The 115,343-nt window shown below is 59.4% G+C and carries 83 protein-coding genes, 4 tRNA genes and 3 rRNA genes (2 of these 90 cut by a window edge); 33 read left to right on the top strand and 57 right to left on the bottom strand.

Annotation, left to right across the window (positions count from 1 at the left end):
* Positions 1–1,428, top strand: the 3' portion of a protein-coding gene (locus tag DKK75_RS00625; protein ID WP_110451540.1) for a glycoside hydrolase family 31 protein. 1,080 nt of this gene lie to the left of the window's left edge; 1,428 of the gene's 2,508 nt are visible here — the last part of the coding sequence; its start codon lies off the left edge, out of view; it ends in the stop codon at positions 1,426–1,428.
* A 225-nt stretch (positions 1,429–1,653) separates the two neighbouring features.
* Here the strand turns inward: DKK75_RS00625 and DKK75_RS00620 are convergent, their stop codons facing one another.
* From DKK75_RS00620 to DKK75_RS00610, 3 genes are all read right to left on the bottom strand, one after another.
* Complete coding sequence (locus tag DKK75_RS00620) at positions 1,654–2,994, bottom strand: ABC transporter substrate-binding protein (protein WP_110451539.1); 1,341 nt, start codon at positions 2,992–2,994, stop codon at positions 1,654–1,656.
* A gap of 175 nt (positions 2,995–3,169) precedes the next feature.
* The gene (locus tag DKK75_RS00615; protein ID WP_110451538.1) at positions 3,170–4,006 is read right to left on the bottom strand and encodes a carbohydrate ABC transporter permease; all 837 of its coding nucleotides are present in this window, start codon (positions 4,004–4,006) and stop codon (positions 3,170–3,172) included.
* Positions 4,003–4,857: a carbohydrate ABC transporter permease gene (locus DKK75_RS00610; RefSeq protein WP_110451537.1), complete on the bottom strand. Its 855-nt coding sequence runs from the start codon at positions 4,855–4,857 to the stop codon at positions 4,003–4,005. Before DKK75_RS00610 ends, DKK75_RS00615 begins: the two co-directional genes overlap by 4 nt.
* Before the next feature lie 321 nt (positions 4,858–5,178).
* Between DKK75_RS00610 and DKK75_RS00605 the strand changes: the two genes are divergently transcribed.
* Positions 5,179–5,421, top strand: a complete 243-nt coding sequence (locus tag DKK75_RS00605; protein WP_146208591.1) for a hypothetical protein — start codon at positions 5,179–5,181, stop codon at positions 5,419–5,421.
* A 135-nt stretch (positions 5,422–5,556) separates the two neighbouring features.
* Here the strand turns inward: DKK75_RS00605 and DKK75_RS00600 are convergent, their stop codons facing one another.
* Entirely contained in the window at positions 5,557–6,258 is a 702-nt protein-coding gene (locus DKK75_RS00600; protein ID WP_110451769.1) for a histidine phosphatase family protein, read from the bottom strand.
* A gap of 70 nt (positions 6,259–6,328) precedes the next feature.
* Between DKK75_RS00600 and DKK75_RS00595 the strand changes: the two genes are divergently transcribed.
* The gene (locus DKK75_RS00595; RefSeq protein ID WP_181414378.1) at positions 6,329–6,685 is read left to right on the top strand and encodes a DUF4235 domain-containing protein; all 357 of its coding nucleotides are present in this window, start codon (positions 6,329–6,331) and stop codon (positions 6,683–6,685) included.
* Between the two features lie 210 nt (positions 6,686–6,895).
* Positions 6,896–7,741 carry a nitroreductase family protein gene (locus DKK75_RS00590; protein WP_110451534.1) on the top strand — a complete coding sequence of 282 codons (846 nt, stop codon included), beginning with the start codon at positions 6,896–6,898 and terminating at the stop codon, positions 7,739–7,741.
* 31 nt (positions 7,742–7,772) lie between these two features.
* Here DKK75_RS00590 and DKK75_RS00585 read toward each other — a convergent pair whose 3' ends face one another.
* The 8 genes from DKK75_RS00585 to DKK75_RS00545 all read right to left on the bottom strand — a co-directional run bounded on the left by DKK75_RS00585 (position 7,773) and on the right by DKK75_RS00545 (position 18,646).
* Complete coding sequence (locus DKK75_RS00585) at positions 7,773–8,024, bottom strand: hypothetical protein (RefSeq protein WP_110451533.1); 252 nt, start codon at positions 8,022–8,024, stop codon at positions 7,773–7,775.
* 42 nt (positions 8,025–8,066) lie between these two features.
* A complete protein-coding gene (locus DKK75_RS00580) occupies positions 8,067–9,005 on the bottom strand; it encodes an aldo/keto reductase (RefSeq protein ID WP_110451532.1) in 939 nt (312 codons plus the stop codon).
* Between the two features lie 1,846 nt (positions 9,006–10,851).
* Entirely contained in the window at positions 10,852–11,016 is a 165-nt protein-coding gene (locus DKK75_RS08115; RefSeq protein WP_181414377.1) for a hypothetical protein, read from the bottom strand.
* A 437-nt stretch (positions 11,017–11,453) separates the two neighbouring features.
* Positions 11,454–12,206, bottom strand: a complete 753-nt coding sequence (locus DKK75_RS00565; protein WP_110451529.1) for a tyrosine-protein phosphatase — start codon at positions 12,204–12,206, stop codon at positions 11,454–11,456.
* A 181-nt stretch (positions 12,207–12,387) separates the two neighbouring features.
* Positions 12,388–13,056, bottom strand: a complete 669-nt coding sequence (locus DKK75_RS00560; RefSeq protein WP_181414376.1) for an SDR family oxidoreductase — start codon at positions 13,054–13,056, stop codon at positions 12,388–12,390.
* Between the two features lie 305 nt (positions 13,057–13,361).
* Positions 13,362–13,478: ribosomal RNA gene (gene rrf / locus DKK75_RS00555) — 5S ribosomal RNA — on the bottom strand.
* Positions 13,479–13,645: 167 nt separating this feature from the next.
* A 23S ribosomal RNA gene (locus DKK75_RS00550) occupies positions 13,646–16,713 on the bottom strand.
* Between the two features lie 408 nt (positions 16,714–17,121).
* Positions 17,122–18,646 (bottom strand): 16S ribosomal RNA (locus tag DKK75_RS00545).
* Together the 16S, 23S and 5S rRNA genes form the textbook arrangement of a ribosomal RNA operon.
* A gap of 639 nt (positions 18,647–19,285) precedes the next feature.
* Here DKK75_RS00545 and DKK75_RS00540 point away from each other — a divergent pair.
* The gene (locus DKK75_RS00540; protein ID WP_110451527.1) at positions 19,286–20,041 is read left to right on the top strand and encodes a Sir2 family NAD-dependent protein deacetylase; all 756 of its coding nucleotides are present in this window, start codon (positions 19,286–19,288) and stop codon (positions 20,039–20,041) included.
* A gap of 208 nt (positions 20,042–20,249) precedes the next feature.
* Here the strand turns inward: DKK75_RS00540 and ilvA are convergent, their stop codons facing one another.
* The 4 genes from ilvA to DKK75_RS00520 all read right to left on the bottom strand — a co-directional run bounded on the left by ilvA (position 20,250) and on the right by DKK75_RS00520 (position 27,466).
* Entirely contained in the window at positions 20,250–21,515 is a 1,266-nt protein-coding gene (gene ilvA, locus DKK75_RS00535) for a threonine ammonia-lyase (RefSeq protein ID WP_110451526.1), read from the bottom strand.
* Between the two features lie 377 nt (positions 21,516–21,892).
* Positions 21,893–24,358 (bottom strand): trehalose-phosphatase, encoded by a 2,466-nt coding sequence (gene otsB, locus DKK75_RS00530; protein WP_110451525.1) that lies wholly within the window; start codon positions 24,356–24,358, stop codon positions 21,893–21,895.
* Between the two features lie 162 nt (positions 24,359–24,520).
* Positions 24,521–26,431 carry a glycoside hydrolase family 13 protein gene (locus DKK75_RS00525; RefSeq protein ID WP_110451524.1) on the bottom strand — a complete coding sequence of 637 codons (1,911 nt, stop codon included), beginning with the start codon at positions 26,429–26,431 and terminating at the stop codon, positions 24,521–24,523.
* A gap of 60 nt (positions 26,432–26,491) precedes the next feature.
* Entirely contained in the window at positions 26,492–27,466 is a 975-nt protein-coding gene (locus tag DKK75_RS00520; protein WP_110451523.1) for a ketopantoate reductase family protein, read from the bottom strand.
* 184 nt (positions 27,467–27,650) lie between these two features.
* Here DKK75_RS00520 and DKK75_RS00515 point away from each other — a divergent pair, with 184 nt between their 5' ends.
* Entirely contained in the window at positions 27,651–28,538 is an 888-nt protein-coding gene (locus DKK75_RS00515; protein ID WP_309146197.1) for a sulfite exporter TauE/SafE family protein, read from the top strand.
* 9 nt (positions 28,539–28,547) lie between these two features.
* Here DKK75_RS00515 and DKK75_RS00510 read toward each other — a convergent pair whose 3' ends face one another.
* Both DKK75_RS00510 and DKK75_RS00505 read right to left on the bottom strand, forming a co-directional pair.
* On the bottom strand, positions 28,548–28,976 hold the full coding sequence (locus DKK75_RS00510) for a nucleoside deaminase (RefSeq protein ID WP_110451521.1): 429 nt from the start codon (positions 28,974–28,976) through the stop codon (positions 28,548–28,550).
* 59 nt (positions 28,977–29,035) lie between these two features.
* Entirely contained in the window at positions 29,036–31,771 is a 2,736-nt protein-coding gene (locus tag DKK75_RS00505; protein WP_258333091.1) for a cation-translocating P-type ATPase, read from the bottom strand.
* A gap of 571 nt (positions 31,772–32,342) precedes the next feature.
* On the opposite strand from DKK75_RS00505, the gene DKK75_RS00500 reads away from it, so the two are divergent.
* Positions 32,343–34,568: a cation:proton antiporter gene (locus DKK75_RS00500; protein ID WP_110451519.1), complete on the top strand. Its 2,226-nt coding sequence runs from the start codon at positions 32,343–32,345 to the stop codon at positions 34,566–34,568.
* A gap of 6 nt (positions 34,569–34,574) precedes the next feature.
* On the opposite strand, the gene DKK75_RS00495 is transcribed toward DKK75_RS00500, so the two are convergent.
* The 6 genes from DKK75_RS00495 to DKK75_RS00470 all read right to left on the bottom strand — a co-directional run bounded on the left by DKK75_RS00495 (position 34,575) and on the right by DKK75_RS00470 (position 39,145).
* Entirely contained in the window at positions 34,575–35,330 is a 756-nt protein-coding gene (locus DKK75_RS00495) for an alpha/beta hydrolase (protein WP_110451518.1), read from the bottom strand.
* A gap of 31 nt (positions 35,331–35,361) precedes the next feature.
* On the bottom strand, positions 35,362–36,174 hold the full coding sequence (locus DKK75_RS00490) for a hypothetical protein (protein WP_110451517.1): 813 nt from the start codon (positions 36,172–36,174) through the stop codon (positions 35,362–35,364).
* A 191-nt stretch (positions 36,175–36,365) separates the two neighbouring features.
* Positions 36,366–36,599, bottom strand: a complete 234-nt coding sequence (locus tag DKK75_RS00485; RefSeq protein WP_110451768.1) for a DUF2188 domain-containing protein — start codon at positions 36,597–36,599, stop codon at positions 36,366–36,368.
* Between the two features lie 667 nt (positions 36,600–37,266).
* On the bottom strand, positions 37,267–37,647 hold the full coding sequence (locus DKK75_RS00480) for a hypothetical protein (protein ID WP_146208590.1): 381 nt from the start codon (positions 37,645–37,647) through the stop codon (positions 37,267–37,269).
* Between the two features lie 185 nt (positions 37,648–37,832).
* Positions 37,833–37,903: transfer RNA gene (locus DKK75_RS00475), tRNA-Gly, on the bottom strand.
* Between the two features lie 123 nt (positions 37,904–38,026).
* Entirely contained in the window at positions 38,027–39,145 is a 1,119-nt protein-coding gene (locus DKK75_RS00470) for an ROK family protein (protein ID WP_110451515.1), read from the bottom strand.
* A 299-nt stretch (positions 39,146–39,444) separates the two neighbouring features.
* Here DKK75_RS00470 and DKK75_RS08110 point away from each other — a divergent pair, with 299 nt between their 5' ends.
* From DKK75_RS08110 to nagA, 4 genes are read left to right on the top strand one after another with little or no spacing between them, the layout of a single operon-like run.
* Positions 39,445–39,783, top strand: a complete 339-nt coding sequence (locus DKK75_RS08110; RefSeq protein WP_181414374.1) for an AGE family epimerase/isomerase — start codon at positions 39,445–39,447, stop codon at positions 39,781–39,783.
* 5 nt (positions 39,784–39,788) lie between these two features.
* On the top strand, positions 39,789–40,895 hold the full coding sequence (locus DKK75_RS00460; RefSeq protein WP_110451513.1) for an ROK family protein: 1,107 nt from the start codon (positions 39,789–39,791) through the stop codon (positions 40,893–40,895).
* Positions 40,892–41,680 (top strand): glucosamine-6-phosphate deaminase, encoded by a 789-nt coding sequence (nagB, locus tag DKK75_RS00455; RefSeq protein WP_110451512.1) that lies wholly within the window; start codon positions 40,892–40,894, stop codon positions 41,678–41,680. Before DKK75_RS00460 ends, nagB begins: the two co-directional genes overlap by 4 nt.
* A gap of 39 nt (positions 41,681–41,719) precedes the next feature.
* Positions 41,720–43,018 (top strand): N-acetylglucosamine-6-phosphate deacetylase, encoded by a 1,299-nt coding sequence (gene nagA, locus DKK75_RS00450; RefSeq protein WP_110451511.1) that lies wholly within the window; start codon positions 41,720–41,722, stop codon positions 43,016–43,018.
* Positions 43,019–43,217: 199 nt separating this feature from the next.
* Here nagA and htpX read toward each other — a convergent pair whose 3' ends face one another.
* The 6 genes from htpX to DKK75_RS00420 form a co-directional block, all read right to left on the bottom strand.
* Entirely contained in the window at positions 43,218–44,153 is a 936-nt protein-coding gene (htpX, locus tag DKK75_RS00445) for a zinc metalloprotease HtpX (protein WP_110451510.1), read from the bottom strand.
* A gap of 79 nt (positions 44,154–44,232) precedes the next feature.
* Positions 44,233–44,817: a DUF4411 family protein gene (locus DKK75_RS00440; RefSeq protein WP_110451509.1), complete on the bottom strand. Its 585-nt coding sequence runs from the start codon at positions 44,815–44,817 to the stop codon at positions 44,233–44,235.
* Positions 44,814–45,995 carry an ImmA/IrrE family metallo-endopeptidase gene (locus DKK75_RS00435; RefSeq protein ID WP_110451508.1) on the bottom strand — a complete coding sequence of 394 codons (1,182 nt, stop codon included), beginning with the start codon at positions 45,993–45,995 and terminating at the stop codon, positions 44,814–44,816. Before DKK75_RS00435 ends, DKK75_RS00440 begins: the two co-directional genes overlap by 4 nt.
* A 166-nt stretch (positions 45,996–46,161) precedes the next feature.
* A complete protein-coding gene (locus tag DKK75_RS00430; RefSeq protein ID WP_181414403.1) occupies positions 46,162–47,628 on the bottom strand; it encodes an FAD-dependent oxidoreductase in 1,467 nt (488 codons plus the stop codon).
* A gap of 116 nt (positions 47,629–47,744) precedes the next feature.
* Positions 47,745–49,712, bottom strand: a complete 1,968-nt coding sequence (locus DKK75_RS00425) for a heavy metal translocating P-type ATPase (RefSeq protein ID WP_110451767.1) — start codon at positions 49,710–49,712, stop codon at positions 47,745–47,747.
* Between the two features lie 197 nt (positions 49,713–49,909).
* The gene (locus DKK75_RS00420; RefSeq protein ID WP_110451506.1) at positions 49,910–51,802 is read right to left on the bottom strand and encodes a trypsin-like peptidase domain-containing protein; all 1,893 of its coding nucleotides are present in this window, start codon (positions 51,800–51,802) and stop codon (positions 49,910–49,912) included.
* A 231-nt stretch (positions 51,803–52,033) separates the two neighbouring features.
* Between DKK75_RS00420 and tgt the strand changes: the two genes are divergently transcribed.
* Positions 52,034–53,332, top strand: coding sequence for a tRNA guanosine(34) transglycosylase Tgt (gene tgt / locus DKK75_RS00415; RefSeq protein WP_110451505.1), 1,299 nt, complete (start codon positions 52,034–52,036; stop codon positions 53,330–53,332).
* A gap of 56 nt (positions 53,333–53,388) precedes the next feature.
* Positions 53,389–53,471 (top strand) — tRNA-Leu (locus DKK75_RS00410).
* 74 nt (positions 53,472–53,545) lie between these two features.
* Here the strand turns inward: DKK75_RS00410 and DKK75_RS00405 are convergent.
* Complete coding sequence (locus tag DKK75_RS00405; protein ID WP_110451504.1) at positions 53,546–53,755, bottom strand: hypothetical protein; 210 nt, start codon at positions 53,753–53,755, stop codon at positions 53,546–53,548.
* A 105-nt stretch (positions 53,756–53,860) separates the two neighbouring features.
* On the opposite strand from DKK75_RS00405, the gene DKK75_RS00400 reads away from it, so the two are divergent.
* A complete protein-coding gene (locus tag DKK75_RS00400) occupies positions 53,861–54,193 on the top strand; it encodes a glycoside hydrolase family 88 protein (protein WP_110451503.1) in 333 nt (110 codons plus the stop codon).
* Between the two features lie 423 nt (positions 54,194–54,616).
* On the opposite strand, the gene DKK75_RS00395 is transcribed toward DKK75_RS00400, so the two are convergent.
* On the bottom strand, positions 54,617–55,981 hold the full coding sequence (locus DKK75_RS00395; protein ID WP_110451502.1) for a dicarboxylate/amino acid:cation symporter: 1,365 nt from the start codon (positions 55,979–55,981) through the stop codon (positions 54,617–54,619).
* Between the two features lie 164 nt (positions 55,982–56,145).
* The gene (locus tag DKK75_RS00390; RefSeq protein WP_110416674.1) at positions 56,146–56,427 is read right to left on the bottom strand and encodes a metal-sensitive transcriptional regulator; all 282 of its coding nucleotides are present in this window, start codon (positions 56,425–56,427) and stop codon (positions 56,146–56,148) included.
* A gap of 120 nt (positions 56,428–56,547) precedes the next feature.
* On the opposite strand from DKK75_RS00390, the gene DKK75_RS00385 reads away from it, so the two are divergent.
* Complete coding sequence (locus DKK75_RS00385) at positions 56,548–59,400, top strand: heavy metal translocating P-type ATPase (protein ID WP_110451501.1); 2,853 nt, start codon at positions 56,548–56,550, stop codon at positions 59,398–59,400.
* Positions 59,401–59,421: 21 nt separating this feature from the next.
* Here the strand turns inward: DKK75_RS00385 and DKK75_RS00380 are convergent, their stop codons facing one another.
* The 5 genes from DKK75_RS00380 to DKK75_RS00360 all read right to left on the bottom strand — a co-directional run bounded on the left by DKK75_RS00380 (position 59,422) and on the right by DKK75_RS00360 (position 69,681).
* Positions 59,422–60,513: an alpha/beta fold hydrolase gene (locus DKK75_RS00380; RefSeq protein WP_110451500.1), complete on the bottom strand. Its 1,092-nt coding sequence runs from the start codon at positions 60,511–60,513 to the stop codon at positions 59,422–59,424.
* A 36-nt stretch (positions 60,514–60,549) separates the two neighbouring features.
* Positions 60,550–62,880: a YhgE/Pip domain-containing protein gene (locus DKK75_RS00375; RefSeq protein WP_110451499.1), complete on the bottom strand. Its 2,331-nt coding sequence runs from the start codon at positions 62,878–62,880 to the stop codon at positions 60,550–60,552.
* Positions 62,877–65,513, bottom strand: coding sequence for a YhgE/Pip domain-containing protein (locus DKK75_RS00370; protein WP_110451498.1), 2,637 nt, complete (start codon positions 65,511–65,513; stop codon positions 62,877–62,879). The genes DKK75_RS00375 and DKK75_RS00370 overlap by 4 nt, the downstream gene beginning before the upstream one ends.
* 276 nt (positions 65,514–65,789) lie before the next feature.
* On the bottom strand, positions 65,790–67,097 hold the full coding sequence (locus tag DKK75_RS00365) for a chloride channel protein (protein WP_181414373.1): 1,308 nt from the start codon (positions 67,095–67,097) through the stop codon (positions 65,790–65,792).
* A 154-nt stretch (positions 67,098–67,251) separates the two neighbouring features.
* Positions 67,252–69,681, bottom strand: coding sequence for a S9 family peptidase (locus DKK75_RS00360; protein ID WP_110451496.1), 2,430 nt, complete (start codon positions 69,679–69,681; stop codon positions 67,252–67,254).
* 229 nt (positions 69,682–69,910) lie between these two features.
* Between DKK75_RS00360 and DKK75_RS00355 the strand changes: the two genes are divergently transcribed.
* Genes DKK75_RS00355 through pknB form a run of 7 tightly spaced genes read left to right on the top strand, consistent with a single transcriptional unit; the run spans position 69,911 to position 78,897 of the window.
* The gene (locus DKK75_RS00355; RefSeq protein WP_110451495.1) at positions 69,911–70,615 is read left to right on the top strand and encodes an FhaA domain-containing protein; all 705 of its coding nucleotides are present in this window, start codon (positions 69,911–69,913) and stop codon (positions 70,613–70,615) included.
* 36 nt (positions 70,616–70,651) lie between these two features.
* The gene (locus tag DKK75_RS00350) at positions 70,652–71,167 is read left to right on the top strand and encodes an FHA domain-containing protein FhaB/FipA (RefSeq protein ID WP_375314986.1); all 516 of its coding nucleotides are present in this window, start codon (positions 70,652–70,654) and stop codon (positions 71,165–71,167) included.
* A 6-nt stretch (positions 71,168–71,173) separates the two neighbouring features.
* Positions 71,174–72,742 (top strand): BofC C-terminal domain-containing protein, encoded by a 1,569-nt coding sequence (locus tag DKK75_RS00345; RefSeq protein WP_110451493.1) that lies wholly within the window; start codon positions 71,174–71,176, stop codon positions 72,740–72,742.
* Positions 72,743–72,744: 2 nt separating this feature from the next.
* Entirely contained in the window at positions 72,745–74,289 is a 1,545-nt protein-coding gene (locus tag DKK75_RS00340) for an FtsW/RodA/SpoVE family cell cycle protein (protein WP_110451492.1), read from the top strand.
* A complete protein-coding gene (locus DKK75_RS00335; RefSeq protein WP_110451491.1) occupies positions 74,286–75,749 on the top strand; it encodes a peptidoglycan D,D-transpeptidase FtsI family protein in 1,464 nt (487 codons plus the stop codon). The genes DKK75_RS00340 and DKK75_RS00335 overlap by 4 nt, the downstream gene beginning before the upstream one ends.
* Complete coding sequence (locus DKK75_RS00330; protein ID WP_110451490.1) at positions 75,746–76,738, top strand: serine/threonine-protein kinase; 993 nt, start codon at positions 75,746–75,748, stop codon at positions 76,736–76,738. Before DKK75_RS00335 ends, DKK75_RS00330 begins: the two co-directional genes overlap by 4 nt.
* On the top strand, positions 76,735–78,897 hold the full coding sequence (pknB, locus tag DKK75_RS00325; protein WP_110451489.1) for a Stk1 family PASTA domain-containing Ser/Thr kinase: 2,163 nt from the start codon (positions 76,735–76,737) through the stop codon (positions 78,895–78,897). Before DKK75_RS00330 ends, pknB begins: the two co-directional genes overlap by 4 nt.
* Before the next feature lie 289 nt (positions 78,898–79,186).
* On the opposite strand, the gene DKK75_RS00320 is transcribed toward pknB, so the two are convergent.
* Together DKK75_RS00320 and DKK75_RS00315 are read right to left on the bottom strand one after the other, a co-directional pair.
* On the bottom strand, positions 79,187–80,302 hold the full coding sequence (locus DKK75_RS00320; RefSeq protein ID WP_110451488.1) for a class E sortase: 1,116 nt from the start codon (positions 80,300–80,302) through the stop codon (positions 79,187–79,189).
* On the bottom strand, positions 80,303–81,058 hold the full coding sequence (locus DKK75_RS00315; RefSeq protein WP_110451766.1) for a DUF881 domain-containing protein: 756 nt from the start codon (positions 81,056–81,058) through the stop codon (positions 80,303–80,305).
* Positions 81,059–81,148: 90 nt separating this feature from the next.
* Between DKK75_RS00315 and crgA the strand changes: the two genes are divergently transcribed.
* The gene (gene crgA, locus DKK75_RS00310) at positions 81,149–81,589 is read left to right on the top strand and encodes a cell division protein CrgA (RefSeq protein ID WP_110451487.1); all 441 of its coding nucleotides are present in this window, start codon (positions 81,149–81,151) and stop codon (positions 81,587–81,589) included.
* Between the two features lie 468 nt (positions 81,590–82,057).
* Here the strand turns inward: crgA and DKK75_RS00305 are convergent, their stop codons facing one another.
* Positions 82,058–82,819, bottom strand: coding sequence for a rhomboid family intramembrane serine protease (locus tag DKK75_RS00305; RefSeq protein ID WP_258333090.1), 762 nt, complete (start codon positions 82,817–82,819; stop codon positions 82,058–82,060).
* Between the two features lie 154 nt (positions 82,820–82,973).
* Here DKK75_RS00305 and DKK75_RS00300 point away from each other — a divergent pair, with 154 nt between their 5' ends.
* Together DKK75_RS00300 and DKK75_RS00295 are read left to right on the top strand one after the other, a co-directional pair.
* The gene (locus DKK75_RS00300) at positions 82,974–83,204 is read left to right on the top strand and encodes a hypothetical protein (RefSeq protein ID WP_110451486.1); all 231 of its coding nucleotides are present in this window, start codon (positions 82,974–82,976) and stop codon (positions 83,202–83,204) included.
* 123 nt (positions 83,205–83,327) lie between these two features.
* Positions 83,328–83,747, top strand: coding sequence for a sterol carrier family protein (locus tag DKK75_RS00295; RefSeq protein ID WP_110451764.1), 420 nt, complete (start codon positions 83,328–83,330; stop codon positions 83,745–83,747).
* Between the two features lie 180 nt (positions 83,748–83,927).
* Here DKK75_RS00295 and DKK75_RS00290 read toward each other — a convergent pair whose 3' ends face one another.
* A complete protein-coding gene (locus DKK75_RS00290) occupies positions 83,928–84,311 on the bottom strand; it encodes a DUF3073 domain-containing protein (RefSeq protein WP_110451485.1) in 384 nt (127 codons plus the stop codon).
* Positions 84,312–84,464: 153 nt separating this feature from the next.
* Between DKK75_RS00290 and trpS the strand changes: the two genes are divergently transcribed.
* Positions 84,465–85,553 (top strand): tryptophan--tRNA ligase, encoded by a 1,089-nt coding sequence (gene trpS / locus DKK75_RS00285; RefSeq protein ID WP_110451484.1) that lies wholly within the window; start codon positions 84,465–84,467, stop codon positions 85,551–85,553.
* Here trpS and DKK75_RS00280 read toward each other — a convergent pair.
* Positions 85,550–87,496, bottom strand: coding sequence for a threonine/serine ThrE exporter family protein (locus DKK75_RS00280; RefSeq protein ID WP_258333112.1), 1,947 nt, complete (start codon positions 87,494–87,496; stop codon positions 85,550–85,552). The genes trpS and DKK75_RS00280 overlap by 4 nt on opposite strands.
* Before the next feature lie 306 nt (positions 87,497–87,802).
* On the opposite strand from DKK75_RS00280, the gene DKK75_RS00275 reads away from it, so the two are divergent.
* Positions 87,803–90,562 carry a phosphoenolpyruvate carboxylase gene (locus tag DKK75_RS00275; protein ID WP_110451482.1) on the top strand — a complete coding sequence of 920 codons (2,760 nt, stop codon included), beginning with the start codon at positions 87,803–87,805 and terminating at the stop codon, positions 90,560–90,562.
* 407 nt (positions 90,563–90,969) lie between these two features.
* Here DKK75_RS00275 and DKK75_RS00270 read toward each other — a convergent pair whose 3' ends face one another.
* From DKK75_RS00270 to DKK75_RS00250, 5 genes are all read right to left on the bottom strand, one after another.
* Positions 90,970–92,607 carry a glycoside hydrolase family 36 protein gene (locus DKK75_RS00270; RefSeq protein WP_110451481.1) on the bottom strand — a complete coding sequence of 546 codons (1,638 nt, stop codon included), beginning with the start codon at positions 92,605–92,607 and terminating at the stop codon, positions 90,970–90,972.
* A 45-nt stretch (positions 92,608–92,652) separates the two neighbouring features.
* Positions 92,653–94,773 (bottom strand): alpha-galactosidase, encoded by a 2,121-nt coding sequence (locus tag DKK75_RS00265; protein WP_110451480.1) that lies wholly within the window; start codon positions 94,771–94,773, stop codon positions 92,653–92,655.
* A 101-nt stretch (positions 94,774–94,874) separates the two neighbouring features.
* A complete protein-coding gene (locus tag DKK75_RS00260) occupies positions 94,875–95,735 on the bottom strand; it encodes a carbohydrate ABC transporter permease (protein ID WP_110451479.1) in 861 nt (286 codons plus the stop codon).
* 1 nt (position 95,736) lies between these two features.
* Positions 95,737–96,723, bottom strand: a complete 987-nt coding sequence (locus DKK75_RS00255) for a carbohydrate ABC transporter permease (protein WP_110451478.1) — start codon at positions 96,721–96,723, stop codon at positions 95,737–95,739.
* Between the two features lie 25 nt (positions 96,724–96,748).
* Positions 96,749–98,011, bottom strand: coding sequence for an ABC transporter substrate-binding protein (locus DKK75_RS00250; protein ID WP_110451477.1), 1,263 nt, complete (start codon positions 98,009–98,011; stop codon positions 96,749–96,751).
* Between the two features lie 325 nt (positions 98,012–98,336).
* Here DKK75_RS00250 and DKK75_RS00245 point away from each other — a divergent pair, with 325 nt between their 5' ends.
* On the top strand, positions 98,337–99,350 hold the full coding sequence (locus DKK75_RS00245; RefSeq protein WP_110451476.1) for a LacI family DNA-binding transcriptional regulator: 1,014 nt from the start codon (positions 98,337–98,339) through the stop codon (positions 99,348–99,350).
* Positions 99,351–99,498: 148 nt separating this feature from the next.
* Here the strand turns inward: DKK75_RS00245 and DKK75_RS00240 are convergent, their stop codons facing one another.
* Together DKK75_RS00240 and DKK75_RS00235 are read right to left on the bottom strand one after the other, a co-directional pair.
* The gene (locus tag DKK75_RS00240) at positions 99,499–101,250 is read right to left on the bottom strand and encodes an FAD-dependent oxidoreductase (protein ID WP_110451475.1); all 1,752 of its coding nucleotides are present in this window, start codon (positions 101,248–101,250) and stop codon (positions 99,499–99,501) included.
* A 120-nt stretch (positions 101,251–101,370) separates the two neighbouring features.
* A complete protein-coding gene (locus DKK75_RS00235; RefSeq protein WP_015021096.1) occupies positions 101,371–101,934 on the bottom strand; it encodes a peroxiredoxin in 564 nt (187 codons plus the stop codon).
* 156 nt (positions 101,935–102,090) lie between these two features.
* Between DKK75_RS00235 and DKK75_RS00230 the strand changes: the two genes are divergently transcribed.
* The 3 genes from DKK75_RS00230 to nhaA all read left to right on the top strand — a co-directional run bounded on the left by DKK75_RS00230 (position 102,091) and on the right by nhaA (position 105,949).
* A complete protein-coding gene (locus tag DKK75_RS00230; protein WP_258333089.1) occupies positions 102,091–103,464 on the top strand; it encodes a hemolysin family protein in 1,374 nt (457 codons plus the stop codon).
* Positions 103,465–103,683: 219 nt separating this feature from the next.
* Positions 103,684–104,163, top strand: a complete 480-nt coding sequence (locus DKK75_RS00225) for a Dps family protein (protein WP_110451473.1) — start codon at positions 103,684–103,686, stop codon at positions 104,161–104,163.
* Between the two features lie 412 nt (positions 104,164–104,575).
* Complete coding sequence (nhaA, locus tag DKK75_RS00220) at positions 104,576–105,949, top strand: Na+/H+ antiporter NhaA (RefSeq protein WP_181414372.1); 1,374 nt, start codon at positions 104,576–104,578, stop codon at positions 105,947–105,949.
* A gap of 74 nt (positions 105,950–106,023) precedes the next feature.
* On the opposite strand, the gene DKK75_RS00215 is transcribed toward nhaA, so the two are convergent.
* Entirely contained in the window at positions 106,024–106,791 is a 768-nt protein-coding gene (locus DKK75_RS00215; RefSeq protein ID WP_110451471.1) for an SDR family oxidoreductase, read from the bottom strand.
* A 456-nt stretch (positions 106,792–107,247) separates the two neighbouring features.
* On the bottom strand, positions 107,248–107,856 hold the full coding sequence (locus tag DKK75_RS00210) for a M48 family metallopeptidase (protein ID WP_181414371.1): 609 nt from the start codon (positions 107,854–107,856) through the stop codon (positions 107,248–107,250).
* A gap of 104 nt (positions 107,857–107,960) precedes the next feature.
* On the opposite strand from DKK75_RS00210, the gene DKK75_RS00205 reads away from it, so the two are divergent.
* Positions 107,961–108,034 (top strand) — tRNA-Ile (locus DKK75_RS00205).
* Between the two features lie 37 nt (positions 108,035–108,071).
* Positions 108,072–108,144 (top strand) — tRNA-Ala (locus tag DKK75_RS00200).
* 1,541 nt (positions 108,145–109,685) lie between these two features.
* Here DKK75_RS00200 and DKK75_RS08020 read toward each other — a convergent pair.
* The 5 genes from DKK75_RS08020 to DKK75_RS00180 all read right to left on the bottom strand — a co-directional run.
* Entirely contained in the window at positions 109,686–110,456 is a 771-nt protein-coding gene (locus DKK75_RS08020) for an SLOG domain-containing protein (RefSeq protein WP_146208589.1), read from the bottom strand.
* Complete coding sequence (locus tag DKK75_RS00195; protein ID WP_110451469.1) at positions 110,450–111,595, bottom strand: toll/interleukin-1 receptor domain-containing protein; 1,146 nt, start codon at positions 111,593–111,595, stop codon at positions 110,450–110,452. Before DKK75_RS00195 ends, DKK75_RS08020 begins: the two co-directional genes overlap by 7 nt.
* Positions 111,596–111,646: 51 nt before the next feature.
* Positions 111,647–112,243 (bottom strand): TIR domain-containing protein, encoded by a 597-nt coding sequence (locus DKK75_RS00190; protein ID WP_219997296.1) that lies wholly within the window; start codon positions 112,241–112,243, stop codon positions 111,647–111,649.
* Positions 112,244–113,002: 759 nt separating this feature from the next.
* Positions 113,003–114,766, bottom strand: coding sequence for an amino acid ABC transporter ATP-binding/permease protein (locus DKK75_RS00185; protein ID WP_181414370.1), 1,764 nt, complete (start codon positions 114,764–114,766; stop codon positions 113,003–113,005).
* A protein-coding gene (locus DKK75_RS00180; RefSeq protein ID WP_110451467.1) for an ATP-binding cassette domain-containing protein crosses the window boundary here: on the bottom strand, positions 114,750–115,343 show its end. 1,521 nt of this gene lie beyond the right edge of the window; only the last 594 of its 2,115 coding nucleotides appear in the window; its start codon lies off the right edge, out of view — the gene reads right to left on this strand; it ends in the stop codon at positions 114,750–114,752. The genes DKK75_RS00185 and DKK75_RS00180 overlap by 17 nt, the downstream gene beginning before the upstream one ends.

Here is a 115,343-nt window from a genome sequence, read left to right as displayed (position 1 = left end):
ACGAGGCAAAAAGGTCTGGATCCCTTATGGATTCTCAATTATCTGCATTACCTTGACTCCTCGCGCAGAGGAACCCGAGCTCTGACCTTCTCAAGATATGCGGGACCCGGTTCACACAGATATCCTATCGGCTTCTCTGGCGATACGGTCATTTCGTGGAAATCGCTCAACTTCCAGCCATACTTCACTGCAACGGCCAGCAACATCGGATATGGGTGGTGGAGCCACGATATAGGCGGGCACATGTTCGGCTACCGTGATGAGGAACTCGAAGCTCGCTGGTATCAGCTGGGGGTTTTCAGCCCCATCAACCGGCTTCATTCGACAGATTCGAGTTTCAACAGCAAGGAGCCTTGGAATTATCACCCTGAAATCATGCAATCGATGATACGGGCACTGCGGCTTAGGCACCGTCTAATTCCTTATCTGTACACCATGAACTGGAGAGCCGCCATCGAGGGGCTGCCCATCGCGGAGCCGATGTATTGGGATAATCCAGAAGCCTCAGCCGCTTACAAGGTCAAGAATCAGTATATGTTCGGCAGCGAACTCTTGGTCTCGCCCATCACTGAGCCACAGAGCCATGATGTACAGAAGGCCCACACTGATGTCTGGTTCCCCCAAGGAACATGGTTCGATTTCTTTGATGGCGCGAAGTATGAGGCCGGGTCGGCACAAGGCCGATACATGCAGGTCTGGCGCGGACTGGATCGCATGCCGGTCTTTGCCAAAGCGGGAGCGATCGTCCCCATGCAAAAGCTGCAGACGGATGACGGCAGCATCAACGACACCGACAATCCGGCTGATCTGGATATCCTGGTCTTCCCAGGCGCCAGCAACCACTTCACCATGCTTGAAGACTCCGGATGCGAAAATCCGCAAGCATCCGATGTCGCGTCTACGTCAATTACTTCGTCATGGTCGGATGAAGACGGTGAATTGACAGAGCTGAGCATAGCAGGCGCCCAAGGGAATCTTGCGGCATTGCCGGCCGAACGTAACTGGACCATCAGGTTCAGGGGCGTCGCTAAAGGCACATGCAGGGTGACGGTTGACGGCAATGATCGCGCAGCTGCAATCGACTACGACGAGACAACCGAGACGCTGTCCATCTCTGTGAAGAAGATTCCCGCAGCATCAACCATATGCATTCTTCCCTCCAAGGACAGGCCCGTCATCGTGGCTTCCAAATCGGTAGTGAGCGAGTCATTCGCCGTACTGCGTGATGCTCAAATCGCTTATACCACCTTAGAGGAAGCCTATTGCATCATCAAAGCCGAAAAAGACGGTTCCCTGGCTTCGCTCATGTCGGTAGGCGAAGTAGACAAGATCTCGGGGCGCGACCAAGAAACCGGAGCCAGCCCGCTGATACCGCAAGCCGTGCTTAGCGCCCTTACCGAGGTGTTGACTCGGGCTCAGCAATCGTAAACCCAACCCATACAAACGAATGGTGCCTGCCCAATAAAATTGGGCAGGCACCATTTTTACATCCTCCCCTGTCCGGCTTCAACCATGCACTAGCGGAACTGGGCAAGCAGACGGGCAATAACCCACAGCTGTTCTCACACCGCTGAAGAAGCACTAGAGGCGGATAGACAGGCTCAGCGGTGCCACGCAGCCCGGTAGGCTCTGCGAGACACCGTCATTCAGGCCTTACTGCTTGTAGACCAGGTTATATTCCTTGGCCCAATCGTCGCTGAACACTTTTTGAACGGCATCCCAGTCACCCGTTCCTTGTGCATAATTTAGCATTGCGTTTCCCAGATCCTTCTGCCATTGGTGGGAGGGCGTCACTGCACAGACGCCGTACACGTCGTACTTTCCTTCCTTTTTCAGCTTCGTATATTCGGTATAGATCGGATTCTTGGGAGCGTACTTCTTGTCAGAGAACGTCTTGAACGGCGTAAGGAAGCCCATGTCCTGAGAAATGGAAGTCCTGGCAGCATCAGAGGTAATCAACCAATCAATGAATTTCTTGGTTGCTTTCTGGTTGGCTTTTGGAGCCTTGGAATTCACAACCCAATAATTGCTGGTGACAGTATTCAGACCCTGCTCCTCTTCTCCTTTCACATCGAGATAGATAGGCAAAACACCGATATCTGAATCCTCGACGCTCTGGCCGGAGATGTCGGTATATGACCAGGTGCCGCTCTGGAGGAACAACGCCTCTCCAAGAGCAAACTCAGAAGTGGCGTCTGACATGGATTTACCCGAAATGGCCGACACGGGAACGGTCGAATCATGAATATACAGATCCCAGATCTTCTTCATGTTCGGTGCGTAGGTGCCTTTCACAGCGGGAACGGTCGTGTTCATATCCCAGTTGTTGTCCTTGTATTCGTAGAAAAGAGGGCCACTGGGCAGATGATAATTAAATCGGTACCCCGATGTATCGTCCATGCCTGCTGAAGTGAAGGCTCCCTTGATGCCGAGGTCATCCTTATGCTTCTGTACTTCATCGGCAACGGTCTTCAACGCTTCGAAATTGTTGAGTTTGGACACAGACTTCACGCTTGCCCACGATGACTTGAAGTACTTGTTCAGAATTGACTTGTTGTAGATCAGCCCGTATGCATCAATGGCAAAGGGAAGCGCCACCGGCTTGTCATCAGCCTTCAGAGCCAACTTGCTGTCAGTAAGCTCCTTGTACCCCTTGGTGTCGGAAAGATCGGTGCCGTACTTTTTCCACTGCTCAAGATTCGGCGGACCATCCACCTGAAACATGGTCGGTGCATCACTCTTGGCAATCTCTGATCGAAGCGTCTCATCGTAATTGGGACTCGTCGTGATTTTTGTCTCGATCCCTGTCTCCTTCTGGAACTGCTTGGCAAGTTTCTCCCAGTACTTGGCATGTTCCGGTTTCTTATTGAGGTAATAGACCTTGCCGTCTGCATTTTTATCGGATGATCCGCTGCCAGAGCCGCAGGCGGTCGTCATGCCTACGCACAACGATGCAGCGACGGCAGTGATGATGATTTGCCGAACTTTTTGCATTGTTCTTTCCTATCTTTCTTTTTCAGTCGCTATTACGACTTGGTTTTCATGACAGCTTCAGCAGCCATTCAGGAATGTGAAGGCCTGCGCGATACGCTTCTGACGATCAGAGGACTGCGACCACGCCGAGCCTGCAGATACAACGGGGGGAAGCAAGGGCTGGCTTTCTGACAGGTCAGCCCTTTACCGCACCAGCTAAAACACCCTTGATGATGTACTTCTGACAGAGCAGATAGAAGAGAAGGATTGGGATGATAGCCAAGACCAGACAGGCCATCATGGCGCCCATGTCTACACTGCCATAGCCGCCTCTGAGGTATTGGATGGCAATACTCATCGTTTTGTATTTGCTTATATCAAGAGTCAGATACGGAAGCAGGAAGTCGTTCCAAATCCACATTGCCTCAAGGATGGCAACCGAAATTATGGATGGTCTCATTATAGGGACAACGATACTGAAGAAGATCCGCGGAACGCTGGCCCCATCAATCATGGCTGACTCTTCAAGCTCCTTGGGAATCCCTTTTACCACTCCCGTAAACATGAAGACAGCTAACCCCGCTCCAAAACCCAAATAGATGAACCACAATCCCCAAGGCGTATTGAACCCGAGCATGTCAGCCAGTTTGGAGAGTGTGAACATCACCATTTGGAACGGCACGATCATGTTCAGCAGAAACAGCGTATATAAGGTTTTAGCAGCCCAGTTGTTCACTCGGACGATCCACCAGGCACACATTGAGGTACAAACAAGAATCAATAAGACAGCGCCCACAGTGACCACAATGGTCCAGCCGAAGCTTACGAACAAATTGGTCTGCTCGATTCCTGTGCGATAATTCTCCAAGCCGACAAAAGCTCTGCCCTTGGGTATGGAGAAAGCATTTCTGGAGATATAGGCTTTTTGCTTAAAGGAATTGATGAATACCAGAACAATGGGGAAAATCCAAACCAAGGAGATGGCGGCAAACAGGAGGGTCCATAGCCAGTTATGTTTGTTCTGCGCTTTCATGCCTCTACCTCCCGGCTGGTCGTGATCTTGTTTTGCACCAATGCAATGACTGCCACGATCAAGAAGAAGACCACTGCCTTTGCCTGCCCGATGCCTTCAAAGCCCGCACGGCCATAGAAGGTTCTGTAAATATTCAATGCAAGCAGCTCAGAACTATTGGACGGGGCGCCATTGGTCAGTGCCAGATTCTGATCGAACATCTTGAACCCGTTGGTAACCGTCAAAAAAGTGCAAACGGTAATAGAAGGCATCATCAACGGGATAATGACCTTGGAAAGGGTCTGCCATCTGTTGGCGCCATCAACAGCTGCCGCCTCGATTAAATCGCCAGGCAGGGTCTGTATGCCAGCGATGTAGATGATCATCATATAGCCGATTTGCTGCCAGCAAACGAGAAGAACCATCCCCCAGAATCCATATGTTCCAGAGAAAGTGATCGACTTGCCCCACGTCTGCAGAACTCCATTAAGCAGGAGCAGCCAAATATAGCCCAGAACAATGCCGCCAATAAGATTAGGCATGAAAAAGACGGATCTGAATAGGTTGGATCCTTTAATGCCGCGCGTCAGCATATAGGCAATCGCGAAAGAAGCGACATTAACAACAACCGTTGTGACAATGGTAAAAAGCACCGTATACCAAAGTGCATGAATAAAGTCAGGGTCGCTGAAGACTGCTGCATAGTTCCTCAGGCCAACCCACTGAGAATCGGTTACGGTGCTGAATCTGGTAAAGCTTAAATACACGCCCATCAGGAATGGAACTATAAAACCTATGATGAAAGCGATAAAAGTAGGCAAGGCAAATAGCGCCCACCATCTCTTGACTGCTTTCCCGGCCATTGAAATCATTCTTAGCCATACTCCTCATTGAGATATGAATCAGTTTCTCTAAATCGTCCAAATACTGCTGACCGAAGTCAACAGGTCAGAGCTGCTAAGGAATATATCTTCACAGATCCGCGCAGGGCGATTGGCAAGAATTAAAAGTCGCATGAACTTCCGTGCACACAATTTTCAATGCTTCTTCGATACTGATATTGTCATCTAGATACGAAAAACCGACAGTCTAGATCAGCATGTTTCAACGAACATACACATCCGCCAGAATCCCATAACCTTTGAATCCGACCACCTACATATCAGGCCTTTCTTTTGGGAGCAGCCAAACAGGTGTCTGAACCTGCCTGCTGCCTTTTCGCTTCATCAATTTCATTATGCATGAAAATGCCAAAAAAGCAAACGATGGCATTTTATAAAATCGCTTATTACAGAGAAAATATCCTTCTCACAAAAGGCAAAATAGAAATTATAGTAGAACGTTTGCAAATGCAAGAAACAAGGGACTCTATGAACATGCAGCCGGTATTCGCGTTTGAACAGCAAGCGCTGAATAATAATGGACTTCGTGCATGACCAAACTGCTTATGATTCAAGCAACATCGCCTGCGATCAATACATAACACAGCATCTCAAGAGGTGGGGAGCTATATCAGTTCAAGCGCAAGAGAGCAATCCACATGGCGGTCAGCGACTCCTGAACATGCTGATTCAAACATTCCATTGCTTGAGAACACGTTGATTCTGGTAGATGCTTAGAACACCATAGTGAGCTGTATCCATACGCAAAAGCTGAGCCTTGTTCGGATCCAGATCCAGCCACTGGGTAACCAGAATGCGCAAAACATGCGCATGGGCAACTAGAAGAACGTGCCCGCCAGCACGGACAACCGGCTCGATCTGATCAACAACCTTACGTGCGCGACGGGCCACTTGATTGAGGGTTTCCCCCTCTGTGACATGGACCTTGATATGCTCGCCAGAGGGCAGTTCAGTCTCCCAGTCCTGGACCGGGCAGCGGCGCAAGGCCTGGGGGCCGTCGGCCCAAAGACGCCAACCCCTCCTCATTGCTGTACTTACCTGCGCCGGTCGGCGCCCTTCAGCGCGGCCATAATCCCACTCCATGATCTCAGGCATATCAGTAAGCTGATTAAATCCAGCCAAATGAGCCGTTTCCTGGGCTCTCTGAAGGGGACTGGAAAAAATAAATTCGGGATCGAATCCCTCTGGAAAAGCACTTGCCAAACGCTCGCCTGCTGCCTTTGCCTGGTTCCTGCCCTCAGCAGTCAGAGGAAGATTCGTCCTGCCGGTGTACTGACCCGTTTCGCTCCACGCGGTCTGCCCGTGACGTAGAAGTACGGCATATCCATTGTCAGAGGCATCCTTGCCTGATGCAAACGCTGCAAGTACCATGGCCATGATTTTATCATGCACGAGTGAGCGGCATTAGGGCTGGGGACCGTGGAATAATGGCCATATGGACATGGCAAAACAGGAACTGGGCAATCAGGCCGACCAATTGGTCAGCGCATTCAGTCGAATAGATGAAAAGGTGAGTCAAATGCGTTCTTCAGTCGAATCTGATCCTGAGACTCTTATGGACAAGGCGTTGAAGTTCGCGCTCCCCAGCATCGCAGGGCTGGTGGCCGGCAAGCTCTTCCAAGCGTTCTGGGGCAGCCTGGTACGCAAGCGCAATGGTGGCATGGACACCGAAGAGAGCGATCAAGAGAGCGCAACGGCGGGGCTGCTCTTTGCAGTGCTTTCTGCAGCTGTGACAACGCTTGCTTCTGGTCTGATTGAACGCGGGTCACAGGCCCTGATCGACAGACGCCATAAGTAGGCAGCGCTAACCAGGCTGCCGCAAATCTGCCCGCCAAACACATACGAAAGCAGGTGCACGGGCGGCTCCCGCGATTGGGCGCATCGTCCTCCAATCAGAGCAGAGCCACTAGGAATACTTGCGCTCAATTGGATTTATGTCACTATTCTCAGAGCAAGATTATCTTCTCAGTTCTTGTGTCCACCTGCCTACAATGGTCACAATGACACCATGACTATTGCAATTCAATCCCCCGGTGAAGCCGGGAAGGGCGGTCAATCCGCCGAATCCGAGAGCACCGTCTCCAACCAGACCATCAGCACGCTGCTTAACCGCCGGACTATCCGCGCCTTTACCAATGAGGCAATAGACCCTGACACGGTTGCCATTCTGGAGGAGACGGCCCAACATGCCGCCACTAGCCGGTACTTCAATGAATGGTCCGCCATCCGCATCACCGATTCCGACAAGGCACGGGCCATCGCCGACATGGCGCATCAAGGTTACGTGTCCCAGGCACCCCTTCTCTATATCTTCCTCGCAGACCAGCGCCGCAATGCTGACCTGGCCCGACAAGAAGGCGTCGATATCGATGCTGACTCGTTCATACTCAATACAGGGTATGCCTTCCTGCAATCCCAGAATGACGCCGTGCTCGCCCTGCATGCCATGGAGACGGCCGCCGACTCACTGGGCCTGGGGGCCGTCATACTGGGCAGCGTCGTCAACGACGTAGAAGGACTGATCAATCTGCTTGACCTGCCCCGCCTGGTCTACCCGGTGTTGGGCCTGGCCATTGGCCATCCCGACCAGAATCCGTTCATGAAGCCCCGCATGCCCCGACCCGCGCAGATATTCATCAACTCCTATGGCCAGTCCGACAGGCCCGGTGAGGCGAATCAGGCCCTCAAGGACTTTGACGAAACGGTCAGACTCTACTACCGGGATCTACGCCACATGGACGCCCCGCGCAAGTCCTTTAGTCAGATCATCGCCGACAAGTCCTGCAGTCCCAAAGACGGCCATGAACCCATGCTCCCATCCATCCAGGCACAGGGCTTCGATATGAGTCGATGACCGGCCAGCATCATCGCGGTCGGAAGCTTCCTCATTTCATATGCCTGGGCTTATACCCCTTCTTCCGCGAGTGCGGTTTCAACTGCTGGTTGAAGGGCACCCGGGCATATGAACCCGGCTCATGGCTGGTCAGGTGCCAGGCACCGCAATACTGGCAGCGGTACACCCAGAGCCGGGCACCCCGCTCCATCAGACTTTGATCAGCAGCCCGCAATGCTTTCGCCTTGTCGTGATACATGATTTTCGAGGTGCTGGCACATCGTTTGGGAGTGAAATAATGCATGGAATACCTTGATGCTGAACCTCTTGACCTGCTGGAATCGCCTTAAGGGAGGTCGTTCCCGGCAGACAGGTAGAGATCGTACCACTCCTGGGCGGTCAGTTCCACGTCGGCTCCGGCAGCCATCTCGGTAATACGGGAGGGCGTCATGGACCCCAGCAGAACCTGCATGCCGGCAGGATGACGAAGAATCCAAGCCACAGCGATGGCGCTCTTGCTGACACCGTACTTCCTGGCCACCTTCTCCAGGCAGTCATTCAGCTCCGGGAACTTGGGGTTGTCAATGAAGACCCCCTCGAAGAACCCCGTCTGGAAGGGACTCCATGCCTGGATGGTCATCTGTTTCAGCCGGGAGAAGGAGATCAGCCCCCCATCATGGTCCAGGCTGGGCCCGTCAATCATATTGACATGGAATTCCTGCTGGATCATGCCGGTATGCCCCAGCCCGAACTGAATCTGGTTGACGTCTAGTCTCTGACTGACTCCGCTCTGGAGGAGCTCGACCTGCATGGGATTGACGTTGCTGACACCGAAGTGGCGAACCTTCCCCGCGGTCTGCATTGTGTTGAAGGCCTCCGCCAGCTGGTCCAACTCGACCAAGGTATCCGGCCTATGCAGGAGCACGTAATCGACGTAATCCGTCTGGAGGTTCTCCAGCTCCTGATCAACAGCCGCAATCAGGTGCTTGGCAGAGAAGTCATACCTCGTGATTTCATCGCTGTCCAGATCACGGAAGATGCCGACCTTGGTCTGGATGCCGATACTGGACCTGTCAACGCCGAGATCCTTCAGGGCCCGACCTAGCACCCTGCTGCTCTCGCCGTTGTGATAGCAATCGGCCGTATCGAAATAATCGATGCCCGCCTTCAGGGCCGTCTGCACAATCTCGGCGGCCTCTTCGGGCGACTTGACATTAATCCGCATGGCTCCCAGGGCTACGCGAGAGGCTTTTACGCCCGAGACCCCAATATTCATATATTTCATGTTTTTCCTTAGAAATCCAATTGATGCAATCCTATCGTCGCACCCCTACGATTCGCGCTCATCAGTGTTGTGTCTACGCCTCAGGACAACCGCAACAGCGATCGCTGCGCCGGCCATAAGCAAAGCCAGGGTGATCAGAATGGCAGGACGGACTGAAGCGCCGGTTGCGCTGAGGACCGTATTCCCGGTGTCCGATGAAGAATTGGCTGACTCCTTCCGACCATGACCTGGACGACAAGGCTGATGGGTGCGCCAGAGGTATGGCCTACACCGCCATCCGCGGCCAAAGGCTCCTCTCGCAGCTCCAGAAGACCTGCGCCCAGGTTGGCCAAAAGCCTGGTCAGCTTCGGTCTGCAGAGCATCAGGATCGCCGATGCCCCGTTCCGCATTGGCAAGCGCAGTCCCTCAATGCAGTTGAGCTGGCAACCGTGAACTGGTAGCCCGCAGAAGGCTTGACGGCCTTAGCCTGATTCGTCTTCTGCGTCAGAGAAGCAGTATCAGCCGGGGACGCCACATGAATCTCAACAGTTGCGGCAACTGCCGCAATCCGGAAGCTGGATGCTGTGATCCTGTACGTCCCAAGGGGCATGTCCTGATCGGTCCGGATCTGCCCGCTCTGGTCGACAATGGGGAGTTTCAGCCATAACGGTCGCCTTGAAACTCCTTGGTCAACGGTCCAGCTGATCTCCTTGCTCCAGTCATCCGGAACCGGGAAGGGAGCTGCAGTGAGGACCCTGGAGGAAATTTGCGTATTCCTGTCCTGAATTACCTCGGGTCGCTGCATCTTCAGCTCGACCGATTCGGACCTGGGATAGGTACGAATCTCCTGAATGGGTTTCAGATTCGAGGGATTGCTGACACCCATAGGCAGGCTGACCCCGACGAGAAAGTGATAGGCGCTGGGGGCGCTGTTCTCCGTGTCGTTGGAGGGACCATCATCCCAGCCAGCCAGGGTGAATCCGCCTGTTTCCCCGATGCCAGGTCGGCCTTGACCGCCGTGGGCATTCCCAGCTCCTGCCGCGCCGGTCCAACAGGCTTATCCATGGCGGATAGGGATTCGAAGGACGTATCGGATCGGACTCGACTTTGGCCTGGGCTTTTACCATGGTGGTATCGCTCTGTAGCTTTTGCTGCACTGCATACACGCCGTCGTGAGTCTGCAAGGCCGTGTCGACCGTCCAATCCACAGTCTTCCGCATGAACTTTCCCTCGGAATAGCCAGCCATGACCTCTTCCTGCAAATCTGGAACCTGCCCGGGCTTTGCGGTAGCCGAAACGTTCTGCACCGAAGTTGATATAGATATCGGCAATAAGCAGCTACAGTGCCAGACTGTGTTCATCGGTAGGCTTGCTCATGCCCAGCGGGCACGGTCAACAGGCCGCTCTGGAAGTCGGCATAGGCCTGCTTGGCCCCCTCTACCGAGAAAGCATCGAATCCGCCAGTGGCTGATCGTTGGCTTCGGTCATCTCGGTATTGAGAGGACCGTTGGCCCAGGTAAGGATGCTCTGACCCCAGCCCGAATCGGCCCTGTATACGTCAATGTAGAAAGCAATATTGTTCAACCGTTCCACTACGCTGCCCCCGCGCTGTTATTGATGTCGAACCTGAACAGGTAGACCCGTAATTTGGCCTTCTCGATCTGGCAGTCTGACCGGGACAGGCGGAGGGATCGACCTGGACCGAAAACGACGGTTGCAGGAGGTCGAAGACGAATTCTTCAGCTTCAGAGCAAGGTTGTTTGAACAAGAGACACAGAATGGGCATTTGTCGCCAGTGGCCTTGGACGAGGTTCCAGGCTTGGCGCCCAAAGCCTCACTTGAGCCCCGCTCTACCGTGGCCGCTTGATCAGCCAAGGACCCGATATCCCAGAGCTTGCCAGAACCCCAGCAGGAGTATTCCGACTCTCTGGGCGTCACCGTACTCCTTATAGCCCTCACGGTCGTTCTGTTCCGGGGCATTGGTGACTTCAAGGTTCCTGATGGTCCAGTATTCCAGGTTGGTCAGCTGCACCGCACCTGGCACATACCTTTAAAGGAGCCCGAGCCATAAGTCCCACCGCCGTTGATGAAAGGCCGTCATGCCGCCTTATACGAGGCAGGCCCACCCGTCTGGCGGGGATAGAAATCCAGGGCGATTTTCCCGTGTCGTTCCCATCCCCTTTCGGGCGTATCTGTCCCTGCCAGGTAGTCCCGGATTCAAGAAGAATATGGTCGCCTGGGGCGAAGGTCGTGGCTGACACTTTGTCCAATGACTTTCCATACCCGAGAAACTATTCATCATCGCCCAAGTACGAACTCAATAAACAAGGAAGGAAGAAGACAGAATTTTCCGGCAGGTGTAAGACGGTGACAGTTCATAGCTTGGAAACAGCGTGTTTGAAAGACAGTCAGTTTAGATATACCAAGCGGGGACCATGGTGAAGCCCCCGCTTATCCAGCCTTATATGTCTATTCCAATAGATTGCGGCGCAGAGCATCTACTTGGTCTGACCCGAACCCCAGAGCCTGCCGCGCATAGGTAAAGACGTCCCCGTAGGCGTCGATCATGGCTTGTTGGGCATGAGCCAGGTATTCCTTCCTGACGCAGAGGGCAATCTGCAGCGCATCCAACGAATCCTGATCGAAGCCTTGTGCGCGGAATTGGTTCAGCAATTGATTGTTGGCCTCGACCCGCTCCTCGTTGGTCTTCAGATAGTCCGCAAACACCTGGTCATCATCTACCTCCAGCAGCCAGAGGACCAGGGCCGCAGCGAATCCAGTGCGATCCTTGCCGGCGAAACAGTGGAAAAGGGTCGCCCCGTGGACGTTCTCTACGACGATACGCAGGAACTTCCCATATCCCTGCTGGGCCGCATGACTCATGACGAGATCATGGTAGACATTCAGCATGTGGCCGTTGACCTGGTCAGCCGAACCCAAGGAGGCGAAATCGTCCAAGCTGGCACTGTTGGTGCCGCTTTGCTCAAGCAGATCGATATTGGTGAAGGTCACGCCTTCGATCCGATCGTCTGGGCTCTCCTCTATCTCGAAAGGCCTGCGGAAATCTACAACCTGCGTCACCTGGTAACGATTGACGAGCTCTTGTTTGGTCTGCTCATCCAGACCCACCAGCTGCCCAGATCTGATGAACTTGCAGGGACGAACCTGGCGGCCGTGAATGGTCCGCATGCCTCCCAAATCACGAAAATTGGTGATATTCATCAACGACCTCCTTAAGATGCGCCATGCTTCCAAGCCATCCACACCTTCGGCAGGATCACTGGAACGCGTTCCAGCTCGCGATCAACAGCTGCAAGCCTTGCAACCAAGGTACCATTCCCGCTGCAGTGCAGACACGCCATAGTCTGTCGGCGGACGCTTCTCTTAAGGAGCGTGGTGGGTTTCAATCACTGCTTGCGGTTAGGGCCTGCCTGATGGGCGTGCGGCCCTTGATGATGTTGTAGATCCTGCCTGAGGTCTTGGGAAGGTCGACGCAGTCAGCCAGGCATTGTGCCACGTCGGCGATCGGTATTGGTCCAGGCCCATCTGGCTCTACCTGAATGGTCCCTGTTCCCTCCTGCTCGGTGAGACTGCCCGGCTCGATGATGGTGTAGTCCAGTTCCGAACTGATCAGGTACTGGTCGGCCATGTTCTTGGTCACGTAATAGTCAGCGAGAGCATCGATTGCTGGTTTGACCTGCGGCTGCTCCCAACGCAGCCAGTCTGCTGCATACATGGCTCCCAGCATGACATACCTGGTGATGCATACCGCTTTTGCCGCCTCTATGGTTTTTAGAGCCCCCAAGGCGTCGATCTGGTTGATGTCTTTGCCTCGCGAGCCTGCGGTGAAGACGACAACCTCAGCATGCGATTTGCGGAATGCGTCGGTGACTTTGGAGAGCGGGTCATGTAGGTCCAAGGTCAAGGGCTCCACCTGCTGACTGACCGGAATCCGCGAGGCTCCTCGTGCGCAGGCCACCACTTCGTGGCCGGCTTTGACCAGATCTTCGCAGGTCAAAGCGCCTACTCTGCCGGTAGCTCCTACAAGAATGACTCTTTTGCCCATGCTCATCAGCTTTCTTCGCATAGTTGTTTGCGTACCTGATTCGGTTGCTACTCATTCTAGATGTCCTGGACCATAAACGACAGACGATAAAATCAGCATAAGCACCGCATTAGTGTCTTCAAATCTTCAATTGCAGACAAGTACAGGATAATCTCTCATGCTCAGCCTAACCGTGGTCTATTATTTCCCCTGATGCTTTGTGCCGGGAGGCAGCCATTGTCGAGTGCGAGCCTAAAGAGAGTATAGGGCGCGAGACATAAGTGGAAAGGCCTCTGGTGACGGGTGTCATCAGAGGCCTTTGTTAGGTGTTGTGGCGGCGGTGTGCTACTCTCCCACACTCTTCCGGGTGCAGTACCATTGCCGTGCTGGGTCTTAGCTTCCGGGTTCGGAATGGGACCGGGCGTCTCCCCCAGGCCATGACCGCCGCGAATCTTCAATTCTGCCGATCCCCTTGCAAGGATCGGGGGCTTCTGGCGGCTTGGGGACCGGATGGCGGACGCGTGTTTCGTTTCGATCGCCTGCGAATGTTCGTGCTCATTGCCGCAGGCAGGATGCGCAGCAGGGTTGATGCCGCCGCCCCTTACGGGGGCGGGTTGTTGTGTTGTCTTCGACCATTAGTGCCGGTCGGCTTCGCCCCTTGCGGGGTGTCCACGTCCGGTCTATCGACCATGTGTTCTGCATGGGGTCTTCAGAAGCCGTAGGGCTTCATGGAATCCTTATCTTGGAGGGGGCTTCCCGCTTAGATGCTTTCAGCGGTTATCCCATCCGAACGTAGCCAACCGGCCGTGCCGCTGGCGCGACAACCGGCATACCAGAGGTTCGTCCACCCAGGTCCTCTCGTACTATGGGCAGGGCTCCTCAAGATTCCAACGAGCGCAGAGGATAGAGACCAAACTGTCTCACGACGTTCTGAACCCAGCTCGCGTGCCGCTTTAATCGGCGAACGGCCGAACCCTTGGGACCTGCTCCAGCCCCAGGATGCGACGAGCCGACATCGAGGTGCCAAACCATCCCGTCGATATGGACTCTTGGGGATGATCAGCCTGTTATCCCCGGGGTACCTTTTATCCGTTGAGCGATGCCGCGTCCGTACGCCGGCACCGGATCACTATCTCCGACTTTCGTCCCTGCTCGACCCGTCGGTCTCGCAGTCAAGCTCCCTTGTGCGATTGCACTCAACACCCGATTGCCAACCGGGCTGAGGGAACCCTTGGGCGCCTCCGTTACTCTTTGGGAGGCAACCGCCCCAGTTAAACTACCCGCCAGGCACTGTCCCTGGCCGGGATGACCGGCCGAGGTTAGAGGCCAGATGAGGACAGAGCGGTATTTCACATTGCGGCTCCACGGATGCTGGCGCACCCGCTTCGAAGCCTCCCGCCTATGCTACACAGTCCGCACCTAACGCCAATACCAAGGTATAGTAAAGGTCCCGGGGTCTTTTCGTCCTTCTGCGCTTAACGAGCATCTTTACTCGTACTGCAATTTCGCCGAGCTCCTGGTCGAGACAGTGGGGAAGTCGTTACGCCATTCGTGCAGGTCGGAACTTACCCGACAAGGAATTTCGCTACCTTAGGATGGTTATAGTTACCACCGCCGTTTACCGGGGCTTGAATTCACCGCTGCCCCCCCGAAGGGGATGACGGATCCTCTTAACCTTCCGGCACCGGGCAGGCGTCAGTGCATATACAGCGACTTACGTCTTCGCATGCACCTGTGTTTTTGGTAAACAGTCGCTACCCCCTGGTCTGTGCCGCCCCCACCGGCTCCGCGCGCAAGGCGCCTCACCGGCAGGGGCCTCCCTTATACCGAAGGCACGGGAGTGATTTGCCGAGTTCCTTGACCAGGATTCGCTCGATCGCTTTGGTATACTCTACCTGACCACCAGTGTCGGTTTAGGGTACGGGCGGCGCCACTCCTCACGCCGAAGCTTTTCTCGACGGAACGGCACACCGGATTCGGGGCACAAGACCCCCCATCATCACACCTCGCGCTCATGCCGGGCGGATTTGCCTGCCCGACGCGCCGCATGCTTGACCACGGATAACCACCACCGCGGCCCGGCTCCCGTTCCGTGTCACTCCTGCGCTACCCGCCACGCATCCACACGCCGGTCCCGCCACATCGGCAGGTCCGAAGACCAGCCTCCGAAGCAGGTAAGGGCATGCTTCCGCGTCTTGGATTGGACGGCTTGACGCCGGTAGGAGAATATCGACTCCTTCATCCATTCGACTACGCCTGTCGGCCTCGCCTTAGGACCCGACTCACCCGGGGACGACGAACGTGGCCCCGGAACCCTTGGTCATCCAGCGGACGGGATTCTCACCCGCCTCTCGCTACTCATGTCTGCATTCTCACTTCCACGCGGTCCACGGCCGGCTCACGCCGCCGCTTCGCCCCACGCGGAACGCTCTCCTACCCAGCACAGCAAACTGCGCTGCCGCGTCTTCGGTGGCGTGCTTGAGCCCCGCTACATTATCGGCGCGGAACCACTAGACCAGTGAGCTGTTACGCACTCTTTCAAGGATGGCTGCTTCTGAGCCAACCTCCTGGCTGTCTATGCGACTCCACATCCTTTCCCACTTAGCACGCGCTTAGGGACCTTAGACGACGATCTGGGCTGTCTCCCTCTCGACGACGGAGCTTATCCCCCGCCGACTCACTGCCGCGATACACCTCGCACGTATTCGGAGTTTGGCTGCTGTCGGTACCCGATACGGGCCCTCAAGCATCCAGTAGCTCTACCCCATGGAGGCACTCACGCGACGCTGCACCGAAATGCATTTCGGAGAGAACCAGCTATCACGGAATTTGATTGGCCTTTCACCCCTAGCCCCAGGTCATCGGCCCGGTTTTCAACCCAGGTCCGTTCGGTCCTCCACGCGGTCTTACCCGCGCTTCAACCTGCCCAGGGCTAGATCATCCCGCTTCGGGTCCAGGACACGCGACTGGAACGCCCTTATCGGACTCGCTTTCGCTACGGCTGCCCCACACGGGTTAGCCTCGCCACGCACCACTGACTCGCAGACTCATTTTTCGATAGGCACGCCGTCACCCCGAAAGGCTCCGACGGATTGTAGGCACACGGTTTCAGAAACTCTTTCACTCCCCTCCCGGGGTGCTTTTCACCTTTCCCTCACGGTACTCGTACGCTATCGGTCAGACAGGAATATTCAGGCTTACCCCACGGTCGGGGCCGATTCACACGGGATTCCACGAGTCCCGCGCTACTTGGGAACAAGAACCGGCAGGCGGCGCGGCTTCGGCTACGGGGCCATCACCCTCTACGGCCGGGAATTCAATCCCGTTCGCCTCACACGCCGCTTTATCACTGCCGCCGGGCCCGTCGGAGCCCGGACGCCAAGTCCCACAACACCCATGCCGCAACCCCCGACGGGTCTGACACGGCACCGGTTTGGCCATCATCCGCTTTCGCTCGCCACTACTCACGGAATATCCTTTCCTGCAGGTACTGAGATGTTTCACTTCCCTGCGTACCCCCCGCACGAATGCGGTGCCGGCCCATAACAGCCGGCGGGTTACCCCATTCGGACACCCTCGGATCAAAGCCCTGTCGGCGGCTCCCCGAGGCCTATCGCGGCCCCACGCGTCCTTCATCGGTCCTGTCTGCCAAGGCATCCACCATGCGCCCTTGCCGACAACACGACCACAGGCCATGCCACGACAACAACAACTGCGAACTGCCAGACGACAAATCATCACACTAAACGATCACAAAACGATCGACCCGAACCCACTAACAACATAGGCTCGGACGAAACAATACAGCAGACAGCCAGCCCAAAGCCAGCCATCCGCTCGCGTCCACTATCCAGTTCTCAAGCCACCAGCGCGCCGCCAAGACCCGCCACGGGGCAACACCCCACGCAGGAACCAGACGGGCGACGGGAACACCACCCAAACAAGGTGGCGATCCGGGAACCCAACAGCGCATCCATGCCACAGCCTCAAGACCGTTCCACGCCAGCACGCCCACGCCATCCGGCCAGACAGCCGGACCCGCAGACACGACCCCCGCGCAGACCACGCAGAGGAATTTCATAATCTCCGTAGAAAGGAGGTGATCCAGCCGCACCTTCCGGTACGGCTACCTTGTTACGACTTAGTCCCAATCGCGGACCTCACCTTAGACGGCTCCCCCCCAAACGGGTTGGGCCACCGGCTTCGGGTGCTGCCCACTTTCATGACTTGACGGGCGGTGTGTACAAGGCCCGGGAACGCATTCACCGCGGCGTTGCTGATCCGCGATTACTAGCGACTCCGCCTTCACGGAGCCGGGTTGCAGGCTCCGATCCGAACTGAGACCGGTTTTCAGGGATCCGCTCCATGTCACCATGTCGCATCCCGCTGTACCGGCCATTGTAGCATGCGTGAAGCCCTGGACGTAAGGGGCATGATGATCTGACGTCATCCCCACCTTCCTCCGGGTTAACCCCGGCGGTCCCCCGTGAGTTCCCGGCATGACCCGCTGGCAACACGAGGCGAGGGTTGCGCTCGTTGCGGGACTTGACCCAACATCTCACGACACGAGCTGACGACGACCATGCACCACCTGTGAACCGGCCCCGAAGGGAAGCCGCGTCTCCGCAGCCGTCCGGCACATGTCAAGCCCAGGTAAGGTTCTTCGCGTTGCATCGAATTAATCCGCATGCTCCGCCGCTTGTGCGGGCCCCCGTCAATTTCTTTGAGTTTTAGCCTTGCGGCCGTACTCCCCAGGCGGGATGCTTAACGCGTTAGCTCCGACACGGAACCCGTGGAACGGGCCCCACATCCAGCATCCACCGTTTACGGCGTGGACTACCAGGGTATCTAATCCTGTTCGCTCCCCACGCTTTCGCTCCTCAGCGTCAGTGACGGCCCAGAGACCTGCCTTCGCCATCGGTGTTCTTCCCGATATCTACACATTCCACCGTTACACCGGGAATTCCAGTCTCCCCTACCGCACTCCAGTCCGCCCGTACCCGGCGCCGATCCACCGTTAAGCGATGGACTTTCACACCAGACGCGACGAACCGCCTACGAGCTCTTTACGCCCAATAAATCCGGATAACGCTTGCACCCTACGTATTACCGCGGCTGCTGGCACGTAGTTAGCCGGTGCTTATTCGAAAGGTACACTCACTCTCGCTTGCTCCCAATCAAAAGCGGTTTACAACCCGAAGGCCGTCATCCCGCACGCGGCGTCGCTGCATCAGGCTTTCGCCCATTGTGCAATATTCCCCACTGCTGCCTCCCGTAGGAGTCTGGGCCGTATCTCAGTCCCAATGTGGCCGGTCGCCCTCTCAGGCCGGCTACCCGTCGAAGCCTTGGCAGGCCATCACCCCGCCAACAAGCTGATAGGACGCGACCCCATCCCATGCCGGTAAACCCTTTCCCACGCCATCATGCGACAGCGCGGAGCATCCGGCATTACCACCCGTTTCCAGGAGCTATTCCGAAGCATGGGGCAGGTTGGTCACGCATTACTCACCCGTTCGCCACTCTCACCGCCAAGCAAGCTTGGCGGATCCCGTTCGACTTGCATGTGTTAAGCACGCCGCCAGCGTTCATCCTGAGCCAGAATCAAACCCTCCACAAAAAACCATGAAGAAGCCGAAACGACTCACATCAATAATTGACGGGCCAGCTTCCATAAGGAGGAAACCAACCCACGAAAAACCCCGACACCCCTCACAACGCTCCCACGTACCCGACAACAGCCGGGCGGGCATCGGACTGGCAATCAAAAAGCTATAAGTAGCACAAACACGCTCTTGAGTTCTCAAACCACCACCACACCAACAAATCCAAGCACTCCGAAAAGTCCTCATCACTGCCGGGCAGCAAGAGACAAACTTACCATCAACCAGTCAAAACGCAACTCGGCCTTTACGAAAAGACCCTCAAAACCAGCAATAACAAGTCTTCACGCGGCGTGTCGTTGCATGCTCCTTTTTATTTGTGAGCCTCTGGGTGATGGGGCCTCAGTGGGCCATTACGGCTTTACGCGCACATTTTATTCACAAAGCATTGTTCGTGCCACAGCGGGATCGGCGTGTCAGCATGGTCCTTTTTGAGTGCGGTCAAGGCAGGCCATACATCGGAGTGGTGTGCGCCTTGCAGCTTCGATCAGTAGTCATTCACATTTCACGAATACGGATGTTGACGTAGCTGCACATTCGCGCACCATGCTGGTCGGCGGATCATGGATTCTGTTGACGAATGGTAAGACGGATATATGAGCACAACAATTGCAGTACTGACCGGTGCGGGCATCTCAACCTCGGCCGGCATACCGGATTTCCGCGGGCCTGACGGGGTTTGGACCAAGCATCCAGATCAGATGAGCGTCTATGACCTGGACCTGTTCATGAGCGACCGGAAGCAACGGGAGTATTCATGGCGGTGGCAGAAGGAGTCGCCCGTCTGGAAAGCCCAGCCCGGAGTAGCCCACAAGGCACTGGCCAAGTTGGAGCAGGCAGGCATGTTGAACCTGCTGGCTACGCAGAACTTCGATGCCCTTCACGAGAAAGCAGGCAACTCCGCAGATGTCATCGTCAACCTTCACGGGACCATCGGCAGCTCCCATTGCATGAAATGCGGTCAGGCATACCGGACGGCCGACATCATGGCCGAGCTTGATCAGGAGCCCGACCCGCACTGCCACAAGCCCATGCCTTACCAGGGCAACATGCCTTGCGACGGCATCATCAAGACTGATGTGGTCTACTTTGGTCAAGCCTTGCCCGAAGGAGCCATGGAGAAGAGCATGAGGCTAGCCAGCCAGGCTGATCAGTTCTGGGTGATCGGCTCCACCTTGGAAGTGTATCCGGCAGCTTCGCTGGTGCCGGTGGCAGCACAGGCGGGCGTGCCGATCACCATCATGAATATGGGCTCGACCCAATACGATTCCCTGGCAACCAGACTCATCCACGAACCTATCGAAGAAGCACTGCCCGAACTCGTCGACAAGACCATCGCCGGGCAGGGATGATTCCTCAACCGCTCCGCACGATTACTAGGACAGGTCTACGATCTGCAGATTCATAGTGTGCCCTGCAAGAACCAGCAGGACGCATCAGCCAAGCCCAGCGATGGCATCGGCCATTCTGACTGTTCTCCTGGCAATGATCATTGTTTATCATTGCGCCAGAACATCGGGTACCAGGCACCGGGCACCAGACCCAATCGGGACATGGCGCTCAGTAGTTCTGATGGACCTGGAAGCCTCGACTGCGCAGGGTATCAAGGATCTGCGTGATATGGTCGGGACCGTTGGTCTCCACGGTCACCTCCAAGAGCACGCCGTTGTCATAGTGGCCGGAGGATTTGAACTGATCATGGTTCAGCTCGATTACATTGGCGCGCAAATCGGCCAGAACCGTGGCCACCTTGACCAGCTGGCCGGGAACATCGGGCAGCTCCACGCCGAACTGCATGATGCGCCCACGGGAGATCATTCCCCGCTGGATGACCGCACCCATGGTGACCGTGTCGATGTTGCCGCCCGAGATGATGGGGACGACCACATGCGGTCCCGGGGCCGACCGGAAGACATCGGACTGCAGATCCAACTGGCCCAGGGCTGCCAGGGAGACGGCACCCGCTGCCTCAACCACCAGCTTGTGCTTCTCCAGCATGAATAGGATCATTTCGGAGATGTCGCTTTCAGTCACTTGGACCAGATCATCCATATAGCGGCTGAGCAGAGCATAGTTCAGATCGCCGGGACGTCTGACGGCCACGCCCTCGGCGGCTGTGGTCATTCGATCCGCCGCAACCACGTGACCAGCCGTCAGGGATTCACGCCAGGCCGGAGACCCGACCGGAGTGGCTCCAATGACTCTGACATCAGGCTTAAAGGTCTTTACGGCGAGCGCCACACCGGCACCCAGCCCGCCTCCGCCTAGCGGAACCACGATATCGGTGACATCGGGCACATCCTGAAGAATCTCCATAGCGATGGTCCCCTGACCGCAGATGACCTCGTAGTCATCAAAAGGCGGGACAAAGGTCATGCCGCGATCACGCGCCAGCTTGAGGGCGTAATCAGAGCTTTCATCGAAGACCTCACCCTGCAGGACGACCTCGGCACCATAGGCCCGAGTGGCATCGACCTTCAGCGGCGGCGTAATCCGGGGCATGACGATAGTGGCCTTTGCACCCCTGCTGCGTGCGGCAAAAGCCACACCCTGAGCATGATTACCGGCGGAAGCGGTGACGATGCCACGGTCCAGCTCATCCTGGTTCAGCGAGGCCACTTTATTGTACGCTCCGCGGATCTTGAAGGATCCGGTCAACTGCAGATTCTCAGGCTTGAGCAGAACGCGATGTCCGATCTGAGCGCCCAGGTCATCGGATTGCTCGATAAGGGTATGGCGTGCCACTCCTTCCAGACGACGGGCAGCATTGCGCAGATCAGCAGCATGATCGGCCTCAAGACAGGCCGTGATTATTGAAGTATCCATGCTCCAAGTATGGTCGGCCGGGCCCGATCAACGGGTTCGGCTGTCAACATGGTGGACGCCCAAGCTTACTGGAAAACTAAAACAAAACCCAAAATAAAGCTTGGCAAGCACCCTTTCATTTGAACAGACGGAGACTAGACGAAGGTGGATGTCGAGCTGAAACAGCCAAGCCAACGAACAGGCAAGCAACCGAGGGATCAGCTGCGAAGGCAACCGAGCTGGGCATAATAGGTCGGCAGGACGAACGAAAACGCCGCGACCAATAGTTGCCGACGATCCTCGCTGGTTGTCACCGATGGGCTGCGAGCATTGGCAGGCGCCGATGAAGTTATCGGCATTCACCAGCAGTCAGCGATAATGACTGACCGCCGCCTCCCTTACTTATCGTCAGTGAGCTGGGCATGCGCCTCGTCGACCACGGTATGATCATCGCGGAAGTCGTGGGAGGCCACGGGCTCATCAGAGTCGCGGGCCACGCCAGCACCCAGATCGGCCAGCAGCAGAGTGACCGCGGTCGGGTCGTTGACCCGTAACCGCGCCTTGGTCTGACCTGGTCCAACCTTGATGGTCCAGCCCTTGTCAGGCATGACCGCGAACATGGTCTCATCCGTTTCATCGTCGCCCAAGGCCATCATGAAGTCATAGTCGCCGCTGTTGACGAGGGGCAGGATGGCCTGGCCCTTGCTGGTGGCCACGGGGGTAACCTCAACGACCTTGGAATTCTCCATGATCATCAGCCCCAGGCCTACCACCACGCCGCGCAAACGACGGAGCAGATCCTGGCGCTCCTGGTCAGCTACCTGGGCATCGCTCATCCGGTAGTGCCAGGCCACCGCATCGGACTTGCTCTCCACGAAGGAGTGAGGGACCCTGGCAGCCGACTCCTCCATGATGGGCCGGATCACCTTCTGCCAGGTATCGGAGTCAGGCAGACCCTGCGCCCGCTGCCACTCGTTCGAGCTGCTGCCAGGCAGGTTGCGGTTCCATGCGCCATGCTCGGCAATCAGCCCCACCGGCAGGTCGCCGAACCAATCCTGCATGATCTGGTGGCTCCGGCCGGATACCAGCAGGAAGTCCACATCGGGATTGCTCCCCACCTGGGTCAGCAGGCGGCGGAGGGACTGGGTAGGCTTGGCCCGCTCAGGTCGGCGAACCAGCGGGGTCAGCGTCCCGTCATAATCGCACAGGACCAGACGGCGATGGGCGCCGTCCCACTGGCGAACGATGGCGTTATGGTGATCCATGCGCAATCTCCTATCGGTCATGCCGGGAGCGGACACCTGCCGCAGAGAGTCAAGGAAGGAGGTGCACCAGTTGGCTGCGGTGCGCACCTTGAGCCTGGCCTGCATGCGGATGTTGCGCTGCCTGGACTCCTCGGGGGTGATCTCCAAAGCGTTGTGCAGGGCCTCGCAGACCATGTCGATGTCGTAAGGATTGACGATGAAGGCATCGGTCAGCTCATCGGCAGCCCCGCACATGTCCGACAGGACGAGCGTGCCGTCGCGTCCGTCGTGACAGGCCAGATACTCCTTGGCTACCAGGTTCATCCCATCGCGCAGAGGAGTGACCAGGGCTACGTCGCCAGCAGTGTAGATTCCGCAGACCGGCTTGATGGACAGGGAACGAGTGATGTAGTGGATGGGAGTCCAGGCCAACAGGGAGTAACGGCCGTTGATTTCGCCCACCAGCTGGTCCACCTGGGCCTTGAGCCGCTGATAGGACTCGACGACCTCGCGCGAGGGGGTGGCCAGCAGGTAGTAAGTGACATGGCCCACCCACTCAGGGTACTTATCCAGCATGCGGCCGAAGGCCTGAAGGCGTTCGGGCAGACCCTTGGTGTAGTCCAGCCGATCCACCGAGACGATGACCTTGTTGGACCGGCTGCCCACCGAGGAGGCCGCCTGCTTGGCCAGCGTGGACTCGGGGATGTCCTCCTTCATGTAGTGGCTCCACCAGTTGGCGTCCGAGGCGGCGGCTTCGTTGGCCGCCACCCCTTCGGCAGTCACCGAGGTGCGATAGCGGTGACGCGGAGACTTGCCGCAGACCTCGTCGATCCCTCGACGCATGGCCCGGGCCAGACTGGAGTGGGCGGTACGCCGGTAGAGGTTGTAGTCAATGCCGATGGGGAAGGCGTCAATGGCGGCGCGGTGGCCGTCAGGCATCTCGACCACGCCGTCCCGGTTGACCGGCAGTTCTGGCAGCAGCCTGTGCAGCGAAGCCAGGAAACTGGCTGAGAAATCCACCGTATGGAAGCCGATCAAGTTGGCACCCAGGACGCCCTCAAGGATCTCGCGGCTCCAGGGCAGGGAGCGGAAGATCTCGGCGCTGGGGAAGGGTACGTGCAGGAACCAGCCGATGGAGGCGTCAGGGTAGCGTTCGCGCAACATCTTGGGCAGGAGCATCAGGTGGTAGTCCTGGACCCAGATGGTGTCGCCCTTGCGGATGAGCGGCTCTACCACCTGTGCGAAACGCATGTTGACCTTGCGGTACATCTCCCAGTCCTCTTGGCGGAAGACGGCCTCATGCGAGAAGTCGTGGAAGAGCGGCCAGAGGGTGTTGTTGGAGAAGCCGGCATAGTATCCGTTCAGCTCCTCCTTGCTCAGGAAGATAGGGATGCACCGGCTCTCCCGGTAAGCCTGCCGGATGCGGTCCAGCTCCTTTTCCGAGTACTTCTGAGGATCGATGCCGCTCCAGCCGATCCAAAGGCTGTCCTTATGGGAACGGTGATAGGGGCCAATGGCCGTGGCCAGTCCTCCCACGTTCTGGCGCAGGGTATAGGAGCCGTCCTCCCGTGCTTGCAATGACATGGGCAAACGGTTGGAAACGATGATCAGACGAGACATGCAACCCGCTTTCTTTTTCCGTCCGCGGCGGAATCGTCATGATTGACCGTTACGCGGACCCATCGCCCCTGGACTTGGAGACCCAACCGGTCCACACAGGCCCCTCAGGGCATCACTGACTTCCACTTTAGCCGGGAACGCGCGTCGGCGACGGGGTTTTCCTCAGAGTCGGTAGACGAACCCCTCCCATGGGGAGAGGTGACCGGTCAACAGCGAGCTGGCGGTTTGCTCCGGACGGTAGGTGGATATGAGGATGCGGTCGGGATCCACCGCCCCAAGGGCCACAGAGGTGAATCCAGTCTGGTCCAGACCCATAAGTTGGGCGGTTTGAGGCGGCAGCGAGGCCGAATGACTGCTCAGGTTGACCGCTACCAGAAGGCGCTGGCATGGCAAGGCGTCCAAAACGCTGGCAGCCTCGGGACCCGACTTAGGCTCCGGAGCCTGGTCCAAGGAACGGGTGAAAGAGTAAACTTGGTTTGCCTCGGGGTCCAAAAGAGAGAAGTCGCCCGCCGCCACCACCGGATTGGTATGACGCAGGCGGATCAGCTCACGGTAGAATGCCAGGACCGAATCCGGATCGCGCAGCTCAGTCTTGGCGTTGACCTTATCCCTATTAGGGTTGACGGCCAGCCAGGGCTCCTTGGGAGCATAAGAAGCCGTGAAGCCAGCGAACTTGGTGGAGTCCCACTGCATGGGGGTGCGGGCGTTGTCGCGACTCATATAGGCCAAAGCAGCCATCATGGAGTCCGGGTCCTGCTCGTGCGCCTGATCTACGCGCTGGTGGTAAAGGTTGATGGATTCCAGATCCTGGTACTGGTCCAGGCTGGTGAAGCCGGCGTTGGTCATGCCCAGCTCCTCGCCCTGATAAATGTAGGGGGTTCCCCGATGCATATGCAAAAGAAGCCCCAGAGCCTTGGCCGAACGCGAGCGCAGCTCCTCGCTGGAGGTATCGCCCCAACGGGAGACGATCCTGGGCTGGTCGTGGTTGTCGAAGTAGAGGCTGGCCCATCCAGCCTTGGCCACAGCCTGCTGCTGCTCGTCCATGACCGCCTTGAGCCGGGAGACCCGGAAGGGGCGGATGTCCCACTTGCTGCCTCCAGTGTCAACCTCGGTCTGAGTGAAGAGGAAGAGCATATCCAGCTCATGGTTGGCGGGGTCGGTGATCCGCCCGCTGCGGGCAGGTGCCAGGCTGGGAGCCTCCCCCACGGTCAGGTAGCCCTGCCGACCCTGGAAGACCTCGCTGCGCATCTGTCTGAGGAATTCATCCAGCCTAGGGCCGTCCACGCAGAAGAGCGCCGAGGATGAATACCCCTCGGGTCCTGCGGGACCGTCAGCAATGGCTGACCCCTCCTCGCCAGGCAGATGCCCCTCGGAGTCAACGGTCTTGGAGATCATGACAATCACATCCATGCGGAACCCGTCGATGCCCCGATCCATCCACCAGTTCATCATGTCGAAGACGGCCTGCCGAACCTGGGGGTTCTCCCAGTTGAGGTCGGGCTGCTTCCTGGAAAACAGGTGCAGGTAGTATTCGCCCCGCTTCGGATCGTACTGCCAGGCGGAGCCCCCAAAGTAGGACCCCCATTGGTTGGGCTCTGCGCCGACAGTCCCCGGTTCCTTGCCGGCCTTGGCAGGGCGCCACCAGTACCAGTCGGCGTGTGGATCATCCTTGTTGCGGGAGGCCTGGAACCAGGCGTGCTCATCCGAGGTGTGATTGACCACCAGGTCCATGATCACCTTGATCCCCCGCCGGTGGGCCTGGTCCAGAAGCTCGTCCATGTCGTCCATAGTGCCGAAGATGGGGTCGATGTCCTGGTAATCGGCAATGTCATAGCCGTTGTCGTCCTGCGGGGATTTGTAGACCGGGCTCAGCCAGATTACGTCCACGCCCAGGTCGGCCAGATAATCCAGCCGTTGAGTGATGCCCGGCAGATCGCCATAGCCGTCGCCGTTGGTGTCCTGGAAGGACCGCGGATAGATCTGGTAGACCACTGCGTTGGCCCACCAGGGATTGGGGGTGGCTCCGTTGGTCCGCACCCGGTCGGGCAGCTGCATGCGTTCTTCCTGGGTCATCGTCCTCCTGGCCGGACGGGGTCGGACGTCCTCGTGCCACCTCCACTATAAAACACCCATTCACCCCTGGTCGGCCTGCTCTTGGTGGTGGACGCGGAAAGCCAGCTCAGCCAGATGGACGCCGTGGGTCAGGAACTCCTGGGTCCGGCAGACGTAGTCGTGCTCGCGTCCCAGGCGCGCCAGATAGCCGTTGATGTAGTCCACCTCGGTCGGGCGGCCCTTGGACATGTCCTGGTACATGGAGGGGTAGTGGAGGGGATTGCCCACGCGGCTGACGTAGTCCACCTCATCCAGGGTCTCCTGCCGGGTCTGGATCAGCTGCTTGCCCGCCCGCTCGCAAGCGTCATAGGCCTCGTCAATCAGCTGGCGGGACATATCCTTGGCACCCGGGTAGGAGACGAACTGGCCCATGGTGATCTGGTACATGGTGCATATGGTGTTGACCACTGAGTTGAAGATGATCTTGGCCAGGCAGGTGCCCTCGAAGTTCTCGGTCAGGATGGGGTTGAGATTGGCGGCCTTGAAGTCCTCGGCCATACGGCGCTCCAAGTCGGTGGTCTGCTCGGTCATGGCGCACAGATGCACGGAGCCAGCCCCGGACTTGCCGATGAAGTCCACGTCACCGGGCCCGTTGAGGACCGTACCGATCATGGCCGTGCCGCCGTAGATGCGCTCTTTGGGGAAGTACTTGAGCAGCTTGTCGAAGTGCCCCCAGCCGTTCATGGCCGAGAAGACCACCTGATGGTCGCGGAAAAGCGATGCGCAACGATCCAGAACCTCCTCCAGCTGCATCTGCTTGAGCATGACGATCCAGACGTCGGGATCGCCCTTGTATTCCTCGGGGGTGCAAATGTTGACGGGCACCAGATGCCGATTCTCATGATCGCGGGAGACATAGACGCCTCCCTGGTCATGAACCTTGTCAATATTGGGCATCCAAGTATCCACGAAGTCCACCTGCAGGCCGGCCTGCTCCTGCAGTAGCACGCCCAGACGATAGCCCATGGCTCCGGCACCGATGACCGCATATCGCATCGAAATACACCCTCTTACTTCTTTTGAATAGGCAACGCACCTCCGGGGACCAGCCCGGGGGATACCAAGCAGTATGCCGAGGCTACAGAGGGGAACCAGGGCAACGGTCGCATGGTGGACATACGGACTTGAAATGCGTGAATTCCCGCACCTTGAAAGACATCGCCAAGCCTGATCGAGGCCCATCGGTGCATACGCGGACATCCTGCCAGCCCGAAGAAGACGTCGACCTAGGCTGGAACCCATGCAGAAAGAGCAGAGAGGAGCCGGAGGGACGGACCGGCGGACCCTGGCCATCCTGATCCTGGTGGGCGTGATCAGCGGATTCCTGTCGGGGATGTTCGGCATCGGCGGCGGATCGATCATCGTACCTGCACTGGTATGGACCGGATTGCAGCAACGTCAGGCCTCGGCCACCTCGCTGGCATCCATGATCCCCATGTCGCTGGCCGGAGTGGCCTCCTACGCGCTGGGCGGGCATGTGGACTGGCTTGCCGCCCTGCTGCTTGCCGTAGGCACGGTCATCGGGGCGCAGATCGGCACCTGGCTGCTGGACCGGCTTCCAGAGGTGATGCTCAGGTGGCTCTACGTGTGCTTCCTGCTGGCTGTCATTGCCCAGCAGCTGCTGTCCACACCCTCCAGGGAGAGCAGCATCCAGCTGAGCCCAGCGGTGGCCTTGATCATTCTGCTGGTCGGCGTCCTGATCGGAACCCTGTCAGGATTGCTGGGCGTAGGCGGGGGAGCCATCGCCGTGCCGGCTCTGGCCCTGCTGGGCGCCAGCGACCTGATCGCACGAGGCACCTCCCTGCTGGCCATTCTGCCCAGTTCATTGTCGGGGACGTTCACCAACCTGCGCCACCACCTGGTTCACGCCGGTCAAGGGCTGCTTCTAGGAATCGTGGCCGCTCTGACCACACCGGTGGGCACCTGGGCAGCATCAGGAGTCAGCGCCCGTGTGGGCGCCGATCTGTTCGCCGCCTACCTCTGCCTGATTGTCCTGCGCTGCATCTGGGCGGCCCTCCAGGTCACCCCGGCCTTCCAACGGTACAGGACCAATCACAACCGCCGCTAAAAACAGGCATTAGTCCTGGCGACGACTGGCGAAGAAGTCAGTAAGAATCCCGGCGCACGCTTGTTCGCACACACCGCCCAGCACCTCGACCTTTGATCCGGCGTGCGGGTCACGAGGCAGATCCCAGACCGACCCGCAGGCTCCTATCCTGGGATCCCAGGCGCCAAAGACCACCCTGCTGAAGTGGCAGACCATCAGGGCTCCTGCACACATTGGACAGGGCTCCAGGGTGACGATCATGGTGCACCCTGCCAGATCCCAGCCCGCATTGGACCTCCTGATGGCCTCCATTTCGGCATGGGCCAGAGGGCGACCCAGGGCCTGCCGCTGGTTGAAGCCCCGGCCGATGACACGGTCCGAGGCATCCAAGACCAAGGCGCCCACGGGCACATCCCCCTGCTCTTTGGCCAGGCCGGCCAGCCGCAGAGCCTCCTCCATGGGCGCCTTCCACCGTTCTTGCACGGGTTCAGTCTGACAGTCCAGCCCGACAGATCAGTTCAGTTGATCATGCCTGCAATGCGGCGGCGCACATGGTGCAGATGGCCCTTAGGCCGCCCGGACGTGTCAATACCTCGCTTGGCCAGGAAGGCACGAATCATCTTGTCGCCCTCACTGAAGATCAGGACCGTCAGTCCAATGCCCAGACAGACAAGCCATTGGCTTGCACTCAACGGAGCCATGCCCAGAACGCCTGCAACCGGAGCCAGATACATGGCCCCCGCATGGATGCCCAGGGCCACAAACGAGGCCACCAGAAGGAAAGTGTTGTCCAGAGGATTGAGCTGGAGGATCAACCTGTTCTCGGACCTGGCCGACATGGCGACGAAGAAGTTGAAGAGGACCAACAGGGTCAGTGCCATGGTCCGGGCCAGGGCCAGATCCATCCCCGCGTTGATGTTGAGGCGGAAGAGGACCAGAATGCAGGTGGCCATCCAGAGCCCGCAGACGGCAAGGCGCGCCCAGAGCACCCGCGAGAGTAGACCCTCTCCAGACGAACGCGGAGGCGATTCCAGCTCATCCCCGTTGCCCGGTTCGAATCCCAGGGCGATGTCCTGGACGCCGTTGGTCACGAAGTTGATCCAGAGCATCTGCAGGGGCAGGAAGAGCAGGGGTTCCTCGGCGATCACATTGACCCCCACGGCGATCATGGCGGCTGCAGCCGTGGACAGGAGGAAGTAAGCGGACCCTCGGATGGCCTTGAAGATGACCCTCCCCTGGCGCACGGCCTGGGTGATGGTGACGAAGTTGTCGTCAGTCAGAACCACATCACTGGCCTCCCGGGCCACGTCGGTGCCGGAACGGCCCATGGCGATGCCTACTGAGGCCGCCTTCAGCGCCGGGGCGTCATTGACGCCGTCGCCGGTCACAGCCACCACATGGCCCTCGTCCTGCAGGGCCTCCACAATGCGCAGCTTGTCCTGGGGGGAGACGCGGGCGGCGATGGAGGTCTCACGCAGACGGGCCCGGAGGACCTCGTCGCTCATCTCCAGCATCTCGCTGCCGGTCAGCGCCTGATCGGTGTGCTCCAGACCCAGGCGTCGGCCTATGGCGGCAGCAGTCACCGGGTGGTCGCCGGTGATCATGACCACGCGGATGCCGGCCCCGGCGCATTCGGCGATGGCCTCGCGCACGCCGGGTCGAGGCGGATCAAGCATGCCCTCAAGCCCCAGGAAGGTCAGGTCGTCAGGTCGACGACGGGAGGAGGGATCCTGGTCAGAGGAAAGGACCCTGCTGGCCACGCCGATCACCCGCAGCCCCTGGGAGCCCATGGCTTCGTAGGACTTGTGGACGGCCTGAGTATCCAGGGGGACGACTTGGCCATCCGGATCCAGCATGGTTCGACTCATGGCCATGACCGCATCCGGGGCACCCTTGACGTATTGGGTCAGGGTACCGTCCGGGCTGCGGCGGATGGTCATGGAGTGAAGCAGCTCCGGCTCGTAGGGGGTCTCCATGACGATAGGAGCGTCCAAATCCTCAGCGGTCACGGCCCCGGTCTGGTCGGCCAGGCGGGCCATGGCCATATCGACCGCGTCGCCGCTGTACTCGATGTCGCCTTGTTCATTCGGCTGCCGGTGGGCCTCATTGGTCAGAGCCCCGGCCCGAGCAAGGGCGGCCAGACCGCGCATGCGATCGTCGTCGGATACAGCCGCTGCGCCCAGGTCCAGACCCTCGACAGAGACTGGATGGCCGCCGCCCAGGGTGAACTGTTCCACGGTCATGCGGTTCTGGGTCAGCGTACCGGTCTTGTCCGAGCCGATGACGGTGATAGAGCCCAGGGTCTCCACCGCCGGCAGTGAGCGGACGATGGCATGGTATTCAGCCATCCTTGAGACCCCCAAGGCCATGGCCACGGTCAGCACGATGGGCAGAGCCTCGGGCATGGAGGCCACCACCAAGGAGACTGCAGACAGGAAGGCCCCCGTAGCATCACCATTGAGAATGGCTCCGCCGATGAAGACGAAGATGGCCACCAGGATAACGGCGACAGCGATACCCACCTCGGTGCGGTGGATGATCCGCTGCAGGGGCGTGCGGCCCTTGGCTACATGGACCAGATCGTTGATTTCGCCCAGCTCAGTGTCGGAGCCGGTGGCCACCACCAGCCCTCGTCCACGACCGCTGGTGACCATGGTGCCTGAGAAGGCCATGCAGCGCCTGTCGCCCAAGGCTGCATCGCGGTCCACGGGATCCGTGTTCTTCTTGGCATCCTCGCTTTCGCCCGTCAGCATAGCCTCATCGATGCGTAGGTGAAGGGCCTCGATCAGCCGCAGGTCGGCGGGGATGCGATCGCCGCTTTCCAGGAGGACCAGGTCGCCTGGAACCAGCTGATCGGCGTCAATCTGCTCCATCCGGCCCTGACGCACCACCCGCGTGGTAGGGGTGGACAGAGTGGTCAGGGCCTCCACGGCCTTGTCCGCCTTGGACTCCTGTACGTAGCCGATGATGGCATTGAGAATAAGGACCAAGAAAATAGCTGCAGCATCCACATAGTGCTGCAGAAAAATGGTGATGATGCCGCAGACCATCAGGACGGCGATCAGAGGGCCGGCAAACTGCTCCAGGAAGAGCTTCCAACGGGGTTTGGCCTGGGCCTCGGCCAGGCTGTTGGGACCGAAGAGCTCCAGTCGGCGTGCGCTCTCCTGCGTATCCAAACCTTGGTCCCCGGTGCGCAGGGTCTCCAGCACAGCCGAGGTCTCCAGGCTGTGCCAATCTGTGTCGCCGAAACGCATATCAGCCCCTGCTGCCGCTGCGTTCTGATTCTTAATGTTTGTAGATGTCATGGATGATGTCATCGGTCAACCTGGCCTTTCCAAACCGGATCGGTCATTTGTCCCCGCATGCGACCCTCTGCAGTTTTCTTGCAATCTTCCTTCAGGACCGGGGGATGTCCGGAAGCATCGGGGAAATAATAGCGTGCGCGTAAGTCCCCAGGGTCAAGAGATGGGGCTCCATGGTCAGCCGCCGCAAGCGGTGCCCCGCTGGGAGGTTCGGAGCCTTCCCGGTCTTCATGAGTATACCGATTGAGCCGTCCCGTCATGCGCCGAGGAGGAGTCCCGGGCCGGATTTTCACAAATGTTCGCCTATCGCGAGCGCATTCTGTCCAGCATTTTGGCTTGAAGTGTCAACTTGGCGCACATTGTCCATTAATGCCGTTCCTGGATACGCACATTCCGTATACTGGACCATGCGACGTCGATCCTCATGCGACCCTGCACTCGGAGATTCCTTCATTGGTCGAACGAACCCTGCTAGTCGGGCCTGTGGCAGCCCGCCCGGGATTGCGTGGCGGAAAGGAAGCCCGTGGAAACATTCATCCTTATTCTGTGCATACTTGCTGCCGTCCTCATCTCTTCCTTTATTTCCAGGTTCATTCCACGGATCTCCACCCCCTTGGTCCAGATCGTCCTGGGCGCAGTCATGGCCCTGTTGCCCATTTTCCCGCGGATGCAGCTGGATCCCCAGCTGTTCATGGTCCTCTTCATTGCACCCCTGCTCTACTATGAGGCCCACACCATCAACAAGGTGGAACTGCTCAAGGGACTGCGGTCATCCCTTTCTCTAGCCATTGGTCTGGCTGCTCTGACTATGCTCATGGTGGGTGTCATCCTGCACGCCGCCTGGCCCATGTTCCCCCTTGCTGCAGCCATGGCCCTAGGTGCCGCGCTGGGCCCCACCGATGCTGTGGCCGTTTCCTCGCTGGGTGAGAGCGCCGACCTCACGCCGGACGAACATTCAATACTTGCTGGCGAATCGCTCTTCAACGATGCCACCGGCGTCATCGGCTTCCAGTTCGCCATCCTGGCCGCTGTGACCGGCTCCTTCTCCCTGCCCCAGGCCTTGGGTGAGTTCCTCCTCGAGTTCGTGGGCGGCATCGGCTTCGGTCTGATCATGGGCTTTGTGGTCAACTGGCTCTTCGAGTCCGCTCGCCGCCTGGGCTGGGAAACCACCACTACCAGGATTCTGCTGGAGCTCTTCCTGCCCTTCCTGATCTACCTGGTCGGGCAGAACATCCTGCATGTGTCCGGAGTCCTGGCCGTGGTCTCCACCGGGCTGCTGGTCCGTTTCGACCACACCGGAGTAGGCCCCAACACATCCAAGGCCAACATTGTCTCATCCAGCGTCTGGAAGGTGCTCTCCTTCAGTCTCAACGGTGCGGTCTTCGTCCTTCTGGGCATGCTGCTGCCGGCGGCCATGGGCACCAGCTGGCGAGACCGGAGGGTCAGCAACTGGATGCTGGTGGCTACGATCACCCTGGTTTGCCTGACTGTGATCGTGCTGCGCTTCCTCTGGACAGCCAGCGTCCTGATCTTCACCAAGGACCGCGAAACCGGCAGCAGGCAACGGATAACAGGCAAGCTCCTGAGATCAGCGGCCGTCATGACCTTCGGCGGCCCCAAGGGGACCATTACCCTCTCCCTGGCCCTGACCATCCCCTATATGACCGATGACGGATCTGCCTTCCCCATGCGCAGCGAGCTGATCTTCGTGGCTGCGGGGGTCATCATCGTCACCCTGGTGCTAGCCAACTTCGCCCTGCCGCTGCTGGCGCCCTCCCAAAACAGCGAGGTGCCGGCACAGCAGGTCGAAAAATCCATCAAGGTGCTCAGAAGCACTGTTCGGGAGCTCTCCAGCAGGATTACTGACGAGAACCGGCTGGCCATCCAGCACGTGATCAAGCAGTACAACCACCGCATCGCCAAACTCAAGTCGCAGATCGGGCAGTATTCCCCCAAGGACTTCCAGGATCTGCAGGTGCAGACCATGGAGTGGGAGCAGGACTACATGGAGGAGCGGCTGAGCAGGATCGAACAGGCCCAGGATCAGCTGGAGCAGAAGCTCAAGAGCGAAAACACAAAGATAGAGCAGCCCTCTGCATCAACGCAGTCTGAGACCCAGACCGATGCCGAACCCAGCACCGAAGCCGAGACAGTAGCTGACAGGGATGCTGATGCCCAGCTGATCGACCAACGCAGCGAGCACGGAAACGACCAGGAGGAACTCCTGAATCTGCGCAGCCAGGAACAGGCTGCCCGCAAAATCCTATCCACCATATCCGGATCCCTCTTCCACCTGGACAGGGGCGGGGAGCTGCGCTGGAGGGCTTACACGGCTCGCCGACGCATCAAAGGCCTGCTGCACAGCCAGTTTCATCGCCTGAAGCACCTGACCCAGCAGATCGACAAGGACCAGGTCTTCATTGCCGGGCGCCACCTGCAGGCGGAGATGAACCACTTCCTGATCGAAAAGCTTTACTCCGAGCTGGGCAAGGGCCGCTTCAAGACCGAGGACCTGCTGAACACCATCATCAACCACCAGATGATCGAATCATCGGCAGAGGGAAAGACCGAATACGCGGGCATGCCTGCCGTCAGAGATCAGGTTGAGGAAGCCAAGCGCGAGGGATACGCCATCGAGCTGAGCCAGATCCAGGACATGGTCGAATCCGGGGAGATCTCGCGCACAACAGCCAGGAAGATGCGCCGCAACGTCTACGTCATGCAGGTCGACGCCGATTCGGCTCTGTGAACCAATCTACATAAGGCCCGAAGTCACATCAATCTCGCCCAGCCACTGGCGAAGGTCGTTCATCTCGCGCATGTCGACGGCATGATCCAAGTGGTCGTACTCGGTGGTGTGCAGCCATACGTGCTCGTCCAGCCAGGCGGCCAGGGCGCGGAATTCGTACTTGGGCACCGTGGTGTCATCCGAACCGAAACCCAGAAAGACCGGCTTGTTCAAGCCAGCCAGGCGCTCATCCGCCGGAGCGGTGCCGGACACCAGGCCGGGAGCCAGAAACCCTGACAGACATATGGAGGCCCGGTAGCGTTCAGGGTTAACCCGAAGCAGGTGAACAGCCAGCATGGCTCCCTGAGAGAAGCCCATGGCCACCACAGGTCGATCCTCGGGGATGCTGGCAGCGACCCAATCGTCTATAGCGCGAGCCGCTGCGTAGCCATCCCGGTCCAGGTCCTCCTGCTCAGGACGCATATCGTGGAACCAAGTGTAGCCCGGGCCGAACATGCCGCGCTCGCTGCCAGGCACTACCATGGGCGCCCGCAGCGATGCATAGTCGTTGTAGGGGGCAACGTAGCGCATCAGGTCAGCCATGTCCTCCTCGTTGGAGCCCCAGCCGTGCATGAGTACAAAAATGGGCCGTGAGGGGTTGGCTGTGCCCTGCTGGCGGGACCAACGAACCTGCTCGACCTTGAGCTTCTGGCCAAAACGTCCGGGCACCACCGTGGAAGGCCGACCTACCAATCCGCCGTCATTTTTTTGCGCTTGATCCATACCTGCCACGATAGTCGACCGGTCCGGTCATTCAACGCTGACTGATGAGCGGCTCGGCCTGGCCACCCCACTGGCCCTGCAGTCCGGTCACCTGGGTCTTGCTGCCCACCACCATCCAACGCTTGCCGGTCAGCAACCACAAGTCCTGGGGCTTCAACCCGCCTCCATAGCGGGAGAGCAGGTCAGGCACACTGGCGCGGATGGGCCCCTTGGCCAGGGAAGCCGCTGAATCGTTGTCGAAGACTACGTAGGCCATGGTCGTATCCGTGCAATACCGGGCTTGGGAGATGCCCACATATCCGCCTAGGCTGATGTCATGCCAGCCGGAGGCGCACTGTCCAGCAGCCTTGTCAATACCGCCGGTCATGGCCTGGGGCGAGCTGATGGGCGCTTCGTCACGCTCGGGGGCCTTGATGATGCCCTTCGGGGAAGAGTAGGCAATGAGCAGGCCTGCCACAGTCAAGAGCATTCCACAGATCAGAAGAATAATGCCTGTCGAACCCACCGATGGCCGGTTGATCGGAACCGGTCCGGAGTGACGGGCTATGGCAACCAGGATTATGGTCAACAGAGCAAAGCCCACAGACACACCCACCCAGGCTGAGATGCCCACCTGGCCTATGACCCCCAGCCTGGATGGGGCTATGGCGTGGGCCAGCAAAGCCGCGCCTGCCAGGGTCGAGACCAGCCCAGTAACCGCCGCAAACCGACTCCAAATGTTGGCATGGGCTATCTGAATGGGACGCTCATCAATGTCTGGGCGAGGAGGGAAGGAGTCTGGCAGACCCTCGTCATACCCGCTGTCCGCCAGCTGCTGATCCAGCTGGTTGAATCCATCGGCCATCGACTTCGCCACCTTTCACGGTTGGTTTCAGTCTATGGGGGCGGACGCATGCAGACAGGCGACGGCAGCCAATGCTTCACCATCCCAACATCCTGCCGGGCTGATAAAAGGGCATAGTTACTTATCGCCGCAACGCTCAGCACCTGCACAGAGCCCGATGGCAGCGAAAGAACCCAGAGCTCAGTTGGAGTTCAGCCCTTGATATCTCGGGGATCCTTCTTGCCTATGGTGCGCTTGTCGCGGATTTTATTGCCGCCCTTGTTATGGATGTTGACCTCGCCGCCGCCAGACCGGTCTGCAAAGACCTTAGCCTGCTTGGTGGCCTCCCCCTTGGTGGCGAAGGTGCGGGAGACGCGCGAGGCCCCTGCCCGCTTGACTGTCCAGAGTTCGCGTTCCCCGTCGTATTGCACGTGATAATCAGCCATGATGGCCGTCCTTCCCATACTTCCCTGTACCCCCTCATCTTCCACTGCCCAACCCAAGGCACCGTGCTTCGACACTCCAGAATTTTCAGGAATATCGCCAGATACTAATTTTGCAAAAGAAATCTCTTTGCTACGAGTTTTACGACCTATAGGGGTCTGAAGGAATGGCATTTATGCCAAAACAACTTTAGAAAAGAGAGGATAAATAAAACGACGAAAGCGACAATGATAAAAAGAAAAGCCACAGGCCGGAAAAGCTATAGATCAGCCCGCAAAAGTCGAAACCCTAGCATTAGCTCAGTTTCTAATATTCTTGAATCACGTAATTTCAACCATCGCTATTGCGTCGAATTTTGAATATCCTGATCCTCACCTAAACATTGCCAATGCAGAAGGTCACTTTACCAACCGAATGGCGCCGAACAGTTATACGCAGTTAACAAGAATCATTCGTGTTCACCAACGCACCATAATCCACAAAATGGCCCGCATTTCGGAAACCATTGCACAGGTCACTACGTGTCAAGGCATAGTACAGATGAAATTGAAGACTGACTCAACAGATCCATATTCGATTTGTATTTATACATGTCATGAGCGGCGAACCCATCTCGCAAAACGCGTTGATCGGATTCCCTCTTTGTAAAGATATCGATGAAACTAGTTACTAATTAATTGCAATTTTCCCTGATAAACTCTTTTGAATTGCATTCGCACATATTCTTGTTAGTGGCTCTCCAATTGCTTCCTTATAGTTGAAGCCAAGAAGCTGTATAGCTTTGAGCGTATCAACCGAGATAAGTGCATTTATTTGATCGGCAGTCTCAGTAAATTCAGCACTATATTTTCCAAAAATTCTAATCAGTTTTTCTATAGTATTATGTAAGTGGTTGATGTCATCATCACTGATTTCGATCCTATCAACCTCTGTCTTGTACGCCTGAGCTATCCTTATAGCTTCGGCCCGATCCTGCACTAAATCGTTGATAATTGCATCATATGCATTGGCCATTGCATTCTGATCTTTTTGCAGTTTAATCGCTTTCACCTTTGAAAGAACCCCATCACCAACAGACTTTGCAACTAGTTGTGTAAGAGATAGAGCAGCAGTCTCTAAAAAACAGCCAATTTTGTTCCTTTCATGGTTAATTATAGCTGGAACATTTATACTTACTTAATGAATAAGAAGCTATAAGCCATCGCCTTCTTCGGCATTCCAATGCTCCTCGTGAGAGCGGGCGACGGGAATCGGACCCGCCTCTGAAGCTTGGGAAGCTTCCATTCTACCAATGAACTACGCCCGCAAATCCGGCTACCTGGATCAGACCTCGGCCAACCGCATGCGAGTCACTATGGTAGCAGGTCTCGGCGTTGTGCGCGAGTCACCAATTCCCGGCACGATTGCGAGACAGGTCTTCACTCTACTTTCAGACACTGCCGTCAGGCTCGATCAAGTCGGCAACCACTGTGCTACAGGCTCCAAGCAAGGCGGCATCCTCACCCAGGGCCGAACGATCAACCACTAGGGGCCGTCGGAAATCAGTAGCCAGGGCATCATTCATGGTCTTTTCCATGGCGCTCAGGAAGATACGGTTGACCACTCTGGAGTCCCCCAGAACAGCCACACGAGGAATGTCCATAAGGCCGATAGACATGGTCAAAACATGGCCCAGCAGCTCACCAGCCTGTCGCAGAATGCTAGCTAGATTGTCAGGATCCCGGTCCATTGCAGCAGTCAGCTTGGGAACGCTGATCAGCGATTCCAGGCAACCGCGCTTGCCGCAGCGGCACTGAGGACCAGAAGGGTCCACCACCACATGGCCGATCTCGCCGGCTGCACGGTTACAACCGGTCACCAGTTCGCCGGAGACCAGCAACCCTGCCCCCACTCCATCGCCAAGATGGACCAGCAATAGGTCGGACTGGCCTGAGCCAAACTGCTGCTCGGCAAGAACCTCATTATTGGCATCATTGTTGACCGTCACCTCCAGGCCTGTCTTCTCATGAAGATAGCCGCGCAGGTCGGTCTGAACCCAGCCAAGGTTGGTGGCATCATCCACCACGCCTTCAGCACTGACGATGCCGGGACTGGATACGCCGATGCCCATGATGGGGTGGACTGCACGTTGCATCAATGAATCGGTCAGCTCTCCAACCAAGTCCAAGGGGACCCTGCCGTTGGCAGTCAGGGGAATCTCTTCACGCGCCACCACCTGCCCGGTCAGGTTAAGCACCGCCCCCCTGAAGACGTAGGGCGTGGAAAGGTCCAGAGCCAGGATGCTGCGTCCGTCGGGATTGATGCGCAGCAGCCGTCCCCGCTTACCCGGCCCAGTGGATTTGCTATACCCCACCTCCATGAGCAGATGCTCGCTCAGCAGCTCGGCCACAATATCTGATATGGCGACCCTGGTCAGCCCGGAGGCGCGCGCCAGATCAGCTCTGGTCATACTGACATCGGGGTAGAGCAGCTTGAGCAGAATGGCTCGGTTGTGATGCCGCACCGACTTGGGCAGCGCTTTGGAAAGGTTGCCGGTATTGTTGGTCATGATTCGCCTGATGATAGATATTGCGGGAACGGGGACCCGCCACGGGGATTAGGCATTGAACCCCGTGACCATGCCCATCCATGTTTGCTCCTTATATTGTAAACTTCCTTGCCCGGATAGGTCCAAATCTCGCCATTACGGCATCCAAAGCAGTTGTTTTCAAGTCTGTACACCAGCAGCACAGAGAGGAATGCGGGGGAGGCATTCAGGAAAAGTTCAGTTTCCTAACAATTACGTGTTACGCTGTAACAGATAGCGGGAGCAGCCGCAACCCCCCGCCGAGCAAAGGAGCGATCGCCATGACCACGACACCGAACCGTTCGGGAGTCTCACCGTCCGCTATAAATCCCCGATACCTACTGGACAACGAGGACTACCGCGAGCGCGCCGGACGCATCATCGACCAGGTCATTAGCTGGGCAGGGAACAATCAGTGGCGCATTTCCAAGCATTTCAACAGCTACCAGCAGGCTGGCCAGCGCAAGCCTTACAGGGCAACGCCGGGCCAGGGGATCAAATTGGCCATGATGATCACTCAGTACGCTCCAACCCTCTGCAACGCTCGGGCGGTCTCCATGGCCGCAGCCGTCAAAAAGCCCTGCGGACAGGGACGTGCAGACCAGGCCCAGGGCCGCTGAGATCGATGGCAACGTCGACCCCGCATCCCAGGGCGTACACAGACAGCATCCAAGTCGACCCGATCAGCCTGGGAATTGACATCGGCGGCACCAAGATCGAGGGCGTGGCCATGGATGGCGACAAGCATCTGCTGGCCTGCCATCGAATCCCCACGCACGAAGGCGGCCAAAAGGTTCATGACGACACGGTGACGCTGATTCGCCACCTGCTGGACCAAGTGGGCCCGAATCGTGGCTCGGTCACCGTAGGACTCGGCATCCCGGGGCGGGTTGATGCCAATCAAGGAATAGTGGACGACGCCGTCAACCTGGGGATCCGCCACATGGCTCTGGGCCCAGCCATTGCAAAAACGACCGGCCTGCCTGTCCGGGTCGAGAATGATGTCAACATTGCTGCTCTGGGAGCCGCTTCGCAAGCTGGCGAGACCCTGATATCCCCTGGAACCACGCCTCATTCCCAAGCCGCACGAAACCAGGCCAGACGCCCTGCTTCAGAGCCTGGACGAGACGTCCCCAGGGCCCTGCCCGACCAGGATGACCATGTAGTGGTTTTCATCAACCTAGGCACCGGTCTGGCAGCGGGCATTATCCGCGGGGGCCGAATCGAACACGGAGCCAGCGGGGCAATCGGTGAAATTGGTCACATTCCGGTGGATGCCCATCAGTTTCCCTGCAAGTGCGGCCAGCGTGGCTGTCTGGAGACCGTGGCCTCAGGCTCGGCTGTGGAATCCCTCTGGCCGGGAATCACTCACCCCCTGCCTGACCTGATCGCCCAGGCAGGCCGAGGGAACCAGCGTGCCCAAGAGGTACAGGAAACCATCGGCCATGGCATTGCCCTAGCCGTACAGATCGTGGCTCTGACCATCGATCCAGCAGTCATCATCCTTGGCGGCGGCATGAGCAGGACCGGTCAACCCTTGCTGGATCTGGTCACCGAACATCTTAATAAAAGCGCAGCCTGCAGCCACTTCATCGCCTCGCTGAATCTGCCCGAGCGGCTGCGTCTGGCTCCAGCTGACCTGCCTATCGCAGCCATTGGTGCCGCCCTGGCAGGACGCATGGCCGCCGATGGCCGCCCATCCCACTTTATTGGAAAGGAAATCGCATCATGACCGAAATCATCATCGTCAAGTCCCAGGAAGAGGCCGGCGAAATCTACGCCCGCTGCACGGCCGACCTGATTCGGCGCAAGCCCGACTGCGTGCTGGGTCTGGCCACCGGATCCAGCCCGCTGGCGGCATACCAAGCGCTGGCCGATCTGGTCCACAAGGAGGGGATCGACGTATCCCAGGTGCGCGGGTTCGCCCTGGACGAGTACGCGGGGCTGGACCCGGCCCACCCCCAGTCCTACCGGTCCACCATCGACCGGACAGTGGTCGAACCCCTGGGCCTGGACCCTGCCAAGGTGAGGGTGCCCAATGGGAACCTGGATACCATCAAGGACGCTGGCCAAGCATACGATCAGGCAATCGAGGACGCTGGCGGCGTCGACCTGCAGATACTGGGCATCGGCACCGACGGGCACATCGGCTTCAACGAGCCTGGATCCTCCCTGGCTTCGGGCACCCGCATCAAGACGCTGACCGAACAGACCCGCATCGACAACGCCCGCTTCTTCGACGATGACATGGACCAGGTGCCCATCCACTGCATCACCCAGGGAATCGGGACCATCCTCAAGGCACGCCAGCTGGTCCTCCTGGCCTTCGGGGCCGGCAAGGCCGAGGCCGTGGCGGAGAGCGTGGAGGGCGGCATATCGTCCTTCTGCCCGGCCTCCGCCCTCCAGATGCATCCTCACGCCACCGTGATCGTAGACGAGGCCGCCGCTTCCCGGCTGCGCAACCGTGACTATTACAAGTGGGCATATGCCAACAAGCCTGACTGGCAGTCCATCTGATCGTCCTGATCAGCAAAGCACAGAAGGCAGACCAAAAACATGTCCAAGGAAGTATACGAGTCAGCGGGTCTCTCAGTTGAGTCATCCCTCCATGAACCGGCCCATCCCCTTATTCTGACCGGTGCAAGGCTGATAGATGCCCAAGGCATCAGGGAAGATAGCTGGATTTTGGCCTTGGATGGCAAGATTGCAGAGGTCGGGCAGGGCAGGGAGAGTCTGGAATCCGCTCTGAGGGCCGCCGGCCTGCCCTCCATCTTCCAGCCTGGGTCCGATACGCACGATACGAATACGGACGGCGTCGAATTCATTGACGCGACCGGCTTCATCCTCACCCCCGGGTTCATCGACATCCACTCACATGGCGGCTGGGTTCACTCCTTCGATGACGGGGATGAAGCCATTCGTACAGCCAGAGCCTGTCATATGGTCCATGGAACCACCAGGCAGGTGCTCAGCCTGATCACCAACCCGGTTGACACGATGTGCACCAACCTGCGCTCGGTCAGGCGGGTAATGGACTCCAGACCCGACGTGCTGGGCGCCCACCTGGAGGGGCCCTTCATCGCCCTCTCCCGTAAGGGGGCGCACGATCCCAAATGCCTGCGCGACCCTGAACCCGCGGTTCTTGACCGCCTCCTGGAAGCCGCCGACGGTTGCATACGCCAGGTGACGCTGGCCCCCGAGCGCGACCATGGCTACGAAGCTATATCCCTACTAGCCGGGTCCGGTGTGGTACCTGCGGTTGGCCATTGCGATGCCGACTACGACCAGACCCGCCGCGCCTTCGATGCCGGCGCACGCATACTCACTCATGTTTTCAACGCCATGAACGGCATCCACCACCGTCAGCCAGGACCTATTCCGGCCGCCATGCAGGATCCCCGGGTCACGGCCGAATTGATCAACGACGGTTTCCATGTGCAGGACCCCTGCGTCGATTTAGCCTTCAGGCTCTTCCCCCATCGGACAGCCCTGGTCACCGATGCCATGGAGGCCACCGGCTGTGAGGACGGCGCCTACAAGCTGGGCTCCCTGGACGTAACAGTGAAGGGCGGCCACGCCCGCCTGACCTCCAACGGAGCCATCGCTGGCTCAACCCTGACCCTGGATGTGGCAGTCAGCAGGGCCATCCAGTTCATCGGACTCCCGGCCCCCCAGGCTGTGGAAGCCGCCACTTTGACACCTGCCCGGGCGCTGGGACTGGATCGTCCCAACCCGGTCACCGGTGCTCCGCTGGGTCTGCTGGCACCTGGCTATGCGGCTGATCTTCTCCTCCTGAGCCCAGCCGACTGGTCCGTCAAAACCGTGGTCTGCAACGGGCGCAGAATTCGGATCTAAAGCATGGGTACCAAGGACCTCTGGTTACCAGCTGCCTCTATGACGAGCTGGATTCTTCGCAACTGAGAGCACTAAGGCTAGAGCACCATGCAAGGCCCGACCTAGCGTATACTCCGTTTGGCCAATTCCGAAATTATCGATAAGGGCAGAGAGGCGGGGCTACCGCCATCAGCAGGCGGACGCTCAGCCCTCTGGTTTTTCAGTAGCCCACCTGGGCTCCACGCCCGGAATTCACCTGGGTCTGCCCCATCTCCTGGCTCATCTGCATCAGGCGGGCTATGCGCTCCTCGGTGGGAGGATGGGTAGAGAATAACCTACTGAACCCTTTGACCGAGAAAGGGTTCTCGATCATCATGGCAGCCGCGCTTTGGGTGCCAGCAGTCTGAGGCATGGGCACTGCCTGAGACCCGTAGGATATTTTGTTCAGCGCCGATGCCAGAGCCGCCGGGTCCGCAGTCAACCGACTGCCGTCCTCGTCGGCGTCATACTCACGGGTGCGCGAGATGGCCATCTGGATCAAGGAAGCACCCAGGGGTGCCAGAATCGAACTGACCAGCACGCCCAGGAGGCCAAAGACGCCGGAATCGTTATCCCTGTCCCGGCTGTCGCCGCCGAAATACATAAGAGAGTAACCCAGATAGGTGATGACCGTGGCCATGGCCGAAGCCACGGCAGAGGTCAGAATGTCATGGTTATAGACATGCATGAGCTCGTGGCCCAGCACCCCGCGAATCTCACGCTCGTTGAGAATGCGCAGGATCCCCTGAGTGCAGCAGACGGCAGCATGGCGCTCGTTGCGGCCTGTGGCAAAAGCATTGGGCGAGTCGGTGGGAGCGATGTAGATGCGGGGCATGGGCTTGCCGGCTCTGCCCGACAGCTCCCGTACAATCCGGTAGAGATCTGGGGCCTCCTGCTCACTGACCGGCCGGGCATGCATGGAAGCAATCGCCACCTTGTCGGAGAACCAGTAAGATCCGAAAGTGGTGGCCAGGCCTATGAATATATAGATGCCCAGCGTCCCCTGGCGACCGCCAGTCAGCCACCATATAAGCATGATGACGGCCCACATGAGGGCGAACAAAAGCGTCGTTTTAAGGCCGTTGAAATGTCCGTGAACCTTCAGCTTGCCATTCATGGGTTCCATGGTAGACAATGCCGCTGAATTTTTGCTGAACGACCACTGAAAAGATGGGACTGCCAATGCCCCTCTTCATTTAGAACAATACGATTGGATCTCTATCACGAGACTGAGGAACATACTTGGCTTTCTCCAACAGCCCGTTTTCGTCGAAGAACCGACGAAGATTCATGGTCTTCACCCCAAAATGATCCGCGATATTAGGTATCTTAGGTTCTTTCTTCATGTGCTGCCCTTGCTGCAGAGGCACTCGAGCCTCATCTGTCACAATGATTGCTTCCCTAACCTTGGCCACAGCAATTAGCCAAGGATCCGCCTTTGTTTCTGGCTCCCAGTATTGGCAGGATTCTTCAGTGTACTGCCCGCAGGTAACCAGATAGTCTTGGATTTGCGCATAAACATGCGCGTACCTGCTGTCTTTATGACTTATTTGACGGTCCTTGAACACTGAACGCGCCCAACGAGTCAGCATATCGGGATGAGCAGCCTTCTCGTTGAGCAGCTCATTATAGACGACATCCACCATGGCAATTGCATCCTCGTCAGCCAGCCTTTCCATCCACCGCCAGAAAGGGTGAAACTCCTTGTAGTCGAAAGGATGGTTGAGCCGGTAAGAGGCGATGAAGATATTCGAATCAGGCAGGTAGAGCGTAGCGGTCATATCAGCTTCTTTTCACGAATCAAACCTTGATAAGACTGCGGTGAGCGCACCCCCACCAGATCGAAACCCTCAGTAGGAGCCAGTCTTCCCCCGTCCATGGCAGCATTGACTAAGCGAACGAAACCGGTGTCAACCCTAGAGGCATTGGTCCTGTTGCCATTGCCGTGGGTTTCTGGCCCCTGATGGTGAGTGGCCTTGTTCTGAAGCTGCCGCTCCATTCGTGTCCGCAGCTCCTCAAGCGTATCCTCGCCAGTAAGGCCGAACTGATGGGCTTGTATGCCCATGGCCAAGGCACTTAGATGGAAGTCGTCAGCTATGGACTTCGCGGCATTAGCCGGTTCTTTGCCCTCGTCCAGCTTCTTCTGCCACAACTGTCGAAAGCGATCATCGTCAATTACTGTCTTGACTACTGCCCTGTTTATCGCACGCTCCATGGTCTTGCGATCCCCTCGTCCGCCAATACCGTCGAAGAGCTCATGAATGCCCAGTAGCACGTGCCCCACCTCGTGGATCAAAGTGAAGATCATTCCGCCAAAGGTATCATTCCTATTGATGAACACCAGCGGAGCCATATCGTCAATCAGCACAAATCCCCGAAATTCCTGAAGGTCCAGCTTTCGGGATCTTTTAGAACCCACCTGGGAGTTGAGCATGATCATGATGCCCGCATCAGAGGCCCGATCCTTGAGCTGACGGAAGCGATCGCTAGAATGTCCACCTTCCCAGGCAGAGCGCCCATCCAACCCAAGGGTAGAACGAAGCGCATCAGCCAAGGCATCGTCGTGCTCCGCATTTCTTACTGACCCGACTAGCGGGTTGGCATCCAAGCCGGATTCAAGCAATTCGTCCCTGGCCCACTCCTGTCTGAACCGCATCTGGTCGATAGTATCCTGCAGGTTTTGGCTGGGTTGCACAGCCACATTGCCTACAGTCCGATAACGCACCAGAGGCTCAGAGCGACGCTCCGGTACAACCGACCTGACCAAAGCACCAAAAGGAACGTGCAATGCATTACTTAGCTTCTCAACCTTGCTGAAAGATACGGACACAGGTTCCTTGGAGTCTAACCAATCCGGTAGCTGCTCAAAACCATCACGCAGAGACAGGGCCGCCGGATCGGCATCACTCTCCTCAACGGCCCACTGGAGAGTAGCCGGATAGAGAGTCAGGTTAGCCATGTCACGCTCCTTCGATTCCGCGAGGGGCTCTCAATAACAATAATAGCTGCGCGATGCCTATCCGTCCGCTGTAAGCACCCAGTAGTGAAGACCAAGAAAACAGGACCTGGATGAGGATTCATGAACCTCATCCAAATCCTGCCACTACTGGCCTAAGAGCGATCGCCTACTCGCCGTGAGCAAGCTGGCGGAGCTGGTCGGGGTCGATGACCTTGATGTGCTCGCGGCCAACCTTGGCACCCTCGGCCCGCTCGTAGGCATCGATCCGCTTCCAACCGGCGAAGTCGATGGGCTGGATGCCCTTATCCGCCAGGAAACGGTCGATCGAATCGTCATCCCGGTCCTGGGCGAAACGGCCGCGAGCCGGGCTGGCGGCCAGATCATCCAGCATGTTGCCGATGGTCTCCAGGGCATCGGACTTGGTGGATCCGATCAGACCCACAGGCCCTCGCTTTGCCCAGCCCGTGGCGTAGAGGCGGTCGATGGGTCGTCCGTCCTGCTCCTCGGGAGCAGTAGTCACGCGACCATGAACATTTGAGAGGGTATAGCCGGAGAAATCGTAGGGAATGCCGGGAACCTCGGCAGGCTTGTAGCCGATGGCATGATAGACGGCCTGTACCGGGTACTCCTCGTACCGGCTGGTCTCCTCCATGGTGCCCTCGGGCGTAACCTTGGTCTTCTCCACCCGAATGCCGGTCACCTTGCCTTCCTGGCCGATGATTGCCGCAGGCATCCGGTAGAAGTGCATATAGAAACGGCGGTCGGCAGGATTGCCCTCGAAGTCGACGCCGCCGTCCTCAGCCATGTCCTCGGCCATCTCCCTGATGGCGAAGAGCTCCTCCAGCATCTGCCGGGTCAGCTTGTCGGCACCGGCCCGATCGATGGTCTCCTGATCCAGGTCGAAGTCCTCCTGGTCGATAACGATTTGCACTCCGGGCAGCTTCTCCAGCTCACGCAGCTCCTGGACTGAGAACTTGGCCTGGGCCGGACCGCGACGGATGAACATGTGCACTTCACGGGCCTGGTTGCCCTGAATCCCCTGGTAGACATTGTCGGGGATGTCAGTGTCCAACAGGTCGTCGGCCCGCCGCATCAGGATTCTGGAGACATCCATGGCCACGTTCCCGCCCCCGATGACGGCCACCTGCTTGGCATCCAGGGGCCAGTCCTGGTCAGCGTCGGGATAGCCATCATACCATTCAACGAAGTGGGCGGCCCCGTGAACGCCATCGAGCTCGTGCCCGGCGATCTCCAAAGGACGATCGTCCACAGCGCCAGTGGCGAAGAGCACCACATCGTAGCGCTGAAGCAGGTCATCCAGATTGATGTCCCTGCCGAACTCCACATCCGCATACAGGTGAATCTCGGGGTTGTCCAGGGTCTTTTCCAAGGCACCCGCTATGTACTTGATGCTGGGATGGTCCGGGGCCACGCCGTAGCGGACCAGGCCGAAGGGAACGGGCAGCTTCTCGAACAGGTCAATCCGGGCCCGGTCGCCCAGACCAAGGTCGGCGCCCTTCTCCCGAAGCTGTCGCAGCAGAATGTCAGAGGCATAGACCCCTGCAGGCCCAGCGCCTATGACGGCCACGCGCAGCGGGGAGTCGGCTTCCTCGCCACGGGCCGGTGCGGGCATGGTGGAATCGTTGACATTATTATCACTCATGCTTGTCAGCCTAACGCAAAGCGACGGTCGGGAACAGGGCCAGGCGGACTCCATCCCCGGGACTTTCACCAAGCGTGGCAATAGCCTCAGTCCCGGTCTATCAGCGCAGTCAGAGCCCAGAGAATGGAAACCACATCGATGGCCTCCTGCGTGAAGGCTCCGACAACCACTGGAATCAGGTCGAAGGCGGCACAGAGCATGCCCACCGTAGCCAGCGTCAGCCCCAGCATGACCGCCTGGAGCATGACCCGCTTGGTCCTGCGGGCGATGGTGATCGACCTGGGCAGGCAAGCGATATCGTCATTCATAATTACGGCCTGCGCGGACTCTGATGCGGCCGTGGTGGTGCCGTCGGTAATGGCCATGCCCACATCAGCGGCAGCCAGGACCGGGGCATCATTGACCCCGTCCCCCACCATCATGGTGATGGATTTGGTCACTGACTCCCCTAGGAATTTAGACAGCCAGATGTCCCAGAAGGGCTGCCGGTTGGGCTCCTCCTTGGAGGCCTTGGCGATCAGATCGGCCTTGTCCTCAGGGAAGAGGCCAGCATGCACGTCGGCGATGCCCACCTGATCGGCGATGATCCGTGCCGAGACCTCCTTGTCGCCGGTGACCATGGATAGACGGGTGATGCCTAACTCCCGCAGTTGGGCGATGGTCTGAGCGGCATCCGACCTGGGCACGTCTTTCATGACGACCCGGGCGGCCAAGGCGTCATCAACAGAAATGTAGGAGGCCATCTCATCAGGTGCCAGGGGGCCGAATAAATCGCTTGGATGCCCGCCAGCCACAAACTGGGCTCTGCCCACCTTGACCTGATGGCCGTCAACCAGTCCCTGAACCCCGTTGCCGGAGTCCTCACGAACCTCCCGCGCATGCAGATGGATCTCACCGCTGCTCTGTGCCCGCAACCGCTCCTTGGCGGCGGCCCCGGCTTCGGCGATCCCGTTGGCCAGGATGTGAACCGAATAGGACTCCACAGCGCCCGCCATGGCCAGAATCCGGTCTGTATCGACCTCCTGCCCCCCACCGCCAGGCAGGTCGATCTGGGACACTTGGGGACGCTTGACGGTCAGCGTGCCGGTTTTATCGAAGAAGATGTGCGAGACCCGGCCCAGATTCTCAATCACGTCCTGGGTCTTGATCAGCAGCCCCGCCTTGGCCAGCCTTCCAGTCCCGGCCATGTATGCTACAGGGGCGGCGATCAGCAGAGGGCAGGGGGTAGCCAGGACCAGGACCTGAGCGAACCGGGTCGGCACGCCGGAGATGATCCAGGCCACGCAGGCGATGATGAAGGCCACCACAGTGAAGGGGACTGCCATCAGATCGGCTGTTCTGACGACTGCAGCCCGCGAGTTCTGAGCGGAACGCACCAGGCTGAGGATTCGCTGGTATTGCGAGTCCCGGGCCAGCTGCCGCGCCCGCATCAGGAAGGTGCCCGAGCCATTGACCGCCCCGGACATGACCTGGGCATCCTGGTAGAGCCTGCGAGGCATGGGCTCACCGTTAATAGTGGACATGTCCAGGGTGGCGGTGGAGCTGATCAGCTCGCCATCAACAGGCACGGTCTCGCCGGGTTTGACCACCAGAAGGTCGTTCAGACGGACCTTATCGACCGCAACCGTGCTCCAGTCGCTCTCCTTGGGAAGGCCATGCTCCCCCTCTGACAGGTCTGCCTGGACCACGTGGGCAACCTGGGGGGCGGCCTGGACCAATACCGTCAGGTTGTTCTGCGCCTTGTTCCCGGCGTACTGCTCGATGGCATCGCCTGAGTAGAGCATGAGGACCACGGCCCAACTGGCCCAATACTGCCGGACGGCGAGGGTGGAGAGGATAGCGACCACGGCCAGAATGTCCACGCCCACGTGGCCCTGGCGCACGTCATCGATCATCCCCTTGAGGGTGTCCACCAGCGAGACGGTCACCAAGGCTGCGACCAGCCATTGAGCGGCCTGACGATAGGGGTGCCAGAGCAGGCCCATGACCAGCCCGCAAGCCAGAACCACCCAAAGCATGGGGACCTTCTTGGCAAAACCCAGGATTCTTGACATGACCACTTCCCCGCTCCGGGCTTGTCGACCCGGCAGCCGCAGCCGGAACACGGCTCTCTTCTGCTCTTGACATTTCAAGCTTATACCGCGCTAGGGCCGGCAATGAGCAACGGATATGACCAGGGACCGCACCCGCCACGTGACGGATGCGGCCCCTGGGTTTAGTGACGGATGCGGCCCCTGGGTTTAGTGCCGGATCACTGCCCGAAGAAGAAGCGGAAGGGATCCATGGAATCATCGTCGTCGCCCGAACCGCCCTGGTCGGAGTCGCCGTCCTGACCACTGCCGTCCGAGTTCCTCCTGTTGGTCCTGGGCTTGCCCTGTACGGTCTGCTCCTCGCTGTCCAGGGTGGCGTTCACCTCGGCGGTCTTGCCGTCGCGCACCACGGTGATCTTGACCGAGTCGCCAAAGGCGGCTGCTCGGACAAAGCCCAGCAGAGAGTAGTTGTTGTTGACAGCATGGCCATTGAAAGCCACGATGGTGTCTCCGACCTTGATCCCGGCCTTGTCAGCCGGGGAGCCCGAAACCACATTGGTGACCTCGGCGCCGCCGCGGGTGACCCCGTCTGCCTGGGCTGTGCTGCTCTGGATGGTGACGCCCAAGGAGACGTGCTTGGCTTTGCCATCCTTGATGATCTCGCCGGCGACCCGCTTGACCAGGTTTGACGGGATGGCAAATCCGATGCCGATGGACCCTGCCTCAGACTTGGAGGAGGCCATGGAAGCGATAGAGGAGTTGATCCCGATCACCTCGCCTGCCGCGTTGAATGTGGGGCCGCCCGAGTTTCCGGGGTTGATGGCCGCATCCAGCTGGACCGCATTGGTCACGATGGGGTTGTTGTTGCTCTCATCCAGGACCGAGACCGGGCGGTTCAGAGCCGAAACAATGCCGGTGGTGGCCGTGTTCTCGTAGCCTAGAGGGTTGCCGATGGCCATGACATTCTCGCCCACGGCCAGCTTTTCGGAGTCGGCGAACTTCACAGGCTTCAGATCGGACGGCGCCTGATCCAGGCTGAGAATGGCCAGATCGGCAGTGGTGTCGGTGCCGACAACCTTGGCCGTATACATCTGCCCGTTAGAGAGAGTGACGTGGATCTCCTTGGCACCATCGATCACGTGGTTGTTGGTGACCACATGGCCCTGAGTGTCAAAGACCGCGCCTGATCCGGCCCCCACCCCGCTCTTGGCCTTCACCTGGATGGAGACCACGGACTCGGAGACCTGTTTGCTGATGTCCTGCCAGTCAGGAGCCTGACCGCCCTGAACCTTGGCCGTGCCCTGACCCGAGGAGTTGGAGGAGACTCCGCTGAGCGAGGGGGATGAAGGCGGGGTGATCCATCCGTTGGACAGCGCCGCCCAGCCTAGGCCCAGCATAAGGGCTGCAGCTACTAGGGCGGCCACCACGGCGGTAAAGACGTACTTGCCCGTGCCGCTCATGCTGCTGCTGGCGTTATTGGCAGGACCAGGCTGGCCGTTGGGGCCGCCGGAGCCGAAAGGCGCAAAGGGTCCCTGGCCCGAGGGTTGCCCACCCTGAGGGTTCTGGCCGACATTCTGGCCGGGCTGACCCGCCTGGCCGTTCTGACCGAACTGGCCTGGATACCCATATTGTCCGAAGAAGCCCCGCTGAGGACCGGAGCCATACCCCTGACTCGTCTGCTGCTGACCCTCATCAGCGGCCCCATTCCGTCCGTCGTTGGCAGATGGACCTGAGCCTGCAGGAGCATAGGCTCCATACTCCGGCGCTGGCCGATAGTGAGGCTGCTGTTGTGTCTGTGCATCCTGCCCTACGGTCGAGCCGTTGACAAGGGGTGCTGAAGCCCCGGCGCTGCGATCGTCATTCGACCCGTTTTTCGTAGTCGCGGCCCGGGCGTCACTACCAGACATAGGAATAGGGGTCGTAGGCCTCTGATCCAAGACCCGGGTCTGCTGATCGCCTTCTTCTGATACGGAGGTTTGCGCAGAGTCGGTCTGGTCCTTGAAGGCTCCCGCCTCCTGCCCCTGATCGGCGGCCCCGCGCTCGATGTGGCTTGGCTGCCAGGACTGACCATCGTCGCCGCCCCTCCAAGGGTCGACCTTGTGCTCTTCAGCCATTTCTGCTCCTTCGGATCAATGCCGCTGCCTGCTATTCGGTCACGCTTGTCAATCTACCCCGTCGCCTGTGCTTTTTGCCGTTTCCGACTCACAGGCGAAGAGGGCCCTCGCGTGCATTGCTACTAAGTCTAGAGCTGGAATGCTGAATATTATCTGGACATTGCATGAAAGTCATATCGACTACCCACCGGGCAGCAGGGGACGGTTGGATGTCTTGGATACAGTGGAACCATGAGCCTGATCACCAACCCGTTGGGAGCCACGCCAGGCCAACCCGGCGACCGCACCGCTTTCTCTTTCGAGACCCTGAACCGTTTGCCCGACACCCCCGAAGGCCTGGGACGCAATGGCCGCCGCTACGGCCGCACCGGCATCATCCACACCCCTCACGGAGACATCCACACTCCCGCATTCATCCCTGTGGCCACCCAGGCGGCCATGAAGGCCGTCCTGCCCGAACAGATGCGGCAGCTGGGCGCCCAGGTCCTTCTGGCCAACGCCTTCCACCTGTTCGAACGTCCCGGCCCAGATATTCTGGACCAAGCTGGAGGCCTGGCCCGGTTCATGAACTGGGATGGCCCCACCTACACCGACTCAGGCGGCTTTCAGGTCCTCTCGCTGGGGGCGGGATTCAAGAAAACCCTGGCCATGGACGTGACTGGCATGAAGTCGGACCAAGTGATCGCCGAAGGCAAGGAGCGCCTGGCCTTCGTGGATGAGGACGGAGTCACCTTCAAGTCCCCGCTCAACGGCGACCGGCACCGCTTCTCGGCTGAGATCTCCATGGGCATCCAGCACCGCATCGGCGCCGATATCATGTTCGCCTTCGACGAGCTGACCACCCTGATGAACACCCGAACCTACCAAGAGCAGTCAGTGGAGCGCACTTTCCGTTGGGCGAAACGCTGTGTGGACGAGCACCACAGGCTGACCCAGGTGCGGACCGGGAAACCCTACCAGGCGCTGTTCGGCGTAGTGCAGGGGGCCAACTATGAGGATCTGCGCCGACGAGCCGCCCGTCAGATTGCATCCCTGGACTTCGACGGCGTAGGCATCGGAGGCGCTATTGAGAAACGGCTGCTGGGGCAGACCTGCGCCTGGATCTGCGACGAGATGCCCGAATCCCGACCCAGGCATGTGCTGGGCATCGCTGCTGTGGACGACATCTTCGCAGGCGTGGAGAACGGCGGAGACACATTCGACTGCGTATCCCCGGCCCGTTGCGGCCGCAACGGGGCCGTCTTCACCCGTGACGGCCGCTGGAACATCAAGCGCGCCCAGTTCAAGGCTGATTTCAGGCCCATCGAAGAGGACTGCGACTGCTACACCTGCACCCACTACTCCCGGGCCTACATCGACCATCTGCTTCGCGCCCATGAACTCAACGGCTACACGCTGGCCACCATACACAACGAACGCTTCTTTGTGAGACTGCTGGACGAGATACGCCAGTCCATCGACGGCGGCTACTTCGACGAGTACAAGCGGGAGACGCTGGCGAGATTCTACGCCCACGGATCCAAAGGTTGAACCAACACGCCATCATTGCGCCGTGCAGACAACCGTGCTAACCTTTCCAGTTGTCTGCGAACGTGGCGGAATGGTAGACGCGCTGTCTTCAGGTGGCAGTGAGCTGATGCTCGTGAGGGTTCAACTCCCTCCGTTCGCACGAAACGAGATGCCGTTGGCAAGGAGTCTTCCTCGTCGACGGCGTCTTTTATATTCAGGCCTGCCAAGCTGCTTTTACAGGCGAGCGGCAATCATCTCTTCGATCTTCCCATCCTCGGCATTAGCCATGAAGTACTTTGCGAAATGCTCGCCGGAAATGGTCTCTTCAAGGAAGCCCTGGTCAATCCGCTCCAGCACCACCTCTGGCAAGGGACGATAGATCTGATCCCTTGCATCACCACGCAGGATGCCGGCATTGCGAAATGAACAGGGCCACGTACTCAATCACGATCGCGCATGCTTGGACGACATCCAGCCAGGCATCCTCCTCGCTCCGCTCTATGACCATTTCCGGATCCCCCCCCGGTACAAGACCGGACCGGACCCCAGTTGGCCGACGACCTTGGAGCCTATCCGAAGAACGACGAGGGCGGATTCTGGCACAACGACGGAGTACCGAGGCGGATGCGGCTGGACGAGCTCTATATGGGCGGCTCAATAATGGCGGAATACGGCACCCGCTTCGGACGCAGGAATGTGGTGGACGAGGCTGTCAGGCAGGCCCTCCTGATGCAGAAGAAAACCCGCGTTCCTGAAACCGGGCTCTGGCGGCACGCCTATGATCCCGACCGGAAAGAACCCTGGGCCGACCCTGTAACAGGCCTCTCGCCCGAATGCTGGGGGACGGTCCATCGACTGGGTGACCATGGCAGTGGTCACTGAACCGCAACTGCTGCCGCAGGGCACCCGGACCGCGAGGATATGCGAAACCTGGCCGGCAACCTGCTGACTGCCGTCTGTCGCTATCCGGGTCCCGACGGCCGCTGATGGCAGGTTCTCGACAACGTTGGCAAAGAGGGCGACTGGCCTGAGAACTCCTGCACCAGTCTCTTCGTGGCCGCCACCTGCAAGGCTTGTAGACCCAAGGCATTCCGGACAAGGCCTATCTGGAAGCGGGGCAACAAGGAGTACGAGGAGTCATAACGAGCCTTGAGCAGCAGGAGGATGACCTCCTCATCGGCGACATCTGTTAGGAACCGGCCCCGGCAGCTATGAGGAATACCGCCAGCGACCCACTAGCATCAACGACATGCACGGTGTGGGCGCCTTCCTGCTCATGTGCGCAGAAATGGAACGCATCCGGGCCTAGTCTTCTGCCTGTTGCATCTCTTTATCCTCTTCAATGTCCTGGTCGTCGAAGACCTTGCGGCCCTGGTAAAGATCAAGGTCCAGCTCATTCTCGGTCCTGGCCACGATGACTGCGGTATTGGCGGCACCAGCCACGTTCACCAGCGTGCGGCCCATATCCACCAGCTGGGAAATAGGCTGCATGATAGCGATGAAGGGTACGGGCAGGCCAGCCGCGGTGAAGAGAGAGGTGGCGGTGATTGTGGCTGTACCGGGCACGCCCACCGTCCCCACGGAAACCACCAGAGCAAAGACGATCAGGAGAGCGAAGCGCAAGGGGGTGTAAGGAATCCCCTGGGCATTGATGGCGAAGACAGCCAGGAGAACGGGCCAGAGCCCGGCGCATCCGGGCATGCCCAGATTGGCTCCCAGACTGGCCACGAAGGAAGCCGTCTCTTCAGGAACCCCGGCCGAGCGCAACTGACGAACCGTGACAGGAATGGTGCCGATGCTGCTCTCAGAGGTGAAGGCCACCACCCCCGCCGGCCAAAGGGAGCGGAAGAAGGGCAGAGGATTGACCCGACCGACGAGGGCCAGAATCAGGGGTTGGACCAGGAAAAGCTGAATGGCCAGACCCAGGTAGGCCACCAGAAGAACAGCAAGCAGGGGCAGAAGACTTTTCAGATTGCTGCGACCGATCGCGGCGGCGATCAGGGACAGGACCGCATAAGGAGTGAAACCGACCACGATTTGAGTGGCCTTGGATAGGACCACATTGCCCGCTTCCACAAAAGCCTTGAAGGGGGCCACACTCTGTTCCCCGCGAGAGGTTGATGCGGCCTTATTCAAAGAGACGGCCAGGAGGATGGCGAAGATCACCACAGGAATGACCTGGTTGTGGGCCCAGTTGTCTGCCAGATTCGAGGGGAAGAGACCGATCAGGGTATCAACCACTCCCGGCACCTCGTGAGGCTTGGCCCCCTTGGGCAGAGCCTGATCGAACCCTTTGCCGACCTGGAAGAGCAGCCCTAGAACCAGAGCGATCACGGCGGCCGTGAACGTGTTGACCAGCAGCAGAACGATGGTCTTCAGACTGATGTTTTTCAGCCGACCGGACCCGCCGATACGGCCTATGCTGGCGATGATGCTGAAGAGCAGGAGCGGCACTACGAGGGCCGAAATGACCTCGGACCAGACGTTGCCGAATGCCCCCACATAAGTCGTGTGACCGGAGAAGCCCACACCTACCAGGATTCCCAGCACCGTCGCTATGATGACCCGCCAACTGAAGTTGACCTTGGTCTTTCTGCTCAGCAGGGCCAGCCCCGCAAAGAGGATGACGACCACTATCAGGGCCGCCCAATCCCAGCTCGTTTCCGACATTGCCTCTCCCCTTCGATCGCTCATTGCCAGGACCGAGCGGCCCGTGACTGGAGTTCAATCTAACAGGAGAAAGACGAGAGTCCAGCGATTCACGAAAGAACGCCTATATCCGTTGCTTATGGACTGCTATTCCCTGGCGTATTAGGCCTGTCTGACCAGGATTGCTAAGAACGGACCAGGCGGGCGATTGCCTCGGAGGCCTCCTCCATCTTTTCGTCGGCCTCCTCGCCTCCCTTTTCGGCAGCTTCGCGGACGCAATGGTTCATGTGATCGTCCAGCAGAGTCAGAGCCACCGACTTCAAGGCGCTGGTCGAGGCGGCGATCTGAGTGAGGATGTCAATGCAGTAGGTGTCCGACTCGACCATCTGCTCGATGGCCCTGACCTGGCCTTCGACACGCCGGAGTCTGGTGATGGTCCGTTTTTTGTCGTTGGCATATCCGGGCAAGATGTACTCCATTCCTAGGTTGTTTCATGGCCTGCATGGCGGAGCCGGGACCGACCCAAATCCAAGAAACCCATCTCGAAATTCACTATCAGTATACCCCTGGGGGGTATAGTGAGCCACATGAGCAGCATCTTGGTCCTTATCGTGGCCCTGGCCATAACAGCAGGCATCATCTGGTACTTCTTCGCGCCCAGAAAGGCCGCTCAGGCCAAGGATGAGGGCGGCATCCAGACCGTCCATATCACAGTCAAGGGCGGATACAGCCCCCAGCTGATCCAGGTCCAGGCCGGGCGACCGGTCAAACTGGTCTTCGACCGCCAGGAGAGCGGAGAATGCTCCTCGCACGTGGTCTTCAACGACTTCAACATCGACAAGACCCTGCCTGCCTTTCAAACCTCGACCATCCAGCTGACCCCGCCCAAGGCCGGCGACTACCCCTTCGCCTGCGGGATGAACATGCTCCACGGAATGCTCCGGGCCACCGATGGACCGACGACCGACAATACGGAGACACAATCCAAGCAGGAACACGGCAGCCAGTCACAAGACGAGAACCTGCAACAGGCCGAATCCGTCAAGTCCGCCCAGACCAATGGCGGCAACGACCAGGATGAGGCGGATCAGGAGCGCACGGCAGAAATCCGCGACCTGACCAGGCGATTCATCGTAGCCCTGGTTTTCACGCTCCCGGTCTTCATCCCGGCCATGTTCGGCATGTTCCTGCCCATGCCCCACGTTCTGATGAACCCCTGGGTCCAGCTGGTCCTGATATTGCCGGTTATGTTCTACTCGGGCTGGCCCATCCACCGCACCGGGTGGCTGGCCCTGGCACACCGGGCCCCGGAGATGAACTCCCTGGTCGCCCTGGGCACTGCAACGGCCTTCCTGTACTCACTGGCTGTCACCGTGGCCCCGCAACTTCTGCCTGAGGGAAGCCGCGAACCCTACTACGAAGCCGTGGGCACCATCATCACCCTGATGATCCTCGGTCAGATCCTGGAGGCACGGGCCAGGCGCGGCACCGGCGATGCCATCCGTGCCCTTGTCGGGCTCAGGCCCAAGACCGCCACCGTGGTGAGAATCGGCCAGGACGGCAAGGAGACCACACAGGAGATCGCCGTCGACGATGTGGCCGTCGGGGACGTGATTCAGGTCCATCCAGGCGAGAAGCTGCCAGTGGACGGCCAGGTCATATCCGGATCATCCTCCGTGGACGAATCCATGGTAACCGGCGAGCCCATGCCCGTCCTCAAACAGGAGGGCGATTCCCTGGTAGGAGCCACCGTCAACGGCACGGGCTCCCTGCGCTACAAGGCCACCCAGGTAGGGCAGGACACGGTTCTGGCCCAGATCATCCGGCTGGTCAAAACGGCCCAGACCTCCAAGGCACCCATCCAGAAACTGGCCGACCGCATATCGTCCATCTTCATCCCCGGGGTCATCCTGGTGGCGCTCTGGACTTTCGTAGCCTGGTGGGTGTTCGGCCCCATGCCTCGAGGCGTATACGGAATCGTGGCGGCGGTCTCGGTCCTGGTCATCGCCTGCCCCTGCGCCTTGGGTCTGGCCACTCCCCTGTCCGTGACGATCGGCACCGGACGCGGCGCCCGTGCCGGGGTGCTCTACCGGTCGGCAGAGGCCCTGCAAGGAGCCCATGACGTCGATACCATCGTCCTCGACAAGACCGGCACCATAACCCAGGGCCGACCTGAACTGGCTGATGCCTTGAGCGTGCAGGGGATGGATGAAAACCTGCTCATCAGGGCGGCCGCGAGCGCTGAGCGCAATTCCGAGCACCCCCTGGCCCAGGCCATCGTCCAGGCCGCCAAGGACCGCAACCTGGAGCTGGTCCCGGCCGAGGACTTCGATTCGGTCACCGGAGAAGGCATCGATGCGACCTTCCCCTCCGGCTCCTTCGAAGCAGGCAGGGGCGCCTTGCATGTCCTTGTCGGCAACCGCAGGCTGCTCGAAGGCAAGGGAATCGAACTTGAGAACAATATGGCGGACCAGGCAGACGCGCCATCCCTCTTCGACACCGCCCGCAGCTGGGAGGACCAGGGCCGTACGACCATCTTCGCATCCATCGACGGCAGGCTTGCCGGGGTCCTGGCAGTGACCGACCAGGTCAAGACCGGCTCCAAGCAGGCCATCCACGACATGAACAAGCGCAGCATCCAGACCATCATGCTGACCGGCGATAACCAGGGCACCGCCGAACAGGTCGGGGGCCAGGTGGGAGTCACCCGGGTAGTGGCGCAAATCCATCCCGAAGACAAGGCGAGCATCGTCAAGGCCCTTCAGGCCCAAGGGCACAAAGTAGCCATGATCGGCGACGGCATCAACGACGCACCGGCCCTGGCACAGGCCGATCTGGGCATGGCCATCGGCACCGGAACGGACGTGGCCATCGAGTCCGCCGACGTGACCCTGGTCTCGGGCGATCTGAACGCGGCCGTCAAGGCCATCGACCTGTCTGCTGCGACCATGCGCAACATTCATCAGAACCTCTGGTTCGCCTTCGGGTACAACGGTCTGGGCATCCCCATCGCCGCCGGGATGCTCTACCCCTTCATCGGCCTCCTGCTCAACCCCATGATCGCCGGTGCAGCCATGGCCTTCTCCTCCCTGTCGGTGGTGCTCAACGCCAACCGGCTGCGGCATACGCCCCTGAAGGCCAGGCCGGTCAAAGAGGCCAAGCCAATCGACATGGATGCCCTGACCAGGGACCTCAGTATTTCCACCCACCAAGAACACAACCAAGAGAAAGGAAATGAGATGGGACTCTTCCATCATCATGACGACATGCAACAGGATCAGGCACAGGCGGACAAGGTCACCGACCCGGTCTGCGGCATGTCCATCGACCCCGGCACGGCCGCAGCCAAGCGCGACTACCAGGGCAAGACCTACTACTTCTGCTCACAGAACTGCGTCAATACCTTCGACGCAGACCCGCAGAAGGTGCTCAACAAGTAGGATTGCGCGTTCTTCGTCCGATCAGCGGTCGTCAGCGAGCTGCCAAGGCTGGTCAAAAAAGTCGAAGATGCGTTCCAAATAAGGCCTCAGGACCTTGTCGGGCATCTGGTAGAGCTCGTGCATGCTGTTCGGGATGCGCACCAGCGTGGCCTGGCAGCCGCCCTGCTGAACCTGGTCGACAAAACGGTTCTGGGGCATCGGCAGCACGAAACGGTCGGGCTGTGCCTGGAAGAGCAGCAGAGGGGTCTCCACCCGACTGCACCTGTCGGGCCGCAGTATGGCCCGGCTCATCTCCAGGCTCTCCCTGACCCAGCCGAAAGTGGCGGCGCTGGTCTGGTAGTGCAGTTCTCTGGCCCGCAACTTATGGGTCCAGGCCACCCGCTCCTGGCTGCCATTGGGGTAATCGTCCATGTCCAATTCGGGACGGAACGGCCCAAATCCCGGGACCATGCTGCGAGAGCGGCCCATCATGCAGGCGGCATTGGCAGCAGTCCAGGCCACCGAGGGCATGAACCCCGTACGTGGCGCGATCATCGGCGACGACAGGACCGCCTTGTCAATAAGAGAGGGGAAGGTCTCCAGCATTCGCGCAGCCACACCGCCACCCATGGAATGGGCATAGAGCACCATGGGCTTGTCCTGGGCATACTGCTGGCCCACCTGGGAGCAGAAGGCGGCCAGGTCCGCCACATACCGATGCCAATGATCAACCCAGATCAGGCTGGGGTCGTTCACGCCTCGGCCAGAGAAACCATGCCCCCAATGCTCCGGGATGCAGACGGAGTATCCCTGCATAAGGAAGTACCAGGCCATCTCCTGATATTTGTCGGCGAATTCCGAAAAACCGAAGGAGATGATTACGGCCCCGCGTACGCGAGCGGAGCCGGACTCTACCGCGCCCTGGCGGAAAAGCGTTCTGTCATAGCAGACGTAATGCAAAAGCCGTGAGGGATCAACGCCGCTGAGATGGGCCTTGTCCAACAAGGTTCCACCGTCCTCGCCGCCGTCATGGGAGATCATCCATCCGTCACTGCGGCAGGAGGCCAGGTCAGGAAGGACACGATCCTTCATGATTTGGTCGTAGCGACGCTCCTCAACCAGTTGGACGCTCATGCTCTCACCCTATACCACCTTCTGTTGGGCTCGGCCCTACATAAGCCGGGTGCTCTCGAGGTTTCTGACGATCCAGTCATTGAAGCGGATGACGGGCTTGCGCAGGACCAGCCCCAGCAGCAGCGAAGGCACTAGGAAGAGGGCCAGGATGGCCATCTCCCGCCAGAACTCCATGCCATAGGCTCCGGCAACGGCCGACTGCATGGCCCCGATGGCGTGGACGAAGGGCAGGAAGGGATAGACCCCCTGGAAGAAGCCAGGCAAAGTCTCCATGGGGAAGGTGCCGCCCGAGCCAGCCACCTGCATAACCAGGAGGATGACGGCGATGGCCTTGCCGATGTCCCCGAAGGAGACGACCAGGGTATAGATCAGATTCATGAAGACGAATGAGGCGAATATCGCCACCAGCACGAACATCAGCGGATGAACGCACTGGACCTTCAGGTAGAAGAGGTCTCCCAAGGCGATCAGACAGCCCTGGAGGATGGCCAGCAGGGCGAAGACAGCGAATCTGCCGAAGTACTCCTGGTAGAGCTGAAGGCCGAAGCGGCGGGCGTTGCCTGGCGACTCCGGTCGGAAGGCTCCCCAGGAGCGGCTGACCTCGGAATCCTCATCCAGGTCATCGGCCCTCTTCCAGGCATCCTGCAGGGAGTCCAGGTGCAGAACGAAGGCCTTCTTCTTGTCGGACAGGACTACCTTCATCATGGCCGCCAGAATGGTGGCACCCACCCAGATGGAGAGGATGGTGTAGAAGGGCGTCATGGCCGACCCGTAGTTCATGACAGGGAAGACCGCATGCCGATGGATGCCGACCGGTGAGGACAGAAGCGCGGCCAAGGTTTCGGAATCCCCGCTCAACAGGGATTTGACCTCCTGCGTATCTTCGCCCTGTGAAGCCTGGGTCAGGTGTTCCCCTAGGTCGGTCAGCTGCTTGGAGGCCTGGTCCAGACGCTGGGAGATCTCACTCAGCTGGTCCTTGGCCTGGCTGATGTCGTTGGTCATAGGGCCCGTCAGTCCAGAGGCGCCCTTGACGGTTCCATCCAAGCCCGTCAGCAGCCGGTCGGTCGAGGTGACCACAGTGTCCATGGATGAAGCCAGGTCATCAAGACGGGGCTTTAGGTCATTGCGGTACTGGGTGCGGACCTGATCCACCGAGGAGCGGGCCTGGGCAATCCTGTTCTTCAGATCCTGCCGCTGGCCACCCAGCTTGTCCTTACCCTCTTTGGCTGTCTGGGAGGCCTGGCTGATCCGGTCAGCCAGGTCGCGCTGGGCCGCCTGGGCAGCGCGCATTCCGGCCTGAGCCTGATCGATGGCAGTCAGAAGAGCCTGGCGCTGGTCCGCTGTCAGATTGGAGTCGGATTCCACCGTGGCACGCAGAGCATCCAGGCTGGCGATCATCTGGTCGTAGTCGGCTGCCGAATCCCTGATCCGTTCGCTCAGATCATTCAACTGGCTGCTTACGGCATCGCTCTGCTGACCCACCTTATCGAAGGCGTCGTCGATCTTGGATCCGATGGCGTCATAGGCACCCGAGGCCTGACTAAGAGCAGAGTCGACCGCCTGTGCCGACCCGGAAAGGGACTTGCCCAGATCCTTGGACCCCTTGGTTCCCTGGTTCAGGGCCTTCCTGGCATCGGCCATGGCGGAGTCGGACCGACCCAGAATCCTGCCGGTGGAGTCGATCATCCTTCCGGAGGAATCCAGAAGGCCCGCATAGGCATTCACCTGGCTGGAGGCAGTGGTCAGCCGCTCCGACATCTGATTGATATGGCCGGTCGTCCTGGCCAGGTAATCCTGGACCTGGGGGCTCTGGGAGTACGTGAAGACCTGGCTGGCCAGGTCGATCCCCACCTGCCCCACCGTCTTGACGAAGGTCTTGTCGATGGTCGTGGCCACGGTGTCGGCCCCCTGCTCGGTGACATGGGGAGCGATGGCGTTCTTCTTCTCGTTCAGGTAGTACTCAAGGTTGGCGTGCTTCACGTCCTGCGAGAATAGGGTCATCATGTCGGCGCTGAAATCCTTGGGAATGACGATGGCGGCGTAGTACTCGCCTGAGCGCACCCCCTCCAGAGCCTGATCGCGGTTGACGAACCTCCAGTCCAGCTGGTCGTTGGCTCTCAGGGTGCTGGTGACCGTTTCCCCCACGTTGATCTTGATCGGGATCAGGTCGGACTTGTATCCCTTGTCGGTGTTGGCCACGGCCACCTTGATGGCCTTGGTGTTCTTGTAGGGGTCCCAGCTGGCGGCGATGTTGAACCAGGCATAGAGGGCCGGGACGATGATCAGGCCCATCAGGACGATAATGGCGATGACGTTGCTGGTGGCATCCGCCAGATCCTTGCGCAGGATCCTCCAGATATTCCTCATCGACGGTCACCATCCTCGGGAGCGCCTTGCTCATCTCGGTTCAGAACTGATTCGCGCACGGCTGTGGTCAGCCTGGTCATGGCCGAAGAGCCCTGCCTGCGCGGGCGAATCAGGGCGTGGAAGTCCATGCCGGGACGCTCTGCCAGACCCAGCTGCTGGACATAGCTGTCGCAGATGTACTCGACGATGATCAGGTAGGCGTCGATCAGGACGATGGAGGCGATACAGGCGATAAGCATGACGATCTTGGCCTCGGTGCTGAACAGCAGGATCAGGAAGAGGACCGGCAGCAGCACCAGAGCCAGACCAGCCCGGATCAGGGTGGGATAGAGGGCCAGGAAGCGATGCGCCCGCCGCCTGATGATGGCACGGTAGTCGCCCTCGCCCAGGATGGAGCGTGCAAGGCTGCTCAAGCTCAGGCGACGGTCGGCCGAATGGTTCTGCTCGGTCAGCATCAGGTCAGTAGCGCCGAGACGCCGGTCGAAGAGGGCATTCAGGTTGAGCAGGTACCGCCGCACCACCAATCCGATCAGGAGAGCTACGGGCAGGTACCAGAAGACGTGGAGCATATCCTGCCAGTAATGGCTGCCGTACATGCCGCCGATGGTCTCGCGCATGGCGTTGATCCCATAGGTGAAGGGCAGCCAGGGGTTCAGGTTGCGGAAGAAGTCGGGCATCATCTCAATGGGATACATGCCCGAAGAGCCCGGTATCTGCAGGATGACCAAGACCACGGCCAGGGCCTTGCCGATATGCCTGAAGGAGGCGGCCAAGGCATAGATGATGTTGATGTACACGAAGGATGCGAAGACCCCGGCCAGGACGAACAGCGCCGGCTGGTGGCACTGAATGCCCAGCATCAGATCGCCCACTGTAGCGATCAGCGCCTGGAAGAAGCCGACGAAGACCAGCAGAAGCCAACGACCCAAATAGGCCTGGGTGGCTGTGCACTTGCGGATGCCCTCCTTGTCGACCTCCAGCTTGTAGATGGCTATCAGGATGAACCCGCCCACCCAGAGGGCCAGATTGGTGTAGAAGGGCGCCACGGATGACCCGTAGTTGCTGACCGGGTAGACCGTATGCGAGGCCAGCTTGACCGGCGAAGACATGGCCTTCCCGAAAGATTCCGGGCTCAATCCCAGGGTTTGGGACATCCGGTTCCAGGCGGCCGAGGACCCTAGAGCGGCCACATCGGTGCGGACCCCCTCCAGGTCGGACCTGACTGTGACCAGGGAGGCCCTGGTGGCGGACAGGGTCGACTGGGCCTGGCCGATGGTGGAATCCAGCTGGTCCAGCAAGGCATCGGTCTGGGCAGCCGTGGTGGACAGGCTGCTCAGGGCGCCCTGGAGCGAACCGTTGGAGGCGTTGAGATTGTCCAGCCCGGTAAGGAGGTTGGGCATGGTGGTTCCCGTTAGACCTTGGCTGGCCGTTGTCAGTGCCTTGATGCCTGTGTCGCCGGTGTCGGTCATGGCCGAGCTCAGGTCCGATGCGGCTTGCTTGCCCGAGTCCAGAGCCGTCGAGGAGTTCTTCTTGAAGGCATCCAAGGATGCCTTCTGCTGCTCGTTGGTTTTTTTGAGACCGTCGATCTGCCGTTGGATGCTCTCGTAGGCCGGATCCCCTGGATGCAGTCCGGACTGATCCAGGCCCGACTGGAGCCGGTCCACAGCCTGTCCGTTGGCATCGACCAGCTGACCCATGCCGGAATTGACCCGGTCCACCTTGTCCTGGGTGGCGTTCAGATCGGCCGTGATCCCGCCTGCCACCGTATTCACATCAGTGACCGCACTGGACAGCCGTACCGACCCATCTGCCAGGGTCTGGTTCAGGGCAGAGGAGAAGCGAAGACTGTCATCGCGGGTCCTGGTCATATGATCCTGGGCCTTGCTCAGGGTGGCCTGAGTGGCCGATATCTGACTCTGCAGATTCTTGATGTCGTTTTTAGAGCCGGCTACAGTCTGCCGGGCCTGGCCCATGGTGGAATCAATTCGGCCAAGCTGGCCGTCCGTCCGATCCAGCTGGTCGATGATTCCTCCCAAATCGCCCACAACTTGGCTTCGGCTCTGCTCAGCCGCGCCCTTGGCATCGCCGGCGGTCTGCAGGACCTTCCCAGCCAGGGCATCGCTGACGGCCGAGACGAAGACCGTGTTGATCTCCTGATCGATGGTGGAGGCGCCAGTGTCGGTCACCTTGGGGGCGATGGCGTTCTTCTTCTCATTGACGTAATAGTTCAGGGCAGGCCTGTTCCCGGTCCCCTCGACAATGCCGACCAGATCGGCGCTGAATCGTTCAGGAATGATGATGGCCGCGTAGCACTGGCCCGAATGGACCTCTTCAATGGCTCTCTGGTCATCATCCATGAACTGCCAGCCCAGGCTTTTATTGGCACGCAGCTCCTGAATGACCGATCTGCCGGCGTTGATCCTGCCGGTTTGCGGGGATTGCGCCCCTCGGTCCATGCTGACGACGGCCACGGGCAGGTTCTTGGCGTTGCTGTAAGGGTCCCAAAGAGCCATGATGTTGAACCAGGCGTAAAGGGAGGGAAGCACGGCCACACCGATGGTCACCACCAGGGCCACGGGGTTGCGCAGTATCCGCCAGAGATCTCGCCTGAAGATGGCCAACACGGTCTTCACCGCCAGGCACCTCCTTCTTGTCTGTCCAGGGGACCAGGGCATTGACCTGCTCCGCTCGGATTGGCTTCGTCCTCCCAGGACCTACATCCGGCCCGAGTATAGCCACCCTTCCTTACTGGCCCAGACCGGTCAGCTGATCGTGAATGCCCATGCGAAGTTGAAGCGGCAGGGCATGCATGTGACCATTGGTGGTTTCATCGTATATGAGTATGGACGAAATCTTTCGGCATCACGCAGGGCCGGACCCTCAGGACGACACTGGGTTCCGACGACGGTTCATGCCTTGGCCGCGAACAGGCGTGAGACCGCCATCGACAGAGCAACGGCAAGGCCCATGGGCATGAAGGCCATGACCGGCAGGTGGCAGACCTCCATCAGCATGGCCATGGCCATGAGCGGAGCCTGCTGTGAGGCTGCCAGCAGGGAGGCGGCACCGACCACGGCACACTGCCAGACCGGCAGGCCGGGTACGAGACAAGCCAGCAACAGGCCCAGCACAGCGCCCGTGGCGGATCCCAAAGCTATGGAAGGCGTCAAAGTGCCGCCGAAGGCCCCGGCACGGATGGTGGCTGTGGTCAGCAGAGCCTTGGCCAACGCGAAGAGAACCAGCGAAGCAAGCGACTGAGCCAGCTGAAGTCCGGAGAACCCTGCGGACAGCCGCTGATCCATCCCCATCTGAGCCAGGGCCCGGCCGTTGCCCAAGACCTGCGGAATGACCAGAGCGACCAGACCGGTCAGCAGAGCCACCCCTGTCAGCTGCCAGATTACCGCAGGACCAGTGGTCCTATGGGCTTCAGCCCAGGAGGTCATCCGCCGGAATCCGGCCCCCAGCAGTCCCATGACCGGCCCGATCAACAGAACCACCGCCATAAGCCCGGGCCGGAATGGCTCGGAGCCGACCTTATAGTATGGAGCGAACCCCTTGATGGATCCCCCGACCAGAGTGGCCAGGGCTGACATGGCCAGATTGACCGTCACCACTTCGGCATCCACCCGCCGCAGCAGCACCTCTATGCCGAAGAAGGCACCAGTCAGAGGCGCAATGTAAATGCCGGCAAATCCTGCACCAGCAGCCGAGGTGACCAGCAGCGGACCGTCCTGATCACGCAGCCCCAGCCGTCGGCCCATCCTGGCCCAGAGACCGCCCAGAAGGGCCCCGGCCTCGCGAGGAGCCACCTCCCTGCCGATGGAGCCGCCAGCAGCAACGAAGAAGATCTGCGTGAGCACATGGATAACAGTCCGCCCTGGGGGCATAGGCGCGCCCTTGACGGCCTGGCCGACCGAGGGAACCAGCTTGGTCCTCGTCCGCAGCCAGGCCCAGACCAGCCCGGCCACAAGTCCGGCAAGAGTCACCGAGGCCAGCCTTCTGATCGGCTGCACCGTTTCAGCTGTGGGAGCTCCTGAAGTCTCCGAAAAACCCAACAGGCCGACCTGGATCAGCTCGAAGAACCTTGCCAGCAAGCCAGAAGAAAATCCGACCAGCAGGCCCAGACAGAGCACTGAAACCGTCAGGCCCCAGCTGCGGGGAAGCTGGAATCCGCGATCAGAATCTGAAGCCTGGTCAGGCTTTCGTTGGGTATGCACAACCCCAATCTAGCGGAAGCAACGGCCAGCAGAGCGTTAGTCCAAACAGCCTCCTCCGAGGTGCGACTTGCGCTCATAGCCACGAGAGCCAACCCAACCAGTTTCGGCCTTCCCATCAACAGGTCACAAGGTCACTCCCAAGACTGCCTTCCTATCAGTCCGTCTTGTTCTTGAGGGCCTCCCGCAGAAAGTCACGCTGCAGAATAAGCAGGTTCTCGGCCACGGTCTCGTCGTTGGTCATGTGGGTGATGCCGGTCAGCGGCAGAACCGTATGGGGACGGCCAGCCGCCATCAGAGCGCTGGAGAGCCTCAGAGTGTTGGCGACGGAGACGTTGTCATCCGCAAACCCATGGATCAGCATCAGCGGTCGGCGCAGCGAGGGTGCGTCATCAATGATCCCATTGCGTCGGTAGACGGCAGGGTCCATGCCCAGATAGCGCTCGGTGTAATGGGTGTCATAAAGAGTCCAGTCCGTAGGCGGGGCGCCTGCGCAGGCTGCATGGATCCGGTCGGGGGCCCGAAGAACCGATAGGGCCGACAGGAAGCCGCCATAGGACCAGCCGATCATGGCCACATGCCCCAGGTCGGCCTCGGGAGCGAAGTCCGGCAGGGCCTCCAGAGCCTCAAGCTGGTCATCCAGAGTCACCTGGGCCATGTCTTCAAAGATGGCCCGATCCCAGGCAGGACCACGACCAGGCGTACCCCGGCCGTCGGCGGTCAGGACCAGGAAGCCTTGATCAGCCCACCACTGAGACTCCCAGTAGTAGGACTGGTTGAAGACCACCTGCTGGGCGCCAGGTCCGCCGTAAGGCTTGAGCAGGACGGGCAGGCTGTCGGCACTGGCGTAGGGGCTGGATTCAGACGGTCTGACGATGGCTGCGAACAGCTCGTGCTGACCCATGCGCACGAAGTCCACGTTGGGAGTGAATCCGGGATCGCTGCTGGTATCGGCAAGAACGGCGCTCATGGCTCCCTGGCTGTTAATATGACCAGCATCCACGGCTCGGCGATCAGGACGATCCTGATGCTCCTGCCGGCTGCCAACCTGGCCCGAGGCAGCGGGATCAGCGACCGATCTCAAGGTGCTATCGGGGCGGGCTTCACCTACCAGGCCCAGTCCTTCAGCACCCAAGCGGTCCAGATCCCCATCAGCGCCCAAGTAGCAGTGGCGCACCTGCCCCTGTGCCGAGGCCATGGTCCGTCCGCTGACCACGATGCCATGGCCGGCACGCGAGGCAGACCACACTCCGGGCAGCCGGTTGAGCACGTGGATGGAACCGTCATACCCCAGACGCATCAGATCGAAACTGCGAGGATCGGTGGAGACCACCGCCAGCACATCATGGTCCTCCACAGACAGCACCTGCCGAATCTGGCAGCCAGCCGGGGAGAATACGCGCCCATCAAGGCGCAACCGTGTGGTGTCGGCTTCTAAATCAATGCAGGCATCCACCAGACCGCCCTGGGGCCGGTAGCCCGGCAACCCGGGCACCAGGTCGATCCACTGGTCGTTGCCGTGCTCCTGCAGAACCCTGGTGGCCACCTTGGGCGCCGCCTCGGGATCAAGCAAGGTCATATCCTGGCCCTGATCCAAGCCCTGGCGGACATCCGGCACCTGCACGTCCATGATCCTGTCTTCGGTTTGCCGACGATTCTGAACCAGCAGGAGGGGACGATGCCCTTCCTGCCAACGGACCACGGCCAGGTACTCAAAGACCTGACGGTTCCAGTCCACCTCGCCCACCCAGGGATCGGCATCATCATGGCCCAGGAAAACCAGACTCAACCCGACGCGGGCGTTGGCAGTCAGCGCCTGGGGATACCGCCGGGCGCGCGGCCCGGCCTGAGGGTTGGCCGGATCGCTGATGTACCAGATCGGCTCATCGGAAGAATCCGTGTGCTCGACCAGCAGGGCCCGGGAGTCCGGTGACCACCAGAACCCCCGGTAGCGGTTCATCTCCTCGCCAGCCACGAACTCGGCCAGCCCCAGCTGCATCCGATCATCAGTACCGGGGCGCAGAGCCAGGACAGCTCGCTCACGGTCCTGCCCGGCATCCTGCCCGATGGTAACCACCATCAATCGGCTACCAGTCGTATAGGCCACCATGGTGCCGTCAGGGCTGATGGCGGGATTGAGCACAGCCAAGTCACCATGCTCCAGGCTCAGAGCCCGCGTGGAGGCAGTGAGACCATCAGAGGCGATCAGCGAGAGCCAGAGTCGGCCACCAAGGGCAAAGACCACCCGATCCCCGGCATCATCCACGCTGTAGTCGACAATGCCCTCGCTACCTTCTCGCGAGCGCTCCCTACGAGCCAGCTCGGCGGCCGGCACCTGTTCCCGGTCTGCATCCTCCAGCAGGACCCTGGGGTCGGCCAGGAGCACCTCATGGTGGCGGCCTTCCTGATCGAAGACAGACAGCCAGAGCCCGGTCACCAGGTCCTCAGGCCCGTCGGAGCGCAGAAAGACGGCCCGTGAGCCGTCCCCCACCGCCAAGGCCGACCGTGGCGCACCCAACGTAAACCGCAGGGTCCGGGCCTTGGCCCGCGGATATGCCTCCATCGCCCGATCCACCTCTTCGGCCATGCTCGCTCCTCAAATATCTCTGGCATGGTCCCCATGACCATGCGTCTGCCACGATGATAGGCGCCCAGGTGCCAAAGGGGAATTCGATCAGCCTCTGTCCCGATGTGCCATTCTGGCATTCGCGCTCGCTTGGTCCTGTTCATTGGAGAAATTGCAAGCATCCGAGCGCCCATTACCTCCTTCCGACAGGGTCACGTACTATGAAGGGGTTATATGGAAAGGGATGACTATGAGCGTTCTCGATCGTTTCGAGAAGAGCGTAGAAGGCGCCGTTAACGGTGTCTTCTCGAAGTTCGGCTCCAAGGACCTACAGCCCGTCGATCTGTCGAGCGCCCTCGAGCGTGAGATAGACTCACAGGCCATGCCTGTCGGTCGCGACCGTACTGTGGCACCCAACGAGTACCGATTCAGACTATCCACCCCCGACTTTGACCGCATCGAGCAGTGGGGTTCGGAGGCCTTGGCCAACGAGCTGGCGGACAACCTGACCAAGTACGCCGAAAGCCAGCACTATGCCTTCGTCGGTCCAGTCGTGGTCGTCTTCGAGGAGGATCTCAACCTGAACAAGGGCGACTTCCACTTGTCCGCCGAGTCAGTCCAGGGTAACGCGGCGCCTGTCACCACCCCGGAAGAGTCCAAGGACTGCCCGGTGCTGGAGATCAACGGCCGCCAGTATCTGCTGACCGCCCCCATCACCACCATCGGCCGTGGGTCCACCTGCGACATCGTCATTGACGACGCGGGCATTTCCCGTCGGCATCTACAAATCGAGATCACTGACAAGGGCGTGGTAGCCCGTGATCTGGGGTCAACCAACGGCACTTATGTGGAGGGGCATCAGGTTCCCGCAGCCACCCTGCTGGACGGCAACACCATCACCATCGGCCGTACCCGCATCCTCTACTGGGCGTCGTCGCAGGAACAGGATTCGTAAGTCGCCCAGACCTTGAAGTAAGGTCGAATCATTATGCTGACTGAACTGACATTCGCCATCCTCAAATACGGATTCCTGGCTCTGCTATGGGTATTCGTCTGGCTGGCCATCCGTTCGCTCCGCAAAGATATCGAGACCTTCAGCCCTAAGACTTCTCATACCCGTCGACGCAGCCAGCGCGCAGCCCAGCGCAAGCTGCCGGCGGCCGCCAGATCCGTGCCCGACGCCCCGGTCAGCAAGATTGAATCTGCAAGCGACGAGCCCTCATTGCTGGTCGTCATCGACGGACCTCTGGCTGGCTCCTCCACGCCGTTGTCCGGACATCCCATCACTCTAGGCCGCTCCTCCTCGAACACTCTGGTGCTGGATGACGAGTTCGTCTCGGGCCATCATGCGCGGGTCTACCAGGACCCCGCATCGAACCGATGGGCCATCGAGGATCTGGGATCCACCAACGGCACCGTCGTCTCTGGGCAGAAAATCATGGCGCCGACAATCCTACCGGCGGAGGTTCCCGTGCGCATCGGAGCCACCACCTTCGAGTTGAGGTAGCCGCCCATGACCAGGAACGATGCGAGCCAGAAGCTGTTCCTCTACTCCACAGCGGTTTCAGACGTAGGGTACGTACGCAGCAACAACCAGGATTCCGCCTTCGCCGGCGAGCGCCTGATAGCCATGTGCGACGGCATGGGCGGCCACGCAGGCGGGGATACAGCATCGACCATAGCCATCCGGTCCCTGGCACACATCGAACGCGACGACCGGGAGCAGGACGTGCAGGCCCTGGCTCGGATGATGGAAACCTCGGTCATCGCGGCCCATGATGCCATCGTGGGCAAAGCCAAGCGCGAACACCGGCTATCAGGCATGGGCACCACGGTCACAGCCCTGGCTCTGGCCGACAACTCCTGGGTGCTGGCCCATATCGGGGACTCCCGAGGCTACCTCCTGCGGGAGGGCAAGCTGATCCGGATGACCCAGGACCACTCTTACGTGCAGCACCTTATCGACACCGGCCGCATCTCTCCGGCCGAAGCCCGCAACCACCCTCAGCGCAACGTGGTCATGCGGGTCCTAGGGGACTTCGACATCGATCCCCGCCCGGACATCTCCATTTCCAAGGCTTTGCCCGCAGACCGCTGGATGATCTGCTCGGACGGCCTCTGCGGCGTTCTGGAGGACTCGACCATCGCCGAGGTGCTGTCTTCGGTCTCGGACCAGGCGGAGTGCGCCCAGCAGCTGGTTACATCCGCCCTCAAGGCCGGCAGCACCGACAACGTGACCGTGGTCATTGCCGACGCCACACTGGCCTTGGACGCTGATGCATTCAATCTGCCCCATCAGACCCCTCTAGTAGGCGGCGCAGCCAGCTCCAACCTGGAGGCCCTGGCCGACATCTTGGATGAACCCGTAGCAGCAGCACCGCGCCTACGCGATGAGTCTCGGGAGTCCCCTGCCAAGCGGGCCGCCGACCTGAGCCAGGATCGGGATTCCGCTAAGGAGGAGGATGAGGATGACGACGGCCGCACTGCCCAGCCCTCGGCTGCCCGAGAAGAGAGCGGCGAACGGCATGTGCCCGACACCAGCGAGATCCCCGTCGTCCACAAGAAGGACGGCTCGGCCTCAGCCGACCCCTACGATCCCGACGTGGCCAACGCCATTCACAAAGAGCACCTGGAGCAGCTCAAGCGTCAGCGCTCCCGGCATCGGCATATTCGACTGATCCTGGCCGGCATCATCACCCTGGTGGTTCTGGCCTTGGCCGGAGGCACAGGTGCTGCCTATCGATGGAGTCAGGAACAGTACTACCTGGGCACGGACCAGGGCCGCGTGACCATCTACCAGGGCGTGCCCACCAAGGCCTTCGCCCTCTCGCTCTCCCACCCGGTGCAAACCACGGACATCGCCGTCAAGGGGCTTCCCCAGTCCTGGCGTGATCAACTGGAAGAGGGCATCACCGTCTCCAGCATGGACGACGCCAAGGAGCACGTCACTTTGATCCGCAAGGAGGCCGGCGACCTCAAACGCGAACACGCCAAGGAGGCCAAGGACGAGTCCAGCCAGGCTACGGCTTCTCCCTCAGCCCAGCCCTCACCGTCGGAAACCGACCAGGGCGGGCGACAGTAGTCATGATCATCACACGACTGCGCCGCATGGGCCTTCTGCTCTTCTCCCTACTGGTGGGGTTCATCGGCTTCTTCCAGATGTTCGCCCGTGCAGCGGGCCGTTTCCCCGGGGACTACGCCGCCCTGCTGGCAGTCACCGCCGCCCTCTTCATCGCCCTCTGGATCCTGTTGGAGATTTACCAGCCTTACGGCAGCCAGGCCATCCTGCCCAGCATCGTCATCCTGAGCTCACTAGGCATCACCCTGATCACTCGTATAGACCTGCGCAATGCCCGGATCGGCCAGTCTACGCGAGTGGGTTTCACTCAGCTGATCTGGCTATGTCTGGCCCTGGTCCTGTGCGGGCTGCTGGTGGTGCTGCTTCGTGACTACAGGTTGCTGCGCCGCTTCTCCTATGTGAGCATGGTGGTGGGCCTGGTCCTGCTCCTGTCGCCCATGCTGCCCGGCATCGGCCGCGAGATCGGCGGCGCCCGCATCTGGGTAGGAGTAGGGTCGCACACCCTGCAGCCCGGCGAATTCGCCAAGCTCTTCCTAGCCTTCTTCTTCGCCGCCTACCTGTTCGATCACCGAGACCAGCTGGCCGTAGGCGGCAAGAAGTTCCTAGGCATGCGGATGCCCCGAATCAAGGACTTTGGCCCCATCATCATCGTCTGGCTGATTTCGCTGGCTGTCCTGGTCATCCAGCATGACCTGGGCACATCGCTGATGTACTTCGCCATGTTCGTCTCCATGCTCTACGTGGCCACCGGCCGCACCAGCTGGATCGCCATCGGCTCGGTCTTCTTCGTCATTGGGGCCGTGGCCTCATCCATGATCTTTGCCCATGTGGGCGCCCGCGTGGATGCCTGGCTGCACCCCTTCAGCAACGCTGAGTTCAGCAAGGCCTTCGGCGGATCCGGCCAGCTGGTGCGCGGCATCTTCGGCCTGGCTGCTGGCGGGCTGACAGGCACCGGTCTGGGCCAGGGACGCCCCTGGATCACCCCCCTGGCCAACTCCGACTTCATTTACACATCGGTAGGCGAAGAGCTGGGGCTGAGCGGCCTGCTGGTGGTACTGGCGCTCTATCTGGTCATCGTGGCCTCGGGCATGATCACGGCCATGAAGATCAAGGACGGCTTTGGCAAGCTCCTGGCCTCCGGCCTGGTCTTCACCATGGCCTTCCAGGTCTTCACCGTGGTAGGCGGCATCACCCTGGTCATTCCCCTGACCGGACTGACTATGCCCTACATGGCAGCAGGCGGCTCCAGCCTGGTAGCCAACTGCATCCTGGCCGTCCTGCTGATCATCATTTCCAACGCAGCCAACAAGCCTGCACCAGAGGTCAGCTCGGACACTTTCAAGTACGAGGCCCTAGCCGTCCTACGCGAGCAGGAGACCGGCCAGCGCAGCGGACAGAACGACTCAGACTCAGACGACAGAACCTCCCGCGAACAACAGGCCCACGGCCGTCATGCAGGATCCGCCGAACAGACCGATCAGGATGAGGCAAACGACATGCCAGCCACTGGCCGCATACCCATTCGCCAGGTTCGAGGAGGTGGACAGTGAACAAGTCCCTGCGTCAACTCTTCAACGCCGTCATCGTCCTCTTCGTCATCCTGGGGCTTTCCAGCTCCATCATCATGGTGATCCGGGCAGGGACTCTTAACTCGGACCCGCGCAATCTGCGCGCCCTCTACCACGAGTACGCAGCGCCTCGAGGGGCTATCCTGACATCGGACGGAGCCGTCATGGCCCAGTCCGACCCCATCAACGACTCCTTCCAGTACCAGCGGCACTACCACAAGGGGGCCGTCTACTCGCCCATCACTGGCTACTACTCCATCACCAGCCCAGCAGACAGGGGAATCGAGGCCTCGCGCGACCGTCTGCTGAGCGGCCAGTCGGACAGCCTGTGGATGGATCGGCTCAAGTCCCTCTTCACTGGCACCCAGAACAAGGGCGCTTCCATCGAGACCTCCATCAACCCCAAGATGCAAGAGGCCGCCTACGCCATGCTGGGCAATCTGTCTGGTTCAGTAGTGGCCATCGAGCCCTCCACAGGCCGTATCCTGACCATGGCCAGCACGCCAAGCTACAACCCCGAAGACCTGACCGCCCACGACAGCAGCGATGCCTCCCAAGCCTATCAGAAGCTGGCCTCCCGCTCAGACAACCCCATGCTCAACCGGGCCACCTCGCAGCTGTATCCGCCCGGGTCCACCTTCAAGGTGATCGTAGCCGCCGCCGCCCTGGAGTCCGGCCATTACCACCCCGACAGCGAGTTGCCGGCCGGAGCCTCATACACCTTGCCCAACACCAACTACAATCTGACCAACGCCACTGCCACGGCCAACGGGGTCAATGGCAAGATCAGCCTGGAGAATGCCCTGGCCTACTCCTCCAACACGGCCTTCTCCCAGCTGGGGGTCGCCCTAGGCGACAAGACGCTGGCAACGCAGGCCCGCAAGTTCGGCTACGGCTCCACCATCACCCTGGACGGGACCAATTCCACAGGACGGCCCATGAAGGCCGTGGCTTCCAAGTTCCCCGAGGACCAGTCCCAGGACCGGCTTGCCCTTGCCTCCATCGGCCAAGGGGATACCCTGTCCACCCCGCTGCAGGCTGCCATGACGGCCGCTGCCGTGGCCAACGGCGGCAAACTCATGCAGCCGACCCTAGTGGACCGGGTGCGTTCCAGCGACCTGAGCGTCATCAGCGAAACAACGCCCTCGGTCTACTCACAGGCCTTCTCGTCGGACACCGCCAAGGCCCTGACCGGCATGATGGAAGCAGTGATCACCAAGAGCTACCCCGATCTGGCCATCCCCGGCATGCAGGTGGCCGCCAAGTCCGGCACAGCCCAGATCGGCACGGGCAATACGGCAAATGACGGGTGGATGATAGGATTCGCCCCGGCCGACAAGCCCAAGGTAGCCGTAGCCGTCGTGGTACATGGAATCTCCTCCTATGGCATGGAGATCGCCGGGCCGATTATGAAACGCGTCATGCAGGAGGCTGCCAAGTGAAACTGATACAGGGACAGCTCATTCATCGACGGTACCGTCTGGACCGCCGCCTTGCGCAAGGGGGCATGGGCGAAGTCTGGAAGGGCTACGACATCGAGCTGGGCCGCGTAGTGGCCATAAAGGCTCTGCGCGAAGACCTGACCAACGAGGAGTCCAAACTGTTGCGGCTTCGGGCCGAGGCGCACAACTCCGCCAACCTGGCCCATCCAAACATCGCCGCCCTCTTCGAGTACTACGAGCATGACGGCATCGGATTCCTGATCATGGAATACGTGCCCAGCCAATCCCTGGCTGACATCTACCGAACCCGTGGCGCGCTGGATCCCATCGAGCTGCTGCCCATCCTGATCCAGACGGCCCGGGGGCTCTACGTAGCACACTCCCATGGAGTCATCCACAGAGACGTCAAGCCGGCCAACATCATGGTCTCTGACACCGGTGAGGTCAAGATCACCGACTTCGGGGTCTCCTACTCCACCAACCAAGGGCAGATCACCCAGGACGGCATGGTGGTGGGCACGGCCCAGTACATCTCGCCCGAGCAGGCCCAGGGCCTCCAGGCCACTCCCCAGTCCGACATCTACTCCTTGGGCGTGGTGGCCTACGAGGGTCTCTGCGGGCACCGGCCCTTCACCGGCGCCACTCCGGTGGACATCGCCGCAGCACACGTTAACGATCCTGTGCCGCCGCTGCCGGACTCGGTGGACATCCAACTCATGAACTTCGTCATGTCCATGCTGGCCAAGGACCCGCAAGACCGCCCGGCGAATGCCCTGGTAGTCTCCCACACACTGGCAAGGATCGAACAGCGGCTTCTGGACCAGCAGCTGGGCGAAACGGAGATCATCAGCCCGCGCGCACCCACGCCTCGACGCATCGTGAGCAAGCCACACGCGGCAAAAAACATCTTCAAGCCCGTCTGGGGGCACTATGGAAAAGGAAGCGCGCAGCGCGGCCTTGAAGCGACGAACGGAGGGGATACCCTATGAGCATCACACTGCCGTCGTCCCTAGCGGACGGACGTTACCTTCTGGGACAACTGGTCGGACGCGGTGGCATGGCCGAGGTCCACAAGGCCGTGGACACACGTTTGGGAAGGACGGTCGCGGTCAAGATCATGCGTTCCGATCTGGCCAACGACGAGGTCTTCCTGTCGCGATTCCGGCGGGAGGCCCACTCGGTCGCCTTGCTCAACAACCCCAACATCGTCTCCATCTACGACTCGGGCGAGGAGCTGCTGACTGACGACCAGGGCAATCATGAGCGAGTGCCTTACCTAGTCATGGAGTACGTGAAAGGCCAGACTCTGCGGTCCATCCTCAAGGAGAATGGCGCCCTAAGCCAGCGCGACAGCGAGCAGGTCATGCTGGGCATGCTGAACGCATTGGAATACTCCCATCACATGGGCGTCATCCACCGGGACATCAAGCCCGGCAACATCATGATCTCCGAACAGGGCATCGTCAAGGTCATGGACTTCGGCATCGCCCGGGCCATGGACGATTCGGCCGCCACCATAACCCAAACCCAAGGCGTGGTGGGCACGGCCCAGTACCTGAGCCCTGAGCAGGCCCGCGGCGCAAGCGTGGACATGCGCTCCGACATCTACTCGGCCGGTTGCGTCCTCTACGAGATGCTGACCGGGCAGCCGCCCTTCAATGGGGATTCAGCCGTGGCCATCGCCTTACAGCACGTCAACCAAATGGCGACCCCGCCCAGCACCATCGTACCCGGCCTGCCGAAGATGTGGGATTCCATCTGCGCCAAGGCCATGGCCAAGGACCGTCAGAACCGCTACGCTACCGCCGCCGCCTTCAAGAGCGACATTCTGGCCTTCATGAACGGTGGAACCCCAGTGGCTGCCGCCTTCAACCCGCTGACCGACCTGGCCAACGTCAAAGCCCGCAGGGATGCCGAGCAGGGGACCGAAACGGCCACCATGCCGTTGACCGAAGAGGAGACGGCCGCCACACAGGCCTTCAACCCTGTCCAGGACCCGCTCAACCCGGCCGCCGCCAGTGTCGCCACAGCCGAGCGCACTGCCACCAGGAAGGCCCAGCAAAAATCCAAGCGGCGCAAGAAGATCATCATCGGCGCCGTCCTGGGGGCTGTACTTTTGGTAGCCATCGGATTGGGCGCGTGGACCTTCATGAGCCGAAACCGTCATCCGATGGCCGAGGTGCCCACCATCAACGCGCAGATGTCACGGGCCCTTGTCCGCGATAAAGTCACCGCAGCAGGATTCCAGTACCAGGAGAAGGAGGACCAGGACTCGGCCGAGCCCAAAGGTACCTTCACTAAGCAAAGCCCAAAGGGAGGAAGCATGGCTCCCAAGGGCTCCACAGTGACCGTCTGGTTCTCCTCCGGCCCCAAGGACACGGCCATCCCGGATGTCAAGGGCATGAACCAGCAAGAGGCTCGCAGAGCCCTGGAGAAGGCCGGATTCAAGGTCTCTCCCGCAGCCTCGGTGGAAGACAGCCAGGACGTGCCCAAGGACCATGTGACCCGCACGGATCCCGCCGCTGGCCAGAGTGTGGCCAAGGGAACCAGCATCCTGCTCTACATCTCCTCGGGTATGACCAAGGTGCCTGATCTGTCTGGCAAGACCAAGGACGATGCGACCAAGATCCTCGAGAGCCTGCACTTCAACATCACCATCAGCGAGCAGACCTCCAACTCCGTGTCCAAGGACATGGTCATCAGCACCGATCCGGCAGCCGGATCCTCCATCCAGCAGGGAGCCATGATCACGGTCAACGTCAGCAACGGCATGCAGCTAGACGACTATGCCGGCAGGAACATGACCCTGGGCGAGGTCAAGCGCGCCCTGGGCCAGGGGGTCAATATCACGGTCAACGGCCCCAACAGTGATAACGCTGTGGTCACTGGCCAGACTCCTGCTGCAGGTACCTCATTCGACAAGTCCAAGGACACCATCACCCTGACCACGCGCATCAGCATCCCGTCATTCTCGGGTGAGACTCTGGGCAGCTACCGGCAAAAGCTGATCAACAGCGGCGTCAGCGCCGACAGGATCAACTCCAGCGGCAAGGACTCGGACACGGTGACCGGCGTAAACCCCGGAGTCGGCAGCCGGGTGGACGACAACACCCCCATCATGGTGGCCACCGGCAGCTCCGCCAACTGACCGTATGGACCGGTGGCCCCAGCCCTGTCGCCGATCCATCGAGTTGGGTCATATAGGGCTAGGCAGAGTGAATACGGGATGAATAGGGCGATGACTGCAGAGTCCACGTCATTAGGACTATGACCACAAGACCTGGCTACCAGACCATGGCCACTGGAGAGTCTTGGACAAGACCTTTGCCTTCAGCAATCACTTCCGGCAGTCGACAAGGCATGATTAGCAATAAGCGGCGGGGTCACAGAGTCATATTGGATCCTGTGGCCCCGCCGCTCTTCCTATGTCGCCTAGGTCAGAAGGCGGAGTAGTTGGACATCTGTTTGAGTATGGGCACGTTGTTAGCCAGCCACGGGAAGCCCCACTCCATCAAGGCACAGGCGAGAACCAGCAAGAGCAGAATCAGCAGGAGCCATCGGATCGGAGCTATGCCGGACTGGTGCCGCAGCAACCAGCCGTAGATGCTGACCATAGGCTGTGGCCGCTCACCCTCGCGGATTTGCCTTAGCAACGGGTAGCGCCAGGCCGCCAAGGCCGCCAGATAGATGATCAGATAGGCCGCCACCAGGGCCAGGAGTACCGGCTGCAGGGATCCCATCCTAGCCATAACTGAGCCCTTGTCGTCTGCAAATACCACATTGCCGCCCCGGTCACCCAGCAGTTCCTTGGGCACTCCGTCAGATACCTTGGCCCAGTAATCGAACTCGCCCCAGCTGATCCAGCGGTGGGTTGCCGTAGTGTACTTGGGCTCACAGGTGGTCAGTGTGATCATGCGCTGATCAGGAGCCGCGCCAGGCGAGTAGGGGTTGGAAGCGATGACGTTTACCTGGTCGGGAGAGACGATCTTGTATCGGGTGTAGTGGTAGACGTACCAGTAATCCTTGGTGCGCAGAACGATGGCATCACCCACTCGCAACTCGTCCACATGGCCTAGCGGCTCACCATATCCGGCGCGGTGTCCGGCTATGGCCACGTTGCCCAGCTCGCCCGGCATCTGCGTATTGGTGTAGTGTCCCAGTCCTGCGTAGGCAAGTTGGCGGGGCGATGTGCCCTGAACCACGTTGCGCTCCCAGTGCTCGCCGAAACGAGGAATGTACATTTGAGCCATCAGATCGCCCTCAGAGGCTTGCTTGGGCTGCACCGGAGGCGTTCCATTCTGAGGCTTGGCGACCTTGCGGGTGTCTCCCGATCCTGGGTCGCTCCAAGAAGTCGAAGCCCGGGCCTTCAGCTGCTGATGCTCGGACTGCACACCGGTCCACCAGAGCTGCCAAACCACGTACAGGGCGCAGATGACGGCCAGCGTAATCAGCAGCTCCCCGACGATCTCTGCTATGCCAACCAGCCAGTTTCGTCGTTTATCTGCCGGTTTATCGACCGACGTCCTGTCGTTCTCCGAACTTTCTGTCGTCATTTACCGTGCCTTCTCATCTAAGGATGCATACTGGAGGGGCTGCAGAACAGCCGTCGTCTTGGGGAATCTCAGATTGTCCGAAGACTCGACATCCCATCCTAGCCCTACCGTATTCACATATTCCTTGTAAATCCGGATGGACGGCGAAGCATCCAGGGACTTGGTCATCCGATCGACTGGCCCTATGGCTGAAATCTTATATGGCGGCGAGTACTTTCTACCGTGCAGCAGCAGCACATTGCCCACGCATCGCACGGCCGTGGTGGGCAGAACCCGCTGATCCTGGATCCTCATGGATTCGGCTCCCCCGGCCCAGAGCGCGTTGACCACGCTCTCCACATCCTGCTGGTGGATGACGTAATCGTTAATATTAGCCGTCGACCCGTCGGACCCCACCTTCTGCTGCCAGAGTGGGGAATCGTCAAGAGTCACCGTCAATCCGGGCCCTTGGACGGCCTTGAGCACTGTGCCCGAGCCGGGGTCTTCGCGGGCTTGGGCGGAGTTGTCCTTGTCGTCGTCGGTCAGGGTTTTCAGAGCGTTGATCTGGGAGCTCATGTCGTTGATGTCCTTGCGCAGCTCAGCAGCCTTGTTCTCGCGCTCCTCCACCAGCCCGGCCGTATCGGAAGTGACCGTGACCGTCCTGTTGACGCGAATGTTGGCGGTTAGCATGAACCCGACCAGGGCCAGCACTATAGCCACGGACAACGTGCCGACCAGAGACCTGCGCGCACCGTGCCGTCCCGTTCGTCTGGCCATGGGCATACCTTCATTCTTGTCTGCGATAGTATTACGTTCGAGTCTAACCGCTACTATGGCTTAGTAGATCTACTGAAGGAGAATAACCTCATGGCAGAGCATCAACTCCATGATGACGAGGACGAGGCGGTGGACGAGGCCACGAAGACCGAGACCGAGAGTAAGACCGCTGACACTGGCGAGGATGCCGAGGACGAGGAGTACGGCCTGTCCATGGATAAGGTAGAGGCCGTGCTCAACCAGAGCGTGGACAAGAAGCACATGACTCCGCAGATGCGCCGCATCGTGCAGCGCCAGGAGGAGAATACCCGCCGCGTAGAAGACACCATCAAGAACACCAAGGCCAATCCCCGCTGGTTCGTGCCTCTCTTCGTCACGCTGATGGTGGTGGGACTGATTTGGATCGTGGTCTACTACATCGCCTCCACTAGGGGCAATGTCTTCCCGATCCCCGGCATCGGCAACTGGAACTTGGCCGTGGGCTTCGGCATCCTGCTGATTGGCTTCCTCATGACTATGTGGTGGCATTGATCCAGCTGCATTGTTCTTCATCAACCCCGCAAGCGCTCAGGAACGGTTGCGGGGTCTTTTGCATACTCGCCCACATCCGGGTGTCCTGCATGTGCGGATTCAACCCTCAGGCCGTACCTATTCTTCCACTGTCTCTAAGCTTGGACCAAAGTTATCCACACTCGCCCGAATTTATCGTGGACAGTCTAGGAGATCCGCCCAAAGCCCTACTGCTAATAGGGTTTTGGGTTTACTTATCCACTTTTAACCGGTATATATGCACCAGATCTGAATACTTATTCCCAGGTTATCCACATGATTGTCAACAAATGTGGATAGATGACATCCATGTCATTTATCAATCACGTGAGCACAGCCAGGCAGGCGATGCAGCATGCGACGAGAGCACGACCCTGGGCGAGGAAAGCATGAAGACCTGACTGCGGAAGACAGGCTAGTTGGCCGTCAACAGCAGGTAGGCGCTGATCCTCAGTGCATGGGGTTGGCTATGTTGCAGGCCAGAGCCAATAGGACCAGGGCTGCCAGGAAGATCAACGTGGGCAAGAGCCAAGAGAGCAGGCCGCGCAACTGTGAGCCAGGTCGGCCCATGCGCAGCAGGACCAGCATGAAGAGGCCGCCGATCAGGAAACCGCCCACATGGTCCTGCCAGGCGATGCCGGGCACGAACAGGGGCATGCAGAAGTTGATGACCATCCAGACCACCATGGAACGGATGTCAATCCCCAGACGGCGGTAAACCACCAGAATGGCGGCGAACAGCCCGAAGAGCGCGCCGGAGGCCCCAATGGCCGACGTGCCCCATCCACTTGGCACTAGGACCGCATAGACCATGAGCCCTAGGTCTCCGCCCAACCCGCTGATCATGTAGAGGGCCAGAAACCGTCCATGCCCTATCAGTTTTTCCAGCACCGGCCCCACAACCCATAGGGTGATCATGTTGAAGAGAATGTGCGAAACATTGGTGGCATGCAGAAACATGTTGGTCACAAACATCCAGGGCTCATGAATGGCTGCAATCGGCGCAAAGGCCCAGTATCCCAACAAAAGCTGCTGGTAATGAAGCGGAGCCAGCAGGTACAGGGCCATCTGGATGACCCAGGCCACCAGGCAGATCATGGTGATGGCAGCAGTCACCACCGGCGCCTGGTCATCCCAACGCCGCCGGATTCGTCCCAGCGGCCCTCGACCGCTCCCTCCGCCTGCGAAACCGGTGCCCATTCCATTGACCATGAACCATACCTTACCCGACCGCCCGGCCCAGGGTGTGCGGTTTCCGTGCCGCAATGGCATCGATGTGCCCCACAGTTCGCCGTTTTCCACTAGGATGTTGACTAGGTCGGTCGAAGTGGGCAGGACCGACGAAAGTCGTCGAAAGGAGCCAAACATGGAGAAATCATCTTCAAACGGCTGGAAGTTCTTTGCTCTGCTCTTCGGCACGCTGCTGGCCGGCGTTGTCGCTCTGTTCGTATACAAGCAGCAGAACCCGGATTACGATCCCTGGGAGGAGCCTTGGGAGAACAGCTCATCGCCAGTCGACCTAGGCCTGGCCAAGGAAGAGGAAGACAAGGGGTCTGAGGATCCCGAGACCCCTCTTCAAGCGGGCGCACAGGCCTGACTGTTTCGGTCGGGAAGGAATCCGAACCAGCGTCAAGGACGTGAGGGCAACGGATTCCTTTTTTTCATGCCTGACCGCGGCATGCTGGACACGCCTGTTGGGGCGGCGCGTCACAATGGAACCATGAGTGCCATACGGGAAGCAGACGTGGAAGAAGGCCGCCGGGATTTTCTGGCCTGGCGCGATGCAGCCAAGGAGGCCGCAAGCAATCTGGGCTCGGAGGGTGACCGACTGACGGTGGCCCCCCAAACGGATAGGCGCAGCAAAGCCATGGCCGTCCGCTATTCCCTGCATATGCTGGAGATCAAGGCCCCCGGCCCCGGCGTGGAGGTCAGGGTGGCCCCCTGGGGGGCCGTCAAGATTCTGGACGGGCCGGCATCCGATCCGCACAATCTTACCCCGCCTGACGTAATCGAGCTAGATCCTGATGTCTGGTTGCGGCTAGCAGCCGGTATTACCAATTGGAATGAAGAAGCCGCCGCTGGACACATCAGCGCCGTAGGCGAGCGCGACGATCTGCATGAGCTGCTGCCGCTGGTATGACCACACTGCGACCAACAGCGACTACCGATGGCTGACAATCGCAAATATTACATAGCAAACAGCAACAAGTGGCCAGAAGCCAGACCCCGGATTCAGGCCGGAACCTTGACCGCTAGCCAGCTGCCTCTGTCGACCGGCCACTTCTACTAGCCGACTGCCCCTGCCAACTGACTGCTTGGGCTACTTGTCCGCCGACCCCTTGGCTGAGGCCTTATGATCCTTGTGGTGTTTGAGCGCGCTGGGTATGGGAATGGGTATGCGCTTGTGCGGCTTGGGAGTGGCTGGCATCTCCCCCGAGGTGGCCTTGGCAGCAGCCTCGGCGGCCCACCGGGCGTAATCGTCCAGATCATCGTCCGGGGAATCCTCGGGGTCCTGGCCCCCCGATTTGCGCGGATCCGGCTTGGAGTACTCCTCTTCAACCATTTTGAAGGGATCCTTGCCCCTGGTTCCGGGTTCCTTGCTGCTGAGCTCTTTGGCCAGCTCATCGTAATCCGTGTCCGTTGTCAGATATTTGAGCTTCCGGGCTATTTTCGTCTGCTTAGCCTTCTGACGTCCGCGGCCCATCCGACCCCCTTCGCCAGGTAACGTGCACTTAGGCAACTTGAATGTGAATTTGCATCATTTATGAGAGTACCACCTACGCATCTTGTCGGCTCGGACTTTTACCATAAAAGCAATTCCCAGAAGGACATTCGGCACGACGGCGAGGGTGGGACCATGCAGGAAGAAGAAGTCACAGCAGCAGGCAACGAGATCAGCGACAGCTTCAGAGCCGCGAAGCATCGTTCTGACCAGGTGCTGGCCGAACTGGACAAGAACCCGAGCCACTACACCATGCTGACCGGCGACCGCCCGACCGGCAGGCTCCATCTGGGCCATTACTTCGGCTCCATCCGCGAACGTGTTCAGATGCAGGATCGCGGCGTGCACACCAACATCGTCATCGCCGACTATCAGGTCATCACGGACCGTGACACCACCGAGCATATCCGCGACAACGTGCTCAACCTGCTCCTGGACTATCTGGCTGCGGGTATCGACCCCAAGAAGACCATGATCTTCACCCATTCGTCCACTCCTGCGGAGAATCAGCTGCTGCTGCCCTTCCTCTCCCTGGTGACCGAGGCCGAGCTCCACCGCAACCCTACCGTCAAGGCTGAGATGGAGGCCAGCGGCCATGCCCTGACCGGTCTGCTGCTGACCTACCCGGTCCACCAGGCCTGCGATATACTCTTCTGCAAGGCCAACGTGGTCCCCATCGGCAAGGACAACCTGCCGCATGTTGAGCTGACCCGGACCATCGCCCGCCGCTTCGACGAGCGCTACTCCGGCCAGGCCCCGGTCTTCCCCGAGCCTGATGCCATCCTGTCTGACACCCCTGAGATTCCGGGTCTGGACGGCCGCAAGATGAGCAAGTCCTATGGCAACTCCATCATGCTGGGCGCCACTGCGGAGGAAACAGCCAAACTGATCCGCAAATCGCCTACCGACTCCGAGCGCAGGATTACCTTCGACCCCATAAACCGTCCACAGGTCTCGGCCCTGCTGACCACAGCCGGTCTGGTGACCGACCGGAAGCCCGAGGAGATCGCCGAGGAGATCGGCAATGCCGGATCGGGAGCCCTCAAGGCCTACGTGACCAAGTCGGTCAACGAATTCCTGGCACCCCACCGCGAGCGCCGTGCTGAGCTGGCCAAGGACATGGACACCGTGCGCGACATCCTGGTCGAGGGCAACAAGCGTGCCAACCAGATAGCCGAGGAGACACTTGATCAGGTCCGCTCGGCCATGGGCATGCGCTACTAGACGTCGTACCGCCAGGAGCGGTCAGTAAGCACCCTGGCGGTGACCAGGCCGATAGGCAGGCAGATGATGACCATGAAGGCCCGGAAGGCCCAGTCCAGAGCATTAAGCGTATTGAACTGCCCCAGGTAGAACATGGCCCGGTACATATACAGGCCGGGCACCATGATGACGATGGAGGGCACGGTCAGACTGATTCTTGGGTAGCCCAAGTGGGGCGGCAGCAGACCATGACGGACCGAGGAGCGCCAGACCGTGGCCAGCATGCCGGCCAGGAAGGCGCCCAGAAAGGCCGCCATCTCCGGAGGGACTTGGAGCAGGTCCTGCATCTCCAGGCGCATGGTGTCGGTCAAAGCGCCAATGACGGCGGCCACCAGGGCCATGCGCTGGGGTGAGTTGAAGAGGACCGAGAAGCCCCAGACCCCGCAGAATGCTGCGATCATGCGCAGCCCGGCCATCAGCCAGGGGCTCAGGTTCATCGGTTCAAAGCCCTGCGGATTGAGCATAACCATCCTCGCCACGGCCCATCCGCCAAGTGTGGCCACCAGGATGATTGAGAAGGCATAGGTGATGCGCTGCACCCCCGATGGGAAGTCCAGCTTGGCGATGTCCAGACCGCCGGTGACCAGGGGGAAGCCGGGAATGACGAAGAGAATGGCGCCAATATAGGCCGTGTCGTGCCTGAGGGCCACGGGGTCGAAGAAGCCCGCCAGCCTCAACGTGCCGACGCAGGCCAGGGCAGCAACGATGACCGCCAGCCCGGTGGCAAAGAACTGGTTGATCCGCCTGCCCAGCATCTGGCGGCGCACCCACTGACCTATGCCAGCGCCGACAAAAGCCCCGGCCATGTCATAAGGGCCGCCGCCCAGCAGGAATACGAAGGCCGCGCAGGCCACGGCGGAGGCGAAGCCCGAGAAGAGGGGCGAATAGAGGGGTTTGCGTCGCTCGATCAGGTCTAGGCGTTCATGCGCCTGCCGGACCGTGATGCCACCCACTGCCTGCGGCTCTGAAGAGACGGACTCGTCAGAGGAGACAGCATTATCCGAGGATGCGGTTTCTTTGGAGTCTGTGGACTCTTTGAACGACGCGGACCAGTCGGAAGACACTGCCTGTTCGGAGGATGCGGCGCCATCGGAAGACCTGGCCTTCCCCTGCGCATGGCCTAGTGCTGACGTAGGCCGCGCAGACGCACGATCTTCAATGGGTTCAGCCCCAAAGTCACAGCTTCGGCTGGCTGCAGACGATCCAGCTGCTGCAGAACCAACTACACCCGAATCTGAATCCTTGACCACAGCATCGGCAGTAGCGGAAGCTGTCCTGGAATCTTTTGAATCATCCGAGGCTGCAGTGGTCGGCACGGCCTCCGAGCGAGGCGTAGAGCCTACGGTACCCAGACCGGCGGCCGTTCTGGTGTCTATGGCCGCCGCGTCAATTCGGCTCTGGCTGATCTCGTCCTGGTTGTGCACGGCGGCTGCCACCGCGTCCTTGAGCGCCTTGGCAGCCTCCTGGTCCTGGGCCAGCACCTCCTTGACCGCCTTGCGGGCCGCCGCGTAGATATTCGGCTCGTCCAGGTTGTCCACCAGCTCCCGAGAGACCACCGACATGGCGTGGTAGGTCCCCGCCTGCCCGCATTTGACGCTGAGCCAGTCGGCAAAGTGCTCCAGAAGCCAGATCCGTTCGGTGTTGACCCCGGTGGTAGGCAGGTCCACCACCTCGGTGATGCGGGACACCCCATCCGTGCAGGTGGCCTCGATGTCGGTCAGGTTGATGTCGGCCCGCACATGCACGCCCATGGGGTAGGCAATCCTGTGCATCATCTCGCGCACACGGAAGCTGCCGGTGCCGGCCCCCAGCTCCAGCATGCCCACCCGCACGATCAGGCTGGTCTTGGCCGCTATACAGGCCTCGACGATAGGCTTGTCATAATCGCGTTCAATGTCCTCCATATCCAGCGGAATGGAATGGGTGTGGTACTTGCTGACCCGTCTGACCTCGGCTGCGGCACTGCCGCGATGGCCATCCTTCGAACTCCTGCTCTTGAACTTCACACTCACATTCATACTCCACCCGGGTCACGTGCCGTTGCGCCGCCGCATGGGACCATGAAACGAATCTGACCAGAAAGCGTCCTAGAATAGGCCGCGAGCCATCGAACCGAAGGCTGTGGGCCTGCAACGCCGACCACCAATAACTGCGGAGGAGCCGTGGAATGGTCGAAGACCGGGCAACCTGCGATTCGACAAGGAGGACTGATGACAGACAGTAATCAGCAAATCACGGCTGCCGATGCGACCCTGGTCACATCCGGCACCGGAACCAAGGGCCCGGAGGAACGCAAACTGCCTCAATCGTTGGATGAGGATATGGCCTTGTGCCTGCGGCTGCTCAGGGATGTGTTAGGGGAATTCGATCAACAGCTGCTCAAACGGTTTGATTCACTGCGCGAGGACGTGATGACGGCCAGCGCCGAGCACTTCAACCGCCACCCTTCGGATCCGGTGCCCGACGAGGACGGCCTGGCCAAGGCTGTGGCCCTGATCGACGACACTTCAGTCAAGGATTCCCAGCTGCTGGCCCGCGCTTTGACCACCTACTTCCATCTGGCCAACCTCTGCGAGGAGAACTACCGGGTCAAGGTCCTGCATGAGCGCGAAGGCAGGGTGAACCTTGAGGCCAAGGGCACCGACCCCATCAACGAGATGACCAGCGCCTACAGCCAGCTCCTTCAGGAGATGGGCCCGGCCAAGGCCTCGGAGCTGCTGGAGAAGCTGGAGTTCCACCCCGTCTTCACCGCCCACCCCACCGAGGCGCGGCGCAAGGCCGTGGAGGGCAAGATCCGGCGCATCGCCAACCTGCTGGCCGTTCGTCGCGGTCTGGGCGGTTCCGAGCTGGAGGAGAACGAGCGTCTGCTGCACAACGAGATCGACGCCCTCTTCCGCACTTCGCCCATCGCAGCCAAGAAGCCGACGCCCGTCGAGGAAGCCAACACCATCCTGGACATCTTCGATGCCACGCTCTTCGAGACCATTCCCAGGGTCTATCGCCGCTTTGACGACTGGATGCTGGGCAAAAAGGCCGGCATGGTCAAGCCCGTCTGCCCCGCCTTCTTCCACCCGGGCAGCTGGATCGGCTCCGACCGTGACGGCAACCCCAATGTGACCGCCAAGGTCTCGCGCAGGGTGGCCCGCAAGTTCTCCGATCACATGCTCGAAGCCCTGGTCAACGCGACCACCACCGTAGGTCGCAACATGACCATGGAGGTGACCACCACGCCTCCCAGCCCCGAGCTGAGGAGCCTGTGGAGCCATCAGAAGGAGATGAGCGAGCGTCTGACCGACAGGGCCACCACCATCTCGCACAACGAGCTGCACCGTGCCGTAGTCCTGGTCATCGCTGACCGCCTCCAGGCCACCATCCAGCGAAACGCCGACCTCATGTATGCCGACTGCGACGACTTCATCGCCGACCTGCGCGTGGTCCAGGACTCCCTGGCCAAGGCGGGCGCGGTCCGTCAGGCCTACGGCCCCCTGCAGGATCTGATCTGGCAGGCCCAGACCTTCGGCTTTCACATGGTGGAGATGGAGTTCCGCCAGCACTCCCTGGTCCACGCCCGCGCTTTGGAGGACATCCGCGAGCACGGCCTGCATGGCGAGCGCGGCGAACTTCAGCCCATGACCCACGAGGTGCTCGACACCTTCCGGGCCCTGGGAGCCATCCAGAAGCGCAACGGCCAGAAGGCTGCCCGTCGCTACATCATCTCCTTCACCAAGTCGGCGCAGAACGTCAAGGACGTCTACGAGCTTAACCGGCTGGCCTTCGAGCATGCCGAGGACGTGCCGGTCATCGATGTAATCCCCCTGTTCGAGCAGCTGGAAGATTTGCAGAATTCGGTGGACGTGCTGGAGGAGATCATCAAGATCCCCGAGGTCCAGTCCCGGCTCAAGGAGACCGGCAACAAGATGGAGGTCATGCTGGGCTACTCCGACTCCTCCAAGGATGCCGGTCCCGTCTCGGCGACCCTGGCCCTGCACTCCGCCCAGGAGCGCATCGCCAAGTGGGCCGAGAGCCATGACATCGACCTGACCCTCTTCCACGGACGCGGCGGCGCTGTCGGACGCGGCGGCGGTCCCGCCAATCGGGCCGTGCTGGCCCAGCCTGTAGGTTCGGTCAACTGCCGGTTCAAGCTGACCGAGCAGGGCGAGGTCATCTTCGCCCGCTACGGCAACCCGGTCCTGGCCATCCGCCACATCGAATCCGTGGCTGCGGCCACCCTGCTCCAGTCCGCGCCCAGCGTGGAGGAGCGCAACACCACTATGACCGAGAAGTACGCGGACATGGCCGACAAGCTGGACCAGGCCGCCCATGAGCGCTTCCTGGACCTGCTGCATACGCCGGACTTCGCCCCTTGGTTCTCCATCGTGACGCCTCTGAACGAGATCGGCCTGCTGCCCATCGGCTCACGGCCCGCCAAGCGCGGACTGGGAGCCAAGTCCTTGGACGATTTGCGGACTATACCCTGGGTCTTCTCCTGGGCGCAGGCACGAATCAACCTGGCCGCCTGGTACGGTCTGGGCACCGCCTGCGAAAAGTTCGGCGACCTGGAGACCTTGCGTCAGGCCTATGAGGAATGGCCGCTCTTCAGCACCTTCATCGACAACATCGAGATGAGCCTGGCCAAGACCGACGAGCGCATCGCCAAGATGTACCTCTCCTTGGGCGACCGGGACGACCTGAGCCAGAAGGTCCTCTCGGAGATGGAGCTGACCCGTAAGTGGGTTCTGCAGATCGTGGGCGACGAGTGGCCCCTGCAGCATCGCCACGTGCTGGGCCAGGCCATCCGGATCCGCTCCCCTTACGTGGATGCCCTCTCGGTCACCCAGGTGCGCGCCCTGCGCGCCCTGCGTCGTCGCAACGACAAGGAGGAGCTCAGCAAGAGCCAGCAGGCCGACTTCATCTACCTGATTCTCTGCACTGTTTCAGGAGTCGCCGCCGGCCTGCAGAACACCGGCTGATCGCCTGGCATTTTGTTCTGCCGAATGGGAATGAAAACAAGTGTGCACCCCTTAATTCCCATCCAGGAGCTGTAAAATGACGGCTGGTCCGGTCCAGGGTTGAATAGCCCTCGCCGGACTGACCGTCATTTTTTCATTGCGCCAGCTATGAGTGCCACCGTTGACAGGCTGAACTGTCAGAATTATTGCGCGGTGATAGGATTGCAACAACTATACAAAGGTGCAGATATCAATGACTTACACTGACTGTGATGGGAGGCGGTCGGCAGGGTTCTTGGAAGACTCCGTAGATGACGCTATCGAATACTAACCACTTACTTCGCATGAGTAAGGCCGGATTTCGATCACTGTAATCCGGCAAACCGGCGGCTGTGCGCATCCCCAACCAGCACGGCCGCCATCTACTTCTAAACAGCGGAAAGGTACCCGTCGTAACGCTCGGGCATATCTGTGAACTCCAGACCAGCTGGCTGATACCAGGAGTATTGGCGGACGCCGCCGCCATCAGTCCAGATTTCAGGGCAATCGTTGACCAGCCAGTCCGACGGAATGGCATGGACTCCACCGGTCGAAGCCATGGCCAACGCCTGCCTGAGCTGGCCCTCCTGGTCGGCGGTCAGGCTGCCGGGGCGAGCTGAAAAGAAAAGCGGGGTGCCGGTCCGCGCCAAGAGGTCCATCCACTGACGGTTGAGCTCCCAGTCGATTGTGTCGGATATGCCCACGCAGTCGGCGTCGGTGGCGTAGAAGCTCCCGTTCTGGGGCAGACGGAAGGCCAAAGTATTGACCCCGATCTGCCTGGTCCGCTCCCACTGCAAGCCGCTGGTGTCGTCGCCGGTCCGGTTGATCTGCATGAAGCCAACGCCCAGGTGGCCCACCACATTGCACCCCTGAACCAGCATCCCGGCCTTGGTGGCCTGCTCGAAGATGGCCCGGTAAAGCTGCTTGACCACCTGGGCGCTGGTCAGGCTTCGGTCGTAGAAGTGCCAGCCGTCCTGGCTGGGCCAGGGGTTCATCTGGAAGCCCCACCTGCCCAGCAGGTCGAAGGTGCTGAAATCATGCTTGACCAGCTGGTAGCCCCACTCCCCCAGCTGAGCGATGTCCTGACGGATGTAGTCCAAGGCCTGCGGGTTCGAGGGGTCCAGGCATCCGTTGTGCGGAAGCCTGGATTGGTCGGCAATGGTCTCGTCCTCGTTAAGGAGCGGGCGGTACCAGATGCCGGGCGTGACGCCCATGGCCTTGATCTGGTCGGCCAGGGCGCCCATGTCACCGAACTTCTCATTGCCACGCCGCCAGGGGCCGCCATTGTAGTCCTCAAGCCGGTGGTGGTCCTGCCAACCGTCGTCGATGACCATGGTGGGGCGGTGGGCGTTGCCCTGAGTCAGGTCGGCCAGATATTCGGCATCGGCAAGAATCCGGGAGCGGCTGGAGTCCCCGTAGGCGTAGTACCAGTTGTTGCTCCCGTATACCGGTACGGGGGGCATAAGGCCGTTGCGGCTGATTCGGGAGCAGAAGTCACTGGCCACAACAAAGACCGAGCCGCCCGTCCGCTCCTGGAGCGGATATTGCAGGCAGATGATGGTGGCCGCTTCAAGCTCCCGCCCATCCAGAACCAGTCCAGCGCCGCCGTTGCGCAGGTCCAGAAAAAGAGTGATGCCAGCCGTATCGACCTGCCAGAAGCAGAAGGCGTTGGCACCGGTGGCCACCCCATACCCCTCGGCCTGCTCCTGACCCGCAGCAAGGAAGTACCAGGGCATGAACCGGTTGGCGCGCATGGTCTGGAAACCCATGCGGCCGTAGCCACGCTCCCAGGCGTCGCCCAGGTAAAGGTCATCGGAGGACATGGGCTTGGTCCAGCGCAGGGCCAGGGACCGGATGGGGGTGGAGCCGGCGGTCAGGCTGACCTTGAGAGCAGACCCGCCTGTGAGGGTGACCCTCGCATCGGGGGCTGTCCGGAAGGGCCTGCCTGCGGGCGCCGTCTCCCTGTCGGCATCGGTAGTCAGCGTGATCCAGTCCGGCTCTCCTAGGCTAAGGCTGGTTGGGTTCATGATTCAGCGCTCCTTCATCCCTGTGGCGTGGCAGATGGCGGCAGGTCAGACCCGGACCAGGTCGATCAGGCGAATGGTCTCAGGCTGACAGCGGGGTATGCGAATGCCCACGCGCTCCAGATAGGTGCCGCTGACCTCAGCGGCGCCCAGCGGACCCGTCGGATCCAGGTGCTCCAGTGAAGCCCTGGGCTCGGCGGGGCCAGTCCAGGCCAGCCGATAGCGGGCCTTGGAGTCCAGTCCGGGGATACGTAGACAAACGCCACGATTATGCAGGGATTCATCCAACTGGACATGGGCTAGGATGGCACGGCTGCGGTCGGGGGCCACCACACCATGAGCCAGGACCGAGGGGTCAGCCACGTCCAGGCGGACCACGCGTCCGGAGTGGAGGAAGCCCCGGTTGGCCTTGTACCAGGTAATCCACTCCTTGAGCCGCTCCAGGTCCTCCTCGCTGGCCTGGCGAATGTCCCACTCGATGCCCATGGACCCGAACACGGCCGTGCCCGCCCGAAAGTCCAGGCTGTAGGTTCTGCCGGTCTGCTGTGAGGAGGGCTGGGAGATGTGGGCACCGATGTACTCAGGTGCCACGGTCTGCTCGGTCCAGCGCTGGATCATCTGCCTGCTCAGGGCGTCGGTCATGTCGGAGTTCCAGAAGCGGCGAATCTTCTCGATCACGCCCAGATCGATGCGGCCGCCGCCCGAGGCGCAGGATTCCCATTCCACCTTGGGGAAGCGAGCGCGAAGGGTGTCCAGAAGGCGGTAATAAGCCAAGGTCTGTTCATGGATGGCCGGCGCGCCGCCATGAGCCTGGGAGCCAGCCTCAAGAAGGTCGCGGTTGTGGTCCCATTTGACGTAGTCGATTTGGCAGGACTCCAGAACCCGGGTCATAGCCTCAAGCACATGGTTGAAGGCCTGGGGGTAGGTCAGGTCCAGGACCAGCTGGTTGCGCTGCAGCTCCGGATTTCTGGAGGACGCCCTCATGACCCACTCAGGATGGTTGCGGAAGGCATCCGAATCAGGGTTGATCATCTCCGGCTCGAACCAGAGGCCAAACTGCATCCCTAATTTATGGACATAATCAACTAAAGGCTCCAGGCCTCGGGGCCAGACGGCAGGGTCCACCCACCAGTCGCCCAGACCGGCCCTGTCGTTCCGGCGCAAGTGGAACCAGCCGTCGTCCAGGACAAGACGCTCCACCCCGATGCGGGCTGCCCGGTCGGCTAGGTCGCGCAGGGTCTCGAAGTCGTGGTTGAAGGTGATGGCCTCCCAGACGTTCAGGATGACCGGCTGCTCCTGGGGGTGCTCGGGCAGGGTACGCTCCCAGGCATGCAAGCTGTTCATGATCGGATCCATGCCATGGTCGGAGGCCGTGACCACAATCCAGGGCGTGCTGTACTCCTGGCCCTGATCCAGAACCACCTCGCCGGGCAGAAGAAGCTCGCCAGCGCTGACCCCGGCCGGGGTGGCGCTGTTCCGGTCCACCCGGAGCACAGTGTTCCCGCTCCAGGCGGGCTGGACGCAGAGCACCCTGCCATGATGGAAGTTGAACCCGGGAGTGCCCACCATGATCACGGGCCCCTCGAATCCGGTTCGGCCCCAGCGAAACTCGCGCACCCAGGCTCCGTCGGCCAGGTCATGGCGCTGGGGGCTGCGCTCACGTTCGTGCCTGCCAGCGAAGTCCAGAATCTGGGTCTGCTGGTCATCCAGGGGCAGGCGAACCTCCAGACCCTCCACAAGGAAGGGATCGGCGCCCAGGTTGCGCAGGATATGACGAATCCGCAGGGAACCGCCGGCCATGGCCTCCACCCTGGTCTCCAACCCAAGCTGAGCGTCCTCGTCACAGGCCTTGATGGTCAGTGACTCAGCGGTCTGCCCGGGCTGGCCTTCCACTAGAAAACGCGGCGACCAGGAGCGTCCAGCCTGGAGGCCTTCGGGACCCGAGACGATCCGATGCCCGGTCAGGCCCGGATGCAGATAGGTGTTCTGCGCATGCTCCAGCAGCAGGGGCGAATGGCTTGACGTCCGGGCGGGGGTCTGTTCCAAGCCATTCAGATCGGGGCCTGCATACAGTCCCCTGATATCAGGAATATCGGCACCCGGTGTAATGGGCCCCAGGGCCATGCAGGTGAGTGGCTGATCCGAACGGACCGACTGTGGAAAGAGCATGAAAAATCCTTTGGTAACTACGACACTAATGTGCAAAAACAACGATGCTTGATGAACCAGCCGCCCGCTCCACTGCCATTGGGCGGGTCCTGATTGATAGACTACTTGACTGCTCCGGCAACCATCCCCGCTATGAAATACCTTTGCAGGAACATGTAGGCGACCACCATGGGGGCTGCAGCAATCAGGGAAGCCGCTGCGGCAACGCCCAGATTGTTGGTATTAGCCGAGAAGAAGGAGGCCACACGAGGGGCAATGGTCTGGGCCGAGGGATCAGTCAGGATGTAGCTGGACAGGGCGTAGTCGTTCCATACTGTCGAGCCGGTCATGATGACCACGGTCGCCGTTACGGGCTTGAGCATGGGCAGGACCAGACGCATGAATACCTGGAGCCGGTTGGCTCCATCCAGCTCACCGGCCTCATCAATCGCCGGGGGGATTGCCTTGATGAAGGCCGTGTAGAGGAAGACGGACAGGGGCAGGTTGGTGGCCGTCAGCACCACAATGATGCCCCAGTAGTTGTTCACCCCGCCGATCTTCACTAGGAAGGAGTAAAGGGGAACCAGAATGCTCAAGGGCGGAATCATCATCATGGAGAGGATGAAGGCCGAGACCAGCTTGTTGAACCGAGTCAGACGACGAGCCAGGGGATAGGCAGCAGCCGCTCCCAGTATGCAGACCAGGGCCGTCGTCCCCACGGTCACCACCACGCTGTTGAGCACGGACTTGAGGATTCCGCCTTCGTTGACGGCCTCTGACCAGTTGGACCATGCCATATCGTGGGTGGGCATGCTCAGGGCCGAGCTCAGATCGTCCGAGGGCTTGAGCGAGGTGGTGATGGCCAGATAGAAGGGCAGCAGCTGGCAAAGGCAGACAATGGCCAGGAAGAGGTAGATGGCCCAGCGCCCACGCTGGTATGACCGCTCGGCAGGGGTCATCGCATTCGTGTTCTTGCTAGCCATGTCAGGCCTCCCAATCCAGCTTGGCCAGTCCCTTGTTGACCAGCCAGGTCACGATGGCAATCAGGACGAAGAGGAAGACTCCGATAGCCGAGGCATACCCGGCCGCCTGGTTGTCGAAGTAGATCGTGCCGATATAGGTCGAGATGGAGTTGGTGGCATACCCGGGGCCGCCGCCTGTCAGCACCTTGACCATGTCGTAGAGCTTCAATCCTCCGATCAGGTTCAGAACCACGCTGGTCGTGAATGAAGGCGCCAGCAGAGGCAGGGTGATATTCCAGAACTTCTTCCAGCCGGAGGCCCCATCGACTTCGGCGGCCTCGACCACCTCCTGGTCCATGGTCTGCAGACCGGCCAGGTAGATGATCATGGAGACGCCGACGAACTGGATGGAATTCACCAGCACGATGATGCAGACCGAGAACCCAGCATTGTTGAACCAGGCCACCTTGTGCAGACCCAGCGCCGTCATGACGGCATTCAGGGCGCCCTGCTGGTACTGGAAGACGAAGTAGTACATGATGCCCATGATGACCGGGGCCACCAGAGCAGGCAGGTAGATGATGGCCCTGATCAGGGTGCGCCCCTTGATCTTGGCGTTCAGCAACAGCGCCAGAGCCAAGCCCAGGATCTGCTGGAGCACTGTGCTGCCGATGCCGTAGATGAAGGTGTTGATGACCACCTGCTTGAAATTGGTGTCGGTCAGCATCTGCTTGTAGTTGGCCAGCCCCACGAAGGACTTGGCCTCGTTGTACCCGTCCCAGTTGGTCAGAGAAAGCCCGATCCCCGACAGGAGCGGATAGATGATGAAGACCACCAGGAGGATGACGGCAGGAAGATAGAAGAGATTGATCGAGGCACCCCTGAAGCGGCGACGACGTGGAGAGGGACCCCTGCCCTGGCCGACGGATGCATCCCTGCCATCCCCATGTAACGGTGATCCGGATTGGGTGTCCTGCAAAGGAATCGCCCCTGAGCGACTATCTGTCATAACTCGACTCCTCTTGGTCTGCTGATCAGGAAGACTTCTGGCCATACAGGCTGTTGAAGGAGGTCTTGACCTGATCCGCAGCGGCCTGTGCAGTCAGCTGACCGGTCAGCAGACCGTCGGTCGACTTGGCCAAGGTGTTGTACATGCCGTTGGGCAGATACTTGCGGTCGAAGAAGGGAACCAGCTTGGTCTTCTTCTCGTTCACCCAGTAGTTGTAGGTCGGTTCGAACTGCCCCAGCGCGGACTTGACGCCGGTCAAAGCCGAATCGTTCATACTCACGTCGACCAGCTTCTGCAGGTTTTCAGGCTCAGCCATGAAGTCGATGAACTTCAGCGCCGCATCCTTGTTCTTGCTGGTCTTTGAGACGCCGAAGGTCAGCGTGTCCTCACCTGTCGAGAAGTAGGGCTTGCCGACCTCGGCGGGAACCGGCATCATGCCCAGCTTGACGTTGGGGTTGTAGGACTGAATCAGCTGGGAGCTGCCGTTGGCGCGGAAGGAGAAACCGACCTTGTCCTGGGCCATCAGCCTGGAGATGTCATCCTGGGAGGCGGAGGTATAGTCCACATTGAACCAGCCGTCCTTGGCCCACTTGGCCACTCTGGAGGTGTACTTCTCGTAGACTGCGGTATCGAACTTGCCTTTGGAGAGATCCTTGAGCTGGCTTTCGTCATACATGCCCGGAAGCATGTAGTCGGCGATGTCCCCATTGGGGCCCGCATCCTTGTTAGAGGAGATGAGCGGAGTGTATCCGGCGGCTTTCAGCTTCGTGCAGGCCTGCTCAAAAGCGTCCCAGGTGCCGATGGACTTGGGATCGATGCCTACCGCATCCAGAACCGTCTGGTTGTACATGATGCCCGAAACCTGGATGTCGGCGGGAAGAGCGTAGAACTTGCCGTCCTTGGTCTTGAAGACATCATTGCCTATCGGCTTGAGTCGCTTAGCCCAGGGTCTGTTCTGCAGCGGCTCCAGGAAGTTGCCATACCGGTCGCGTGACCAGCCGTGGGTGTTCCAGATATCCGGAGGGTTGTGGCCTGCCAGGCGAACCTTGATGTCATTCTCATTGTTATTGGTGCCGGGAACCATCTTGATGGCGATGTCCGGATTCTTTGCCTCGAACTTCTTGCCCAGACCCTGAAGAGCCTTGAGCTGGGGGGTTCCCGTCGACTGCATAGTCATGAATTCCACGGTCTTCCTGCCCCCTGAGGAGGAAGAGCCACAGGCAGCCAATGAGGTTATTGCCATAGCGCAGCAGATGCCGACCGCCGCCACCGTCTTGATCTTATTCATCAACTACTCCTTCGTAGGTTGCTTCTTTGCCAAACCTGCTCCAAGAGAACCGGAACTGATTTCGTGTCTCTAAATATACACGAGTAGATTAATCTGTCAAATATTTGCTTCTAATTACTCGCGGCGTTTCTTTTGATAACAAGAACTCTGATGATAACTCAATATTTGCGGCTATTTTCTTTGATTTTTAATCATAGCAGAGCATGTGCAGACCAATCGACGATACCGGGAAACCTGAACCGGATGTTATATCAATTCGAGTAGATTCTGTATTCCGGGTAGCATAAACTGAGACTGGCGCATAGGCAGATGGGAACGAATTCGGATGGCTGCAAACAACAAAAATCACCGACAACACAGAAGGGCCACACGCACGGATGTGGCCAAGCTGGCCAATGTCTCCACGGCTGTGGTCAGCTACGTCTTCAACAACGGGCCCAGGGCCGTGGCCCCGGCCACATCCAAACGAGTGCACGAGGCGGCGAAGCTGCTGAACTATCATCCCAACCCTACGGCGCGAGCCCTGCGTACCGGGTATTCCAAGATGCTTGGGGTCATAGTTCCGGATTCGTCCAACCCTTTCAGCGCCGGCATCTACGACGAGCTGCAGACGGTGGCCATGCGACGGGGATACTCGGTCCTCTTTATGAACGTGCGCAGCGACCCGGATTTGGAGGAGCAGGCCATGAGACAGCTCATAGAACGCAACGTCGATGCTATCTTCCTCTCATCCTCACGCAGCTACGCACAGCTGAGCATGGCCCATCTGCAGGAGAGTCGTTTCGTCTTCATGGACCAGCCTCACAGGGTGACTCATGCCAAGAGCGTGTCGACCGATTTCTTCCACTCTGGCCTGACCGCCACCCAACACCTGATCGAGCACCGGCATTGCAGCGTTGACATGCTCTTTGGCGGTTCTCCCGACGACCGCGGCGATGCCCGTATCCAAGGCTGGTATGCGGCCCACCAGAACGCCAACCTTCCTGCCGGCAGGATCCGCCAGGCCTTCTTCACGCGTGAAGGCGGCTACCGCGCCACCTTGGATCTGATCGACAGCGGCAGGCTGCCCCAGGCCATCTTCGCCGGATCGGACCTGGAGGCCATGGGCGCTCTTCGGGCTCTGCACGAGCGCGGACTGCGCATTCCCGAGGACGTGGCCATCGTCTCCTTCGACGGCACCATCGACTCCCTCTATACCTGGCCTCAGCTGACTACCATGCAACAGAACACCGAGAAGATCGCCGCCTGCGCCATGAATGCGGCCTTAGAGCCTAATCAGGTCCCCGACGTGCAGCTGATCAAGGCGGATCTGGTCATCCGTCACTCCTGCGGCTGCTGATAAAGCAAACCGTACAAATTGTGGATAACATCCATAATTTTTCATCAATGCCGACCTGCAGCATGCATCAGAAAGGGCGCTGGCACCATCGCCGCAAAGGCGGTAACGCCAGCGCCCTTTCAGGCCCTGTTCTGGCTCCGACCCAGGGTCAGGCCCCGATCAGATCCAGCATTTCAGGAACGGACTTCTTGCCGAACTCCACGGTCTCCTGACCATCCTTGCGGATCACGATGCAGGGGACGCTCATGACCTGATACTGGTCTTTCAGCTCGGGGAAGTGGGCCAGGTCGTAGGCCTCGGCCCGCACCTTGCCGTTCTGGGCCGCCACCCGCTGCGCGGACAGGACTGTGGTCGGGCACATAGTGCAGGTCAGGGAGACCAGCATCATCACGTCCACCTGATCCTTGATGGCATCGATCCGGTCCGAGGTGGGCTGATCCACCTGCTGGCCAGGGCCCGCCGCGTTGTAGAGGGCCAGGACGAAGGAGTTGAACTCGTGACCGCTGGGCACGCCATGGAAGGCCAGCCCGGTCGGCTGGGAGACGCCCTGATCGTCCAGCCGACAGATGCGCACGCTGGGCCGGGCATCGGGCAGGTCGCTGGCGGGATCGTAGTCCTTGCCGTCCTCATCCGTGCGGGAGTCGACCCTGGAGGTCAGCCTGCCGTCGGAAAGCCCGACCAGCTCGTCCACTAAGGCCTCCAGCTCCTTGGAGACCTGGCTGCCGTCCAGATCCAGGGCCAGCTCCAGCTTCCCAGTCATCTTGCCGAAGACCATGTCCAGCTGCTTGCGAATGTCCGGCCCGAAGAAGCCGGAGGTCTTGGCCGGGGCCTGCTCGTGCTCCTGGGCCACCGGCGCAGGCGAGGTGCCCGAGGCCAGGGCGGAGTTTTCAGCCTGACGCTCGGAGCGGGCGTAAGGGGAATCCTCGGGCCGGGGCGGCACCAGGCCGGTCTTGTCCGACATATTGGAGGCATAGCGCTCCAGCTCCACGGCAGCCACAGCTCCGTCGGCGGTGGCAGTGATGACCTGCCGCAGGTTCTTGACCCGCAGATCTCCGGCGGCGTAGATGCCCGGCACCGAGGTTTCCAGGTAGTCGTGGGTCAGCACGTAGCCGTGATCGTCCAGATCCACCACACCCTTGAGCATGCCGGTCTGGGGCACGTACCCGGCGAAGACGAAGACGCCGAAGGTACCGCCGTCCTGGGGCTTCCAGGTAGTGGTCTGCCCGCTCTTCCGGTCCAAAATGGTGGCCTCGACCAGTCCGCCAGGACCTGCGGAGACGCCTTTGAGCTCAGTGGAGTAGTGGATTTCGATCTTGTCGTTGTTCCGGGCCTCGTCAGCCACGGCGGCGTCGCATGTGAAGTCCTCCTCGCGCACCAGCAGGGTCACCTTGGTGGCGTACTTGGTCAGGAAGACCGACTCCTCGGCTGCCGCGAACCCGCCGCCGACCACCAGGACCTCGCGCCCGGTGAAGAACTCGCCGTCGCAGGTGGCGCAGTAGGCCACACCACGGCCCGCGTACTCCTGCTCGCCTTGGAAGCCTATCTTGCGAGGGCTGGCACCGGTGGCGATCAGAATGCCGAAGGTGCGCAGGTCGCCCCTGGATGTGTGGACCACTTTGATGTCGCCCTGAGCCTCAATGCCCGTGGCCTCGGCGCTCATGAACTCGGCCCCGAAGTTCTGGGCCTGCTGGCGCATGGTATCGGTCAGCTTGCGGCCGTCGGTGCTGGCCACGCCCGGGTAGTTGACCACGTCGGCCGTGATGGTGATCTGGCCGCCGAAGTCGTCCTTCTCCAGGATCAGGGTGCGATACCGCGCTCGAGCCAGGTAGAGTCCTGCGCTCAGACCTGCAGGACCGCCGCCGATGACTACCACGTCATAGAGATTCTTGTCTTCCGTCATGAATGCCTCTTCCGAAGGAATGCACGGATGTGCTGTTTTGGATGCTGATCGTGAATACAGAAAAGGGAACCCGCCCTGGTCGCTTCCGATCGGCGAGTTCCCGATGTTGGCAGCTGCGGATCAGAGCTGGCCGACCAGATCCAGGCTGGGCTCAATGGTGTCCTCGCCAGGCTCCCACTTGGCAGGGCAGACCTGATCGCCATGCTCATAGACGAACTGGGAAGCCTGGACGCGGCGCAGCAGCTCGTCGGCGTTGCGGCCCACGTTGGAGGAGATGACCTCGTAGGCCACGACCTTGCCTTCAGGGGTCAGAATGAAGTCGCCGCGCTCGGCCTTGCCCTCGGCCTCGTTATAGGTCTGCAGATCCTTGGCCAGGGTTGCGGTCGGATCAGCCAGCATGGGGTACTGAACCTTGGCGATCTTCTCATTGGCCTCGTGCCAGGCCTTGTGGACGAACTCGGTATCGCAGGAGACGGAGTAGATCTCACAGCCGATCTTCTTGAAGTCCTCGTACTTGCTGGCCAGATCCTCCAGCTCGGTGGGGCAGACGAAGCTGAAGTCCGCAGGGTAGAAGAAGAGCAGGGACCAGTGGCCCAGCAGATCCTTCTTGGAGACCGGGAAAGTCTTGTTATCCTGGTAGGCCTGCGTGGTGAACTCAGTCAATTCGTGCTGAAGCTGTGACATGAAAAATCCTTTCGGGAGCGTTGGGAACGTCGGCCTGAAGCCGAACCTGTCTCCGTGTTTCATGCTAGTCAGGAAGCGCTGTATGGGGAAGACGGCAGTTCACCGCTTAGGTGTGACATAGGGCACATGGGGCGTCCATACCCTAGCATTGGAGGCATGGCATTATGGCTGAACATCCTGCTCATTTTCTTCTTCCTTGTGCTTGGCTCCGTCTTCTCAGGGACTGAACTGGCGCTGGTCTCCCTGCGAGGCTCGCAGCTGGAACAGATGGAGCAGCAGGACGCGCGCGGCGCCCGGGTGGCTCGCATCGCCCGCGACCCAAACACCTTTCTTTCCACCGTGCAGATCGGCGTGACGCTGACGGGCTTCCTGTCGGCCTCCTTCGGCGCGTCATCCATCGCCCCCTACGTGGTGCCCGTCCTGACAGGGTGGGGCGTGCACGAGGGTCTGGCCAGCACCCTGACCACGGTGGTCCTAACCCTGATCATCTCCTACTGCTCCATCGTCATCTCCGAGCTGGTGCCCAAGCGGATCGCCATGCAGCGCACCGAGGCCATCGCCAGGGCCGTCGTTCCAGCCATCGATGTCTTCACCACCCTGTGCAGGCCGCTGATCTGGCTGATCGGCAAGAACACCAACCTCATCGTGCGCATCCTGGGCTTCGATCCCCAGCAGACCGACACCGAGGTCAGTGACGACGAGCTACGGATGCTGGTCTCCTCCAACACCAACCTGAGCAAGGACGAGCGGATGATCCTGGGCGATGTCTTTGACGCCTCGGAGACCAGCGTGGCCGAGGTCATGCGTCCGCGGGCCGATGTGGTATTCATCGCCGGGGACATGCCCCTGCAGGAGGCGGTCGAATTCGTGCACGATGAGCCTTACTCGCGCTACCCGGTGACCGGACGCGACTTTGACGACGTGCTGGGCTTCGTCCACGTGCGCGACCTGATGGACGTGCGCAATCCCCATGCCAAGACCGTAGCCGACGTGACCAGGCCCGGCATCGCCCTGCCCGGCACCTCCAAGCTCCTGCCCAGCCTGGAGAAGCTGCGCAAGAAGGGGATCCACCTAGCCGTCGTCATCGATGAGTACGGGGGCACTGACGGCATCGTCACCCTGGAGGACATGACCGAGGAGCTGGTGGGCGACATCCGCGACGAGTACGACCTGCCCGAGGAGCAGAACCCTGCCCATCCCCAGGCAACTGCTTTCGTCAACGGCGTGGCCACGGTCGACGGCGGCATGACCATCGAGGACTTTGCGGACCTGACCGGGATCGAGCTGGAGGATGGCCCCTACGAGACCTTGGCAGGCTACTTCCTGGCCCAAACCGGTCGGATGGGGCAGGTAGGCGACGTGGTCCACTCCGACGACGGGTATGACATGGTGGTGACCAAGGTGGACGGACGGCGCATCGAGACCATCGAGGTCAGACGGCGGCGGGAAGCCGAGGACCAAGACAATGATAGTGACAACGAAGCCGGCCAATCCGAAGAGGGTCGAGGCGATGCTGTGACCAAAGCCTAGCTATCTCCTCTAGCCTGTGCTCGGCTTACAGTCAGCCGGCGGCCGCCGCTCATGCCAGTCAAGGAAAAATGACTGTCAGCGTAGCGAATGGTCAGTGAACGATATCACTGGATGATTCGCGCAAAATCCAAGCGTTTCCTTGCCTTTTCCTCTAGTCTGGAGATACAGGGCCGGGCTTGACCCGGTCATAGGCATGATTTCATAATCTAAGGAGCGATTATGGCATTGAACTTCACCGTACCGGGACTCGACGAAGCGACCAGCGAAAAGGTCATCGCCATCCTGCAGAGCCGTCTGAGCCAGGAACAGGAGACTGCCCTGATTCTCAAGCACGCCCACTGGAACATGAAGGGCAAGGAATTCATCGGCATCCACGAGATGATGGACCCCGAAGTCGATTCGGTGCTGAACATGGCCGACGAGACCGCAGAGCGCATCGCCACTCTGGGCGGCTCCCCCGCCGGACGTCCCGACGACATCATGAAGAACCGCGACTGGGATGGCATCACCATGACCGGCCGCCAGGATGCTTTGGACTACCTGAAGGCCCTGGACACCTACTACACCACCTTCATCAAGCGCGATCGCGAGGCCATCAAGGAGCTGGACGACCTGGACGTCATCAGCTCCAACATCGTGCAGGATCACGTGCAGGAGCTGGAGCACTTCCAGTGGTTCATGCGCAGCCATCTGTTCTGAGTTACTGAGTCACTCGATTACTGAGTTCTGAGAGCTCATCGTCGCCCTGACAGGCGGTATGCCAGCGGCCTTGCATCGTAAAGGTGCGGGGCCGCTGGCATAACTCTTTGAACGAGATAGAATTGACCTTTGGGAGACGGCCGGGCGCCGCCTCATGCCGGGAAGACTGGTCGGCCATGGAAGACCGAACCCTACCCGCCCGACCAGGAGCATTATGTCGCCCACGCCCACATTCCCAGTCAATAGACGTCGTCAGGATTGTGACGATTCGAATTCGCAACAGAATCCCAAACCTTTGGATTCCAAACCATCAAATAACCAGCCATCAAATCCCCGACATGGGCTGGACGGATCTAACAGGGATCAGCATAACCGACTTCATTCCTTGAACTTCTTCGCCGTCCTGTCATCTTTGGCAGAAAACGATCGGATCACCGGCCTATTCATGATGGTATGCGCCTTAGCCGGGCTGATCCTTGCCAATCTGCCAGAAACCGGACCGGGGCTGAACGCTCTGGCCGCTTGGGTTCCTCTGGACCTGCCGGGCGGGCTCAACCTGCCCCTGAAGGATTGGATACAGGACGGGCTGCTGACCATATTCTTCCTGACCATGGGCCTTGACCTGCGCCAGGAGGCTGCCACGGGCACTCTGCGCGACCACAGGCAGGTCCTGCTGCCCATGCTGGCCGCTCTGGGCGGTGTGGCCGTTCCAATTCTGATCTACTGCCTGCTCAACCAAGGCTCCCCTACCGGGTTGCGTGGCTGGGCCGTCCCAACGGCCACCGATGTAGCCTTCTCTCTGGCAGCTCTACAACTGCTCCTGCCCAAGGCCGGGCCCGCCCTGCAGGCCTTTTTAATGACTCTGGCCATCTTCGACGACCTGATCGGCGTCCTGCTGATAGCTCTGGGCTACTCCAGCTCGGGACAACCGGGCTGGCTGCCAGTCTGCCTAGTCGGCCTTATGGTCTGGACATTGCTGGTCCGAGCGGCGAACCGTTCCGCCCAGATTTGGCGACCCTTGATGCCGATCTGCCTGCTGGGCGCTCTTTCGGGCGGTCTACTGGCCTGGTACGGCCTCTTCAAGGCTGGAATCCACCCTGTGCTGGCAGGAGTAGCGATGGGACTATTGACCCCTGTCACCAAGCCGAACGATGCAGGAACGGACGCAACAGAAGCGGAAGCAGCAGAGTCTTCGGCCAATACTGCGCCAAACAGAACTGCGCCAGCCGAGCACAGACCGACCTGGGCAGAACCAGCCGGGACAGAGTCGACCAGAACCAACCCCGCTGATGCCAAACCAGCTGGGACTGAGACAACTGAGACTGAGACGGATTACGGTCGGAAATCATCGCCTGCCGAAAAGCTGGATCACCTGCTGACCCCTTTGAGCGCCTTGGTGATCCTGCCCCTTTTCGCCTTCTTCTCGCTGTCCATCTCCCTGGATCAGCTAGGACTCGGACTGCTGACCGACAGGGTCTTTCTGGGCGCCACGCTGGGATTGGCCTTGGGCAAACCCCTAGGGATCCTGACCATGCTGGTCCTGGCAGGTCATCTTGGGTTGCTGCGACCGGCCGGCTCCACGGCCGGGAACATGATAGGTCTCTGCCAGCTTTGTGGAATCGGCTTCACCATGTCTTTCCTGATCGCCAACCTTGCCTTCGCTGGATCCCCTCACCTGGACTCAGCTTTGCTGGGCGTGCTGGCAGGGTCAGTCCTGTCCGTGCTCATCGTGGCCGTCGGGACCATTCCTGGTCGGCTACGGTCAGCCAGGCGCGTCTCGTCCTGACACAAGACTCATCCCCGTCAGAATCAGCCCATGCCAGCCGTGGTTCCCCACAGAATTGCCCCCCTACTCCAGACTCAGCTGCGACGGTAGAGCTTGGTGTAGGAGCCCTCGGCCCGGGGACGGACCACAATCTGGTCGATGTCCACGGTGTCGGGCTGCTCCAGGGCCCAGGTGACACATCCGGCAATATCGTCGGCGGTCAACGGGTCGGGCACCCCGGCGTAGACCGCATCAGCCCGGTCGCTATCCCCGCCGAAGCGCTTCAGGGAGAACTCATCGGTGTGGACCAAGCCAGGGGCGATGTCGACCACGCGCACCGGCTGACCAATCAGCTCCAGCCGCAGAATGCGGGCCATGACTCGTTCCGCCGCCTTGGAGGCGCAGTAACCGCCGCCGCCCTCGTAGGGCTCAATGCCTGCCGTCGAGGAGATGACCAGGACCGTACCCTCCGACTCTTGCAGGGCCGGGAGCAGCTTCTGGACGACCCGCAGGGTGCCGATGACGTTCAGCTCGTACATGCCGCGCCAGTCGTCCAGGCTGGAAGTAGCCACCGGATCCTTTCCGAAGGCTGCACCTGCACAGTTGACCAGAGCCTTGACCGGCCCGCCCTTAAGCACAGCATCGACGGCCGCCTGTGTTGACTCCTCGTCAGTCACATCGCAGACCTCATAGGTGAAGTGCTGACCCAGCTGGTCGGCCAAGGCCTTGAGCTTGTCCTCGCGTCGAGCCAGGCCGACCACCTTCCAGCCCTTGTCCACCAGGGCCTGCGCGCTAGCCTGGCCAATGCCGCTGGAGGCACCGGTCACCACGGCGCGCTTGATTGTCTTCTGAGATTCCGTCATCTTGTCCGCTCCTTCATGATTGATTGCCTCGGATCGACTCCACAAGCGTCTTCCGGTCGCAGGGACGCTACCCAACTGCTGCAGACCGCCCCTATGCCTCAACGCTAGCGCACCAGCATGGGCTGCGGCAGTCTCCCTCCTGTCTTCGAAGACGAATGTGGCGCATTGCACCAGCCCTGAGTAGGATCAGCACGAATCTAAAACAGATTGGCTGAGTCAGAACAGAGCAAAGTCAAATCGGGCTGAATCAGAACGTATAGTCAAGTTGGATCAGGGTAGACAGGACGCATCCAAAGCCAATCCAACTTCACACCAGAAGACCCAGCAGGGGTTCGGGCGCGGAATCATCAGCATGCCGTAGGTTCATAATTTACAAGCTCACAGTGCACAAGTTCAGGACTCACATGGAGTTCTTGGCTCCGGAAGTCATAGCTTCAGATATCTAAGCCTCTGGGGTCACAAAGCCAGATAACGGTTGAGCCGACGACGGCGCTCGGTCCAGTCGGGCATATAGCGATCCATCCGCGCACGGAAGCCAGGGCCGTGACCATGCTCGTAGAGGTGGGTCAGCTCGTGGACCAGCACGTACTCCAGCAGCTCAGGATCCAGCCAAGCCAGGTCAGTGTTGAGCCGGATGCTGGCAGTGGCAGGGGTGCAGGAGCCCCAGCGGGTTTTCATCTTCCGCAGACTGATGCGCTCAGGCCGGCGACCCACCACGGGGACCCACCGATCAAGCAGAGTCGGCAGCCTCTCCCGGAGAATTCTCTTAGCTTCGGCCTCGGACCGCTCTGGCGGCAGCTGACCATCGGCTCCGGGTCGGGCGTAGACATCGCGCGAACGGGCCAGACGTTCTCTAGTGGTTGCGATCCAGCGGCGCTTGCCGTCGATAAAGGCACGGATCTGGTCATCGCAAAGCTTCAAAGGCGCCGTCACCTCAAGATGGCCGTCAGGTGGCTTGACGCGCAGATAGACGTTGGCGATCCGCTTTCTGATGACCAGAACAGTCTCGCCACCGACCTCCAACCGCTCCGACCGGACTGGTTCCGTACGCCGTTTCCGCCTCATGACCCCCATTCTTCCGTCAAGACGCGACGCGACGCCGCCGAGATTGACTTGAGAGGACGCTATGGTAAGCTATCCATTTGTGTGATTCTTCGGTCACATGGCATGGGCCTGTAGCTCAGCTGGTTAGAGCGCATCCCTGATAAGGATGAGGTCGGAGGTTCAAGTCCTCCCAGGCCCACGCATTTCTTGCGCGGTTGAAGTTCTTTCACATTCATGGGGCTATGGCGCAGCTGGTAGCGCATCTGCTTTGCAAGCAGAGGGTCGCCGGTTCGAATCCGGCTAGCTCCACTTTATTGCTTTGGAAACATTGAGTTTTCAGGGCTTTTTGCTTTTCCGGGTTTGGTCGTTCAGACACGATTGGACACGATGGCCGCAGACCTTGCCTGGTTCACAGCGTTCGCCACCTCTCCCAGCCTTTCAGGCCACATGGCACTAAATGTGTTCAGGGTCTCGGTGACGCTTGCGTGGATTGACTGAAAGTGAAGGGGGTCTTCGCATCGGCTCCGCTCGCAATCACTATGTTTGGTGCGTGCACGGCACAAAGCGAATGCTCAATCATGGCTCTCGTGCATGCCCACCGCTCAAATGCCAAAGAGTCAGATTCGTGTATATCAGTTATGACCAAATATCCAAATATATTCCGGCGCTGCACGTATAATCAGTACCCAGACGCCCTAAGCACATCTGCCGCACCGTTAGTATGGGGTGAAAACTGAGATCGCTATAGTTCTGGGATTCCCGTTTTGGGAGCATCCATACCATATGCCGATTCTTGCTTCATCTCATGCCCAATTGATTCTGGCTCTGCCATCGTCCAGAAGATTATCCCAAATTCGTAGTGCAAAGGATCCACCGATCCTGCAACCTGTATAAGTCAGAAAAGGATAAGACAACCCTCAACCTTTGTACCGATTTACACTGTAGTATTTGCTAGTTCCTAGACCTCTGAAACAATAAGAAACACTTGATATTGACCATTGCTGATTATTTTTGGATCTTGGCCTTCCTGCCACATTGTCACTTATCCAATGCTGTTCATTCGCATAGCTAAGCACACCAACGTTGACGGCTTTTCAATATGATGAATTGATCGAGAGAACAGAGGCATGGGAGTTCCGGCCACTGGGTAGTCCTGTAAGATAGGAGCCTTCCACTAGCTCACTGATTCAATCGGCCAGATCTTGTTGGTCCACTACGCCCAGACTGCTATCGACCCATTTACGATTCGGATAGCAGCCCGATTCGTCTTTGTGACGGCTAAACATACCATAGCGCAGGAAGAGCAAATAGCGCCATAATCATGAAAGCAAACCCAACTAATAACCGGATGCCTGACCTTCTGTAGTGCCGAATGCTCTACCCGAATTCATACTGAAACAGATGGCATAGATAGTGGCTGCAACCGGCTTATAAAGAATAAACGCTATTAACCATCCAGCGGATTGACGCAAAGATAAAAGAGATCCGGTTAACTTGGCAGAACTATCACCCACAAGAGTCAGCGCTAATACTTGAGCGCCGCCAGCGACATCAGCTAATGCCTGCTGCAGAGACATTCGACGACAAGTCGAATCGTATGCGTCTGTCCGGCAACGTATAATTGTAAGTTGACCGGCCGGGGAAGTGTGCTCAGCCTCACACCAGCTCTTATTCAGGTGAACGATTGAACTCTCACCTGAACCACCATGAGCGCCCACGATCCATAGGACAACCTTAAGGAAACTATAAGTTCTCTTTTAACCCATACGCTTATCCTGCAAAAGGCATCAATCTGCGCCATTGGGAGACTAGCCCGCTTTAGGCACTCTAGGTGCTTTAAACACATTAGACTACTTAGACGGTTCAGCAGATTTAGACACTTTAGACGCTATATCATTAACAATATATCGCGCCAACGTAGAGTAAACATCGCTTTTGGCTAGTTCTGGTTGTAGCTTCTCTGGTGACTTACCAACTAGTTTTCTTGCCTCTCCTCCAGGTCGGCTGAAAGCATATACTGGCGCGGCCCGGTATAACTTATGAAACAAGTTGTATTCATCGGATATGCCTTTCATCCCGCCAATAAAAACCGCTGCAACCGGCTTTGATTCTGTCAGCATCTGACAACGCATTTTTTTTAGACTTCTGGGCGCGAATTTCGGGTCCGGCGGCTCATCACCAATTCGATCTGTCCAGTTAATCTCGCCTATTCCTTTATCCTGGTATCTCTTTGTCTCGACAGGCAAAACGTCTTCGAAAGCTCTCGATTGATAAACAATAATTCGCTGATCGCGCTCTTCTGGCTGCTCCGTAGCAGTGTCACTCTCTTCTGGCTGCTCCGTAGCAGTGTCACTCTCTCCTAATTGCTCCGTAGCAATTTTATACTTTCCTAAGTGCTCCGTAGCAACATAAAGAAGTAAAGGTGCAATCGTTGGATGTGCTGCAGTAACTAATTTGCCGCCATTTTGGAGAACAGCACGCGCTACCGCAACCACAGCATCAGTTATCCCGAGACGGTCAAAGCTTCCCTTCCATCGTTCCGGATCTGGAATGCTGGCGGAAATAAAAATAGTCGAATCTGATAACCGATTGTTCAAATCGTTAGTAACTGTATTCACCATTTGCCTCCAATCGTGTCCTCTGAAAAGAAATCAAGTCTCTTACCGCGAATAACCCATTTAAGGTGGCCTCTTCTCGACTTACTTAAATGCCTTGCGGCATGAACAAGCTGGGCTGATGCCTTTTTATTAATGTGGTTTCGGATTTTATCTAGATGCTGTAAATCTTCACAAGTCGGCAACCGCGGCGTCACACAAACAATTGAGCGCTTTTTATTTGCACCAGTGATGTCCAGCGCCCAATCCTTTAGAGGCACACAGCTAGCCCCCGTATCTCTGGCAGATTCTTGAATTCCTATTAAAAGGTTTTTTCGTCTTCTTACAATCGCGTATGCGTGAGCTTCTTCTATCTTATCAATGATTTTCACGATTGCAGATGGAGTGAAGATATCATATCCATGTCCGTCCTTTACAATGTCACCCCGTTTTAAGATCAGCCGAGGAAGACCGGCGCTACCAGGAACCTGCTTAGGCTTTCCGGGCCATTGAATGATTAGTATCCCCATTACATGGGAGAGCGCATAATCAACTTCGTCATAGACCCATTTCGAATTGTGCGCATCAGGTGTTTCAAGCAATAGCAAAAACGCAAAATCTTCAAGCACGTCTGCTATTTTTTCCTGAACCGCTTCTCCTGGTTGTACCGAAAACCGATCAATGAAAGGTTTGAACGTATGATGAGTCAGTTCATCATGTAATTGTTCCGCCGCAGCAAGACCGTCAGCCCGCCTATGGCTGATAAATACCCGTCTATCGCGCTCCTCAATACCGAGCTGCCCCAGCACTATGCGCGCAAGTTGCTTCGCTGAATCTTTACTCGACCATTTAAAACCATTGAATTTAGATGCCTCATGAGGAATTTGAGCTCCAAATTTTTTGGATTTATTGACGACGGGTATAACTACTAATCCTTGATTCACAGCACTTTGGAGTTGTGACTTTATCAGCGCATCGTTTTTTGTATTCTTCCCGCCGAAGAGCAATACGAGAGACGGTGTTGCACCGGTTGCGGGATTTTCCCCCAAACGAACCTCTACTGATTCATTAATACCAAGTTCTATAAGCTCATTATTAATTGTATTTTGAAGCTTCTTGCGCCTTTTTTGACATCCTATCACCTGCACTTTATATATGCTTGCCATAGCAGAACTCCCATAATTTATACATTATTTATATAAATAAGCACTCCAAGATCATGAACAGCTAAGATTTTCTTCTTGCAACGCCCGGCTATTATTAACAAAACAAGCTTTCGCTACTCGATTATTGAATGCGGTTTCAATATCAGATCGTAGAGCCAATAGGGATAGAGGGTACATACAGCAATGTGCATATGAATTTTCCGGGTTTTCCGCACTCCAGTTGTCTGCGATTCGCATGGGAAGATGTGCCCAGTTCTGTACAGACGGAAGGGGGTAGACGAGCAGTCCGTTTCTTTTATTGTTAGTGTCATTCCTCAATGAGGAAGATATTTCCCAGTCAACAAATTTCCGCGTCCATGTACACCGACCCAAAAGAACGATGGTCACAGTTGAGTCTGTGAGATACTTTTCACGAATCCGACGTTTAATGTAGTCTTCATCAGCACTATTAACGAAATCATCATCAACCGTCACGCCGACTGAACGGGCTATAAATTCAGACCCAAACACCTCAATGAATTGTTCGACTTCAGGCATATCATCAACATGATATGAAATAAAACATTTGTGGCGCTTGGGGTCATTCTTCCTGGACGCTGCCCGATCTGCAACCTGCTGCAATCGTAGCATCTCAGCAGTAGTCGACATTTCTCTCCTTTGTTAAATGCCTCTAAGGTAGAACTCTAACAACACCCGTATCCGCACTATTACATGTTTTAATTTAAAACTTACATAAGTTTAGCCGTAAAACAACGAAACTTACTAACGCACTTTCCCCTTCAAACTTATTAGAATTGAGCTCATCGTATCATTCTGTAAGTATATTCTTTGTTTCGATGTCTTATCAAAAAGTGACGGGGAAATAGCTTAATCCTACCTCGTAACTACTCTTTTACTTTTGTAAGTTTTTGACTGTGTCCATGATGTAGTCTCTGCTCAACAAGGCAATCCATACCATCTTAGCTTGTGAGACGAAACACAAGTCGAATGCTGTATCCATAGATCCCACACTCGCTAATCCGTCAAAAGGAATCTGCGCTTCCCCAATAATTTTAGATGATTGCAGACCATGAACTATGCTTGTCCTAATATTATCAATCTTCAATATATCCGATCTAACTCTGCATTCTGCATTGTTGTCAACGCTTAGACGAAAGGCCGATGGAGGTTTGGCTCTGATTAAATTATCATATAGCGGTACTCACGGCGAGAACACGCAAATGTTGTAAAATATCTTTCTCAGAACTTACATGAAGCGCACTTTCCTTTTACTGGGCTAGTATATAGCAATTACAGCTAGAACCTTGTTTGGGAATGGACCGATCCTGGTCCGAATTGCGTAAGTAGTATCATAGCGACAATCACAAGTTTGGATCGGTATTATGCGCCTCATCACTACGCTAGAGTTCACGCAGAGATAAGCTTGCCATCATCTAAGGTCAGTAGACGATCAACCCTGGCTAGGACCGAGGGACGATGGGAGACAATCAGGCAGGTACGGTCGCCCTTCCGCTCGATCAGGCTGGTCAGAACCCGGCCCTCCAAGAGAGCATCCATGTTGCTTGTAGGCTCGTCCAAGAACATTAGAGGCGCCGAACTCAAAAAGGCGCGGGCCAAGGCCACCCTTTGCCGTTGCCCTTCGGACAGATCCGAGCCGTTGTCGGCTAGCAGGTGATCCAAGCCGTCGGGCAGCTGGTCGATCAGATCATCCAAGCAGGCATCATAGGCCGCCTGCTCAATATCCTCTCGGCTAGCATCCGGCCGGGCCAGGGCGATGTTGTCCGCCAGCGTGAGGCTAAATATATAAGTATCCTGGCTCACCAGTGTCTGCTGGACACGCAAGTCGGCGGTGCGAATGGTTTCGATAGGCAGGCTGGAGACGGTCAGATCCCCGCCGCTGCGCTCTTGGAACCGCATCAGCAAGTCGATCAAAGTGGACTTGCCGACTCCATTGGCCCCCTGGACGCCGATCAACTCACCATGTTTGATGGAAAGATCCAGATTGTCCAAAATCGCAATTCGACCGCCATATTCACTCGGGTCAGCCTTGCCTGGATCGTTCTTACCTGTGTCAGTCTTGCCAGCGTAGGAGAAGGAAACCGCCCTGGCTTCCTCTCCGGCGAACTCCGTCAGGGGATTCCCATGATCGGATTCCACCTCGCGCACAGGAGGCTCCTTATCCAAAAGCAAGAAAACCCGCCGGGCGGCAGCTAAGGTGGGCTGCAGGCCAGCGCCTAGCCGGGCCACAGGTATCAGAGGAGCAAAGGAAGAGAGGAAGCCGACTAGCCCGATCATTCCTCGAGCCGGATCCACCAACCCTTTAGAGCCAAGCCAGCAGGTCATCAGCGTGAAGGTTCCAGCGCAGATCAGAGTGACCACGATGGTGACCATATCGTTGGCGATGGTCCGCTCAGTAGTGCGCCTCCGAGCATCCAGCATCTGGCCCGTAGCGGCTTCCACCCGGCGACGGGTATTCCCCAGAGCCCCCAACCCCGCCAGCTCGGTGCGGCCCTGTAGGGTCTCCAGAAGCAGAGAGTGCAAATTGGCCTGGGCCGTTCGCTCTTTCACGGCTACCTTGAAAGTAGGTCTAGCACTCAGCATGGGGATGAGCAGACCGACGATGAGGTAGGAGACCAGGGCGGCCAGGCCAATCCAGGGCGAGAGCCAGGTGAGCAGAGCCAGGTTGGCCAAGGAAGTCAATAAGGCGATGGCGATGGGTGAAAGCGTATGGGCGTAGAAAATCTCTAGCAGCTCGATGTCGTTGGTGATCACCGTCACCATGTCTCCGCGCGCCTGGTCGCGCAGGCCGGCCGGAGCCAGGGAGCGCATCTTGTCGAAGACCGTCGTGCGGATATCGCGAAGCATGCTGAAGGCCATTTCGTGGTTGTAGTACTGCTCCCCGTAGGCCATGACCCCCCGGCTAAGAGCGGTCAGAACCGCCACGAGTGCCCAGATCACCCACTGGCCATTGAGTGGTGGCCAGTCCATGACTAGGCCGATCAGGGCCGCAGCAGCAGTCATCATGCTCCAAACTGCAAAGAGATGACCCAGGCTGCCGCAAAGGATGGCCTTGCCCTCCGTACCGGTCAGAGGCTTCATCAGCCGGGCCATGCGGCGCATCATCGTCAGGTTGCTCGTCGTCTGCTGCATGTCGTCACTCCCCGTCCTCATACTGGGCCTGCTCCTTCCACTGAGCGGCAAATCCGCCCCTGGCATTCATCAGTTCACGGAAGCCGCCGCACTCCACCAGACGACCCTCCTGCAAGAAGAGGATGGAATCGGCATTGCGGACCCCAGCCAGGCGGTGGGTGATAGTCAGAACCAGGGACTCCTTGCCCAGCGCGTCCATCAGGGCTGCCAATGTAGCGTCATGCTCGCGGTCCACGGCGCTGGTGGCCTCATCGAAGATATAGACGGGAGAACGCCGCAGGAGCCCGCGGGCAATGCACAGGCGCTGACGCTGCCCTCCGGAAAGGTTGCCCCCCTCAGGGTCGATGTGAGCGTCCAGCCCGCCCTTGCTCTGGACAAGACCGGTCAGGCCGACCTGGTCCAGCGCATCCAGCAGCTCCGAATCCAAATAGCCAAGTCCGGCTGGGTCGAGGTTCGACCTGATGGTCCCGGTGAAGAGGTGGTCGGTTCCCCGAACCACGGTCTGGAGGCCGACCAGGTCCTCGCGTGACAGATCGCTGACATGGCGCCCGCCAATGGTCAGCTCTCCGGCATACCCCTGAAGGCGCCCGGACAGCAG

It is taken from the genome of Bifidobacterium asteroides (assembly GCF_003202695.1).
In the GTDB taxonomy this organism is placed as follows: Bacteria; Actinomycetota; Actinomycetes; order Actinomycetales; family Bifidobacteriaceae; genus Bombiscardovia; species Bombiscardovia asteroides_G.
The sequence above is the reverse complement of the archived record's forward strand: the minus strand, read 5'-3'. Positions and strand labels throughout refer to the sequence as shown.

What these genes read in the sequence shown, in the direction of transcription:
- DKK75_RS00620 (WP_110451539.1), bottom strand. Translation starts at nt 2,994, where the DNA reads ATGCAAAAAGTTCGGCAAATCATCATCACTGCCGTCGCTGCATCGTTG.
- DKK75_RS00615 (WP_110451538.1), bottom strand. Translation starts at nt 4,006, where the DNA reads ATGAAAGCGCAGAACAAACATAACTGGCTATGGACCCTCCTGTTTGCC.
- DKK75_RS00610 (WP_110451537.1), bottom strand. Translation starts at nt 4,857, where the DNA reads ATGATTTCAATGGCCGGGAAAGCAGTCAAGAGATGGTGGGCGCTATTT.
- DKK75_RS00600 (WP_110451769.1), bottom strand. Translation starts at nt 6,258, where the DNA reads ATGGTACTTGCAGCGTTTGCATCAGGCAAGGATGCCTCTGACAATGGA.
- DKK75_RS00595 (WP_181414378.1), top strand. Translation starts at nt 6,329, where the DNA reads ATGGCAAAACAGGAACTGGGCAATCAGGCCGACCAATTGGTCAGCGCA.
- DKK75_RS00590 (WP_110451534.1), top strand. Translation starts at nt 6,896, where the DNA reads ATGACTATTGCAATTCAATCCCCCGGTGAAGCCGGGAAGGGCGGTCAA.
- DKK75_RS00585 (WP_110451533.1), bottom strand. Translation starts at nt 8,024, where the DNA reads ATGCATTATTTCACTCCCAAACGATGTGCCAGCACCTCGAAAATCATG.
- DKK75_RS00580 (WP_110451532.1), bottom strand. Translation starts at nt 9,005, where the DNA reads ATGAAATATATGAATATTGGGGTCTCGGGCGTAAAAGCCTCTCGCGTA.
- DKK75_RS00565 (WP_110451529.1), bottom strand. Translation starts at nt 12,206, where the DNA reads ATGAATATCACCAATTTTCGTGATTTGGGAGGCATGCGGACCATTCAC.
- DKK75_RS00560 (WP_181414376.1), bottom strand. Translation starts at nt 13,056, where the DNA reads ATGAGCATGGGCAAAAGAGTCATTCTTGTAGGAGCTACCGGCAGAGTA.
- DKK75_RS00540 (WP_110451527.1), top strand. Translation starts at nt 19,286, where the DNA reads ATGAGCACAACAATTGCAGTACTGACCGGTGCGGGCATCTCAACCTCG.
- ilvA (WP_110451526.1), bottom strand. Translation starts at nt 21,515, where the DNA reads ATGGATACTTCAATAATCACGGCCTGTCTTGAGGCCGATCATGCTGCT.
- otsB (WP_110451525.1), bottom strand. Translation starts at nt 24,358, where the DNA reads ATGTCTCGTCTGATCATCGTTTCCAACCGTTTGCCCATGTCATTGCAA.
- DKK75_RS00525 (WP_110451524.1), bottom strand. Translation starts at nt 26,431, where the DNA reads ATGACCCAGGAAGAACGCATGCAGCTGCCCGACCGGGTGCGGACCAAC.
- DKK75_RS00520 (WP_110451523.1), bottom strand. Translation starts at nt 27,466, where the DNA reads ATGCGATATGCGGTCATCGGTGCCGGAGCCATGGGCTATCGTCTGGGC.
- DKK75_RS00510 (WP_110451521.1), bottom strand. Translation starts at nt 28,976, where the DNA reads ATGGAGGAGGCTCTGCGGCTGGCCGGCCTGGCCAAAGAGCAGGGGGAT.
- DKK75_RS00505 (WP_258333091.1), bottom strand. Translation starts at nt 31,771, where the DNA reads ATGCGTTTCGGCGACACAGATTGGCACAGCCTGGAGACCTCGGCTGTG.
- DKK75_RS00495 (WP_110451518.1), bottom strand. Translation starts at nt 35,330, where the DNA reads ATGGATCAAGCGCAAAAAAATGACGGCGGATTGGTAGGTCGGCCTTCC.
- DKK75_RS00490 (WP_110451517.1), bottom strand. Translation starts at nt 36,174, where the DNA reads ATGGCCGATGGATTCAACCAGCTGGATCAGCAGCTGGCGGACAGCGGG.
- DKK75_RS00485 (WP_110451768.1), bottom strand. Translation starts at nt 36,599, where the DNA reads ATGGCTGATTATCACGTGCAATACGACGGGGAACGCGAACTCTGGACA.
- DKK75_RS00470 (WP_110451515.1), bottom strand. Translation starts at nt 39,145, where the DNA reads ATGACCAACAATACCGGCAACCTTTCCAAAGCGCTGCCCAAGTCGGTG.
- DKK75_RS08110 (WP_181414374.1), top strand. Translation starts at nt 39,445, where the DNA reads ATGACCACGACACCGAACCGTTCGGGAGTCTCACCGTCCGCTATAAAT.
- DKK75_RS00460 (WP_110451513.1), top strand. Translation starts at nt 39,789, where the DNA reads ATGGCAACGTCGACCCCGCATCCCAGGGCGTACACAGACAGCATCCAA.
- nagB (WP_110451512.1), top strand. Translation starts at nt 40,892, where the DNA reads ATGACCGAAATCATCATCGTCAAGTCCCAGGAAGAGGCCGGCGAAATC.
- nagA (WP_110451511.1), top strand. Translation starts at nt 41,720, where the DNA reads ATGTCCAAGGAAGTATACGAGTCAGCGGGTCTCTCAGTTGAGTCATCC.
- htpX (WP_110451510.1), bottom strand. Translation starts at nt 44,153, where the DNA reads ATGAATGGCAAGCTGAAGGTTCACGGACATTTCAACGGCCTTAAAACG.
- DKK75_RS00440 (WP_110451509.1), bottom strand. Translation starts at nt 44,817, where the DNA reads ATGACCGCTACGCTCTACCTGCCTGATTCGAATATCTTCATCGCCTCT.
- DKK75_RS00435 (WP_110451508.1), bottom strand. Translation starts at nt 45,995, where the DNA reads ATGGCTAACCTGACTCTCTATCCGGCTACTCTCCAGTGGGCCGTTGAG.
- DKK75_RS00430 (WP_181414403.1), bottom strand. Translation starts at nt 47,628, where the DNA reads ATGCCCGCACCGGCCCGTGGCGAGGAAGCCGACTCCCCGCTGCGCGTG.
- DKK75_RS00425 (WP_110451767.1), bottom strand. Translation starts at nt 49,712, where the DNA reads ATGTCAAGAATCCTGGGTTTTGCCAAGAAGGTCCCCATGCTTTGGGTG.
- DKK75_RS00420 (WP_110451506.1), bottom strand. Translation starts at nt 51,802, where the DNA reads ATGGCTGAAGAGCACAAGGTCGACCCTTGGAGGGGCGGCGACGATGGT.
- tgt (WP_110451505.1), top strand. Translation starts at nt 52,034, where the DNA reads ATGAGCCTGATCACCAACCCGTTGGGAGCCACGCCAGGCCAACCCGGC.
- DKK75_RS00395 (WP_110451502.1), bottom strand. Translation starts at nt 55,981, where the DNA reads ATGTCGGAAACGAGCTGGGATTGGGCGGCCCTGATAGTGGTCGTCATC.
- DKK75_RS00385 (WP_110451501.1), top strand. Translation starts at nt 56,548, where the DNA reads ATGAGCAGCATCTTGGTCCTTATCGTGGCCCTGGCCATAACAGCAGGC.
- DKK75_RS00380 (WP_110451500.1), bottom strand. Translation starts at nt 60,513, where the DNA reads ATGAGCGTCCAACTGGTTGAGGAGCGTCGCTACGACCAAATCATGAAG.
- DKK75_RS00375 (WP_110451499.1), bottom strand. Translation starts at nt 62,880, where the DNA reads ATGAGGAATATCTGGAGGATCCTGCGCAAGGATCTGGCGGATGCCACC.
- DKK75_RS00360 (WP_110451496.1), bottom strand. Translation starts at nt 69,681, where the DNA reads ATGGCCGAAGAGGTGGATCGGGCGATGGAGGCATATCCGCGGGCCAAG.
- DKK75_RS00355 (WP_110451495.1), top strand. Translation starts at nt 69,911, where the DNA reads ATGAGCGTTCTCGATCGTTTCGAGAAGAGCGTAGAAGGCGCCGTTAAC.
- DKK75_RS00345 (WP_110451493.1), top strand. Translation starts at nt 71,174, where the DNA reads ATGACCAGGAACGATGCGAGCCAGAAGCTGTTCCTCTACTCCACAGCG.
- DKK75_RS00340 (WP_110451492.1), top strand. Translation starts at nt 72,745, where the DNA reads ATGATCATCACACGACTGCGCCGCATGGGCCTTCTGCTCTTCTCCCTA.
- pknB (WP_110451489.1), top strand. Translation starts at nt 76,735, where the DNA reads ATGAGCATCACACTGCCGTCGTCCCTAGCGGACGGACGTTACCTTCTG.
- DKK75_RS00320 (WP_110451488.1), bottom strand. Translation starts at nt 80,302, where the DNA reads ATGACGACAGAAAGTTCGGAGAACGACAGGACGTCGGTCGATAAACCG.
- DKK75_RS00315 (WP_110451766.1), bottom strand. Translation starts at nt 81,058, where the DNA reads ATGGCCAGACGAACGGGACGGCACGGTGCGCGCAGGTCTCTGGTCGGC.
- crgA (WP_110451487.1), top strand. Translation starts at nt 81,149, where the DNA reads ATGGCAGAGCATCAACTCCATGATGACGAGGACGAGGCGGTGGACGAG.
- DKK75_RS00305 (WP_258333090.1), bottom strand. Translation starts at nt 82,819, where the DNA reads ATGGTCAATGGAATGGGCACCGGTTTCGCAGGCGGAGGGAGCGGTCGA.
- DKK75_RS00300 (WP_110451486.1), top strand. Translation starts at nt 82,974, where the DNA reads ATGGAGAAATCATCTTCAAACGGCTGGAAGTTCTTTGCTCTGCTCTTC.
- DKK75_RS00295 (WP_110451764.1), top strand. Translation starts at nt 83,328, where the DNA reads ATGAGTGCCATACGGGAAGCAGACGTGGAAGAAGGCCGCCGGGATTTT.
- DKK75_RS00290 (WP_110451485.1), bottom strand. Translation starts at nt 84,311, where the DNA reads ATGGGCCGCGGACGTCAGAAGGCTAAGCAGACGAAAATAGCCCGGAAG.
- trpS (WP_110451484.1), top strand. Translation starts at nt 84,465, where the DNA reads ATGCAGGAAGAAGAAGTCACAGCAGCAGGCAACGAGATCAGCGACAGC.
- DKK75_RS00280 (WP_258333112.1), bottom strand. Translation starts at nt 87,496, where the DNA reads ATGGAGGACATTGAACGCGATTATGACAAGCCTATCGTCGAGGCCTGT.
- DKK75_RS00275 (WP_110451482.1), top strand. Translation starts at nt 87,803, where the DNA reads ATGACAGACAGTAATCAGCAAATCACGGCTGCCGATGCGACCCTGGTC.
- DKK75_RS00270 (WP_110451481.1), bottom strand. Translation starts at nt 92,607, where the DNA reads ATGAACCCAACCAGCCTTAGCCTAGGAGAGCCGGACTGGATCACGCTG.
- DKK75_RS00265 (WP_110451480.1), bottom strand. Translation starts at nt 94,773, where the DNA reads ATGCTCTTTCCACAGTCGGTCCGTTCGGATCAGCCACTCACCTGCATG.
- DKK75_RS00260 (WP_110451479.1), bottom strand. Translation starts at nt 95,735, where the DNA reads ATGGCTAGCAAGAACACGAATGCGATGACCCCTGCCGAGCGGTCATAC.
- DKK75_RS00255 (WP_110451478.1), bottom strand. Translation starts at nt 96,723, where the DNA reads ATGACAGATAGTCGCTCAGGGGCGATTCCTTTGCAGGACACCCAATCC.
- DKK75_RS00250 (WP_110451477.1), bottom strand. Translation starts at nt 98,011, where the DNA reads ATGAATAAGATCAAGACGGTGGCGGCGGTCGGCATCTGCTGCGCTATG.
- DKK75_RS00245 (WP_110451476.1), top strand. Translation starts at nt 98,337, where the DNA reads ATGGCTGCAAACAACAAAAATCACCGACAACACAGAAGGGCCACACGC.
- DKK75_RS00240 (WP_110451475.1), bottom strand. Translation starts at nt 101,250, where the DNA reads ATGACGGAAGACAAGAATCTCTATGACGTGGTAGTCATCGGCGGCGGT.
- DKK75_RS00235 (WP_015021096.1), bottom strand. Translation starts at nt 101,934, where the DNA reads ATGTCACAGCTTCAGCACGAATTGACTGAGTTCACCACGCAGGCCTAC.
- DKK75_RS00230 (WP_258333089.1), top strand. Translation starts at nt 102,091, where the DNA reads ATGGCATTATGGCTGAACATCCTGCTCATTTTCTTCTTCCTTGTGCTT.
- DKK75_RS00225 (WP_110451473.1), top strand. Translation starts at nt 103,684, where the DNA reads ATGGCATTGAACTTCACCGTACCGGGACTCGACGAAGCGACCAGCGAA.
- DKK75_RS00215 (WP_110451471.1), bottom strand. Translation starts at nt 106,791, where the DNA reads ATGACGGAATCTCAGAAGACAATCAAGCGCGCCGTGGTGACCGGTGCC.
- DKK75_RS00210 (WP_181414371.1), bottom strand. Translation starts at nt 107,856, where the DNA reads ATGAGGCGGAAACGGCGTACGGAACCAGTCCGGTCGGAGCGGTTGGAG.
- DKK75_RS08020 (WP_146208589.1), bottom strand. Translation starts at nt 110,456, where the DNA reads ATGGTGAATACAGTTACTAACGATTTGAACAATCGGTTATCAGATTCG.
- DKK75_RS00195 (WP_110451469.1), bottom strand. Translation starts at nt 111,595, where the DNA reads ATGGCAAGCATATATAAAGTGCAGGTGATAGGATGTCAAAAAAGGCGC.
- DKK75_RS00190 (WP_219997296.1), bottom strand. Translation starts at nt 112,243, where the DNA reads ATGTCGACTACTGCTGAGATGCTACGATTGCAGCAGGTTGCAGATCGG.
- DKK75_RS00185 (WP_181414370.1), bottom strand. Translation starts at nt 114,766, where the DNA reads ATGAGGACGGGGAGTGACGACATGCAGCAGACGACGAGCAACCTGACG.